At 43.0% G+C, this 88,119-nt stretch carries 71 protein-coding genes and 1 pseudogene; 35 read left to right on the top strand and 37 right to left on the bottom strand.

Features of this window, described 5'->3' with window-relative positions:
• Positions 1 to 1,635: 1,635 nt before the first annotated feature.
• Complete coding sequence (locus M9196_RS18775) at positions 1,636 to 1,887, top strand: hypothetical protein (protein WP_250619041.1); 252 nt, start codon at positions 1,636 to 1,638, stop codon at positions 1,885 to 1,887.
• A 30-nt stretch (positions 1,888 to 1,917) separates the two neighbouring features.
• Here M9196_RS18775 and M9196_RS18770 read toward each other — a convergent pair whose 3' ends face one another.
• Positions 1,918 to 2,229, bottom strand: coding sequence for a DUF3634 family protein (locus M9196_RS18770; RefSeq protein ID WP_250619040.1), 312 nt, complete (start codon positions 2,227 to 2,229; stop codon positions 1,918 to 1,920).
• A gap of 17 nt (positions 2,230 to 2,246) precedes the next feature.
• Positions 2,247 to 2,699, bottom strand: coding sequence for a macrodomain Ter protein MatP (matP, locus tag M9196_RS18765; protein WP_250619039.1), 453 nt, complete (start codon positions 2,697 to 2,699; stop codon positions 2,247 to 2,249).
• 172 nt (positions 2,700 to 2,871) lie between these two features.
• On the opposite strand from matP, the gene M9196_RS18760 reads away from it, so the two are divergent.
• A complete protein-coding gene (locus tag M9196_RS18760; protein WP_250619038.1) occupies positions 2,872 to 4,509 on the top strand; it encodes a S16 family serine protease in 1,638 nt (545 codons plus the stop codon).
• A gap of 72 nt (positions 4,510 to 4,581) precedes the next feature.
• On the top strand, positions 4,582 to 5,100 hold the full coding sequence (fabA, locus tag M9196_RS18755) for a bifunctional 3-hydroxydecanoyl-ACP dehydratase/trans-2-decenoyl-ACP isomerase (RefSeq protein WP_250619037.1): 519 nt from the start codon (positions 4,582 to 4,584) through the stop codon (positions 5,098 to 5,100).
• Between the two features lie 138 nt (positions 5,101 to 5,238).
• Here fabA and rmf read toward each other — a convergent pair whose 3' ends face one another.
• From rmf to M9196_RS18685, 14 genes are all read right to left on the bottom strand, one after another.
• A complete protein-coding gene (gene rmf / locus M9196_RS18750; protein ID WP_250619036.1) occupies positions 5,239 to 5,412 on the bottom strand; it encodes a ribosome modulation factor in 174 nt (57 codons plus the stop codon).
• Between the two features lie 167 nt (positions 5,413 to 5,579).
• A complete protein-coding gene (locus M9196_RS18745) occupies positions 5,580 to 7,574 on the bottom strand; it encodes a DUF3466 family protein (RefSeq protein ID WP_250619035.1) in 1,995 nt (664 codons plus the stop codon).
• Between the two features lie 5 nt (positions 7,575 to 7,579).
• Positions 7,580 to 9,502 carry an ABC transporter ATP-binding protein gene (locus tag M9196_RS18740; protein ID WP_250619034.1) on the bottom strand — a complete coding sequence of 641 codons (1,923 nt, stop codon included), beginning with the start codon at positions 9,500 to 9,502 and terminating at the stop codon, positions 7,580 to 7,582.
• Positions 9,480 to 9,731, bottom strand: coding sequence for a glutaredoxin family protein (locus tag M9196_RS18735; RefSeq protein WP_250619033.1), 252 nt, complete (start codon positions 9,729 to 9,731; stop codon positions 9,480 to 9,482). The genes M9196_RS18740 and M9196_RS18735 overlap by 23 nt, the downstream gene beginning before the upstream one ends.
• An 8-nt stretch (positions 9,732 to 9,739) precedes the next feature.
• Positions 9,740 to 11,863 carry a bifunctional 23S rRNA (guanine(2069)-N(7))-methyltransferase RlmK/23S rRNA (guanine(2445)-N(2))-methyltransferase RlmL gene (gene rlmKL / locus M9196_RS18730; protein WP_250619032.1) on the bottom strand — a complete coding sequence of 708 codons (2,124 nt, stop codon included), beginning with the start codon at positions 11,861 to 11,863 and terminating at the stop codon, positions 9,740 to 9,742.
• 547 nt (positions 11,864 to 12,410) lie between these two features.
• Positions 12,411 to 12,956: a cell division protein ZapC gene (locus tag M9196_RS18725; protein WP_250619031.1), complete on the bottom strand. Its 546-nt coding sequence runs from the start codon at positions 12,954 to 12,956 to the stop codon at positions 12,411 to 12,413.
• Positions 12,957 to 13,161: 205 nt separating this feature from the next.
• Positions 13,162 to 14,172 (bottom strand): quinone-dependent dihydroorotate dehydrogenase, encoded by a 1,011-nt coding sequence (pyrD, locus tag M9196_RS18720; protein WP_250619030.1) that lies wholly within the window; start codon positions 14,170 to 14,172, stop codon positions 13,162 to 13,164.
• 213 nt (positions 14,173 to 14,385) lie between these two features.
• Positions 14,386 to 19,227 (bottom strand): NAD-glutamate dehydrogenase, encoded by a 4,842-nt coding sequence (locus M9196_RS18715; RefSeq protein WP_250619029.1) that lies wholly within the window; start codon positions 19,225 to 19,227, stop codon positions 14,386 to 14,388.
• Positions 19,228 to 19,382: 155 nt separating this feature from the next.
• Positions 19,383 to 19,601 carry a DUF2835 domain-containing protein gene (locus M9196_RS18710; protein WP_250619028.1) on the bottom strand — a complete coding sequence of 73 codons (219 nt, stop codon included), beginning with the start codon at positions 19,599 to 19,601 and terminating at the stop codon, positions 19,383 to 19,385.
• Positions 19,602 to 19,847: 246 nt separating this feature from the next.
• A complete protein-coding gene (pepN, locus tag M9196_RS18705) occupies positions 19,848 to 22,457 on the bottom strand; it encodes an aminopeptidase N (RefSeq protein WP_250619027.1) in 2,610 nt (869 codons plus the stop codon).
• Positions 22,458 to 22,599: 142 nt separating this feature from the next.
• Entirely contained in the window at positions 22,600 to 23,262 is a 663-nt protein-coding gene (locus tag M9196_RS18700) for a hypothetical protein (protein ID WP_250619026.1), read from the bottom strand.
• Positions 23,263 to 23,427: 165 nt separating this feature from the next.
• Positions 23,428 to 25,425, bottom strand: coding sequence for a carboxy terminal-processing peptidase (prc, locus tag M9196_RS18695; protein WP_250619025.1), 1,998 nt, complete (start codon positions 25,423 to 25,425; stop codon positions 23,428 to 23,430).
• A gap of 17 nt (positions 25,426 to 25,442) precedes the next feature.
• The gene (gene proQ, locus M9196_RS18690; protein ID WP_250619024.1) at positions 25,443 to 26,075 is read right to left on the bottom strand and encodes an RNA chaperone ProQ; all 633 of its coding nucleotides are present in this window, start codon (positions 26,073 to 26,075) and stop codon (positions 25,443 to 25,445) included.
• Positions 26,076 to 26,173: 98 nt separating this feature from the next.
• A complete protein-coding gene (locus tag M9196_RS18685; protein WP_250619023.1) occupies positions 26,174 to 26,647 on the bottom strand; it encodes a GAF domain-containing protein in 474 nt (157 codons plus the stop codon).
• A gap of 83 nt (positions 26,648 to 26,730) precedes the next feature.
• On the opposite strand from M9196_RS18685, the gene M9196_RS18680 reads away from it, so the two are divergent.
• The 4 genes from M9196_RS18680 to rsmF all read left to right on the top strand — a co-directional run bounded on the left by M9196_RS18680 (position 26,731) and on the right by rsmF (position 34,036).
• Positions 26,731 to 28,527, top strand: a complete 1,797-nt coding sequence (locus M9196_RS18680; protein ID WP_250619022.1) for an ABC transporter ATP-binding protein — start codon at positions 26,731 to 26,733, stop codon at positions 28,525 to 28,527.
• Positions 28,528 to 28,571: 44 nt separating this feature from the next.
• A complete protein-coding gene (locus M9196_RS18675; protein WP_250619021.1) occupies positions 28,572 to 29,858 on the top strand; it encodes a paraquat-inducible protein A in 1,287 nt (428 codons plus the stop codon).
• A complete protein-coding gene (locus tag M9196_RS18670; RefSeq protein WP_250619020.1) occupies positions 29,851 to 32,487 on the top strand; it encodes an MlaD family protein in 2,637 nt (878 codons plus the stop codon). The genes M9196_RS18675 and M9196_RS18670 overlap by 8 nt, the downstream gene beginning before the upstream one ends.
• A gap of 130 nt (positions 32,488 to 32,617) precedes the next feature.
• Complete coding sequence (rsmF, locus tag M9196_RS18665; protein WP_250619019.1) at positions 32,618 to 34,036, top strand: 16S rRNA (cytosine(1407)-C(5))-methyltransferase RsmF; 1,419 nt, start codon at positions 32,618 to 32,620, stop codon at positions 34,034 to 34,036.
• 455 nt (positions 34,037 to 34,491) lie between these two features.
• Here rsmF and M9196_RS18660 read toward each other — a convergent pair whose 3' ends face one another.
• Positions 34,492 to 35,337 (bottom strand): CvfB family protein, encoded by an 846-nt coding sequence (locus M9196_RS18660; RefSeq protein ID WP_250619018.1) that lies wholly within the window; start codon positions 35,335 to 35,337, stop codon positions 34,492 to 34,494.
• Positions 35,338 to 35,448: 111 nt separating this feature from the next.
• Here M9196_RS18660 and M9196_RS18655 point away from each other — a divergent pair, with 111 nt between their 5' ends.
• A complete protein-coding gene (locus tag M9196_RS18655; RefSeq protein WP_250619017.1) occupies positions 35,449 to 36,798 on the top strand; it encodes a hypothetical protein in 1,350 nt (449 codons plus the stop codon).
• 31 nt (positions 36,799 to 36,829) lie between these two features.
• Here M9196_RS18655 and M9196_RS18650 read toward each other — a convergent pair whose 3' ends face one another.
• Positions 36,830 to 37,321, bottom strand: a complete 492-nt coding sequence (locus M9196_RS18650) for a PaaI family thioesterase (RefSeq protein ID WP_250619016.1) — start codon at positions 37,319 to 37,321, stop codon at positions 36,830 to 36,832.
• A gap of 281 nt (positions 37,322 to 37,602) precedes the next feature.
• Positions 37,603 to 38,502: a putative PEP-binding protein gene (locus tag M9196_RS18645; protein ID WP_250619015.1), complete on the bottom strand. Its 900-nt coding sequence runs from the start codon at positions 38,500 to 38,502 to the stop codon at positions 37,603 to 37,605.
• Positions 38,503 to 38,759: 257 nt separating this feature from the next.
• Here M9196_RS18645 and M9196_RS18640 point away from each other — a divergent pair, with 257 nt between their 5' ends.
• A complete protein-coding gene (locus M9196_RS18640) occupies positions 38,760 to 39,824 on the top strand; it encodes a 3-deoxy-7-phosphoheptulonate synthase (RefSeq protein ID WP_250619014.1) in 1,065 nt (354 codons plus the stop codon).
• A 1-nt stretch (position 39,825) separates the two neighbouring features.
• On the top strand, positions 39,826 to 40,308 hold the full coding sequence (locus M9196_RS18635; protein WP_250619013.1) for a YajQ family cyclic di-GMP-binding protein: 483 nt from the start codon (positions 39,826 to 39,828) through the stop codon (positions 40,306 to 40,308).
• Between the two features lie 73 nt (positions 40,309 to 40,381).
• Here the strand turns inward: M9196_RS18635 and M9196_RS18630 are convergent, their stop codons facing one another.
• Complete coding sequence (locus M9196_RS18630; RefSeq protein ID WP_250619012.1) at positions 40,382 to 41,320, bottom strand: precorrin-2 dehydrogenase/sirohydrochlorin ferrochelatase family protein; 939 nt, start codon at positions 41,318 to 41,320, stop codon at positions 40,382 to 40,384.
• A gap of 474 nt (positions 41,321 to 41,794) precedes the next feature.
• Between M9196_RS18630 and M9196_RS18625 the strand changes: the two genes are divergently transcribed.
• The 6 genes from M9196_RS18625 (at position 41,795) to M9196_RS18600 (ending at position 47,622) form a co-directional block, all read left to right on the top strand.
• A complete protein-coding gene (locus M9196_RS18625) occupies positions 41,795 to 42,823 on the top strand; it encodes an amino acid ABC transporter substrate-binding protein (protein WP_250619011.1) in 1,029 nt (342 codons plus the stop codon).
• Between the two features lie 131 nt (positions 42,824 to 42,954).
• Positions 42,955 to 44,157, top strand: a complete 1,203-nt coding sequence (locus tag M9196_RS18620; protein WP_250619010.1) for an amino acid ABC transporter permease — start codon at positions 42,955 to 42,957, stop codon at positions 44,155 to 44,157.
• A gap of 1 nt (position 44,158) precedes the next feature.
• Positions 44,159 to 45,256 carry an amino acid ABC transporter permease gene (locus M9196_RS18615; RefSeq protein ID WP_250619009.1) on the top strand — a complete coding sequence of 366 codons (1,098 nt, stop codon included), beginning with the start codon at positions 44,159 to 44,161 and terminating at the stop codon, positions 45,254 to 45,256.
• 22 nt (positions 45,257 to 45,278) lie between these two features.
• Positions 45,279 to 46,028, top strand: coding sequence for an amino acid ABC transporter ATP-binding protein (locus M9196_RS18610; RefSeq protein ID WP_250619008.1), 750 nt, complete (start codon positions 45,279 to 45,281; stop codon positions 46,026 to 46,028).
• A gap of 214 nt (positions 46,029 to 46,242) precedes the next feature.
• Positions 46,243 to 46,905 (top strand): Bax inhibitor-1/YccA family protein, encoded by a 663-nt coding sequence (locus M9196_RS18605; protein ID WP_250619007.1) that lies wholly within the window; start codon positions 46,243 to 46,245, stop codon positions 46,903 to 46,905.
• Between the two features lie 387 nt (positions 46,906 to 47,292).
• A complete protein-coding gene (locus M9196_RS18600; RefSeq protein WP_250619006.1) occupies positions 47,293 to 47,622 on the top strand; it encodes a TusE/DsrC/DsvC family sulfur relay protein in 330 nt (109 codons plus the stop codon).
• Positions 47,623 to 47,728: 106 nt separating this feature from the next.
• Here M9196_RS18600 and yccX read toward each other — a convergent pair whose 3' ends face one another.
• The gene (gene yccX / locus M9196_RS18595; RefSeq protein ID WP_250619005.1) at positions 47,729 to 48,001 is read right to left on the bottom strand and encodes an acylphosphatase; all 273 of its coding nucleotides are present in this window, start codon (positions 47,999 to 48,001) and stop codon (positions 47,729 to 47,731) included.
• Positions 48,002 to 48,157: 156 nt separating this feature from the next.
• Between yccX and M9196_RS18590 the strand changes: the two genes are divergently transcribed.
• From M9196_RS18590 to M9196_RS18575, 4 genes are all read left to right on the top strand, one after another.
• On the top strand, positions 48,158 to 49,348 hold the full coding sequence (locus tag M9196_RS18590) for a class I SAM-dependent methyltransferase (protein ID WP_250619004.1): 1,191 nt from the start codon (positions 48,158 to 48,160) through the stop codon (positions 49,346 to 49,348).
• A gap of 381 nt (positions 49,349 to 49,729) precedes the next feature.
• Positions 49,730 to 51,049, top strand: coding sequence for a TolC family outer membrane protein (locus M9196_RS18585; RefSeq protein WP_250619003.1), 1,320 nt, complete (start codon positions 49,730 to 49,732; stop codon positions 51,047 to 51,049).
• Positions 51,050 to 51,052: 3 nt separating this feature from the next.
• Positions 51,053 to 51,670: an OmpA family protein gene (locus M9196_RS18580; protein ID WP_250619002.1), complete on the top strand. Its 618-nt coding sequence runs from the start codon at positions 51,053 to 51,055 to the stop codon at positions 51,668 to 51,670.
• 125 nt (positions 51,671 to 51,795) lie between these two features.
• The gene (locus tag M9196_RS18575; RefSeq protein ID WP_250619001.1) at positions 51,796 to 52,149 is read left to right on the top strand and encodes a DUF2750 domain-containing protein; all 354 of its coding nucleotides are present in this window, start codon (positions 51,796 to 51,798) and stop codon (positions 52,147 to 52,149) included.
• A gap of 119 nt (positions 52,150 to 52,268) precedes the next feature.
• Here the strand turns inward: M9196_RS18575 and queC are convergent, their stop codons facing one another.
• The gene (queC, locus tag M9196_RS18570) at positions 52,269 to 52,958 is read right to left on the bottom strand and encodes a 7-cyano-7-deazaguanine synthase QueC (protein WP_250619000.1); all 690 of its coding nucleotides are present in this window, start codon (positions 52,956 to 52,958) and stop codon (positions 52,269 to 52,271) included.
• A 20-nt stretch (positions 52,959 to 52,978) separates the two neighbouring features.
• Positions 52,979 to 53,659 carry a 7-carboxy-7-deazaguanine synthase QueE gene (queE, locus tag M9196_RS18565; protein WP_250618999.1) on the bottom strand — a complete coding sequence of 227 codons (681 nt, stop codon included), beginning with the start codon at positions 53,657 to 53,659 and terminating at the stop codon, positions 52,979 to 52,981.
• Positions 53,660 to 53,812: 153 nt separating this feature from the next.
• On the opposite strand from queE, the gene M9196_RS18560 reads away from it, so the two are divergent.
• Together M9196_RS18560 and yegS are read left to right on the top strand one after the other, a co-directional pair.
• On the top strand, positions 53,813 to 54,616 hold the full coding sequence (locus tag M9196_RS18560) for a Cof-type HAD-IIB family hydrolase (protein WP_250618998.1): 804 nt from the start codon (positions 53,813 to 53,815) through the stop codon (positions 54,614 to 54,616).
• A 196-nt stretch (positions 54,617 to 54,812) separates the two neighbouring features.
• A complete protein-coding gene (yegS, locus tag M9196_RS18555; RefSeq protein ID WP_250618997.1) occupies positions 54,813 to 55,721 on the top strand; it encodes a lipid kinase YegS in 909 nt (302 codons plus the stop codon).
• An 86-nt stretch (positions 55,722 to 55,807) separates the two neighbouring features.
• Here yegS and M9196_RS18550 read toward each other — a convergent pair whose 3' ends face one another.
• From M9196_RS18550 to M9196_RS18515, 8 genes are all read right to left on the bottom strand, one after another.
• Complete coding sequence (locus M9196_RS18550; protein ID WP_250618996.1) at positions 55,808 to 57,109, bottom strand: dicarboxylate/amino acid:cation symporter; 1,302 nt, start codon at positions 57,107 to 57,109, stop codon at positions 55,808 to 55,810.
• 347 nt (positions 57,110 to 57,456) lie between these two features.
• Entirely contained in the window at positions 57,457 to 58,071 is a 615-nt protein-coding gene (locus tag M9196_RS18545) for an FKBP-type peptidyl-prolyl cis-trans isomerase (RefSeq protein ID WP_250618995.1), read from the bottom strand.
• A gap of 416 nt (positions 58,072 to 58,487) precedes the next feature.
• Positions 58,488 to 60,314: a class I poly(R)-hydroxyalkanoic acid synthase gene (gene phaC, locus M9196_RS18540; RefSeq protein ID WP_250618994.1), complete on the bottom strand. Its 1,827-nt coding sequence runs from the start codon at positions 60,312 to 60,314 to the stop codon at positions 58,488 to 58,490.
• 83 nt (positions 60,315 to 60,397) lie between these two features.
• Positions 60,398 to 60,745 (bottom strand): phasin family protein, encoded by a 348-nt coding sequence (locus M9196_RS18535; protein ID WP_250618993.1) that lies wholly within the window; start codon positions 60,743 to 60,745, stop codon positions 60,398 to 60,400.
• 78 nt (positions 60,746 to 60,823) lie between these two features.
• Positions 60,824 to 62,029 (bottom strand): acetyl-CoA C-acetyltransferase, encoded by a 1,206-nt coding sequence (locus M9196_RS18530; RefSeq protein WP_250618992.1) that lies wholly within the window; start codon positions 62,027 to 62,029, stop codon positions 60,824 to 60,826.
• Between the two features lie 14 nt (positions 62,030 to 62,043).
• Complete coding sequence (locus tag M9196_RS18525; protein ID WP_250618991.1) at positions 62,044 to 62,784, bottom strand: SDR family oxidoreductase; 741 nt, start codon at positions 62,782 to 62,784, stop codon at positions 62,044 to 62,046.
• A gap of 634 nt (positions 62,785 to 63,418) precedes the next feature.
• Positions 63,419 to 64,906: a methyl-accepting chemotaxis protein gene (locus tag M9196_RS18520; protein WP_250618990.1), complete on the bottom strand. Its 1,488-nt coding sequence runs from the start codon at positions 64,904 to 64,906 to the stop codon at positions 63,419 to 63,421.
• Positions 64,903 to 65,058, bottom strand: a complete 156-nt coding sequence (locus M9196_RS18515; RefSeq protein ID WP_250618989.1) for a hypothetical protein — start codon at positions 65,056 to 65,058, stop codon at positions 64,903 to 64,905. Before M9196_RS18515 ends, M9196_RS18520 begins: the two co-directional genes overlap by 4 nt.
• Positions 65,059 to 65,323: 265 nt before the next feature.
• Between M9196_RS18515 and M9196_RS18510 the strand changes: the two genes are divergently transcribed.
• From M9196_RS18510 to purT, 6 genes are all read left to right on the top strand, one after another.
• Entirely contained in the window at positions 65,324 to 67,750 is a 2,427-nt protein-coding gene (locus tag M9196_RS18510) for an ATP-binding protein (protein ID WP_250618988.1), read from the top strand.
• Positions 67,751 to 68,203: 453 nt separating this feature from the next.
• Positions 68,204 to 69,628 carry an exodeoxyribonuclease I gene (sbcB, locus tag M9196_RS18505; protein WP_250618987.1) on the top strand — a complete coding sequence of 475 codons (1,425 nt, stop codon included), beginning with the start codon at positions 68,204 to 68,206 and terminating at the stop codon, positions 69,626 to 69,628.
• Positions 69,629 to 69,766: 138 nt separating this feature from the next.
• On the top strand, positions 69,767 to 70,132 hold the full coding sequence (locus M9196_RS18500) for a CidA/LrgA family protein (protein WP_250618986.1): 366 nt from the start codon (positions 69,767 to 69,769) through the stop codon (positions 70,130 to 70,132).
• On the top strand, positions 70,132 to 70,815 hold the full coding sequence (locus M9196_RS18495) for a CidB/LrgB family autolysis modulator (RefSeq protein WP_250618985.1): 684 nt from the start codon (positions 70,132 to 70,134) through the stop codon (positions 70,813 to 70,815). The genes M9196_RS18500 and M9196_RS18495 overlap by 1 nt, the downstream gene beginning before the upstream one ends.
• Positions 70,816 to 71,001: 186 nt before the next feature.
• Complete coding sequence (cdd, locus tag M9196_RS18490) at positions 71,002 to 71,889, top strand: cytidine deaminase (protein ID WP_250618984.1); 888 nt, start codon at positions 71,002 to 71,004, stop codon at positions 71,887 to 71,889.
• 205 nt (positions 71,890 to 72,094) lie between these two features.
• Positions 72,095 to 73,270, top strand: a complete 1,176-nt coding sequence (purT, locus tag M9196_RS18485) for a formate-dependent phosphoribosylglycinamide formyltransferase (protein ID WP_250618983.1) — start codon at positions 72,095 to 72,097, stop codon at positions 73,268 to 73,270.
• Positions 73,271 to 73,329: 59 nt separating this feature from the next.
• Here the strand turns inward: purT and M9196_RS18480 are convergent, their stop codons facing one another.
• A complete protein-coding gene (locus M9196_RS18480) occupies positions 73,330 to 74,739 on the bottom strand; it encodes an aminotransferase-like domain-containing protein (RefSeq protein ID WP_250618982.1) in 1,410 nt (469 codons plus the stop codon).
• Positions 74,740 to 74,898: 159 nt separating this feature from the next.
• On the opposite strand from M9196_RS18480, the gene M9196_RS18475 reads away from it, so the two are divergent.
• Positions 74,899 to 75,111, top strand: coding sequence for a hypothetical protein (locus M9196_RS18475; protein ID WP_250618981.1), 213 nt, complete (start codon positions 74,899 to 74,901; stop codon positions 75,109 to 75,111).
• 107 nt (positions 75,112 to 75,218) lie between these two features.
• On the opposite strand, the gene M9196_RS18470 is transcribed toward M9196_RS18475, so the two are convergent.
• Positions 75,219 to 75,872, bottom strand: coding sequence for a thiopurine S-methyltransferase (locus M9196_RS18470; protein WP_250618980.1), 654 nt, complete (start codon positions 75,870 to 75,872; stop codon positions 75,219 to 75,221).
• Positions 75,873 to 76,102: 230 nt separating this feature from the next.
• Here M9196_RS18470 and M9196_RS18465 point away from each other — a divergent pair, with 230 nt between their 5' ends.
• Entirely contained in the window at positions 76,103 to 76,879 is a 777-nt protein-coding gene (locus M9196_RS18465) for a RelA/SpoT domain-containing protein (protein WP_250618979.1), read from the top strand.
• Between the two features lie 72 nt (positions 76,880 to 76,951).
• On the opposite strand, the gene ihfA is transcribed toward M9196_RS18465, so the two are convergent.
• The 4 genes from ihfA to M9196_RS18445 form a co-directional block, all read right to left on the bottom strand.
• Positions 76,952 to 77,245 (bottom strand): integration host factor subunit alpha, encoded by a 294-nt coding sequence (gene ihfA, locus M9196_RS18460; RefSeq protein WP_102467832.1) that lies wholly within the window; start codon positions 77,243 to 77,245, stop codon positions 76,952 to 76,954.
• A 506-nt stretch (positions 77,246 to 77,751) separates the two neighbouring features.
• A complete protein-coding gene (gene pheT, locus M9196_RS18455) occupies positions 77,752 to 80,172 on the bottom strand; it encodes a phenylalanine--tRNA ligase subunit beta (RefSeq protein ID WP_250618978.1) in 2,421 nt (806 codons plus the stop codon).
• A gap of 18 nt (positions 80,173 to 80,190) precedes the next feature.
• The gene (pheS, locus tag M9196_RS18450) at positions 80,191 to 81,174 is read right to left on the bottom strand and encodes a phenylalanine--tRNA ligase subunit alpha (RefSeq protein ID WP_250618977.1); all 984 of its coding nucleotides are present in this window, start codon (positions 81,172 to 81,174) and stop codon (positions 80,191 to 80,193) included.
• Positions 81,175 to 81,366: 192 nt separating this feature from the next.
• Positions 81,367 to 82,068 (bottom strand): class I SAM-dependent methyltransferase, encoded by a 702-nt coding sequence (locus M9196_RS18445; RefSeq protein ID WP_250618976.1) that lies wholly within the window; start codon positions 82,066 to 82,068, stop codon positions 81,367 to 81,369.
• Between the two features lie 599 nt (positions 82,069 to 82,667).
• On the opposite strand from M9196_RS18445, the gene M9196_RS18435 reads away from it, so the two are divergent.
• The 5 genes and pseudogenes from M9196_RS18435 to M9196_RS18415 form a co-directional block, all read left to right on the top strand.
• Positions 82,668 to 83,291 (top strand): NAD(P)H-dependent oxidoreductase, encoded by a 624-nt coding sequence (locus M9196_RS18435; protein ID WP_250618975.1) that lies wholly within the window; start codon positions 82,668 to 82,670, stop codon positions 83,289 to 83,291.
• Positions 83,288 to 85,213: a monovalent cation:proton antiporter-2 (CPA2) family protein gene (locus M9196_RS18430; RefSeq protein ID WP_250618974.1), complete on the top strand. Its 1,926-nt coding sequence runs from the start codon at positions 83,288 to 83,290 to the stop codon at positions 85,211 to 85,213. Before M9196_RS18435 ends, M9196_RS18430 begins: the two co-directional genes overlap by 4 nt.
• A gap of 103 nt (positions 85,214 to 85,316) precedes the next feature.
• Positions 85,317 to 86,606: an MATE family efflux transporter gene (locus tag M9196_RS18425; RefSeq protein WP_250619043.1), complete on the top strand. Its 1,290-nt coding sequence runs from the start codon at positions 85,317 to 85,319 to the stop codon at positions 86,604 to 86,606.
• A gap of 33 nt (positions 86,607 to 86,639) precedes the next feature.
• Positions 86,640 to 86,990: a rhodanese-like domain-containing protein gene (locus M9196_RS18420; RefSeq protein WP_406707701.1), complete on the top strand. Its 351-nt coding sequence runs from the start codon at positions 86,640 to 86,642 to the stop codon at positions 86,988 to 86,990.
• Between the two features lie 643 nt (positions 86,991 to 87,633).
• Positions 87,634 to 88,119: pseudogene (locus M9196_RS18415) on the top strand (mechanosensitive ion channel family protein); the annotation flags it as partial.

The following is an 88,119-nucleotide window of genomic DNA, read 5'->3' as shown; positions in this document are numbered from 1 at the left end:
ACGCACTAGGGTGTTTAAATTTAACATCTGTAATCCCAGCGTTAATTCTTATCAACCTCTGATTATAACTTGTTGATATACCAATCGAAAAATTCACTAGCACAGCTTTTCACCCGTTTACTGAGTCATACAATCCCAATGGCTTGCTTACATCACTGCTGCGCATTATGCACTAGAATGTTAAAGCTACTTTGGAATGTCCGGTCCTAAACCTACCTATATCAGTCTGCTTAGTAATTATCCCAATGGGAATTACTATTAAGTGAAAAAGAAATTTATTGATTCTAGGTCTTACTAACGTACGTGAAAAACCGCGATGCCAAGTTGACGCTGTTATCATTTTGAATCTGTCTGCTCGTCATACTCACGTTTAAACAAACTTGCCTCTCTTGGCGATCAAAGTCTTACACACGCTTCACGTAGACGTCCAAGTAATCGACACTACTCAGAACATTTTAAGCATTGAAATACTGAAATTTATTAGTGTGCATACTCCGACTTTTCACCAACGTTCGATCTGGAAAAACTGACGGAACTACATTATCTATTAGTCTGTAAAGAAATACTTCGTTAATGAATGCAAGCCTCGAATATATCTGACTCAACGCACGAAGACGTGAGCGTTGACGAGTTCGTATTGTTCAGCTTCATTCATAACTGCTGGCATGAAGACACGACTAACGCTCATTATGTAGTTTCCAAACTGATAAATATCAGCTGTATGTTGGCCAATGGACTTGCATTAACCTCTATATATACAAACCGGCATGGCTGGCTGTAACACTTTTACTAGGATAATAAAGTGTTACAGCGTCACTTAGGTTGTTTTGTTAGAATTTAATGATAGTTATAAAACTATCCTCAAGGAGTTTTAAGTGTCGCCACAGTTATATCTCATATCAGAGCTGATCGTGTTATGACCCCTACTTTTATATCGCTCCGTAACACTGATGATCGTTTGTCGGCATTAACAATGGTTTTCGAAGTTTAGAATTGGTTTGGTCTTCTTTTATGGCTGGTTATAACTAATGTAATCATAACTTACGAAGCAACTGAAGCGCACACGTTATGCTTTCTCAGGAACTATTCTTTAAAGGAAGTTTTATTGTTTATCGTGTCAGGCCTCATTGTATTTGAGATGTCGGTACTGGCGAGAATCAGAGATTCTTCTCCCTAAAGGAAATAAGTTATAGTGCGCTATAATGAGTATGGCGATGAAAAACCAGATCTATACGGGTTATCACTCTTCGATCATTTGAGAGAAAAGCCAATAAAGTAAACATTAAGTATGAAATTTATTGCTGGGCAAGATTAGATAGTCATAACAGAGGTATATAGTAAAATAAAGTGAGGTCTACATTAGAATAAACTCACGAATATAATAACCAACTATTATTAATCTTGGTGAAATCATTAATATAAACCTCGTGAATGAAAGCAAGAACTACTAGCTGAATTGTAATTGGTGTAGTGAATAATAAATTGAATATAAATTAAAAGTGATAATGGTGATTGTTATTTATAAATTTTTATTCTCTATTTTTAACTTTAGTCCTTTACACAATTACATATTTCATTATTCTAATAATCAGAAAACAAAGCTTTAAAAATACACTTATAGAAATGGAGTATTCTATGACACTGCCTTTAATGTGGTTTGAAACAAGTTTCGCTCGAATCAAAAAATGGGATACAGAAGGTCTCTCACTCTTGGAAACTGAAATAGCATTAGATACGTATTTAACCGAGAACAACCCTATTTCACTTGAAATGGCGGACTATGTAGCAGAAAACTGGACATGCAGAAGGATACAAATGCTTGATTCGGATGCACGCCGCACGCTAATGAAAATTTGGGATGAAAGAGAAATAGCAGCACAAGGCTAATGCTGAAATTTTGTGGTAGCAGCCGGGCTGCTACCTAGACTTTTTACGCCCTTTAGATTTAAAACTTTGGAATGGAAATACATTACGTATTTTTTGCTGGCTCTTTTTATTAATTTCTTTAGAAAACTTTAAGGTCATCCCTGATCGTGTTTGGTATACTTTTAAAAGGCCAGTAATATTGTCCCTTTCAGCAATCTCCTTGAGATTATGGTTAAATGAAGGTGGAATGTGCCCTTTAATATTCGTAATTTTACCGTCTTTAACTTGTACAGTGAGTACCGGACGATCAATCGCAACTAACCAAAAGACCAAAACAGCGCCAATTAAAATAACATACAGCATTAACCTACCCTTCCTTGTTAATCATCACCTAGTAACTTACTCAGATCTTGCTTTAAACTACTTACTGTTTTGGTTGCCTTTTCGCTTCGCGATGCTTCACTAAGTAAATATTCAATTGCCTCCGATAGCGTGCATCCCAATTCATTTGCTCGATATGACAGTTTTTCCCATACTCGATAGTCCAAATCAATAGACTTCTTCTTGGTATGAACCTGCTCCGCATTGTAATGACGTTTTCTTTTTGCACGGATCGCTTGCTTAAGCTTGTTGTCTACTTCCAATGACATATGCTCGCTGATCCAATCTAAGACGAGTGTAGGCTCATATTCAATGGCTTTTAATTGTGAAACAGCGTGCTCTATCTCACTAGTATCGACATACCGGGTGATATTTTCACCATCTCGATGTTTTTTAGACAAATATTGCCACTTCCAACCACACTCTAGGTTTTCAAGTTGTTGGTATTTCATTAAAAATTGCCTCGACATTGGTTAGAGTGACAGCGTAACCCACCTTCTTTACAATCTCAACAATTGTCCATTCAAAGTGAGAATCAAATCTCGCTGATTTACATTCTATTGACTAACTTTAGTAGCAAAATCGTTGTATACTCCATGCAAATCTAAACTAAGCTCTCAAATAATGAATCCAGTCCTTTGGCAAGATGCCTGCCCGCTTTACACCGATTATCAATCTACTTTAGAGAATATTGCGAACAACGCAGGAAAATCCTTGTTAGATTTGCAACCCCGACTGAGACAAACGCTTCAATACTTTGTTTCTCCGGCTTGTTTTTCTAAAGTACTAGTGATTAAAGATGGTGGCAGCCTTACCTATCGTCAGCTTGTCGCTAATGAACTGCGCCGCCTTGGAGAGCATGTTGTTGTTAGCGCAGATGTTCGCTCAGAAACATTGTTTGATCAGTATCAAGTTACAGCTGGTAACGTAGAGTCAAAAAAAGGGCTCATTCATCAGGCTGATACTGGTGTTCTGATCACATCAACGAATACAGTATTGTCAACATTGGTTAGTTGGACCAATACCAAAGCCCTACTGCAAGGAGCTCAGTTAGAAGCAACGCCAGTGAATCAGGCAAGTGCTAGTATCGATCAACCTAACTACAGCTCTAAATTTAAGCTAATCATTATCGGCGACAGAGAGCAGCTTGCAGAGCTCGATTATCTTGAAGCAGAGTTTAGATCAGGATTCATGCAATACACAGAGCTAGAAAGTGATTATAAGTTGAATGCCGAGTCAGTCTCTGCATACTTAAGTTTTGTCAAACAACTGATGATAGATAATTTACCGGGCTATACACTCGACACATCAGGCTACCTTCGCCTACTGCAAGCTGGAGCACGCGAAACCGAAGACAAGCAGTATGTTCCATTATCGTTAGATTGGCATCTAGCACTTCTGGGAGAAGCATCATCGTTCAGCAGTAATAGTGTTATTGCTGAAGACGATATTGAATCTGCGATGTTGGCAAAACGCTATAGAGAGGCGTACTTGCCGGCTCGTGCAGTGGATGACATTTTAGAAGGACAAGTGGTCATTGAGACTCAAGGCGAGCAAATTGGACAGGTTAACGGCTTAACCGTTATCGATATGCCTGGCCACCCGCTCTCTTACGGCGAGCCGGCACGAATCTCCTGCGTGGTTCACTTTGGTGATGGTGATATTTCTGATGTCGAACGAAAGGTTGAACTCGGTGGTAACATTCATGCCAAAGGCATGATGATCATGCAAGCATTTGTGAGCACTGAATTAAATTTAGATGCACCATTACCCTACTCGGCCTCTATCGTTTTTGAACAATCGTATTGTGAAGTAGATGGTGATAGCGCTTCATTAGCTGAGTTGTGTTCGTTAGTGAGTGCCCTTTCTGGTTATCCAATTGATCAACAAATTGCGGTCACAGGCGCAGTTGACCAATTTGGGCGAGTGCAGGCCGTTGGCGGCCTTAACGAAAAAGTCGAAGGATTTTACAATGTCTGTAAGCATCAAGGCTTTACAGGCAAGCAAGGCGTTATTTTACCTAAAACAAATGTTCAACATCTCGCGTTGAGCAAAGAAGTAGTCAATAGCATTAAAAGTGGTCAATTTCACATCTGGGCAGTCTCTCATGTTGTAGAAGTGATTCCTTTGCTGCTAGGAAAACCTTTTAAAAGTGAATCGGAAGAAAGCGTGTTAAGTAAGATAGCAGAACGCATTGAAAACTTTGAGAAACTTGAACTACCAGAAACCTTGTTAGAAAAAGTAAGAAACTGGTTTGTTTAGTCGTGGTCGGAGTTGTTTGGCGTACACGTGTTCACTAATATGCTCATATTAAATATTGGAGTGATTTAAAAAATGCAAAACAGACGTGATTCGTATACTCGTGAAGATCTTTTAGCTTCTAGCCGTGGTGAACTATTTGGTGAAGGCTACCCTCAGCTGCCTGCTCCAAATATGTTAATGATGGACCGTGTTACCAGAATGTCAGAAACAGAAGGTGATTTCGGTAAAGGTCTTGTTGTCGCAGAGCTAGATATCACACCAGAGCTTTGGTTTTTCGATTGTCACTTTATCGGTGACCCGGTTATGCCAGGCTGTCTAGGTTTGGACGCAATGTGGCAATTAGTTGGCTTTTACTTAGGTTGGATCGGCGGCGAAGGTAAAGGCCGAGCTTTAGGTGTTGGCGAGCTTAAATTTCAGGGCCAAGTACTTCCTACTGCCAAGAAAGTCACTTACGAACTGCACCTAAAACGTGTTGTTAATCGCAAGCTTGTAATGGGCATCGCAGATGGCCGAGTACTTGTCGACGGAAAAGTGATTTATGTTGCAAAAGATTTAAAAGTAGGCCTTTTTAAAGACACCTCTTCTTTTTAATTTGTATCAATGATTTAAGACGGCTATCTTAGCCGTTTTATTTTACTTAAATGCATTAAGTTATAGTGCGTTAGATTTATAAAAATAAAGAAGGGCGTCATACTAGCCCTTCTTAGTACTCAATTAAACTACTCCCGACTACTTGAAAAGCCCTGACTGCCTGTCATCTCTTGCATCACGCCAACCACCAAGCCAATAGGACTTAGCATCCATTTGTTGGTATGGGCAAGTTTCCATAGATTTCCCGTTCAACCCCGCTTTATAGCCTTGGGATTGAGCTCGATCTAAACGGTCACGCTTTTGTCTCTTCATAGTGCGGTCCTCGCTATACAAAGCTGACAGCTAGTCAGCCTTTTAATATTAAAGATTGATGGAGCTTTTGTGACTCCTCAGTAATAATTGCTCAATTTTTGGCAGAACTCAAGACGTAAAAAAGCTCGAATTCATATGAATAAATGCGAGCTTTTGTTTATAACAGGCTATTTGTTACGGCGTAACCCAAAGAAGCCTAAGAAAATCATAGCTATCCAACCTAAACTACCACCTTTACGCTCCACTGGTGGTGCTTCAATAGCCCGCGGAGTAATTGAACGCTCGTCTGCATTTGGGATCGGGATCAACTTAACCGCCACTACTTTTTCACGAGCCTGCCCATTACCACAGTATGAGTTGTGCCCGGTGGTGTCATACCCTTGCGGGCACTTAATTGCAGTTGCAGCGATGACACCATCATCGTTGATATCAGCTGCATCGATAATACGGTACTTGTTGTTATCGGCACTGAAATTGCCACCATTGGTCAGATCGTCAAGCAACCAAGGTTTACCTTGAAGTACGGCTAAACGTTCAGGATTGGTACCTGTGGCATTATAAGGATAGATAAACCCGCGCTGACGACGCTTCTTACCATAAAACTCCGTCGCTTGCTCTGCATCAACCGCACCAACAATCTCGTTGAAGTTATTGATTGCGCCCGTCTTACCACCAACACCACGGAAGAAAATACCGCTATTACCGTTTAGCTCATCAAAATATGAAGCAGTTGCACCACCGCCATCATTTACTTGTGCCAAGAACATTCGATTTGCCGCCGCGCCATTTTCACGCTTATCGCCACGCCGCTTCGCTTCCCCAATCAAAATTAACTGTTCATTGATGTCAGTTGCAACGGAGTTAGTATAAATGAAGTCGTCACCGTCTTTAATAGTTGCACGTCCGATGGCCTTCGGTGTCCACGCATTACCACTATTAATATCAGATCCAGTAGGCGAAAAGACGGTAGCTTGATTGAAAACATTGCTCCCATCACGATAACTATTTAACCCGACTAATACTGGTTGACCTGTAAATACTCCAGCCTTTGCGCTCACTACCGCAGCTCTAGCACTACCTTGCATCGCCTTATTATCAACGTTACGAGTATTATATGTATTTCCGTTTGTTTCTGTCCAAACTGAAGCCGTAATTGCCGTACCATCTCCTTTCCAAACCGCCGCTTTTGACGCAAAAGCAAAATGCTGACATTCACGTTTTGCTGCGGGGTCATCGCCTGACAAGCAATTATTTAGATCGCCACCCCAGTTTTTATTATCATCATTATAATTAAATGGGCCAACTGCTGCGCTCCCCACGTAGTATGTCCCTGAGCTATCAGTAAACGAATCCCACGCCATGGTGCGACCCATCTGAGTAGTTATCTGCTTTTCTTTATCACTACCATTGTCTGCTAAAGGTTTCAGCATTGTCGTAGTACTACCATCAAAAACATAACCACGTTGACGATAGGCTGTAGCAAGGTTGTTTGAATCTAACTTAAAATACCCAGAGCTCGCAGTACCAATAACTTTATCATCGTCAAGACGATTAACTACAATATTAGCGGAGTTTACCTCAGCGGTTGCTTTGCCCCCTGGTTGATAGTCTTCTGAAGTTGGATTAACCATTAACATTGGGGCGGCGACAGATGAAGCTGTGTTGCCACTAAAAGCCTGAGCATTTGATTTATATTCCGTAGCAATAAAAGCATCACGCTCACGCCTTAGTCCACCAAACGAACTAAAACTACGCCACATTTTATCAGTCCAAGCAGGGTCACACGTTTGATACCCTAACTCTGAACGACAATAATCGCGATTTCGTACCCAATCTGTGTAATAAAAACTGACATCCATATTATATGGTATTTCATCACGGTAAGAAAAACCTTCTGAACCGTTCCTAGAGTCACCATAAAGCATGTAATCGGGGCAAGTATCACCTTGAGTGAAACAACCCATTTCCATCGAAGTAAGATCACGGGATGTCTTCTCTACCGCAGAACCATAGAATTCCGTGTACTGTGCATCGTAAATACCACTACTGCTAATGCTCGCTGTCGGGTCTATCTCGACAATCTGATACAAAGCGGCATTTGCAGTGGTCGCAGCAAATACGCTTGCGGCCACCATTGAAATTTTAAATTTTTTACAACTCATGTAGGCTAACTTTCCTGTTGCATTGCTTCAAGCTCTTCCCATCGCTCGAAAGCAACGTCCAACTCTTGCTCTTTAGCAGAGAGTTTATCTAATATTGGTTGAGTTTCATCAACGGGTTTTGAGAAAAATTCGGTGCTGTTCACCACTTCTTGTAATGAACCCAACTCTTCTTCTAACTGCTCGAGTAACGCTGGTAGCGCTTCAAGCTCTCTTTGCAGTTTATACGACAGCTTTTTCGGTTTAGAGTTCACAGCATTGGCACTCTTTTTAGGTTCAACTACCGTTTTTTCTACCGCCTTTACCGGTTCTAAATCACGTCTTGTATTTTTGACTTGTAAACGTTGCTGCTGCGCATCATGATAACCGCCAACAAACTCTTCAATAACCCCTTCACCTTCAAAAATCCAGCTCGTGGTCACAGTATTATCAACAAATTGACGATCGTGGCTCACTAAAAGTAAGGTTCCTTGATAGTTACCCAATAAATCTTCGAGTAACTCTAACGTTTCGATATCAAGATCGTTGGTTGGCTCATCGAGTATTAGTAGGTTATTTGGTTTTAAGAAAATACGAGCGAGTAACAAACGGTTTTTCTCACCACCGGATAACGCTTTTACCGGAGTACGAGCACGCTTGGGGGCAAACAAGAAATCTTGCAGGTAACTAAGGGCGTGTCTTTCTCGACCGCCAACCGTCACTTCTTGCTTACCATCAGCTAAGTTATCGATTACTGTTTTTTCCGGGTCAAGCAACTCTCGGTATTGGTCGAAGTACGCCACTTCCAGTTTTGTGCCACACTTCAGTTTACCCGAAGACGGTTGCAGCTTATCAAGCAACAACTTAATTAGCGTGCTCTTACCACACCCATTTGGGCCTATCAAAGCGATTCGATCGCCTCTCATGATATTAAAAGAGAAGTCTTTAACGATAGTCTTTCCTTCAATATCGTAATTTAAGCCTTCCGCTTCAAAGACAATCTTACCTGAACGAGTACCGTCATCAACGTTGAGGTTAACTTTACCTTGAACCTCGCGACGATCGCTTCTCTCTTCACGAAGCTTTTTAAGTGCTCTAACACGGCCTTCATTTCTGGTACGACGAGCTTTAATTCCTTGTCGAATCCATACTTCTTCTTGGGCTAATTTCTTATCAAATTCTGCATTTTGCATCTCTTCGATGCGAAGGTTCTCTTCTTTTTCAATCAGGTACTGGCTATAGTTACCTGGATACGAAACCAATTGCCCTCGGTCTAAATCGACAATACGTGTTGCCATCGAGCTAATGAAGGCGCGATCGTGAGAAATAAAGATGATAGAACCGCGGAAATCTTTTAAGAACGTTTCGAGCCATTCAATTGTCGCAACATCGAGATGGTTCGTTGGCTCATCCAGTAATAGGACATCAGGATCACAGACCAAAGCTCGTGCCAACGCCGCCTTACGTTGCCAACCACCTGACAGATCGGTAAGCAGTGTCGCCCCATCAAGTTTTAACGCAGCAAGGATATTTTTGATGCGGTCTTCAAAGCGCCAAGCGCCGAGAACCTCTAGATTCTCTTGGACTCGCGCCAATTTATTGATATTTTTCTCGCTTGGATCTTGTGTCATTAGATCGAGCAGCGCATGGTACTCTTTAAGAACTTGACCTACTTCGGCAAGCCCTTCAGCCACATAATCTTCAACGGTACCTTCTTGGTTGCGCGGCGGATCTTGCTCTAAACGCGACACAACAACATCTTGAGTGATTTGAAGTTTGCCGTCATCCATAACGATTTCGCCAGCGATGACTTTCATCAACGTCGACTTACCGGCACCATTACGCCCAACTAAACATACACGTTCATTTTCTTGAAGTGCAAAATCTGATTTGTCTAGCAACGGGTGATCCCCGAATGCTAGTTGTCCATTATGAATGGTAAGTAATGCCATTAAGGTTCAACCATTGTGTTAATTGATGAATATCGAAGGGCCAATTGAGTTCTGAGGAACGAAATGAGACCACTGGAATAGTGACCCCGTAACGCCCAAAGAGCTCATCGTTAAATGCTATATCAATAATATCGAATTGTTGAGAAAGCCCGACGCGATGAAGTAGTTCGGATGCCATCTCACAAAGATGGCATCCTTCTGTGCTGTATAAGATCAGTTCCTTTGTCATTATTTCTCTCAGCTCTTGTGAGTAATAAGCCAGCAGTTATGAATGTGTTTGTTACGTGAGAAATCAAGTGGCAAGGTTTTATCTGAGATATTCTTCGCCACTAAACCGACTTCTGCCAAGGCATCGTGATCCATTTTGAACAAACGCTTGTTATTGGAAAATACTATGGCGCCATCAGCTCTAAGCAAACGCTTTAAGTTTTCCATCAACATCACGTGGTCTCGCTGTACATCAAATGATTGCGCCATTCGCTTTGAATTCGAGAATGTCGGTGGATCGATGAAAATCAAATCATAATCACTATTGGCGTTTTCTAGCCATTGTAGACAATCTGCCTGAATAAACTGATGTTGACTGCCCACCTGTTTATTCAATTGCATGTTCTCTTTTGCCCACTCAAGGTAGGTATTGGACATATCGACTGTCGTCGTGGACTTCGCACCACCCACAGCTGCGTGTACAGAAGCTGAGCCCGTGTAGGCAAATAAATTAAGAAAATCTTTGCCCGCTGCCATTTGACCTAGTTTTCGGCGAGTAATTTTATGATCTAAGAACAAACCCGTGTCTAAATAGTCATGAAGGTTAACGATTAATTTCACACCGTATTCGTTCACTTCCATACGGTCAGATTTCGCCGCCAACTTGTTATACTGTGAAGAGCCTTTCTTCTTCTCTCGCACTTTAATCACAACGTTGTTGGTTTCAATACCCGTCACATTAATACTTGCGCGAATAATGTCCGTCAAACGACGCTTAGTCTTTTCTTCAGGAATATCTTTTGGTGCGGCGTACTCTTGAATAACAAGGTGGTCTTGATAAACATCGATAGCCACATTGTATTCAGGAAGATCAGCATCGTAAATACGATAGCAATCTAGCTCTTCACGTTTCGCCCACTTAGCAATTTTTGCCAAGTTCTTTTTCAAACGGTTCGTGAAGTCCGGCGCGACAACTTGATCGCTACGTTTTTCCGCAAGCTGCTCCGCTGAGCGACCCGAAATTGAGTAATTCTTTTGGTGACACGGTAACGCACCGTTATTTAACTTGAACTGTTTATCCGCACGCATGCGTAAGCAGCTTAACAAATCATCTGAACTTGAGAAGATAGATGCTTTACTTCCACCAAACTCGATTTTTAGCTGGTTACCGAATTCAGTGTACAATGCGATAAGACCAGGTTCAGTACCAAGACGCTCACCATAAGGTGGATTACAAATAACAACGCCTTCTCCGAAGCCTTCAGGCTTAGTGAGCTTACTCGCATCACCTAATTCAAACGTAATCAAGCTATCGACACCAGCTCGACGAGCGTTGTCTTTAGCCGTCTGCAGTACGCGAGGGTCATTATCAAAGCCCCAAAATCTGCTGTCAGTCTTTTTGACACCGCGTCGACCTTGCACACTAGCTTCTGATTTTATCTCTGCCCACAGCTCTGGCTCAAAATCTTCGTGTGATTCAAAACACCAGCTTTTTCTCTTTACACTCGGCGCCATATTCGCCGCGAGCATCGCAGCTTCAATGAGCAACGTACCTGAACCACACATTGGATCAAGCATGTTATCCCCTTGCGCCCAACCACTTCGAGCAACGATTGCTGAGGCCAAGGTTTCACGCAACGGAGCGCGCCCGGCTTCAGTGCGGTAACCACGCTGATGTAAACCAGACCCAACCATATCAAGGCCGAGGATAGCTTTATCTTTATGTAAACGTACATGAACGCGAATATCAGGGTTTTCTTTGCTGATATTTGGGCGCGGTAAGCTTCTTTTGTTGAAGCAGTCCACTACCGCATCCTTCACCTTCATAGCACCATATTGGCTATTACGAATTTCTTGGTTGGTACCATTAAAGTCAACAATAAACTTCTTTGAGCTATGGAAATGATTAACCCAATTCACAGCAGACGCAGACAAGTACAAATCCATGTCGTCTTGACAGGTAAATTCAGCAAGAATTTTAACAAAGCGGGAAGCATATCGGCTCCACAGGCAAACACGATAGATCTGCTCATTGGTCGCTTTAAATTTCACTCCAGCCTGAACAGGATTGACGTTTTCAATCCCAAGTTGTTCAAGTTCACGAGCTAGTAGGTTTTCCAGCCCATTTGAAGTAACGGCAAGATATTGATTCATAGTGTATGTCTGACTGCGGAAAAATGGTGCTAATTATACCTGATAATACGGCGTCCCACTAACCAAACTCACGGCTTTCATCAGGATTATCGTTTATTTGCACAAGCTTTAGTCAACTGAAAACCAACACCATGTCTTGTAAATCCATTACGACCAGAACGACAAAATCACACCAAACTGTATACCACACAGCGGTAGTGACTACTTATTCACTCCAAATCTGGACTATACCAAGTGAGGAGTATTGGTGAAAGTTACTTACAAATAATCAAAAACGAGGAACTTATGCGGATTAAATGTCATTTTTTAGGTCAGTATTTACCCATTTTTTCTCGTAAATTTCTGGTTAATATGTGTTGATAGTCAAAATCTTGTAGGAGCAATGCTCTAAGGGATAGGAATATATGAGTGAGAATAATGTAGGTTTCGTTGTGACTGGGGAAACGTAAGCAAAAAAAATCGACCCTTAGGCCGATTTTTATTGCTTGAACATTGTTATGTTCATGAGATAAGCACCACTGCTTTCTCTTATGGCGTTGTTACGCCCTTAACCAACCAGAGCGATTGGTTGTAGCGAAGTCATGTAGGAATGAGCAGAATCCATTCTATCATGCATCACTTTAATGCTTTGCCCGAACTGAACGTCTTTACTTGACGTCAAGTTGAACGAGTCTAAATCAACTAACGCACACAAGCTCGCGCTTTCCCCTACCTCCAAGACAATGAAGAAACCGGAAGAATATTGATTGGTCAACCTGACCAACTCACCCTCTTCAGGTTGAAAGGAAGCATTCTGATGGTCAAAGAACCAGCTCTTAGGCTGTACTGGCTTATGGAAGCGCTTCGCAGCCACACAATACAGGGCGAGTTCGGCCTGTCGCGGTTCAGAGAGGTCTAGGTTAGCAATTTGGTCTTTATAGATTTGAAACGCGGACGCGTCATCAACTGTGAAGTTATTCTGACCCATCGCGCACTCAACTAAGAGTTTACGGGAAAGGTTGGTTTTAAAAACCATCTCATCTCCCAAATCCAGCATCAGAGAATTCTCATCCTCATCCATATACCAGATCCATGTATCGCTGGGTTTAAGCATCGTTCCGTCTCTTATAATTAAAGAATAATCAGACTGTTAGGTAAAACGCTTAATTACCTTTTTGGTCAGTTGACTCTAATTCTACAAACGATTGAACAAAAAAAAAGGGGAAAACTATTCCCCCTCTCAATGGTTGTTACTTGGACAGAACTATCAATATATGAACATATTGCTTCGTATCTAACCGATAGAGTCAAAGCTTGCCCTACAGATTTTTAACGATCTCTTTAACAAGCTTTGGTCCTTGGTAAATAAAACCAGAATACACTTGAACCAATTCCGCGCCGGCCATTAACTTTTCTTTGGCTGAGACATAAGAGTCGATGCCACCAACGCCAATGATCGGCAATTGACCATCAAGATACTTAGCTAACAAGCGAACGACTTCCGTACTACGAGATTGGACTGGACGACCACTTAGACCACCAGCTTCATTCGCATGCTTCATGCCTTCGACAATCGAGCGATCGAGCGTAGTATTAGTGGCAATAACACCATCAATCTTATTCTTAATCAACGAGTCACAAATTTGTTGTAGTTCATCATCGCTAAGATCCGGTGCAATCTTTAACGCCAGCGGCACATACTTGCTATGCTTCGACGCGAGCTCTGCTTGCTTCGCTTTTAATTCACAAAGAAGATCATCAAGTGCTTCCCCATACTGCAGAGAACGTAACCCTGGAGTATTCGGTGAAGAGATGTTCACTGCGATGTAACCCGCGTGTTCATACACTTTTTCCATGCAAATAACGTAGTCTTCTGCACCGTTTTCTATTGGTGTGTCTTTATTCTTACCAATATTAATGCCGATAATGCCGTCGTACTTGGCTTTCTTAACATTCTCAACCAAGTTATCAACACCGAGGTTATTGAACCCCATTCGGTTAATAATGCCTTCCGCCTCTACAAGACGGAACAGTCGCGGTTTATCATTACCAGATTGTGGACGAGGTGTTACCGTCCCTACTTCGACAAAACCAAACCCCATCGCACCAAATGCTTCAATGCACTCACCGTTCTTATCAAGGCCAGCAGCAAGGCCAACTGGATTCTTAAACGTTAAGCCCATGCATTCGACAGGACGATTAGGGAGATGTTGACGGTAAGCTAAATCAAGAGGAGTGCCGGTAAAGCGCTTAAAATTTTGAATAGCGAGATCATGAGCCTTTTCGGCATCAAGTTGAAAAAAGCCAGTTCTGGCAAGACGGTAAAGCATTGTGCCTCCGATAGATAACCCGTGTAAACGGGGAGGTATTATTGACGCAAACGTTTAAACTTGCAATTGAGAATTCGTTTTTATTTACCAAAAGAAATTGTTTAGCGGAATAAGTAAACGATTATTGGGTGACAATGTCACGGAATGGACGTTAACATAAAAAAAGCGCCCTATTTGGGCGCTTAGATAACGATATAGCACGTTGGTTTTTATTTAAATGCTCGTTGCACAATTAAGGTTAAGTAAACTTAACTCTCGCAATGCGACAGAAAACTTAGCAAATTCATGGACGCTACCCACTTTGAATTCATTAAGAATATTGTCCCAACGTTGCAAGCTAACTGCGTTCGTCTCCATCCAGTTATCAAGTGACAGGATCACATCTTGACCCTCGCCTGCGCAACCGCATCTCAACACTTGTGCCGTCAATTGACGTTGTTGCCAATCTAGATCTTCTCTAAATGCGGCCCTAGCAAGCGCTTGCCAGTTGTTATCCACCGCCTGTCCATTAATTTGATTAAGGAACCAATGCAGCGATAAACGGTCTCCAAGGTGGAAATACAATTTCGACGCTTGTTCGACATCATAGTTAGCTTCAGCCGCTATCTCGGAGATATCCACGGCAGATAATAAACTCGATAATCTTGAAACATATCTAGCAAGATCTTTATCTACTCCGCTTTCTATCCAGCCTTGAGCTTGTACATTGTGCTCTGCTACTTCTTCATCAACCAAGCAAGTCTCAAGTTTTTGTTCAATTTTAATCACGTTATCTCGATAGCGTGCCACTAGTTGCTCTACCGATTGTTTACCCGGGCGATTACGTAAGATCCATCGCGCTAATCGGCGAAGCGTTCGTCTCACGATAAAGAGTAATTCATATTGAGCTTCAGACGTAGCGATATTATCCAACTTACGAATTTGCTCAAATGTAAACGCAAAACCATAAATTTCTCTTGAAGCCGCATAAGCATTAGCAATATCAACCACTGTAGCACCGGTTTCTTCTTGCAATCGAGTAACAAAATTGCAGCCCATTTCATTCACCATTTGGTTTGCTAGACCCGTGGCAATGATCTCAGCTTTAAGCGGATGATTAGGCATACTATCAATATAGTTACGGCGTAACAGCGATGGGAAGTATTGAGTAAGTTGCTGATTATGGTATGGGTCAGTTGCAATCTCGTCCACCACAAGCTGCTCTTTCAATACCATCTTGCCATAAGCGACTAATACTGAAAGTTCAGGGCGAGTCATACCAATACCCTGTTTTTCTCTTTCCAGTAAATCGTCATCTGCAGGAATGTATTCAAGCCCTCGGTCTAGATACCCTGCTTTCTCCAATGTATGAATGAAGCGAATTTGCTCCTTCATTAATGGGACACCTTGGTATTCTGTTACGGAGATAGATTCCGCCTGGCAATAAGCATCATCAAGAACAATGTCACCGACTTCATCTTCCATCGCTTCAAGTGTTTCATTACGCTGCTTAATCGTTAGATCGCCGCTTGATACTAAGCTATTTAGGAAGATTTTAATGTTCACTTCATTATCGGAACAATCCACACCGCCGACATTGTCGACAAAATCGGTATTAACACGTCCACCAGCTAGTGCATATTCGACACGACCAAGCTGCGTCATACCTAGGTTGCCACCTTCACCAACCACTTTCGCTCGTAAATCGCTACCATTAATACGTAGCACGTCATTCGCACGGTCGCCAACATCAGTATGTGTCTCCGATGATGCTTTAACGTAAGTCCCAATACCACCATTCCACAAAAGATCGACTGGCATAGACAGCAGCATTTTAATGAGATCATTCGGTGTCACGGAGCTCTTCTTAGTGCCGATCATTTTTTGAATTTCAGGCGTCAGCGTGATCGATTTTGCTTTTCGAGGGAATATCCCACCACCAGAAGAGATCAATGTCGGATCATAATCTTCCCAACTTGAGCGTGGGAGATCAAACAGGCGTTTACGTTCGATCCAGCTTGATGCAGAGTCTGGATTCGGATCAATAAAAATATGCATATGGTTAAACGCGGCTTGCATACGAATGTGTTTTGATAGCAGCATACCGTTACCAAACACATCGCCGGCCATATCACCAACGCCTATCGCCGTGAAGTCTTCGCTTTGGCAATCAATGCCCATTTCTCGGAAGTGACGCTTAACCGATTCCCAACCGCCTTTTGCGGTGATGCCCATGGCTTTGTGGTCATAACCATTTGAGCCTCCTGAAGCAAACGCATCACCTAACCAGAAGTTATATTCTTCCGAGACCGAGTTAGCTAAATCAGAGAATGTCGCCGTTCCCTTATCCGCAGCAACCACCAAGTATGGATCATCTTCATCATGACGTACCACACTCTTCGGTGGTGCAACCTCCCCTTCAACGATATTATCTGAAACATCAAGTAAAGCTCGAATGAACTGCTTGTAACAACGCTGTCCTTCAGCAAAGATTTCATCACGAGTGGTTAGTTGAGGTTGACGCTTACAAACGAAGCCTCCTTTTGCACCTACCGGAACGATAACGGTATTCTTCACCTGTTGCGCTTTGACTAACCCTAGAATTTCTGTTCTGAAATCTTCCTGACGATCGGACCAACGTAATCCGCCACGTGCCACTTTACCACCGCGTAAATGCACCCCTTCAATATCTGAGGCATAAACAAAAATTTCAAAGGCCGGAACAGGCGCTGGAATATCCGGAATTTTAGAAGGCTGTAATTTAAGTGATAACCAAAGTTTGTGCAGTCCATTGCCATCTTTCTGATAATAGTTGGTCCGCAGCGTTGCGGAAATCATCTCGACATAACGACGAACAATACGATCATCATCCAAGCTTTCCACTTTATCGAGCTGCACATCAATTTTGTCGATAATACGCAGCTGACCTTTCTTACTTCCTTTCAATGATGGCATAAATCGTTGAGAGAAAAGCTCGACCAAATCTTTTGCAATTTCCGGGTAGTGATTCAGCGTGTCTTCAATATAGTGCTGGCTAAACGGAAAACCAACTTGTCTCATGTAGCGCGCATAGGCACGTAGAATAGACACTTCTCGACCTGTTAGTCCTGAACCCAAAACTAAACGGTTAAAACCATCACTTTCTAAGTCACCCGCCCAAATAGAAGCAAACGCCTGTTGGAAACGATCTCGAGCTTCTCGAAGATCAACCACCGTTTCACTTTTATGAAGCATAGCGAAATCAAGAATCCAATAACTGCCGCCATCGCTTTTGATGACTTCATAAGGCGATTCACCAATAACACGAAGTCCAAGATTCTCTAGCATAGGCATCACATCGGAAAGATGAATCGGCTCATCTCTATGATACAGCTTTAATTTCACTTCTTTCGAATCCGCCGCCGCTTCTTGTGGGCGATAGAACAACATTCCCAATTTGTTACTTTCACTCAACGATTCTAGACGCTCAATATCTGCAACGGCAGACGTTGGCATCATGTCTTCCTTATAAGAGCGAGGAAACGCACGTGAGTAGACTTTCGATAGCGGCAGTCCTTTACTTTCACCAAAGTTAGCAACAATCGCTTCAGACAAACGATCATCCCATGAGGCTGATACTTCCATTAAGTTTTGTTCGATCGCTTTTACATCGACATCCATGTTGTTGTTATCAACCCTTACTATATAGTGCGTTCGCGCTAACGGACTTTCTGAGAAATACGTGGTGAATTCAACTTCTTGCTCACAGCCAAAATAACTTTTTAAAATCCGTTGTGTATCTTTACGAAGTTGAGTGTTGTAACGGTCTTTACTCACATAAACCATACAGCTAAAGAAACGCCCAAATGGATCTCTACGTACAAACAATCGGATCAAATCGCGATCTTGCATTTGTACCACACCCATCCCTGTCTCAAGTAATTCCTCTTCTTTTGCCTGAAGCAATTCATCTCGTGGGTAGTTTTCAAGAATATTTCTTAACGCTTTATAAGAGTATGAGCCATTACGGTAACCGCTTAAGGCAAGAATACGCTCCATTTTCTCTCGGATCAGCGGAATCGTTGACACGCTTTGGTTATACACTGCTGAGGTATATAAACCGGTAAAGCGGTGTTCACCAATAACTTTGCCGTGTTTATCGAATTTTTTGATACCGATGTAATCAGTATACGCTGGGCGGTGGATACGGCTCGCTTTATTCCCTTTAGTGAGAATCAACAAGAACGGTTTTTTCGCTTCTAGCCTTGCTGAATCAGAAAAGTCCGAAATTTTAACCGCCCGAACACGTTGCTCATTGGAAAATAGTCCTAAACCTTTTTCTTCGGTTGGTTTAAGTATTGAATCACCGTCGACCTGAACGAGATCAAACTCTTTATAACCCATAAAGGTAAAGTTGTGATCGCCAAGCCATTCGAGAAAGGCCATGGTTTCATCAAAACGATCATCTTCCGTAGGCAACATCGCTTTATTCTTAAGAAGATCGTTAGTGATCGCCTTTAGCTTCTTCGACATAGGCTCCCAACCGTTAACCACCAGGCTCGTATCTTCAAATATCGAAACTAGCTCTTCTTTCAATGCTGTCATTTCTTGCTTATCGCTTAAGCGATCAACTTCAATATGGAAGATAGACTGCAGGTTCCCTTTCTTCTCATTAACTGACGTGATTTGTCCTTTCTCATCTCGTTCTAACTGAGTCGGGCCATGCAAGGTAATATGGCAGGTTAAATCCAGTCGATTAAGTGCCATTTTGACGGAGTCGACAAGAAATGGGGAATCAGGAACCGCAATCTCTACAATAGTATGTGTCGACTGCCAACCATGCTTACTCACTGCAGGGTTAAACACTCTGACTGAGATCTCATCGTGTTTCTTTTCATTGAGGTGATGCCAAAGGCTGATAACCGCACCATACAAATCGGATTCATTTCGCTGTAGCAAATCGTCTGGAGAGACATTGCTAAAGATATGTTTGGCGAGTTTGGTTACTAATGGCTGAGCCGAGCTTTCGAGCTTCGACTCAATCAATTTGTAAACTTTCTCCAGAAGAACCGGGACAACGGGTTCGCGCGTGGTCATAGTAACGCTCCACTTTCTATTTTTATGGGGGGATAAGGCTGCTTTTATTGTAAAAGCTTTATTGATAAAGAGTTAACAAAATTTGGAATAAGTTGGAGAGAAAAGTTTGATAGTGTGACTGATGCACTTATTTATCTTGCTAGCAAAGGGCCGAATTACAGTGAATCTAACCGTAAAAATTTATTGTTGTGGTCAGTTGTCAATCTAAAGCGACCTTTTATACCTATTTGTGTTAAATATGGTCGAAAACGAGCCGCCGGTAATTGAAGCTTCAGTCCGTTGTCTGTCACCACTAAAATATTAGCGGCGTGACCAGCGTAATGCTCAATAAATGCTTGATAGCGGATATTCATTGAAAAATGGTAATGGTTCATAACAATAATACTCCCTCCGAGAGATAACTGTATAAATACACAGTACTAATATATCTTCTCGTCTTTAATCTCTACTGTGCATCACGTTCTTTAGCAGTAAATTCAGTAACCAATTACGCCTTGATTAAGCAAAAATAACCGATTGTCTGACAAAAACCGCCAATACTGTATATAAAAACAGTAGTGGCGGTTTAGTATCTATTCACGTGACTTAACGTGGTCAACTAACTATCTGAAGCCTTATAGTTAAGCCTCTAGTGCCTTAGTGACTTTCTCGTACAGATCATTTGCTAGGTTATCCATCGCTTTCAATTTTTCTAATTCAGCAATGATCAAAGCTTGGCGATCGATATCGTACTTCTTGAATTTCAACAAAGGATCGATCAATCTCGACGCTACTTGCGGGTTAGATTCATTAAGGCTACGTAGAATTTCACCTGCAAACTGATAACCACTGCCTGATACATCATGGAAGCGACGTGGATTCATGTTAAGAAATGAGCCTACTAGACTTCTTACTCGGTTTGGATTGCTCAGGCTAAACGCACTGTGTGACATACACGCTTTAACATTTTCAAGCGCATTTTCACTTGGGTTTGAACCCTGCAATGCAAACCATTTGTCCATAACCAACCCATCGTGACTCCATTCATCGCTATAGCGTGCCATAAGGTTTTGTCTGACAGGCAAAGAACCACTGTTGGCAGCGACCATCGCGGCCATCGTATCTGTCATATTGTTTGCGGTATCAAACTGTTCAGACACTAAAGAAGCATACTCTTCCATTGTCGCTAAATACTGAAGGCAAAGATTCCGCAATGCTCGTTTCGCTATCGCACTATGGCTCACGCTATAATTTTGCTGGACGAGAGAATGATAGGTAGCAGATAGCTCATCCTTTAACTCAGTAGCAATAATGTGTTTTATACCTTTAAGCACATCACAAACCGCATCGACTGGGACAGTATCATACCAACCAGCAACCTCATTAAAGCTTGGTAAAGAAAGTACCTCTGCAATAAACGCAGGATCCAACTGATCGTTTAAGATCACTCCTCTAAATGCATCGACAACAAGCTCTGGCAATATAATAGACTGTTGATTGAGTACTGCTTCAACGTTTGATTTAACATACTTTGCCAGTAACATCTGGCCGGCATCCCATTTGGCAAATTCATTTCGTGCGTGAATCATTAAAAATGCGAGCTGTTCATCTGAATAATCAAATTCCAACTTTACTGGCGCAGAAAACTCTCTCAACATCGAAGGCGTAGGTTCTACATCAACATTTTCGAAGACGAATGTTTGCTGTTGTTGAGTAAAACTTAGCACATTATCAATCGCCTTTCCGTTACACCGTAACTCTAGCGTATTCCCTTCACTATCATACAGTTCTACGTCAAATGGAATGTGTAGCGCTTGTTTATCCTGTTGATCTTGTGTCGGTTTAGTCTGTTGGGTAAGCGTTAACGCGTAGGTTTTTTCGTTTGCATCGTAAGTTGCTTTCACACTGACCGTTGGGGTACCAGATTGGCTATACCAAAGGCGGAATTGTTTCAGGTTGATTCCCGACGCATCTTCCATTGCACACACAAAGTTTTCACATGTTGCAGCCGTTCCATCATGGCGCTCAAAATAAAGCTTCATTCCCGCTTGGAATTTATCCTCCCCTAGTAAAGTATGCATCATTCGAATTACTTCACTGCCCTTCTCATATACGGTTAAGGTATAGAAGTTATTCATCTCAATAACTTTTTCGGGGCGAATAGGATGTGACATTGGGCTTGCATCTTCAGCAAACTGAGGGCCACGGATGATTCGAACATTATTAATACGGTTCACTGCACGAGAGCCAAGATCTGATGAAAACTCTTGGTCACGAAATACGGTTAAGCCTTCTTTTAAACTTAACTGAAACCAGTCTCGACAAGTGACTCGGTTACCGGTCCAGTTATGAAAATACTCGTGACCAATAACCGCTTCAATACCTAAATAGTCTGTGTCTGTCGCCGTTTTTTCGTTGGCTAGAACAAATTTAGAGTTAAAGACATTTAAACCTTTATTTTCCATTGCCCCCATATTGAAAAAATCTACGGCAACAATCATATAAATGTCGAGGTCATACTCTAACCCAAAACGCTCTTCATCCCACTTCATCGAATTGATCAATGACACCATGGCATGATTCGCTCGGTTTAGATTGCCCTTATCAACAAAAATCTCCAATGCAACCTTGCGACCAGATCGTGTTGTATACTGATCGCTCAACACATCAAAGTCACCTGCGACTAACGCAAATAGGTAGCAAGGTTTTGGATGGGGATCTTGCCAAACAACATAATGTCTTTGCGCATCCACCTCACCTTCTGCTACTTTATTACCATTACTGAGCAGGTGTGGAAACGCTGCTTTATCGGCAATCACTTTTGTGGTGTAAGTGGCAAGAACATCCGGTCTATCTAGAAAATAGGTAATGCGTCTAAACCCTTCGGCTTCACATTGTGTGCAATAGGCACCGTCTGACAAATACAGACCTTCTAGTGCGCTGTTAGTAACTGGTGAAATCTTGTTTTCAATTTTAAGCTCAAAGTCGGCAGGCAAATTTGATAACTCTAGACCTGATTTTAACTGCTTAAAATCAGACCACTCTTGTCCATTGATATGTACCGCGACTAATTCAATTCCTTCACCATCTAGAAGTAAAGTATTTGAATCTGTATTTTGTCTAACGGTAGAGATAGCCGTGACCTGAGTTTCACGCTCATGAAGATCAAAAGTTAGGTTTACATCTGAGATAAAATGGGAAGGCGATTGATAATCGCTACGGTATTTGGCTTTAGGTGCTGACTCCGTCATCCTTTAGTCCTTATTAGTTATAATTAGCATTTTTGCTATGAATACTGAACGATTATAACGTCTACTATCAACCGATTGCAGTTCCTTAACAAAAAAAACGCCAATAAAAATTGGCGTTTAATAATAGAGACATCATTGGGTGTCACCGTATTCGATTAAGGACTGCAAACATATCACCATCTTCTACTTCTAGAGTCAGTTCATCTTGATTCAAGGTGTAGGTGGCATCGTGCTCACCATCTGGATAAAGCAAAACAATGTGGTCGTCTTCCGTGTAATACACACCACTGTGAATGGCTTCATTTCCTTCATTAGAACTTACGCGGAAAGTAAAAACAAAATCTGGTTGCAACACTAAATCCATTCTCGCAATGTCATTAGCATGTTTGTCATCTCCGGTTACCGTAGTCGATGACCAAATTCCTGCAAGCGCGTTGGGGAGCGCCTTGGTAAACACTACTCCATTTAGGTTTAACATATGGTGGTTGCCACTGTAGTTATAGACTTGAGGTTCGTCACTGTTTAGTCCCAAGATGATGGTATCTTCGTTAGCAGTAAATAAGCCTTCCCAGTGTTCGATACTGTAATCTTGCTTTTGAATATCAATGTTAAACGAGTAATTCGAATCAAGAGAAAGTTTAATCGCTAAAAAAGCATCCGGCGATTCTTCAGGCGTTGGATTTATCAGATACCAATCCCCCAGTAAAAAAGGCTGATCAAACTGAGTTAAATCATTATTGTCTTTACGAGTATCAGAAAATACGCCAAACGATACCACACATAAAACTACCGTAATCCATCTCATATGCTTCCCCTTTGCTGTTTACTTAAGCTTAGGCGCTCAATACGAGAATGCTAAATTTTTTGATCTAAATCACAAATATCATTGGATAGTATCAGCTTTGAGAACGTAAATTTTAGACAAAAAAAAAGCGAGCTCATCGCTCGCTTTTCTAATATTACTGCGTTTCTACTGTTTAATCATGTCAACCATAATGGCGACTGATTCGTCTAGGTACGCATCAGGTACTTCGTAATCTTTTGGTACATCATCGAGCGTAGCAAAAAGGTCCTCACCCGCCGCTTTTTGGCGAGCATTAATACGATTAAGTCGTCGAACATCGTGATCATCACTTTCCGCTTGCCTTGTTGCTTCATTTAACGACAATGTCTTGTCATCTTTATCCGCGTTGTACTTAGCAATGTCTTCAGCGATAAATCCAAACTCCATATCCGCACCAATTCGGGCTTCATGCATCTTTGTTAACGCTGCAATGGTCTCGTCGTTACGCTGTAACACTTGATATTTAGCTGGGTCAATACTGTCCCAAGGTAATGCGTTATCTTCGACACTCTCACCAGTTTCCGCTGGATCGATGGGTGTTGGGAAGGCAATATCAGGTACTACCCCTTTATTTTGCGTACTCCCGCCATTAATTCGATAAAACTTTTGAATCGTGTACTGCACATAACCTAATTCTTTATCGAATAAATCGTAGATGTGATTCAGTGAACGGTGCTGTTGTACAGTACCCTTACCAAATGAATTCTCACCTAAAACAATGGCGCGACCATAATCTTGCAATGCCGCCGCAAATATCTCAGATGCCGAAGCGCTGTATCTATTTACGAGTATGGTTAGTGGACCTTCGTAACTCACTTTTCCGTCGGTATCGTTATTGACGTTCACACGACCATAACTATCACGAACTTGGACCGCTGGACCACTGTCGATAAACAACCCAGTCATAGCCGTTGCTTCTGTTAACGCACCACCACCGTTATTTCGCAAATCAACAATAATACCATCGACACCTTTCTCTTTTAGCTCGGTGATAAGTTTATCGGTATCTTTCGAAAGCCCTACATAATAACTAGGAACTTCGAGCACACCAATTTTCTTACCATCTTTCTCAAAGATTTCAGACTTAACCGCACGGTCTTCTAGGCGAATTTTATCTCTGGTAATTTCAACCACTTGCGCTTTGGCATCTTTACTATCAGATAAAATTTGCAACTTAACTTTGGTCCCTTTTGGCCCTTTTATAAGTTGCACGACATCATCGAGTCGCCATCCAATGACATCAACGATCTCTTTGCCGTCTTGACCGACACCAATGATTTTGTCGCCTTCACCGAGTTGCTTACTTTTTGACGCAGGGCCACCAGCAACCAGAGAACGAATAATCGTATAATCATCCGTCAATTGAAGTACCGCACCAATCCCTTCTAGAGATAAGTTCATCTCAGATTGGAATTGCTCCGCAGAACGGGGAGATAAATAACTCGTATGCGGATCAACCTCACGCGCAAACGCGTTCATGTAGATCTGAAAAGCATCTTCGTTATGAGATTGAGTGATACGTTTGATCGCGTTGTTGTAACGCTTACCTAACGTTTCTTTTATCTCGTCCCAATCTTTACCGGCAAGCTTTAGGTTGAGCGCATCATATTTAACGCGCTTACGCCACAGCTCATCAAGTTCAGCTTCATTTTTAGCCCAATCAGCTTCCGAGCGGTCAAGCTCTATCTCTTCATCGATATCAAATTTCATCTCGGTATCAAGTAGAGATAATGCATAAACAAAACGATCGTAGCGTTTCTGCATTGAAAGGTTATAGACGTCAAACGCAACCTGATTATTACCCGCTTTTAGTTGATCATCGAGCACTGTCGACCAAGCGTTAAAGCCATCAACATCAGACTGGGTGAAAATGTTACGGTTGTAGTCGAGCATTTCCAAATAACGATTGAACATCGCTTTAGAAAACTCATCATCTAGGGTGAAATGCTTATAGTGAGATCGGGTAAAGCGAGACGTAACTCGTTTACTCGCGGTTTCATGTTGTGCTTCTGGAGCTAATGTCGGAATATCAGTTTTCTGATACTTAGCTTCTAAAGCGTGAGCTGAAGACGCTGCTAGCCAAAGGCTAGCAGCAATCAAAGATACTTTTGAACGGCACTTCATGCGTAGGAGTTTCTCCTTTAAGCGCGCAAATGCTCCGCTTTAACAACCATTTGTAGGCCATTTACTAGCTGAACACGCACATCTTCCTTATTGATTTCAACAATGGTCGCAGCCATGTTTCCTTTACCCATGTTTACGTTAACGTCTTTGCCTACGATCAGTTCGTCGTTATTCAAAGCACGCGTTTCAACAGGCTTGCTTACTTTTGCGTTTTTGCTTGCACTACTTTGTGGTTTACGAGCTTGAGGCTTTTTAGCTTTAGGCTGTTTCGCTTTTGCTTCTTCACGCGCTTTCTGAGCTTGCTCTTTGCGGCGATTTGCAACTTTTGCTTTGCTTTCTGCTAGTGTCGCTTGAGCATGTTCTACATGTTCAGCTTCTAATTCACCACAAGCATTACCATCTAAATCAACTCGTACTGCACCTGGTTTAACACCGTGCAGGTAACGCCAAGAAGAAGTGTACTGTCTTAACGCTGCACGAAGCTGAGTTTTACTTACTTTTTCATCATCTTTCAAGCGTTCAGCAAGATCTTGAAATATACCAATTTTAAGCGGTTTTGCTTCACCTTCTACAGTAAAGCATTTAGGGAAACATTCAGCAACATACGCGATAATTTCTTTGCTGTTCTTCAACTTCTCAGTGTTTTCCATGTGGGTTCCTGGTTAATGCGGTTTTCCGCGAAGCATTAAGAAAAATATTCTTGGTATTATAGAGACCTGCTATAGAAAAACCACCAGCAAATGTGATTTTAAACCACGTTTGCATGGGAAATGAGCACCTTTTCTACAGATCTCATGAAGTTTGTCAGTCCAATTTCGTCAATTTCGGAAAATCGATTAATACTTGGGCTATCGATATCCAAAACACCAACTACCTCACCATCCATAGAAAACGGAATCACAATCTCAGAGTTACTCGCAGCATCACAAGCAATGTGCCCTGCAAATTCATGAACGTCTGCAATTCTCTGAACCGTATTCGTTTCAACCGCCGTGCCACAGACTCCGCGCCCTACCGGAATTCGAACACAAGCGGGTTTACCCTGAAAAGGACCTAAGACTAACTCACCTTCCTTCATAAGATAAAAACCGACCCAGTTAAGATCGTCTAACTCCATATTAAGAAGTGCACTAATATTAGAAAGGTTAGCGATAAAATCCGTTTCTGAATCCGTGAGGGCAACGGCTTGTTTAGCGAGGCGATCGTAATTGTCTAAATTCATGATATTTCCATTAATATAGTGCTTTGATTTTGTTCTAATCCACGTACAATGCCCCAATCTAAATAGGACTTATTATCATAAATATGACTAGTACGAATGACACTATTAGCCGCTCTTGGTTGATAACACAAGTAAAAACTCACAAGTCTCGACTCATTGGTGCAAATTTAATCGCCATCATTGCCACATTAATTAGCGTCCCTATCCCACTACTAATGCCACTTATGGTGGATGAAGTGCTCCTAGATCAACCTGGTTTAGGGCTCAGCTATATGAACATTCTTCTCCCTAGTTCTCTCGAAACGCCCATAGGTTACATTGGTCTAACGCTCCTCCTAGTTGTTCTAATGCGTGCGTTTAGCCAAGCATTCAATATTTTGCAAAGTCGTCAGTTCACTTTAGTGTCCAAAACCATTACGTATCAAATTCGTTGTAAAATGATAGATAAATTGGGGCGAATCAGTATCCGTCAGTATGAAACGCGCGGCAGTGGCGGTATCAATGCCCATTTAATTACTGACATCGAAACAATTGACCAGTTTATTGGTTCGACACTTAGTAAGTTCATCGTCAGCTTTCTCACCGTCTTTGGTACTGCGATCGTCCTACTCTGGCTAGACTGGCGACTGGGACTGTTCATTTTACTGGTCAATCCCGTCGTTATCTATTTTTCTCGCAAATTAGGCGGTATGGTTAAACACCTCAAGAAAAAAGAAAACCAAGCCTTCGAAGGGTTTCAAAATCGCTTGGTTGAAACACTTGATGGTATCTATCAGCTACGAGCAGCAAATCGTGAACGCGAGTTCTTACAGCAACTAAAAGTTCAAGCCGACCAAATCCGTGTTAACGCAGATAAATACGCGTGGCAATCAGAGGCCGCTAGTCGGGTCTCCTTTCTTCTGTTTCTCATCGGATTTGAATTGTTTCGTGCGGTTGCTATGGTAATGGTGTTATTTAGTGACTTAACCATTGGACAAATCTTCGCCGTATTTGGCTATCTTTGGTTCATGCTAGGTCCAGTTCAAGAACTTTTAGGTATTCAATTTTCTTGGTACAGCGCCAAAGCAGCTTTAGTGCGAATCAACTCACTCTTGGATCTGGAAGAAGAAGCGAAAACCGTCAGTAAAATCAATCCATTCCTGGATGGAAAACAGGTTGATGTCGCAATTCAGAACGTGAGTTTTTGTTATGACGATGAAAAAGACGTGCTCCGTAATCTATCCCTCACTATACCCGCAGGTAAGAAAGTGGCGCTCGTAGGGGCTAGCGGTGGTGGGAAGTCTACGCTCATACAATTACTTATTGGTGTCTATACACAACAGCAAGGCATCATAAATTATAATGATTCTGACAGCCGAGACATTGGTTTTGACATAATTCGAGATAAAATTGCTGTTGTTTTACAGCAACCTATACTATTCAATGACAGCATAAGGCATAATCTGACGCTCGGACGTCACTATGATGACCACGAAATATGGAATGCCTTGGACGTCGCTCAACTGCAAGACGTCACGGGAAAATTAGTTGATGGTCTTGATACTGAAATCGGTCGAAATGGTATTCGTCTTTCCGGTGGACAACGACAACGACTAGCGATTGCTAGAATGATATTAAGCAATCCGCAGTTTGTCATACTCGATGAAGCAACGTCGGCACTAGACACCTCTACCGAGGCGGCCTTGCATATCGCTTTAAGTGCTTTTTTGGAAAACCGGACAACCCTAATCGTTGCGCATAGGTTGTCTGCGGTCAAACAGGCGGATTTAATATATGTGTTGGAAGATGGACAAGTTACCCAAACCGGGACTCACATTGAATTGGTTGAACAACAAGGCTTATATCAAACCTTGTATGGTTCGGTGCAATCCGCAAGTTAAGCGTGACGAAATAAACGCATCGTACACGTATTTTGGAGTTTACGATGCGCGTTGTTTCTAACTCACAAGATCCACAAACAGGTAACCAGCTCGAAAACCAAAATATTCGGCTGTGCCAGTGTTGCGAATTACCAGTCTCCGTCATTGGATTGGATAAAGGATATAGTGCTGACTGCCCTCGTTGCGGTACCCAACTTTACCGCAGTGAACATCATTCTATTAATGGCAATTTAGCAATTGCCATTACTTGTCTGTTACTTTTTATTCCTTCGCACTATTTTGACTTCATTACCATTAGATTGGTGGGGGTCATGATTCAAGGCACGTTGTTTGAGGGTGTCTTAGCATTAAATCAAGAAGGCTATCCGGGGCTTGCGTTGCTAACCCTTTTTTGTCACACCATTGCACCCGTTGCTATGTGTACCGCGGTACTCACCACACACCTAGCATTACGGTTTCATTGGTTTAAAACGCTCAAGTGGTCTTTAAGCATACTGACACACAGTAAACACTGGATGATGTTAGATGTTTTCCTCATTAGTATTGCCATTTCATGTTTCAAGCTACAAGACTATTCCGATATCTATATCGGTCATGCACTATACAGCTTAGTACTGCTGCAGGGCCTGAGCGTGTTACTTGTGTGTCGCATTAGTGTCCGGCGCTACTGGGAAGCATGGAAACCAGAAACCTCTTATCCTTTTTCCGTAAAAGAGATTCACTGCCACAGTTGCCACCTTTCGCAAAAAGAAGCGGAGCGATGTGTACGCTGTGAAGCTAAACTTCATCATAGAAAACCATATTCATTACAAAAAACATGGGCGTACCTTATTGCTGCATCAGTAGCGATTTTGCCTGCTAACTTGATCCCCATATCGATTCTTATCACCAACGGACAACGGTTAGAAGATACTATTTTCTCTGGCGTTGCTTCGCTGATCAATAACGACATGATCGGCATCGCCATCATTATTTTTGTCGCCAGTATCGTCGTACCCGTTGCGAAGATATTAGGGTTGGGGTATCTGCTTTTTTGTATACAATTTGATAAAGTGAACAATCACCGTTTTGAGATGACCGTCTTTCGGATCATAAAATGGATCGGGAAATGGTCGATGACTGACCTCTTTGTCATATCGATTATGTTGACCTTGGTAGACCGAGGGCAAATTCTTAATTTCACACCGGGCTTCGGCGCGGTAGCGTTTGGTATTGTTGTCATATTCACCATGTTTGCGGCCGAGAGTCTCGACCCTCGCCTACTTTGGGATAAAAAGACAACATCCTCTTCTGTATTAGACACTAAGACGAGTATTAGCGGTAATGAGTAACGAGACTAAACAACCCATGTCGTTCAACCCTGAAGTAAAGAAAGATCGTCGGATTTCACCGCTTTGGATCCTGCCAATTTTGACACTCATATTAGCAGGCTGGCTATTGGCAAAAGCCGTGCATGATGCTGGCCAGCGTGTTCAAATCTATTTCTCCGACGCTCAAGGTCTTATCGCTGGACGCACAACCATTAGATATCAGGGTCTAGAAGTTGGGATGATTCGTGATATCAACTTATCCAAAGACCTCAGTAATATATATGTCGATGCGGATATCTACCCTGAAGCGACCAAGTTGCTCGGCGAAGACACTAAATTCTGGTTAGTGAAACCATCGGCATCTTTATCGGGCATTTCAGGCCTAGATGCGCTCGTATCGGGTAACTATGTCTCTATTTATCCCGCAACAGAAACTGGTACCAATAAAACGAAGTTCCAAGCATTAGATACCGCACCTGCAGAATTGGCAGCGAACGACGGTTTAACCGTGACTCTGAACGCACGCGATCTTGGCGGTATTTCCGTCGGTTCAAAAATTGTCTATAAAAAGATACCAATTGGCGAAGTATACAGTTTCAAACTAGACGAAGACGCGGAAGGCGTACTTATCAAGGCCTCCATTGAACAACAATTCAGCCATATTATTACGGACAAGAGTCGCTTTTGGAACGTCAGTGGTATTGGCGCCAATGTTGGCTTTCAAGGCGTCGATATTCGTTTAGAAAGCTTAAGCGCCATACTGGCTGGCGCGATTGCCGTTGATTCACCAGATAGTGGTGCACCCGTCGAGAAAGGCACCGCTTTTAAACTCTATCGCGATTTAAAAACGGCTGGTCGTGGTATCCCGATATCCATCACTCTACCAGACAATAGCAATTTAAAAGCTAACGGCTCTCCTATCGTTTACCGAGGGTTAGAAATTGGGCAAATAAATAACCTCGCTCTTAATGATGAACGTGACTCCATCATTGCTTCGGCATCTATCGAACCCGCCTTTAGTGATATGCTAAATGAAGGCACGCTATTCTTACTCGAAGAGGCGAAAGTGTCGCTATCTGGTGTCGAGAATTTATCAAATTTAATCACGGGTAACTTTTTAACATTGGTTCCAGGCAATGGTGGCAAAGCCCGCCAGTTCGACGCGATTAAGCAAGACGAGTTTGATCGAGTAAAAGCAAAATCTATTTCTATTCGCTTGTTGTCCGAAAACTCTTTCGGTTTAGAGCCAGGGAGCAGCGTATTGTATCGCGGTATTCCTGTTGGCTCCCTTACCTCCGTCGAACTCGTCGACGATCAAGTTGCCATGGATATTGCCGTTGATATCGAATACCGAAACCTTATTCGAACCCAAAATCGATTCTATGTCACAGGAAGCGCCACTGCAGAGCTAACAAAAGCAGGACTTAATGTGACCGTTCCTCCTGCAAAACAATTGCTTACCGGTTCGATAAGTTTTGTGAGCGAAGGCAAAACAACCGAGCGCGTTGAGTTTCCGTTATTCAAAACCAAATCATTAGCGGAGTTAGCCAAACACAATCAATCTGGTTCCATGAAACTGGCACTGTTTGCCAACGAATTACCGCCAATTCAAGAAGGCAGCCCGATTCTTTATCGCAACATGCAAGTGGGCAGTGTAACGGATTTCTCATTAGTCGATGGTGGGGTCTACATCAATACCTCCATTGACAACCGCTACAAACATTTAATTACAGCACAAACTGTTTTTTGGAATCGCTCTGGAGTGGAAGTGGAAGCCTCATTGTCTGGTATTAGCGTAAAAGCGGCACCGCTTAAGACGCTAATTGACGGTGGTATTGCCTTTGATTCCATGCCAGGCATCGAAAATAAAACCGGCAGAAGCTGGAAGCTGTACCAAGACTTTAATGACGCAAGAAAGTTTGGTGCTTCGGTTCAATTAGTCACCACGACTTCAGACCAACAAATAACCAAAGGCATGCCTATTAAATATCAAGGCGTGAAAGTTGGTGAAGTCATGTTGACACTCCCCGACTTTACCCATGAACGCGTTGAGGTTACCGCTCGTATTCTGCCTGAGTACGTGGAACAAATCGCTAATTCAGAAGCCTACTTCTGGTTGGTTAAACCTGAATTTGGTTTAAGTGGCGTGAAAAACTTGAATGCGCTGGTCTCCCAATATATCGCGGTTGAACCGGGCAAAGGAAAAGCACAAAAGCAATTTAAGCTCTTTGATTTCCCTAAAGTCGAGAATGGCATTGAGTTTACACTGCAAAGCGAAAACCGTGGTTCCGTCAAAGAAGGAACGCCTATTTTGTATCGTGATATCGAGATTGGTCGTGTTACTGACGTAGAACTTGGTCCATTTGCTGATAGAGTAATATCAACCTTTCAAATTGAGCCAGAGTTCGCGTATTTAGTTCGAGCCAATAGCGTGTTTTGGAACGTATCTGGCGTCGATGTTCAGATTGGCCTTTCCGGCGCGAGCATTAAAGCCGGTACAATGGATAGCCTAATTCGTGGCGGCGTGACCTTTTCAACGCCAGAAGGCACAGAACTTCAACCAAGAGCAAGTGAAGGTCAGAGCTTCTACCTCAACCAATCTGGCGATCCAAAATGGAAAGAATGGCGAACCGCGATCCCTGCCCCTTAGATAAACTCACAGTAAAATGTCTAACGCTATAAAATCACTCAGATAAGCCCGCAAACGCGGGCTTTCATTTTCTGTTCAGTACAGTTCAGGTTATAATTCAGAAAATACTTTCTAACCAGCAGGCTCTATTTTGCACTCTAACGTCTATATCCCTGACGACTTTCTAACACACATAGCCACTCAACTACCCGCCCATCTAAACATGGATGACTTTGTTGCTGCTTGCCAAAGACCGTTACGAAAGAGTATTCGTGTCAATACCCTCAAACTGACCGTTGAAGCCTTTTTGGCTAGGGCAAAGCAAAATAATTGGTCGCTCACCGCAATCCCATGGTGTGATGAAGGATTTTGGATTGACGCCGATGAGAGCCAAGTACCGCTAGGAAATACCGCAGAACACATGGCGGGCTTGTTTTATATTCAAGAAGCGAGCTCTATGCTCCCTCCGAGTGCCCTTTTCAATGGTAAAACCGACTTTGAAACCGTACTCGATATGGCTGCAGCACCCGGTTCAAAGACAACGCAAATCGCCGCACTCATGGAGAATAACGGCATTTTAGTCGCGAACGAGTTTGCTTCTAGCCGCGTGAAGGTTCTACACGCCAATATTGAGCGCTGTGGTGTTAGAAATGCGGCACTTAGTAATTATGATGCTCGAGTATTTGGTGGTTGGCTACCAGAGCGCTTCGATGCCATCTTGTTAGACGCGCCATGTTCCGGTGAAGGCACAATTCGAAAAGACGCCGATGCAATGAAAAACTGGAGTCTTGAGTCCACCAATGACATCGCCGAAACACAAAAAGATCTTATCGAAAGTGCATTTCATGCGTTAAAAGTCGGCGGGACACTGGTCTATTCAACATGTGCGCTGAGCTGCGAAGAAAACCAACAAGTCATGCAACACCTTCAAGATACGTTTGGTCACGCGGTTGAATTCGAGTCTCTAGAGCACTTATTCCCTGATGCCAACCTCGCGACAACACCAGAAGGCTTCTTACATGTTTACCCTCAATTATTTGATAGTGAAGGGTTTTTCATTGCAAAAGTCAAAAAAAACTCGTCTACAACACCGCCTTTAGTAAAGAAAAGACTGGGTAAATTTCCATTCCAAAAACTATCGACTAAAGAATCCCAAGACGCTACGTTGTCACTTGAATCCACATTCTCTATTGGTTTTCCTGAACATAGTGACCTTTGGAAACGCGATAACGACCTATGGCTATTTCCAACCGCGCTCGAACCATTACTGGGTGAATTTCGCTTCTCTCGCATGGGCATAAAAGTCGCGGAGCAACATAAAAAAGGCTATCGCTGGCAACACCAAGTTGCTACAGCACTAGCAAACACCGAAGCGGATACGGTCGAAGTAAGTCAATCCGATGCCCGAGAATGGTATATGGGCAGAGATATTCGCCCTGAAGGGTTAACAGGAACCGGTGAGGTCTTTGTTAGCTACAACGATATCGTCATAGGATTAGGCAAATGGGTAGGAAATCGCATTAAAAACGGCTTACCTAGAGAGTTAGTTAGGGATAAAAATCTTTTCTAACCCAGAGGCATAGCGGTTTCATACTGTTAGTACCGCTATGCATATCGCTTTTTTACCGTTTTGTACTACACTTTAGGGGTTATCAACGCAGACTTAAGCACGTGATATGAAGGGTTCGTAATGTTTGATAAAGGTACGTAATGTTTAACTCTGACGTAACTAAAACATTAATGTCACCATCGCTTGCTTAACACACTTGGCAGTCGTAAACCGAATGAAGTTCAAAGCTGTATCGCTAATTTATCGGCTTCAAAGGTAAAATAGTGAGAATTGAGAAAGAAGTAAGTAACTAGCAATGACGTGGTTAGTACAAATACAACAGTTAGCGTAGGCTCTCCATGAGCCATTCCCCTAGGCCCAAATCAGGATCAGTTTTGGGCCTCTTTTTCGTCATTAACACGCCAATTTTATAGGGTTTGAACCGACACTTTATCGGTTTGTAATTTCAAACATTTCTACTCGTCTTCGCTTTTCAAGCGTATACCATCTTTATCGATAGTGATTTTACCCTGCTTGAATAAACCACCAATGGTTTTTTTGAAGGTCCCTTTACTGGTTTTAAACGTTGTAAAGATCGCTTCTGGCGTCGACTTATCACTTAACGGTAAGAATCCACCCTTCTTCTCAAGCAAAGTTAAAATGCTTTCACTTAAGTCGTCCATCTTCGCCGTACCAATCTTTTGCAATCTCAGATCGATTTTTCCATCTTCACGGACCTGTTTTACAAAGCCTTTAAGTCGTTTACCAACAAATAGCTTACCAAATACATCCGATTGGAAGATCATGCCCCAATGCTCGCCGTTAACAATGGCTTTATAGCCGAGTTCACTGCGCTCGGCGATGATTAAATCGACTTGCTGGTTTGTAGTGTAAACCGCAGGCACATTATCCAACCATTTGTTGAATTTAGTCGTACCAACAATACGACCAGATGCTTTGTCGGTATAAACATAAACCAAAATATTTTGGCCAACGACTAAACGCCCACGCTGCTCACTAAATGGAATGAGAAGGTCTTTTTCTTTGATGCCCCAACTTGCGAATGCACCAACGCTGTTAACGCCTTCAATTGTCATCACACCCCACTCGCCAACTTGTGCTACAGGCTTATTTGTGGTCGCCGCGATTTGGTTATCTGAATCAAAATAGAGAAAAACATCAATGCTATCGCCAATTTTTACCCCTTCCGGTGCGTATTTTTTGGTTAGCAAAATTGATCCATAATCTTTGCCGTCTAAAAACCAACCGAAGTCTGCTTCTTTCATCACTTCCAGCTGGTTCATTTGACCTACATTTATCATTATTTTATCTCTATTGGGATTATTCGGGCGATTATACCTGACTCGCTTTAAGATGCTAGTTTCTACGTGTTCTGGTATGCTTATCGGTATCAATACAAACGGAGAAGTTGTTTGATTTCTGTCGATAAACAAGATGCTATCACGTTAAAAATTGCTCACGCGATGGCGAATACAAAAACCCTAGACTTAGATGTTTTCCTATTTATACCGGGAGAGCTTGATCTTGAGTCACACCAGGTTTCCGAATCAGATTTTTATCACAACTCATTCTCGCAAAAACGCACCTATTTCAGTACGGAGACGTTACTGCCTCTTATTCACTCTCGACTCGCTAAGCGTGGTCGTTTATCTAACACCCAGTATCGTGTCAGTTTAAGCTTGTTCGCCTACCAGTATGTATTTGCATTGGATAATGCGGTTTCTACGCTCATCAACTCTTCAAAAGAAGAAGTCACCGCAGATGAAATTGATGAAGTCATCGAATTAGCCATTGATATATTAAGAAAAATGCGTCGAGCCGTTCCCTATGAGGAGAATCTTAAACGCTACTATGCCAATATCGACAACTATCTTTCTTGGTATACGGGTCAGAAGTTTTTGTCGCTTGTCGTTGCACTGCCTAACAGCAAGTCATACACACCACTCAAAGAGCGTCTTATTACTATTGTTGAGAAAGAACAAGCGCACCGAAACCTCAATAATTATAATTCCGAGCAAGTGCGTAAAGACTCCACTCGTCTGAGTAATAAAATGCGACTATTAAGGCGTTTGATTGAGCACCCTATCGTGTTACAAGAAAAACTCACATCAATGGGGAACAACACCAAGCGTGTCATTAAGGGGTCGGCGACCGGGTTAGTCATGTTATTCGTTACCACTGCGATAATTTTAGCAAGAGATTACCTGGGCGAAATTACCGCCTCTTTTATCTTATTCCTGTCCGTCATTTATGCGCTTCGTGAGGTATTTAAAGACGACCTGCGCGACATTTTATGGCGTTGGATCCAACGCGGCAAGCCCAAATGGCGTAGACGTTATATAGATCCGACAACAAAAAAAGAAGTGGGTCGAAAAATTGAATGGTTGGATTTTGTGTCTTTTGAGCGGTTGCCCGACCGCATAAAGAAGATACGAAAAAAGCGAGTCGTACAGAGGGAAGAAAAGATTCTGCATTACCGCACTCACACCACCATGGCAACATCAAAATTTACCAGTGGGTATGATCAAACCCGTGAAGTGATTAACATTAACTTTCGTACGCTTACTCGTCTGATGGATAAAAGTAATAACCGTTTCTTCCGCTTACAAGAAGGGCAAGTAGTAAAAGAGTCGTTAGAAAAGCGTCACCTACTTAATTTAATTATTAAGGAGAACAATTACGACACAGAACCACTCTATTATCGCTGGAAGATAGTCCTCAATCGTTCGAAGATCGTGGCCATTGAGCAGATACCACTTTGATAACAAAGTATTAATCGGTTAGACAACGCCATTAATGTACTGTTTTCTTAGCGATTTTCTTCAAAGATAACACCAGTGAAAATTCAGCCATAGGCTCATCACCGTGTAACGATGGACAGATGGCTGTAATTTTTACTGGGTGATTCACCCGCTCTCCTGTTGCCAGTGTCTCGTCTAGCATGCTATCAATCAGAGCTCCATCATCACAAATAAAATGAACGTCCGCTTCGGGACGTTTGAAAAATTTACCCTCCACCTCTTTAAACGCAAGTGAGACTTTCTCCCCTCTCTGCTGCGCCTTATTCATTGCCATGTATCCACCAGCAACATCCGCACCAACGGCAAGAACACCAAAATACATACTGTTTAAATGATTTTTAGTCCGTCGCTTTAAAGGGATTTTGATCTCGACTTTGCTTTGATCAAGCTGAAGGATTTTAGGTCGACATAGCCAAATGAAGGGAACTTTGAATAAACCAAAGGTATTGAGATATAAATTAGCTTTATTCAGCGGTGATAACATGTCTTTCCCTTTACGCGACTACTCATCAGACCAGTAAACAAGAAAGCACCCAAAATGTCAAAAAAATGTTACTAGACTGCGAGGGCGTATTTAACTTCCGAGGTATACCGACAAGTGAAATACGAAAATTCAACGCGAATACGATAAGTGACGGGAAAACTAAAACGCTCCGAAAATTAAAGGCTAAAGGTAAGAACCATTAGCCTTTTATATCTATGATTGCCAAACTGATGATTGCCAAACTGATAAAAGATCCGTGACGGGATCACGCATCAATTGTGTTACGCTGTCACATAGACATCAATCTTCCCTAATTCCTCTAGTTGTAGAGCAAGATTAGGATAATCCGTCAGTGATCCGATAACCACAATAGCGGGTTTTTTAACATCTTTCGCCGTAATCACCGCGTCTCGAACCAACTTTAACACAGCCTCACTTTGCGGGTCATACAAGTGAGCAAGTTCATCTTGATGACGATCTACGCCGAGTGTCAGTTGAGTCAAGTTATCAATTTTTAACACCAACCCATCGAAATATTGCAGTAGACGCTCCGATAACAACACTGCGGATGGCGTATCACAAGCAAACAAAATCTTCAGGCCGTTAAGTCCACGTGGCAAGCCTTGCTCGGCAAGTTGATCAATGATTTTTGCCGCGTCACTCAAGGCTCTTACGCAAGGCACGATAATCTCGACATTAATTCCCTGCTCTCGCAACGTCTTTAGAACTTGGCACTCTAAAGCAAATGTAGCGCTATAGGCAGCTGATGCGAAACGAGATACGCCACGAACACCCAGTGCTGGGTTAACCTCTTCAGACTCGACTTTCCCCCCGAGCAGGGCGCTCATGCCATAGCTATCTGCATCATTCAACTCTATACGGACTACTTTATGGCTAGGTTGAACGGCCGATACAATTTCCGCAACAAGGGTTTCAACAAAAAAATCCGGTGCTTCACGGCCACCTAACAACGCGTTGATCGCTTCCAATTCAACATTATCCAGTTCATCACCAAGCTGAGCATAATCAGGATGAAAAAATATTTTTTCCATAATGAGTTCAGCAATTGACACATACAAATGGTCGGCTTCCGCTGCTTCTGAGTAACTTGGGAAAACATGACCGAGGCTCAGTGATGCTAAGGGAATGTTTGGACTTTCTTTCTCGCTTTCGTAACTCATGACTGCTCCGTGCTTTCTTAACTCTAACTAAGAGCAAAATACCGACTCAACCTTCTGAATACAAGGCATGATTAGTAATAAACATGATCTATTTTTACCACAGCCCATACCGTGCTTAAACTGCGTTATTCTTAATCAATTAAGCGCCCATATTTAGTGGTAATCCCTCGCCAACTAAGGAGATTGCCATTAATAGTTTATTTGACCCGGTATTTCCGCTATCTTTACCGCTTCGAAATTATTACGTAGGCTGCCCCATGCCATTAAAAACAGATGAACTAAGAACTCAGGCACTAGGCCCAATGCCCACTCCGCTAGAGTTAAGTACAACTCATCCTATAACAGATGATGTTGCGACAAGAATTGCCGATTCTCGCCGTCAGATTGAAAATATTCTAACTGGAGAAGATAACCGTCTTCTTTGCATTGTTGGCCCGTGTTCTGTCCACGACACCGATGCAGCGCTTGATTACGCGAAGCGCCTAAGTGTGATCCAAGACCAATACCGTGATGAGCTTTTCATTGTCATGCGTACCTACTTTGAAAAACCACGTACAGTCGTGGGTTGGAAAGGCTTGATCACTGACCCGAACCTAGATGGCTCTTACGCCCTTGAAGCGGGTTTGAACAAAGCTCGTGGCCTGTTGCTCGATATCAACAAACTAGGTTTAGCAACGGCAACAGAATTTCTAGACATGATAACCGGGCAATATATTGCTGACCTTATCACTTGGGGAGCCATTGGCGCTCGTACCACTGAATCTCAGATCCATAGAGAAATGGCCTCAGCACTATCTTGCCCAGTCGGGTTTAAGAATGGCACCAATGGCAGCGTCAAAATAGCAATGGACGCGATCCGAGCAGCACGTGCGTCCCACTATTTCTATTCGCCAGACAAAAACGGTCGTATGACTGTGTATCGCACCAGTGGCAACCCGCATGGGCATATTATTTTACGTGGTGGGGATACAGGTCCAAACTTTGATGAAGCCGCGATAACTGCCGCTTGTGAACAGCTTGCTTCATTTGACCTACCGCAGCGACTGGTCGTCGACTTTAGCCACGCTAACTGCGAAAAGCAGCACCGCAAACAGCTGGATGTGGCGGAAGAAATCGGTCGTCAAATCATCGCAGGCTCTCACAAAGTAGCGGGCATCATGGCTGAAAGCTTCATTGAAGAAGGTAATCAGAGCATGAACGACATCAATAACCTCGAATATGGGAAGTCAATCACTGACCCATGTCTAAGTTGGAGCGACACTGTTGATATGCTAAACATTCTCGCCGACGCGGTAAAACAACGTAATAGTAAGGAAATCTAACATGCCATCATTTGATATTATCTCTGAAATAGAGACGGTTGAATTGCGTAACGCGGTCGACAACGCCAATAGAGAGATCACGACACGCTTCGACTTCCGTAACGTTGAAGCATCATTCACTCTAAATGGTGAAGTCGTTAAACTGTCTTGCGAAAGTGACTTTCAACTAAAACAAATGCGTGACATCTTACGTGGCAACCTTACTAAACGTGGTGTCGATGTTGGTTCAATGGAGTCAAAAACCGCCGAGCAATCTGGCAAACTTTGGCATCAAAACATTGAATTCAAGCAAGGTATTGAAACCGCCGTCGCTAAAAAGATCGTCAAAGCAGTAAAAGACGCAAAAATCAAAGTACAAGTTTCGATACAAGGCGAGAAAGTTCGTGTTACCGGTAAGAAACGTGACGACTTACAAGCAACGATGCAACTCGTTAAAACTGGTGAGCTTGGACAGCCTTTCCAGTTTGATAACTTCAGAGACTAAACTCGATAGTCACACCGTTTGCTGAATGTTTCATCAGCAATACTAGTAAATAAAAAAGGGCATCAGCCCTTTTTTATTTTATTCGCCCTAATTCAATCACATCATCCGTTTCTTTGAGCAGACGATAAGCTGACGACGCAGGGTCAATAAATACCACCACTCTTTGCCCATCCACTTTACATTGGCGAATCTGCTCGGCCACCTCAGTAATATCTTGAAACGACAACCGTTCCGCATCACGTCTTACCAAGTCAACAAAACCAAACGGGCAGGCTTTATCATAGAAAACGATCTCCGCTTCTTGCATCAAGCGTAATGCTCTCAGCGGAAGAAGCTCAGGGTCATCGCCAAACTCAATCCATGTGCATGACTCTGAAAATGTGACCGGCTGCTCCACCATTCGTTGATAAGCCAGTTCAATATCTTGGTTGTTAACGCAGCACATCACGTCCGGCTTTCTAAAAAACAACTCCCAAAACTTTCGTCGCTCATCAACAGAAGGAAAGCGTTGCTTTATATCTGTTCGCTTACTGGCGGCAAAATCCGCTAGCTGAGCCGTGTTCATGGGTAAAACCGTTTCGATTTTTTCACGTATTCCTCTAATCAGTACGGGAGAAGACCCGCCACTTGAAATCGCGATTTGGATGCGACCTCGGTTTATTATAGAGGGCGTAATAAAGTCACAATATGGCGTATCATCCACAACATTAACAAGGATACGTAATTTTTTTGCATCTTTATGCACTTGATGATTTAGGCTTGGGTTGTCTGTTGTTGCCCAAACTTGTACATAATCAGTCGTCATCAATTCTGGTTCATAAAATCGCTGTATCCAATGACACTTGTCCTTTTCTATCAGTTGCGCAAGATATGGCTCTACCTTAGGCGATACGAGGGTAACCCGCGCCCCAGCGCGCAACAGCATATCTATTTTACGACACGCGACCTCCCCTCCACCTATAACAAGCACAGGCTTTTCAAACAAATCCATAAACAGTGGAAAGTAACGCATAAATTTCCCTTTTAAAACGAAATAACTATTCATTCAAACTCACTAAAATGGTGCAGCTTTGTCACCGAGACACTCGTCACAAAACAATTTTCCACTAAATTTTTAGAGAAAATAAGCACAATATCCAGAGTTTACCTCAAAAAACAAGTTAATAATTTAAATTAACGTTTCTTTAACAAATCAACCTCTATAGCACCAAGTTGGTGTTTAGTTGCACTATTTACAAAACTATTACGTTTCGTCATTCTAACAATGGTTAAAGACGAGTAACTACTCAAAACATCTTTTAAATTAATAATTTGAGAAATCATTAAACATTATCTACGCTTTAAACGGTTGTTACAACTGGTAGAAAATTAGCTCTATTATTAAGAACTTAAGATGCACCAAAATCATGACCAGTACAAAACAATGACTAGCACATTGTATTCAGGATGGACCTGATTTACACGGAACTTACAGGAAGGATACACAATGGCAAAGAACCTCACTCTAATCGCATCTTTAGTCGCTGCTTCAGCGGCTATGGTAAGCACGTCAGCATCTGCTGCTGACAGTACACTAGAGAAAGTCACTAAAGCAGGTGTTTTAACTTGTGGTGTGAGTACGGGTCTCCCCGGCTTCTCTAACCCTAACTCAAAAGGTGAATGGGAAGGGATTGATGTTGAATACTGCCAAGCTGTGGCAGCGGCAGTACTTGGTGATAAAACTAAAGTAAAATATGTTCCTTTAACCGCTAAAGAGCGTTTTACTGCTCTTCAGTCTGGCGAAATTGATGTACTTTCTCGTAATACCACTTGGACCCTGCACCGCGATAGCGCTCTAGGTCTAAACTTTGTCGGTGTTAACTATTACGATGGCCAAGGTTTCATGGTAATGAAAGATCTTGGTGTGACCAGTGCTAAAGACCTCGATGGCGCTTCTGTTTGTGTTCAATCAGGTACGACAACGGAACTCAATTTAGCCGATTACTTCCGCAACAGCGGCATGTCCTACAAGCCAGTGGTATTTGATACTGCTGCACAAACCTCAAAAGGCTTTGATGCGGGACGTTGTGATGTTCTAACGACAGACCAATCAGGTCTATATGCTTTGAGACTGAACCTCAAAGATCCAAGTTCAGCGGTAGTACTTCCAGAAATTATCTCTAAAGAGCCTCTAGGCCCTGTTGTTCGTCAAGGCGACGATCAGTGGTTCAACATTGCTAAGTGGACACTGAGTGCCATGATCAATGCTGAAGAATACGGTATTACCTCGAAAAATGCAGATGAAATGCTTAAATCGACCGATCCAAACATCAAGCGTATTCTAGGTGTTGATGGACCAAAAGGTAAAGGTCTAGGCATTAATGATGATTGGGGTTATCAAGTTATCAAGCAAGTCGGTAACTACGGCGAAAGCTTCGAGCGAACTGTTGGTACAGGCTCTCCACTTGCCATTGACCGTGGTGTCAACGCACTTTGGAATGCTGGTGGTTTCATGTATGCGCCACCAATCCGCTAAACGTATCAAATAGCTGAAAGCGAACCTCGCTGTGAGTTATTTGCACTACAACTAGTGCTTCGAAATACATAATGCTCCAAAACAAGGGCGGTTTATCCGCCCTTTCTCAAAGGATTTGAGGTTATAGCTGTATGAAACCTACTAATACTCAAGTCGCACCGCAGAAAAAACCTGCGAAAAGCGCAAATCTCCTATACAACCCTACCTTCCGTTCCGTTGTTTTCCAAGCTATCGCAATTGTGGCGCTTGGTGCTTTTTTCTATACGATTGTCACCAATGCGCTCGACAACCTTGCCGCTCGAGGAATCGCAACAGGTTTTGATTTTCTTTCAGAAGAAGCCGGATTTGGTATCGGGTTAACGCTCATTGAATACGATGAAACATTTTCTTATGGTAGAACCTTTTTTGTTGGGCTACTAAACACGGCTCTTGTCTCTGTCCTTGGTATCGCCTTCGCTACAGTACTAGGCTTTGTCATTGGTATTGCTCGCCTTTCTTCTAACTGGCTCGTGAGTCGATTTGCTGCGGTTTACATTGAGATATTCCGTAATATCCCACTGCTCCTACAAATCTTCTTTTGGTATTTTGCCGTACTACAGGCGCTTCCTTCGCCACGACAGAGTATGAGTTTGGGTGAAGCCATTTTCCTTAACGTTCGTGGCTTGTACTTCCCTGCCCCTGTTATGGAAGCAGGAAGTAGCATCGTCATTGGTGTCTTCATAATTGGCCTAATTACGACGATTGGCGTTAATATATGGGCTAAAAACAAGCAGAGATTAACCGGGCAGCAAACCCCTATGCTACGCATTGCCTTAGGGCTACTCGTTGGATTACCACTGGTTGCGTACTTCATCATGGGAATGCCGATTTCTGCAGAATACCCCGAGCTTAAAGGGTTTAACTTCCGCGGTGGGATTAGCATTATCCCAGAGTTAGCGGCATTAACCATCGCGCTCAGTATTTACACCGCTTCATTTATTGCAGAGATCGTTCGTTCAGGTATCAATGCGGTCAATCATGGTCAAACTGAGGCGGCGATGTCTCTTGGTTTACCTCGAACTCGTACACTGAAACTGGTCGTGATCCCGCAAGCGATGAGAATCATCATTCCACCGTTAACGAGCCAATACCTTAACTTAACCAAAAACTCATCTTTAGCGATGGCTATTGGTTATCCAGACTTGGTCTCTGTTTTCGCGGGCACAACTCTGAACCAGGTTGGGCAAGCGATTGAAGTTATTGCGATGACAATGGCCGTCTATCTAACCTTAAGTCTAGTCACTTCCGCGTTAATGAATGTGTATAACCGTAAAGTTGCTTTGGTGGAGAGATAATATGTCGCAGCATCAATTTCAGCCGGACCTTCCGCCACCAGCTAACACGGTAGGTGTTGTCGGATGGCTCCGAAAAAACTTATTTGATGGTCCCGTCAATTCAATACTGACCATTATTGTTAGTTACATCTGCATTACGTTACTCTGGCAAGTTGCCAACTGGGCATTTATCAATGCTGATTGGGTCGGTACCACTCGAGATGCCTGTTCACGAGAAGGCGCTTGTTGGGTATTCATCAGCGTACGCTGGGATCAATTCATGTACGGCTTCTACCCGGAAGCTGAGCTCTGGCGACCACAGTTATTTTATGCAACGTTAGCGCTGTTTGTCGCTTTGCTTGCCTATGAAGGAACGCCTAAGCGCTTGTGGATTTTTTTGTTTTTTGTAAATATTTATCCCTTCATCGCTGGAGCATTGCTATATGGTGGCGTATTTGGTCTAGAAGTCGTTGACACCCATAAATGGGGCGGTCTACTTGTCACCCTAATCATCGCATTGGTCGGGATTATTGTCTCCCTACCTATTGGTGTGGCATTGGCTCTCGGGCGACGCTCTGAAATGCCAATCATACGAAGTATATGTACCGTGTATATTGAGGTTTGGCGTGGTGTGCCGCTCATTACCGTCCTATTCATGGCATCAGTGATGCTGCCACTGTTTTTAGCAGAAGGTACGGAAACTGATAAGCTGGTTCGTGCGCTAGTCGGTGTGGTGTTGTTTAGTGCCGCCTACATGGCAGAGGTAGTCCGAGGCGGGTTACAAGCGATTTCTAAAGGGCAATACGAGGCGGCGGACGCTCTAGGTCTTAGCTATTGGAAAAAAATGGGGTTAATTGTTTTACCTCAGGCATTGAAGATCACTATTCCTTCAATTGTGAACACGTTTATTGGTCTTTTCAAAGACACCAGTTTGGTACTCATCATTGGCATGTTTGATGTATTGGGTATTGGCCAGGCAGCAAACACCGACCCCGAGTGGTTAGGGTTTTCTACCGAAAGTTATGTATTTGTCGCGTTAGTGTTCTGGGTGTTCTGCTTTGGCATGTCGAGATATTCGATATGGCTAGAGAACAAACTGCATACCGGTCACAAACGATAAAACGGAAATTCAAGGACGTATTATGACGCAACAAGAAGATTACATGATCCAACTGAAGGACATGAACAAATGGTACGGTGAGTTTCACGTACTAAAAAATATTAACCTAGAGGTGAAAAAAGGCGAAAAGATCGTTATTTGTGGCCCTTCTGGCTCAGGTAAATCGACCATGATTCGCTGCATTAACCGACTGGAAGAACACCAAGCCGGTAATATTTTTGTCTCGGGAACTGAGTTAACCGAAGACTTAAAGAATATCGAAGCCGTCAGGAAAGAAGTGGGCATGTGTTTCCAACACTTTAACTTGTTCCCACACCTAACGGTATTGGAGAACTGCACACTGGCTCTGATCTGGGTTAAGAAGATGCCTAAAGAGGAAGCCGAGTCGATTGCCATGAAGTATTTGGAACGCGTTAAGATCCCGGATCAAGCTGAAAAATACCCAGGGCAATTATCGGGTGGTCAACAACAACGCGTTGCGATTGCTCGATCACTATGCATGAGCCCTCAGGTTATGTTGTTTGATGAGCCCACTTCTGCACTCGATCCTGAAATGGTTCGTGAAGTACTCGACGTAATGGTAGAGCTTGCCGACGAAGGGATGACCATGCTCTGTGTAACCCACGAGATGGGTTTTGCTAAAGAGGTTGCAGACCGAGTTATCTTTATGGATGCAGGCGAAATCATTGAAGAAAACAACCCTATTGATTTCTTCGAGAATCCTCAATCAGACCGAACGCAAAATTTCTTGAGTCAAATATTGCACCATTAATGTCTCAATCATCAAAAGGCGACGGAAACGTCGCCTTTTTTTGTGGATTCAATCATTTGCAACGCAGACATATTGTGTTACATCTTACTACATACATAAGCAACTATTTTTATTATGATTTTGTAAAGTGACTTATAATAGGAAAGCTTGATTTTTTGAACAATCGGCCCCATAACTAGTCATATAAGAAAGTTAATCATCTACGAGGAAGATTATGAACGGTCCTATGGTATCTCGCACTTCGTCTGAAGCGAGCGTTCTGCAAACGAACAAAGTATTACGTAACACCTATGCCCTACTATCTATGACTTTGCTTTGGTCGGCGGTGGTAGCGGGTACTTCTATGGCGATGGGATTACCTCGTCCTGGTATTATCATCACTCTGGTTGGCTTCTACGGGTTACTTTTCTTGACTGAGAAAAACCGTAACAACTCAATGGGACTGGTATTCACATTCCTGTTTACGGGCTTTATGGGTTACACCATCGGTCCATTGCTAAATATGTACATTGGCGCGGGCATGGGCGATGTAATCGTCACGGCTCTTGGTGGTACAGCCTTATCGTTCTTAGCAGCATCTGCGTACGCACTGACAACGAAACGTGACCTTTCAATGCTTGGTGGCTTAATGCTGTCATTGTTTGTTGTTCTGATTGTAGGCATGATTGCTAGCATCTTTATTCAGTCTACTATTATGCATTTAGCACTTAGCAGCTTGTTTATCGTGTTCTCAACTATGGCGATTTTGATGACAACGCAAGGCATTATCCGTGGTGGCGAGACGAACTACATCTCTGCAACCGTTACGCTTTTTGTTTCTATCTACAACATCTTCATCAGCTTGCTAAGTATTCTTGGCATCATGAACGACGACTAACCTGTCGACGCTAGATTGAATAAAACCCGAGTTTATCTCGGGTTTTTTATTGCCAAATATGTCTCAGTTTATTCACCTGCCCCCTTCCTCACTTTCTATCTTCCTCACTTTCTATCTTTCTATCTTTCTATCTTTCTATTTTACGGCATCCGTTACCGAATCATTTAACAACATTCTGCACAATAACTCAGCACGAATACGACGGTATTCAATTAAAGTGTCGTTTCTTGGCTTAACTTACAATGTTTAGATTTAGCTAGCGCTAACAGATTAAGCTAAAATAATAGGTGTCAACGGCAATCGATGGCTTGAGCTGCAATTACTCACTTGAAATTGTGTTTTAATTTGAGCTACCATCCTCGCGAGTCCAACATACTGATTAATACTATGATCCAATACCAAGATAAAAGCATTGAAACGGATGCGGAAGGCTACCTACTTAATTTTGAAGAGTGGGAAGAAGGCATGATGACGATTCTTGCAGAACAAGAAAATATTGAACTCACCGATGCACATATTGAAGTCGTGTTGTTTGTTCGTCAGTTTTACCAAGAGTTTAACACCTCGCCTGCGGTTCGCATGCTAGTTAAAGCAATGGAAAAAGCACACGGCCCAGAAAAAGGAAACAGTAAGTATCTATTTAAACTCTTTAAAAAAGGCCCGGCGAAGCAAGCAACGAAACTAGCAGGGCTTCCAAAGCCAGCAAAGTGTCTATAATCTCGCGATAACTTTCGTTTGTAGCCATAGCCTCGTTCTAACGTTTATAAGGCCAAGCAAGTCAGAACATCTTGCGCATGTTTTAACACTCAACGGTCAAATAAGGCTAAAGAATCTTAAAACTTCGATATCGCTGATATTCGCATGGCCCTCGTACCACACTTTCAACCTGTGCGGTTCTTGGGCCAATCATCAACCATCGCTCCAATGCATCGATATCTGCAGGTCGGCCGCACGCCATCACTTCCACTGTGCCATCAGATAGGTTCTTTGCATAACCCGTTGTATTTAACTTCAGCCCTTCATGGCAAGTGTGATATCTAAACCCGACCCCCTGTACATGGCCCCGAACAACAAACTTCTTACAGATATCCGGCATCGTGTTATTCCTATCTATGAATACAGCTATTATATTAGCCTGATCTGCGCTTAAACCGTATTTAAGCGCAGTCATTACTGCGACATCATTGCATTTATCTGCGACATCACACAAAATAGCCCACCCTTTCTATTGTACTAACACGTAAGGCATCTCATGACTCCTGCAATACACCTCGTTAAAGGTCGCGACAAATCATTAAGACGCAAACACCCTTGGATTTTTTCACGCGGCATCTCCCGCGTTGATGGGCAACCTTCTCTTGGTGAAACAGTTGATGTCTTTGCGGACAACGGTCAATGGCTCGCTAAAGCAGCATATTCCCCAAATTCACAAATTCGCGCACGTGTTTGGAGCTTTGAAAAACAGGCCATCGATGTAGACTTTTTCGTGTCTCGCATCCAAACCGCTCAGCGACTTAGAGAAGACATTATCGAGAGAGATGGCTTAACTGGTTATCGCCTCATTGCGGCTGAATCAGATGGTTTACCAGGTATAACCATTGATAAGTACAACCAGTACCTCGTCTGTCAGTTACTCAGCGCAGGTGCAGAATACCAAAAAGACACCCTTGTAGAAGCTTTGCATCTCTGTTTTCCAGAGTGCTCTATTTATGAACGTTCTGACGTATCTGTGCGTAAAAAAGAAGGTCTTAATGAGCGCACTGGCGTTTTACTTGGAGAAGCGCCTCTTAAGCCAGTCGTGATTGAAGAAAACGGCGTGAAGATTAGCGTTGATATTATTAAAGGGCACAAAACCGGCTTTTATCTTGATCAGCGTGATAGCCGCTACCAAGCGCAAAAATACACAAAGGGCAAAGAAGTATTAAACTGCTTTAGCTACACGGGCGGCTTTGGACTTTACGCCCTCAAAAGTGGCGCGACTCGCGTCATCAATGCGGATGTCTCACAACTTGCATTAGACACGGCAAAACTCAATGCTGAACTCAACGGATTTACCGAGAAGAAAAAGGCGGTGTTTTTAAATGCCGACGTCTTCAAACTACTTCGTGAGTACCGAGATCAAGGCACAAAGTTTGATGTTGTCATCATGGATCCACCGAAATTTGCAGAGTCAAAAGCGCAACTCAACGGTGCTTGTCGAGGATACAAAGACATCAACATGCTGGCTATGCAAATTCTCAATCCGGGTGGTACGCTACTAACCTATTCCTGCTCCGGTTTAATGGATCAAAATCTATTCCAGAAAATCATCGCAGACGCCGCACTAGACGCAGGTCGCTCAGTAAAATTTGTTGAGCGATTCGAGCAAGCGGCCGATCACCCAACTGACACAGCATATCCTGAAGGCTTCTATCTAAAAGGGTTTGCCTGCAAAGTTATGTAGTGAGTATCTTGCTACGGTGACTCGCGAGTACGACCAATAAACCACTCATTATCTCCTGAGTGGTTTTTTTATGCCCTACTTGTCTCAAGTTTGAGACTTTTTTTCACTCTTCTCATTGAACAACCGAATTTCTCTACTATTTTCAATAATATGTTTGTATTTTCATGCTGCATTCAAAAAAGACGCGCAAAGTCTTAATTTGGATACACTAACATTGCCGTTCCTATTTGAAATTACGTCGTGGGTCACTATAGTTTATCTATAGATAACGTAACCTAATGACTTAGCTTAGATTATCAGACTATGGGATTAACAAATGTTTGTTCATTATAAGAACCTTACCAAAGTGATGACTTTGCGTAAGGGTTAAGGAGAGACACATTGAACAAGTTAGCCATTTCAACTATTGCCTGCTTTATCGCTGCCAGCTTGCCTGCCACTAGTCAAACACTAGAGCAAGCGGTGGCAACGACTCTTGCTACCAACCCAGACATCAAAGCCGCCTACAATGAGTATGTGAGTAAACGTTATGATGCAGAGGCCTCTGTAGGAGCCTACAGACCAAAAGTTGACCTAGACGGTGGTATTGGTTACGAAAGAACAGATTTTGACCGTGCTGATTCCCTAAACAACCGAAATGAGAGCCTAACGAGAAAGGAAGTCGGGATCAGTCTAACTCAGCTATTGTGGGATGGTAACGAAACATTCAACGATATGGATAGAACGGCGGCGGAAGCAGAATCTGTGCGCTACCAACTATTAGCAGACGCTTCAGACATCGCATTAGAAGTATCCAAAATCTATCTTGAGGCAACCAAGGCTTATGAAATTCTTTCCTTATCTGAGGCTAACTTAGACATACACAAAAAAATCTTTGCCGACATCAAAAGACGGGTTGATTCTGGTATTGGATCAACGGCAGATTTATCTCAAGTGGAAGCACGGATAGCGAAAGCTCACGGAAACCTGCTAGCCGCACAAAACAACTTATTCGACACCCACACACAGTTTAAGCGTATCGTTGGACAAATACCGCTAGGGTTAAAGTACCCACAAGCGGATCTTAATGCTATTCCTCCAACGGTCGAACAGGCACTTGATATAGCGATAGAGCAACACCCTGTTATTCGAATTTCTCAAGTGGATGTGGATTCTGCTCGTTTTCAATACCAACAGACTAAAGGTGTCAACTACCCGACTTTCTACATCGATGCGGGTCACAACTGGCGTGATGATGCTGGCGGTAACATAGGCACCGATAACGAAACCAGAGCAATGGTTAGAATGCGCTACAACCTATATAACGGTGGTTCAGATTCAGACCGAACGGAAGCTGCGGCTTATCAATTAAATAAAGCCAAAGATTTCCGCGATCGTACCTTCCGTATGGTTGAAGAAGGGTTAAACCTGTCATGGACCGGGCTCGAATTCACCGTTCAGCAAAAAGAATTCTTGGCCGATCATGTTGATTCAGCATCTGACACGGTTGTCGCCTACCAAAAACAATACAAAATCGGCAAACGAACGCTTCTTGATGTTCTCAATACAGAAAACGAATTGTTTGAAGCAAGAAAAGGTTATTTGGACGCAAAATACGCCGAGCAATTGGCTAAGTACCGAGTGATGAATGCGACGGGAAATTTATTACAAGGGCTACGTATTGATACCCCACAAGAGTGGAATGAAAAGGTGGAGTACTAAATCATGAAACTACGAAACTTACTGTCACTTTGTAGCCTAGTGGCATTCTCTGTCACCGCAACCACTCATGACCAGGATGAGTATGACTACATACCGGTTCCGCTAGCGGATCAAAAAGCGGATTTAATAGACAACGATAGTGACGGTGTCATTAACGCCCGCGACTTATGTGTCATAACGCCTGAAGGCTCGGTAATCGATAACGACGGCTGTGAAAAATATATCGATACGACACAATCTATGGCCATTAGAGTACTATTTGACAATAATTCAACAGAGATCAAATCGGTTTTTCAAAGACAAATTCGCCAAATGGCCGCTTTTCTAAACGCCTATCCAGAAACCACTATCGAAATTCAAGGCTATGCCAGTATCGTTGGTAACCCGGAGAAAAACTTGGTGTTATCTCAAAATCGCGCCGATGCAGTTAGGCAAGCAATTATCAACAATGGCATATCACCTGACAGGCTCACTATTGTAGGATTCGGTGACACTAAGCCAGAAGAACTCGGTTCGAATGAATTCTCTCATGCAATGAACCGAAAAGTCGTCGCATCTGTTGTAGGCTATAAGGGTGAAGTAGAAAAACAATGGACCATCTTCACCAAAATAGATAAATAACACACCATTTTTACGCGATTTCCTTTAAGGGTAGTCAAATCGGCTACCCTTTTTGATACGGTTCATTTAGTTCTTTTCAAACTCGTGCTACTCTTAAGCCAGTTATTACTAAGAGTATAAAAATCATGAGCAAATTGACTTCAGATGTCGAGCAAAACCTAGAACTTTTCATTCGTGAAACCAAGGCTACTGAGCTAGTTTGGGGTTTACGAAATGAAGAAGGTTGGCTTGCATGTGACTCAACGGAATTCGAAAATTCGGAAGTGATGCCATTCTGGTCTACGGAAGAAGAAGCAAAAACACATAATGTTGAAGAATGGGCGGATTTCGAAGTCTTGCACATTCCATTAGATATTTTTGTGGAAGATTGGTTACTAACTCTTGCAGAAGACGGGGTTTTAATCGGGGCAAACTGGAACGCACAACTCGATGGAAAAGAACTCGAGCCATCTGATCTTGCGAAGCTTTACCTGAAATAGAACTTACCTGATATAAAAAAATAGAGGCTTTCGCCTCTATTTTTTTAACTTAATCGCTTAGCTTTTAACGCAGACAACGCATTGCGATAAGACTAAAAACGGAAAGCGAGTAATGCCCGCTATCTCGCTTGCTTATCCGTTAGCGAATCTGTCACTGCTTGTTTGTTATCCATGTAATGCTGTAGCCCTTTTGCTCGAAGATCACACGCAGGACAGTCACCACAGCCATCTCCAATCACACCATTATAACAAGTAAGTGTTTCTTCTCGTACCAACGTTAACGCTTCATACTGGTCGGCAAGCGCCCAAGTTTCAGCTTTGTCCAACCACATAAGTGGTGTTTCGACGGAAAACTCTCTATCCATGCCTTGGATTAACGCCGTGTTCATAGACTTTACAAACTCATCACGGCAATCGGGATAACCAGAAAAATCGGTTTCACACACACCGGTAATAACACTCTGAGCGCCAATTTGATAGGCGTAGATACCAGCAAGCGTTAAAAATAAAATATTACGCCCCGGTACAAATGAGTTGGGCAAACCATTCTCACCAAGCTCATGTGAAACAGGAATATCATCCCGCGTAAGGGAACTGATCGCGAGCTCATTTAGTAACCCAACATCCATCACTTTATGTGCAGTAACTCCTAGTTTTTTCGCTAATGCTTGAGCCACTTCGATTTCTAATTTGTGACGTTGTCCATAGTCAAACGTAATGGCATGAACTTCATCATGCTCTTGTAACGCTTTAACTAAACAAGTTGTGGAGTCTTGACCACCACTAAACACGACCACTGCTTTTTTCATTCTCGTTATTCCTAATCCTATTACGCAATACTGAGGTATTTATGCGTCTGTACCGATAAACGCCAGTTACGCTGAATACATACTTCAATACACAATTCAGTCGCCCGCAATTTTTGGCTAATGGGTTGCAACGCAATCACAACGTTTGGCTTCAACGTCACACCTAGCAACAATTCATCGAGCTGATCAATGTTTTTTTGAGTCGCCACTGGATGCTTTATCTCATTGGCTCTTTCTAGCGCAGAAGACCGTACAGGTAGCTTGCCTTTCATTGCCACCTTAGGTGACACTGTCACCCAAGTTTTATCTGTTACACTAATTGGGGCCGTTCCGCTCGTTTCAATCTGACACTGACAGCCTATGGATTCGAATGCTTGAGTTAACGGAAGAAGATCAAACTCACACGGCTCACCACCAGTAATGACAATATGTTTAGCGTTATAACCCAAGGCTTGATACTGAGCAATGACATCCTTTGCTGAAGCGGAGTACCAGGTAGGATCATCGCCCTGCTTTACAATGACTTCCCCAAATGTTCGTTCATCTTCTTTCTCCGCGAGCCATGTTTGCTTAGTATCACACCATGCACAACCGACATTGCACCCTTGTAGACGAACAAACACTGCGGGGACACCAGTATAAATGCCCTCACCTTGAATAGTTTCAAACATTTCGTTGATTTTATATTGCATATTATTCATTAAAAGCTGCTAATCGTGCCTATTGATAACCGATGTGCAGACCTTAAAGTATGCGTATTAGAAATTCAATACAAAGTCACCACCTAAATGTCTGGCAGTTCTTCACAAGTTTTTTTATTCTTGTCTCAATGTTTTACTTTAAGGTAAGTTATTGTGTATAAACTCATCGCCATTGACATGGATGGCACACTCCTCACGTCTGATAAAAAAATATCCGAACGTACTAAGCTCGCTATTCAAGCAGCGAAACAAAAAGGTGTCACTGTTGTACTGGCATCCGGCCGACCAATAAATGGTATGCTTGATTCAGTCAAAGAATTAGGGCTCAATTCGCCAGACGACTACATTATTCACTTCAACGGTGCATTTGTTCAAAGAACGCATAGCGGTGAAGTTCTTCACCAGCAAATCATTGATGGGCGCAGAGCAAAAGAGATCGCCTCTCTCGCCAAAGAGCTTGGTTTATATTGTCATGCATTTAGCCAAGAACTAGGTCTTATCACAACTGAGTCCAACCCCTATACCGACCATGAAGCCGAAATCAACAAGCTCGATATTGCGGTGTACGACTTTGACAAGTTAGAAGACGACCATGACATCATTAAAGCAATGATAGTTGGCGAACCAAGCCAGTTAACCGCAGGCATTGCCCATATTCCGAGCTCATTTAAAGACACTTATACTATTGTGCAGAGCGCTCCATTTTTCTTAGAGTTTCTCAACCCTTTGAGTAATAAAGGAGCAGGAGTAGCCGTTGTCGCCAAAGAACTTGGTATTTCTGCTGAGCAAGTGATGTGTTTCGGTGATGCTGAAAACGACCATCATATGATCAAATTTGCAGGAAAAGGGGTTGCTATGGCTAATGCTATGGAGGCGACAAAAGCCTTAGCCGATTACATCACCGATAGTAACGACGACGATGGTGTCGCTAAAGCCATTGAAGCGTTTGTACTATAGTTTCAATAGATAGAGTTTCAATGGATAGTGTTTCAATAGATAGAGTTTCGATGATTAGAGTATCGATATTTAGAGTAGCAACAATCTGATAATAATATTGCCATAACATCACAAGCGCTGTATCGGGTCACTCTACGGTTCAATACAGCGCTATTATCACTCCTAACATGTACCTCAACTTATTCATGGAGCCATCATGACAATACGCCTACTTCTAAACGGTAAAAAAGCCGCCCAAGATGATATTAGACAAGCGGTGACCCAACTTCGCCGAGAAGGTCATCGTATTGAAGTACGAGTCACCTGGGAGGCTGGTGATATTGACCGTTTAGTCGCAGAAGCCTGCGAGCAAGGTGTTCAACGTATTATCGCCGGTGGTGGCGATGGCACCGTTAACGAAGTCGTTGATTCGATTCTCAGGAAAAAAGGCACTCACGTAGAATTGGCAATTTTACCTCTGGGAACCGCTAATGACTTTGCAAGTGCATGCACCATTCCAACGTCTCCCTACGACGCTCTAAAGCTCGCATTGACAGGACAGGCTTTCCCCGTAGACGCCGCAAAAGCGAACCAACGATATTTTATCAATATCGCGACAGCAGGTTTTGGTGCGCAAGTGACCGCAAATACCCCTATTCCCTTGAAGAACTTCCTCGGTGGTGGTGCCTACACACTCTCAGGGCTCGTCCAAGCGATTAACTTTCAACCGTTTCAGGGGACCGTCAAATATGATGGTCATAGTATTGATAGCCATATTGTCATTGGAGCGGTATGCAATGGCCGAATGGCCGGTGGTGGACAAGCACTCGCCCCTACGGCGTATATAGATGATGGGTACTTAGATGTGGTTTCGTTAGAAGAATTTGCACCATCCGATATTCCAGTCGTTCTCGATGAGTTGCTGCAAGAAGATGACTTTACAGGTCAATTTGTAAAACGTAACCGAGTTAGACACATTGAATGGGTTTCAGACAGTCTTATGCCAACGAACTTAGATGGCGAACCAATGGCTGACACCACGATCACTTTTAGCATCCAACCGCTAGCAGTAAGGTTAGTGTTACCAGAGAGCTGCCCACTTTTATTTAATAACCGCCCCGTTTAAACAAAAAAACCAGCGAAAATTTTCGCTGGTTTCCGATTCTCTTTTTAGCCCATAGTTACGGTGGGTAACGACTAAGGCTAACTCAGTTATGATCGAGCTAGTTCGACCGTTTCTTCTTTTTGCCCTGCGGCTGGGTCATTAAATTTATTGATATCTAACGAGCCCTCAGACTTAGCAACAATACACGTTACGGCACTATCACCAGTAATATTTACCGCCGTACGGATCATATCTAGAAGACGATCCACACCCATAATCAACGCAATGCCTTCAAGAGGTAAGCCAACTTGGTTTAGAACCATAGCAAGCATGATTAGACCTACACCAGGTACCCCTGCTGTACCAATCGACGCAATCGTTGCTGTAAGAATAACGGTTAGGTAGTCGCCCATTGTTAGATCAATGTTGAACGCCTGAGCAATGAACGCGGTCGCGACACCTTGCATAATAGCGGTACCATCCATATTGATAGTGGCACCAAGTGGGATAGTGAACGACGAGACTTTGTTATCCACACCTAATCGATTTTGCGCCGTTTCCATTGTAACTGGAATCGTTGCATTCGAAGAAGCGGTTGAGAATGCAAACATGATTGCATCTTCCATCTTCTTCAAAAATGTCAGCGGGCTAAGACCTGTAAACGATTTTAGTAACACGCTATACGTGACCAAACCATGTAACAACAATGTCGCACTTAAAACGAGGAAATACTCCGCTAAGTTAAAGATTGCGCTGATTCCAAGACCAGTGAACAGCTTCGCCATCAGGAAGAAAACCCCATAAGGCGCGATATTCATTAACAAAGCAACAAGCTTCATAATAACATCGTTCAAATCTCTAAACATTGCAGCGACACGCTCACCAGGTTCGCCTGCAGCGCTGATTGCGATTCCGAATAAGACCGCAAACACAATAACCTGTAGAGTTTTACCTTCAGCCATTGCGCTAATAGGGTTGGTTGGGAACATATCGATAATCACTTGCCCAAGAGACGGTGCTTCTGCAGAGGCAAATGTACTGGCGGCAGTGAGGTCAGCCCCTTGACCGGGCTGGAACAATGTGCCCATAGTCAGAGCTAGGGTGATAGCTATAGCGGTTGTCGCGATATAAAAAACAACCGTCTTTCCACCCAAGCGACCCAATGTCGTCACGTCTTTCAACGAGCTAGTACCACAAACAAGAGAAACAAAGACCAGTGGTACAACAAGCATTTTAAGGCTGGCAATAAATATTTGACCGCCGACTTCAAAAAGACCATTTACAATGTATGCGTCGACAAATCCATTTTCAGCAAATAAGCCTCGAATCGCGAAGCCCGTTAAAATACCAGCAACCATACCGATGATCACACGTGTCGTGAGTGACATTGGTTTCTTTGCGTTAGTCATAATTACTCCTTATTTTTATAGTGCTTACTGATGGCGTCATCAAAAGCGCCTGCAGATTAGCAGCAAGACCCGTCAAATTAGAATGACAAATTTGTTTCGCTAATCCGCATCGTGACCGAGCTCACACTAAAATGGCCACAACACAACAACCCGTTAACACAAACAGCCGCACAACAATAAAAACTCAGCGTAAAATTTCACATATCACCACATTTCATATATTACTATCTTTTCAATGAGACATTAGAAAAATTAATATCATCCTGTTTTGAAAAAATTACAGCCTAATAAACGAAAATACCCAGCGCTTAGCGCTGGGTATTTTCGTTAAACAAGTCGACTTCTATCTATTCGATTACTTGTTCTACATGTAGATCAAAAATGACAGCAGTATCTGCAGGAACCGTTTGGTGAGCATTTTCTTTATAGGCAAGATGACTGGGTACATACAGGCGCCATGTTGCGCCTACATTCATTTCTTTCAATGCCACCATCCAAGCCAAAGGGACTTGGTGTAACTGTACGGTCATGGGTTGAGGTAAGTGCGTAGATCCGTCCACTAACTGCCCATTGAGTAGCCAGGTTTTATGTCGCACGCACACCGTACTCTTTGGAGTGATGTTCGCAGGGTTATTCCCGACATTGAGAAGCTCATATTGAATCCCAGAACTGTGGCTCAAGACTGAGTCACGTTGACCATTTTTAGTGAAAAACTCTCGCTCATAATTGGCTTTTTGTTGCTCTAGCGTCGTTTCCGCCAGCTTTCTTTGCTCTTCAAGTTCAGCTTTTAGCAACTCCGCATCCTGGGGATCAAAAGGCCATTCTTTTTGCAAAAACGTATCCATAATAGCTTCTTGGATAATTTTGATGTTCATTTTAGGAAACGACTTTTTCGCCAACTCTGTCGCCACTTCTCGACCAAGAATATAGCTGACTTTTTGTTCTAACGTTTCGATATCCATGACAACCTCAATACTTGAAAATACACACAGTATTTTATGTGTTTATCAAAGAGTTTAAAGTATTTTACGGATACACGCTAAGGCGTTACGTAATGGTCTTAGGTCGTTACCGAGAAAGAAAGAGGTAAACAGACAAAACAAACAGACAGCGCTAAGTGCTAGTTATGGTGAAGTGTTAGTTATGGTCAAGTGTTAAGCTGTGATAGTAGTAGTTGTTGTTTGGTAGTAATAATAGTAATTGGGTAGTAATAGTAATTGGGTAGTAATAGTAATTGGGTAGTAATAGTAATTTGGTAGTAATAGTGCAGAAGCCAAAAACTTGACCTCTACACTTACTTTATTTTCCCGCATGTTTTGAAATGTCTTCATTTCATTTTGTCAGGTGGTAGACAGAATGCACCAATGCCATTGCGGCTTTACGTGCTTTCTGAAACTTCCGCTTGTGACGGTTCGATATCAGGGATTGCATGTGAGCTTTCAATGGGTAACGTTTGCAGCACATATTGACCCGGTGCATCATATAGCACTGGAAATGCGTCATTACCAACCGAATAAGGGGCAACCTTCTCATCTGCATTAAATTGGTTTAACCACTCGTCCCAATGCACCCACCAAGACCCTTTTTGATGCTCTGCATTGTTCATCCAGTCATCAGCAGACTCTTCCAGCGTAGAGTTAGTCCAATAACCATATTTATCCTTGCCAGGATGATTAACGATCCCAGCAATATGACCTGATTCGCCCAGTACAAAAGTCTTATTTCCACCAACCTGTAATGCACCTCGATACGTACCTTGCCACAATGCGATATGGTCTTCTTTAGTCGAGACAAAGTAGCTTGGAATACGGATTTTGTTCAAGTCAATCCACACTCCCCCAACTTTTACACCTTTATCCTGAACTAATTGATTCTCCAAATATAATTTCCTTAGCAAGAAATTATGTGTTGCTGCGGCTACATTGGTACTGTCACTGTTCCAATACAGTAAATCAAAATCAACCGGACTGTTTCCCTTGAGGTAGTTGTCTATATAGTAGTTCCAATACAAGCTGTTCTCTCGCAGCAGGCTAAACGTCACACTCAAAGAACGACCATCCATATAGCCCTGTTGAATATTCTGTGCTTCAATGGCACTAACGATAGTATCGTTAATGTATGCGCCCACCTCACCAGGTTGTTCGAAATCCAAAAGTGTGGTGAAAAATGACGCAGATGCTATACGCTTTTTCATTCGTTTTGCTGCATAGTAGGCAACCGTGGATGCTAGCACGGTACCGCCAATACAATAACCCGCCGCATTCACTTGTTCTTGCCCTGTGATTGCCTCTATTGCTGACACCGCTTTAACGACGCCTTCGGTGACATAGTCACCAAATTCTGTTGTCGCTTGTTCCGGCCCAGGGTTGCGCCAGGACATCATGAAAACAGGATGACCTTGCTCCAAGAGCCACTTCACCATCGAGTTCTTTTCTCTAAGATCGAGGATGTAATACTTGTTAATAAATGGCGGGACGATGAGTAGCGGCGTCGAATTGACCGATTCTGTCAACGGGCGATACTGAATCAACTCAAAGAGCTCGTTCTTAAATACAACATCGCCTTTTGTATTCGCCACGTGCTTACCAATATCAAACGACTTCGTATTGGTCATTCTGATCTTAAGTACGTCAGCACTGGCTTCCATGTCTTCTTGAAGTTGCTGCATACCCGCGAGTAAGTTCTCGCCCTTTTGCTCCAAAGTCAACTGAAGTAACTCGGGGTTAGTGGCGATAAAATTACTTGGCGACAAAGCGTTTAAGGTTTGTCTAGAAAAGAAAGCCAACCTTTCTTTCGTTTTTTCATCAACGCCTTCAACTGCATTTATGGTGTCGAGGTAGGTTTGGCTAAACAATACGTAAGACTGCTTGATTACGCTATAGAAGGCGTCATCTTTCCATGCAGCATCTTCAAAACGACGGTCACCTTTTTCTACGGAAACTACATCTGTTTTATCATTTTGAAGGGCTGCACGCTGCCATATTTCTAACTGTTGCATCCACCATTTCATCTGGACATCCAGCATCGCAGCTGGCTGCTTAGATGCTTTATCCATAAATTCTGCAGTATCTTCTATATTGAGTTCTTGCATCGCTTTTGAAAGCGGATTATTAACGGCTGCCTTGCCCTGCTCGAAATCTTTCCACCATCGCTGGTTACTTTCCTGCAATGTTACAAGGTAGTCCGAAAAGAAGTTTTGAAACATAATTCAAACCCTTTTCTAAAAAATAAAAAAGGGGCACGAGATACGATGTACCCCGAAACCCCTAACATATACTTACTGCCAAATTAAGCTGGCGTATTAGTTTTAATTGTCTCGGTAGTCAGCGTTTCTATATCGTCTTTGAATTCTTTAGCAACTTGCTGAAGCTTATTGCTATCATCCATCATTTGTTGAGATAAGCGAGTAAGCGACGTAACTTGTTGAGTATTGAATACTGTTAGCGACGAAATGTCTTTCACTTCTGCCACCGCTTTCATTTGAGATAATCCTAGTTCGCTATAGGTTCTCATCGCATTAAGTTGCAATTCAGTTAGTGTTTCAACATTTTTTGTCATTAGCTTGCTAAATTTCGCATATGGTTCAAATGTTTTTTCTGACTGCTCATTGATTACTTTAAAAATATCCGTGTACATAGTCGCTCTCCTAAAAATATAAGTTCAGTGTGTATTTTTAACGTTATGAAAATATTGATTTCCAATATCTAAATTCGATTAACAGCGCTTTAGAATAAGTGCTGTACCCATGCCACCACCGACACATAATGTCGCTGCGCCATACGTGTGAAGCTCGCGTATCATTTCATGAATTAATGTGACGACAATTCGATTTCCTGATGCGCCTAACGGATGCCCAAGTGCAATAGCGCCACCATTCGGATTAGATTTTTCAATAATCGAATCTGATGATACAGAGCACTCGTCTGCTAAGCTTCGAATGACACCAAGTGCTTGAGCGGCAAATGCTTCGTTGAACTCAAACGTATCGACATCGGATAATGAAAGATCCGCTTTCTCTAACGCTTTTGTCATGGCCTGTACCGGTCCTAGTCCCATAACTTTTGGGTTTAGGCCCGTTTGCGCCGTTGACACTATTTCACATAGAGGCGTTAATCCTAGTCGTTTGACAGCGTCTTCAGAAGCAACGATGACGGCACTTGCTCCATCGTTAATGCCAGATGCATTGCCGGCCGTCACCGTGCCTTCTTTGTCAAACGCAGGTCTTAATTTACCCAAGCCTGCTAACGTTGCATCAGATTTAGGGTATTCATCAATGGCAAACTGAGCGGGTTGACGCTTTATCTTAATCTCCACCGGTACGATTTCATCATTAAATCGCCCAGCTTCGATCGCCGCCACTGCCTTCATTTGACTTTCCAACGCATAGGCGTCTTGGTCTGCACGCGAAATATTAACTTCACGTGCAACATTTTCAGCGGTAACACCCATGTGATAGCCATTAAATATGTCTGTCAACCCATCAGAAACCAGTAAATCCTTTGCTGACATATCTCCCATTTTATTGCCGGAGCGCACGCTTGCAGGTAAAGCAAATGGAATCTGCGACATTACCTCCACACCAGCAGCAACGACCACTTCAGCCTCACCCGCTCTAATATGAGACACTGAATCCATAATTGATTTCATGCCACTGCCACACACCATATTCAAGGAATAAGCTGGAACATGTTCGGGAATGTTCGCATAGATTGATGCCTGTCGCCCTACGCCCATTCCTTGGTTAGCGCTAATAACATTTCCAACAATCACTTCATCAATATCTGTTTCGTTAACAGCGCAAGATGCGAGCGCACCTTTTATTGCTTGTGCCGCTAACTGACCAGCAGTACAGTTTTTCAAACTTCCACCGAAACTACCAATTGGTGTACGTTTTGCTGCGACGATATATACTTTTTCCATTATCGGTTTCTCCCCTAAGCCATGTATAAGCCGCCATTAACTGACAGTGTTTCACCGGTAATGTACGCCGCTTCGTCACTCGCTAGATACGCTACGGCAGCCGCTATTTCTTCAGGTTTAGCAAGTCGTTGCAGCGGGATCGTACTTTTAATTGAATCCAGAACGTCTTCTCGCATCGCCTCTACCATCGGCGTTCCTGTGTAGCCAGGAGCAATAACATTGACTGTCACTCCTGAGCGAGCACCTTCTGCAGCGAGCGCTTTGGTAAAACCAATCATGCCAGCTTTTGCTGCAGAATAGTTAGCTTGGCCAAACTGACCTTTTTGACCGTTAACTGACGATATATTAATAACACGTCCACCACCTTTTTCGCACATTGCAGCAAATAAAGGTTGAGTCACATTAAAGACGCTATTTAAATTAGTATTAATTACGTCAAACCACGCTTCAGCAGACATTTTTTTAAATTGTCCGTCTCGCGTAATGCCAGCATTATTAACAACCAAATCAAACGTGCCTTCCTCTTCTTGAATTGCTTCAAGCTTCTTCTGGCACTCTAGGGTGTTAGTCACATCAAGTTCAAATAAACGTACCTGGTCATTAGTAAAACCCTTAGATTCAAACCATTCCTTAGCACATTCATAATTTCCCGTATAATATGTAGCGATCAGTCGATAATCATTTTCCACTAAACGAGAAGATATTGCCGAACCTATACCACCCTTTGAACCTGTAATTAACGCGAGCTTTTTCATTCCTGACTCCATTCCTAACAACTGACTATTAATCCATGTAACAACCTTACAAAATTAAGTTTCCATTTAATTTATAGTTGTCCTTTGTATTTATTATTAATTTACCGTGAAAATATTACAAAAATTCGAACCAACTCAATGTTAATAAAAACTTAATATACATACAGCTATTAATTTCAGTCGATAAAGAATTAATGGCTCGCTATCACATATCAGAGTGAAACTGATAGCCCACACAATTTCATGTTTTAAAATAAAACAATAAACCCTGTAAGTCACTGATAAAAAACAAAATATTATTCAGGATGTTAAACTGCAACAATACTACTGTTATTTTTACGTCAAAAATAGTGCATTTCAAAGGACGTGTATCAATTATTACACCTATTAGATCTAACAATATAAGTGCGTGAATAAGATAGGAATTACTAGCAAGCGGATTGTTTGATTTACGAAAAGATGCAAGGCGTTACATTTGGCAATATTACTGCACTAACTTGGTGACATGTTTTGCCATGCAATAGCGCGCCCATAAATACGATCTAAGTCACATACCCCATAAGAGGTATGCGACTCTGTTTTAAACACGGTTTATTGAACGATGTCTTTTTCCATCGAGAATTGCGGACATCCGTCAAACTTTAAATTGACCCACCGCTCGATCTAGGTTTTTACACCTTGCTTCAAGAGTGATACACGCATGCTCTGCCTGCTTAATAATCTCAGACATTTTATGGCTGTCTGAAGCTATTTTTTGAATGCTACTATTCAGTTCTTCACTAACGGCCGTTTGTTCCGTTGCGGCGGTAGCAATATGCGCATTCATTTCATTAATAATAGTGATTGAATGGGTAATTTCTGCCAGTGAGGTGGACGCCGTTTGTACCAAACTGATGGTTTCGCTACTGGTAGAGCGACTGGACTCCATTGCTTGTACCATAACCGATGCGCCTTGCTGCAGGCGCTCATTCATGGTTTGAATATCACCTGTGCTTTCTTGAGTCTTACTCGCCAGAGAACGAACTTCGTCCGCAACAACAGCAAAGCCTCTACCTTGCTCACCTGCTCGCGCCGCCTCAATGGCCGCATTGAGTGCCAACAAATTAGTTTGTTCTGCAATACCTCGTATCACATCTAATACCGACGCTATGTTTGTTACATCACTTGTTAATCTATGAACGCTTTCCTCTGAAGTAATAAGTTCTTGAGCTAGCCCTTCGATAGAAGAAACCGTCAAGCCGATTCCCTCATTAGCTTGACGTGCTTCATCTGCGCTCTTATCTGTTGCCTGGGCCGCTTCATGTGCATTCTGACTCACGTTGTCGCTCGTTGCTCTCATCTCATTAATTGCTGTCGCAACCATTTCGCTTTCTTGCTGTTGTGATAAAGAGGCATGAGTGATCTGCCCTGCCAACTCAATGAGCACTAACGTATGCTCCCTCACCTCAGATGTAGATTCGACGACTTCACTAACCGTTCCTTGTATACGCTCAACAAATTGGTTGAATGACTCCGCTAGATGCCCAATTTCATCATTAGATTCCACGTGAACTCTTTGGGTCAAATCACCATCACCGGACGCGATCTCCGCCATCGATTTTTCAAGCAAGATAACAGGCGCAACAATTAGCTTTGATATAAAAGCGGCGACTAAGAGTGCGACCAGTATGGCGACAACTGTCCCAACTTCGATGGCAAGTTCAGCCTCTTTTACGGCTTGATCACTATCCAGTTTTGCTTGCGATTGTAAACGCTCTATTTCATCTAAAATGACTTTCAGGTTGCCTCGTATATCCACAAACAGCTGAGTGATCAATTTTTCATTTTTATTGAAACGCTGATAGGCTTCACTTGGCGATGCAAAGAGCTTTTCGTACTCACTCACAAGCAACTTAGTATCAGACTGTAATTGAGATAAGTAAGGTGAAAAGCGGCCGTCCAATATACCCGAGTCAATCAATTCTTGAACTTTGCTTACTCGCGGCAAAGCCTTATAAGCGTTATCTTCAAATTCAAAACGCTGTTTTTCTACTTCTTGGGGATCATCCGTTGCAATAATAAATGCGTACCCTGCTGTCGATACTTGATAAAAATCTCGATACGCATCTTCCAGCGAGTTCACACTGGTTGTATTTCATCATTGAGCTGCTCATTAATCGTGGCCTGCTTACCAAAAAGCAGCGCATTATAGATCACCAACCCGCCAAATATGATTGCCATCAAAATCACCGGTATCATTACCTTAATTCTGAGGCTTAAACTATTAAACCACATTACGTTTATCTCCTATATTTAAACTAACCCCCGTTCTGTATTTGTATGTTATCGCTTTGCTTATCGCCAAACATACCTTTATCGACATAGCTCTCAACATCGCTTTTTTATTGTCACTTTTCCTACGCTAGTCCCAAAATTCTATAAAATAATTTAAAAATGCTACCGTCGACCAGACTGTTTTCCATGATTGTGACATTTTTGTTACTCTTAAAAGACATAACACAAACTCCCCGTTGCGGAACGACCAAAAGGACTGGACTTCATGCCGAATGCTAACCATCACCACACTCGTAATATTCGGAAAACACTGGTTGCTGGTTCCGCCATCGTTTTATGTTTCCTTGCACTGTTTTTTTATACCGAATACAGAGTTAATGAGGCGAAAAATCAGTTAACAACGCTAAAGTCTGACATCCTCACCGCTTCAAATGGGATGTTATTGATGAGGCGACATGAAAAAGACTTCATTGCCCGAGTTGAACCCGAATATATTGAAAAAATGCAAACCAGCTATCACGCAATAATGGGACAATTAAGCAACGTCAATGTGAAAATCATTCAGTCTGGGATTGAAACGGATTACTCCAACCAATACGCGTTGTCCTACATTGACGACTATGTGCAGTCTTTTTTCGCGTTGGCAGACCTAGTGGTTGCGATTCATGGGGATAACACTCCAAACGGACTCATCGACAATTTAAGAGAGCAATCTTTAAGGCTTGGTAATGAGTTAATCAAAGCGAATAGCACGACCTTAGACTACACCGCATTGACTATGCAGGATCTGATGTATCAGTTTTTTTCTGATTTTAACGTCGAGACTCTGCCTCGGATTGAACGCATTCTCAAACAAATGGAGAATGAAATCACCCAACAGCCTCAATCATTTGCACTATTTAGTGCTTTTCTAGAATTCAAATTGGCCTTCTATTCCCTTCAATCCGCTTATGAAGAATTCGGTTACACACACAATGAAGGTCGCCATGGTGCGCTTAGGGCAACGGTTCATCAATTAGAAACCAAGCTCAACACCTTGTTTGATGTCCTCCCCAATCAAATCGCCAACAAGATCGCGATTTACGACCGTTACAGATTGGTTGCGACTATAGCGCTTGTTGTCGCCATTATTTTGACCTTGCTGTATGTCATTCGACAAACCTCGATACTAGAAACGAAACTCATCACAGCAAGAGAGCATGAAAGACAAGCAAACCGAGCAAAAAGCGCCTTTTTAGCCAACATGTCCCATGAGATAAGAACGCCACTGAATGGAATATTAGGCATGACCGAGATACTATCGGATTCGAAGCTTAGTGCACTGCAAAAAGACTACTTGTCTACTATTGGCTCTTCTTCCCAAACCTTACTCATGCTCATCAATGATATTTTAGATCTATCCAAAATAGAGTCTGGGCACTTAGAAATTTGCCCGCATACATGTGCCATTAAAGAAGTCGTCTTTGATACCGCAGCACTCATCGCGCCCAAAGCTCAGCAAAAAGGCATTGAGTTAGCGATAGAGATTGACCCGACTCTCCCTAATTATGTCAAAGCCGATGAGCAAAAAGTCAGGCAAGTCCTAATGAATCTAGCCTCTAATGCCATCAAATTCACCGAATCAGGGAGCATTACATTTATCGCGTCACTTATAAAACAACAGGCGAACTCCGTGACGGTATACTTAGCAGTAAAAGATACCGGGATCGGCATCGACTCCAACAAACAAGCACACATTTTTGATGAGTTTCAACAAGAGGACGCCTCTACATCTTCGCAATACGGCGGAACTGGGCTTGGTTTAGCTATCTCATCGAAGATGATTGCGATGATGGGTGGCGACATTACACTCCACTCACTCAAGGGACAGGGCAGCGAGTTTTCATTTACCTTATTATTTGACAATGATGACCAACAATTAGCCCAACACACGGAGACCACTGTCTTCTACGTCTCTTTAAAGCACAATCCACTGTTAGTCGATGAATTAAATCGTTACGGCTTCTCATCACAACAAATACCGCCTAACCGTCTGCCATCCATCAGCCCTTCTCGTCAAAGTGTCGTCATTATCGACGATGCTGAGACCTACCATCAGTATAAAAAATTGGTCGAGCAGCATCGTGTCATCTTCTTAAGAAATAACCAGATTGAAGACAGCCACAATGACTTCACAGTGTCAGCTTTTATTACTTATCCTCTTTTAGGGGCAAGACTAAGCTGTGCGATTAAGTCTGTGTTGGAGCAAGTGGATGAAATAGAGCCGACTGAAACCCAAACGAATGCCGATGCAGGTTCTAGCGCTAAGATCCTTATCGTCGAAGACAATAAGGTAAACCAGCAAATTGTGACGATAAATTTAAACAAACTGGGTATCAACTACTTGGTTGCAAATGATGGGCAAGAAGCTTTGGCTATTTATCAACAGCAACACGATCAGATTGGGTTAATTCTCATGGACTGTATGATGCCGATAATGGATGGGTTTGATGCCACAGAGGCAATTCGAGCCTATGAATCATCACGCAACCTCCCGAATAAACACATTATCGCGCTTACCGCATCGGTGCTTGATGACGATATACAGAAATGTTTTGACTGCGGTATGGACGACTACCTGCCCAAACCGTTTAAGCGTGACGTGTTGATTGAAAAACTAGACAAGCAAGTTAACTTTTTTGCTCAAACTTAATGAAATTGGCTTTGTTGTTCTACCATGTTGGATAGTGATGTGGCTAGTCATAGGAATACCTATGACTTTTGCCTTTCAATGAGACTAGGTAGCCCGTCGACATAAACAATCACCACCGTTGATAGACGACATACTGCCCCGTCAAACCCGTATGATTCGATAAAATGTTTAAAAGTGCTCGATATTCGAGCAAGGTAACTCCTGTCATTGTTAAATCTTCATTTTTGCTTTAGAGATAAACGGTGATCTCGTTTGCCATGAACATAGCTCAGTGGTCTAATAGGCAGTATCTCTGTACTAAACTGCTTGATAACGCAACGAGTTAGAAATTTTCCATAACCGCGACGCGCTTAGTCAAAGGCGTGGAAATATCCTAACGAAGCCCTTTAGGTCGCTGTGTGTACTTCAGTTATTACCTCCATCAGCCTCTCTGATAGGAACTAAGGAAAGACCATGTCACAGCAACACGAACCCAGTTATTTCTTTTTTGATTATGAAACTTGGGGGATTAGCCCAGCGAACGATCGCCCCTGTCAATTTGCTGGTGTTAGAACAGATATGGATTTCAATATCATTGGTGAGCCTCTTGTCATCTATTGTCAGCCGCCGTCAGACTATTTACCTTCACCGGAAGCCGCTCTGATCACAGGAATAACACCACAGTTGTGTATGGAAAAAGGGCTAACAGAACCAGAATTCATTGCTAAAATACACCATGAATTGGCGACACCTAACACCACTAATTTGGGCTATAACAGCATTCGCTTTGATGACGAAGTGACACGTTATACTTGTTACCGAAACTTCATCGACCCATACGCTTGGAGTTGGAAAAATGGTAACTCTCGCTGGGACCTGCTCGATTTAATGAGAACCTGTCATGCTTTGCGCCCTGACGGGATTCAATGGCCTGAAAACGATGACGGTTTTACCAGCTTTAAGCTTGAACATTTATCCGTCGCAAATGGTATTGAGCATAGCAATGCGCACGACGCGATGGCCGATGTTATCGCTACGATTGAATTGGCAAAAATCGTTAAAAATGCACAGCCCAAACTCTTCGATTACTTTTATTCGATGCGCAATAAACGCAAATTAAATGAACTCGTCGACATCGTAAACATGACACCACTTATGCACGTGTCAGGTATGCTCGGCAGAGAATGTCAATATACCAGCTGGGTCGTCCCTATTGCTTGGCATCCTACTAATCAAAATGCGGTCATCGTGGCAGACCTTGCGAAAGACCCTCAACCTATTTTAGATTTATCCGTTGAGGAGTTACATACTCGGCTTTACACCAAACGCGAAGACTTAGCTCCGAATGAACTACCCGTGCCGCTGAAGCTTATTCATTTGAACAAGTGCCCAATTTTGGCCCCAGCCAAAACACTCACCGCTGAAAACGCGGCTGTGATTGGGATCGACCGCCAGCAATGTCTGGCGAATCTCGCTCGTCTTAAAGAGCGCCCCGAAATTCGGGAAAAGCTTATCGGGTTATACAATATCGAACGTGAGTTTAATAGCGACAGCGATGTAGACACCCAACTTTATAGTGCGTTCTTCTCTCCATCCGATCGCGCAGCAATGGACATTATTCTAGAAACGGAGCCCAACAATTTGGCTGCGCTAGATATCTCGTTCAGTGATTCAAGAATTGAACCATTACTGTTTAGATATCGTGCTCGCCACTACCCATGGACACTCGACGAACACGAGCAGTTGAAGTGGGCAAACCATTGTAGAGAACGATTTGAACACAAAATTGAAGACTACATGCTTGGCCTTGAAAACCTAGTGCTAGACAACGAATCTGATGAACAAAAAATGACAGTATTGAAATCTGTCTACCGCTACGTTGAAAAGCTCGTCTCGTAGCGCTTATCGCTGACACGAATGGATGGCTTTTATAACGCGCCCATTCGTGAATTAGCGGTGTCTCGATGTCATTCAATCGCTAACTTAACTGATAACTCGTCCTAACTTTCACTAGTCCGAAACCGAAATGAGGGTGTCATGATCAAAACTGCGCTTCATTATATTTTGTCATTCACTGTGATTTTTGCTGCACTGTTTGCTGGCAACACCATTCAAAGCCTGCTCGATGTCTCAATCCCTGGCAGTGTTTTTGGCATGTTATTACTTTTTATATCAATGGCTACTGGGATAATCCCTGTCAAAGTTGTTCAACCTGGTGCCCATGCATTTATTCGCTATATGATTTTGCTTTTTGTACCGGTCAGTGTTGGATTGATGAACCATTTCGACACTTTGATTAACAACGCGCTGCCTATTTTAGCCAGCGCGATCGGTGGCACAATGATTGTCCTCATCGGCCTATCTGTTTTCCTTGACCGCTTTTTAAAGAAGGGGAATAAATAATGTGGATTTTTGCGACCATTATTGTCTTCTTCTTCGCTCGCTTTGTCGCCCAGAAAGTGAAGAACCCTTTGTTCAACCCGCTGCTTATTAGCATCGTTATTTTGATTCCGATATTGATCGTTTTTAACGTGCCTTTTGACACGTATTACCAAGACAATGAATGGATAAGTTTTCTATTACAACCAGCGGTTGTCGCCCTTGCCTATCCACTTTACGAACAAATACCTCAAATTCGGGCCAATTGGCGCATTATTATTTTGGCATGCAGCGTTGGTAGTATCGGGTCGATGTTCACCGCCTCACTAATTGCTGTCTGGTTGGGTGCTGACATGACATTAGTTGCAAGTCTGTTGGGTAAATCTGTTACCACCCCGATAGCCATGGAAGTATCCAGCCATTTGGGAGGAGAACCTGCCATTGCGGCGATACTCGTGTTACTTGTCGGTCTATTTGGCGCCATTTTAGCCTACCCGATCTATCAATTACTCGGTGTGACTCACCCTATCGCTAAAGGATTAACCATGGGGACCGTCTCTCATGCGTTAGGAACCGCAACTTGCGCTGAGAAAGATTCCAAAGATGCCGCGTTTAGCTCATTAGCACTCGTTATTTGCGGTGTCATTACCTCAGTGCTCGCGCCTTCATTTTTTGCATTTTCACTGTGGTTGGGGCAATTAGTGTGACATTTGCCCCGTAACGTAAGGTCCATGGCTAAAATCGCAACCCGCAGCACAAAAATGGTGTGACATCACTCTAATTGTGCAATTAAAACAATCGTTACATCAATTAGAGTGATCCCCATCACTCTAATTGTTTGCTAAGTTACATAGAATGAATAAAAACACATTAGTCAAATCAGAGGAACCAGCATGACGGATCGTTTCGATTCAGTGTTAGCCGAAGCACCAGAAGCTATTAGCCGATACCTAAAGCCTATCGTCACTCATAACAATTTCGACGCCACGTTAACTCCAACACAGTTTGACGAGCTGCTCCTTGCCTCTGGGCTCGCTGATAACGAACTACGCGTCGCATTACTGCCTTTCGCCGCTGCGTACTCCTACGCGCCAATTTCTGACTTTTATGTTGGCGCCATTGTGAGGGGTTTATCAGGCAAACTCTACTTTGGCGCGAATATGGAATTTCTTGGCGCCCAATTAGGTCAGACGGTTCATGCCGAGCAATCTGCTATTAGTCACGCTTGGATGAAGGGTGAAACCGGTGTGAAAGACATTACCATCAATTTTAGTCCTTGTGGCCACTGTCGTCAGTTTATGAATGAGTTAACCACTGCTCAAGAATTGGTTATCCAATTACCTGAGCGTGATGCAAAAACATTACAAGAATACCTACCAGAATCGTTTGGGCCTAAAGATCTTGGAGTCACTGAAGGGTTAATGACACCAGTAAAACACGACAATACCATCGATGATGTCAGTGCCTTAATGGAAAAAGCGCTCATAGCACTCAATCGTAGCCATGCGCCTTACACGAACAACTTGAGCGGTGTTTCAATAGCGCTAACCGACGGCAGTACATTTCAAGGTGCCTACGCTGAGAATGCCGCTTTTAACCCGAGTCTACCTCCCCTGCAAGTCGCCCTTGGACAACTATTGCTGGCGGGTAAGTCAATTAATGATATTAAAACCGCGGCGCTGGTAGAACTCGCCACTGGAAAAATTAGCCACCTTGCAGATACGCAAGCCACATTGGAAGCGATTAACCCTGATATTCAAGTTGAATACGCGTCCATTTAGTCCAGTAGTTTCGATAGGTAAGCCTTTAGAAACGCGGTAACCACTCTTCTTTATGTGTCTATGGCTATAGCCATGGACACATACTATTCTTTACGAACAAATCTCCACAGTCCACGAACAAAAACACGAGCGCAAACGTTTGCTTTCCTAGTAAAATCCAGTATGATTCACCCAAATTTTCCTGATGAATGTACAAGGATCTTATATGTTTGGTACCGCAACTCGTGAAAGTGCTACCCGTGTGTTATTACTAGGCTCTGGTGAACTTGGTAAAGAAGTCGCCATCGAATGCCAACGCTTAGGCTTGGAAGTCATCGCATGCGATCGATACCCCGATGCGCCAGCCATGCAGGTTGCTCACCGTAGCTACGTACTAGACATGCTTGATGGTGATGCACTTGAAGCGCTGATTCAAAAAGAGCAACCAGATTACGTTGTACCTGAAATCGAAGCCATTGCAACAGAGAAACTTGTCGAACTCGAAGAGCAAGGCCTAAACGTTGTACCCACAGCCAACGCAACTAAACTGACTATGAACCGCGAGGGAATCCGTCGTCTTGCCGCTGAAGAGCTCGGTTTGAATACTTCACCTTATCGCTTTGCCGATAACTACGACGATTTCGCTAGCGCTGTTGAATTCGTTGGTATGCCATGCGTTGTAAAACCCGTCATGAGTTCATCGGGTAAAGGGCAAAGTGTTATCAGAACCAAAGAAGATATTGATAACGCGTGGCAATACGCACAAGAAGGCGGCCGTACTGGCGCTGGGCGAGTCATCGTCGAGGGCTTTATCGATTTCGATTATGAAATCACGCTGCTAACGATTCGAGCTGTCGATGGTGTCCACTTTTGCGCACCAATTGGACATCGCCAAGAAGATGGTGACTATAGAGAATCTTGGCAGCCCCAAGTCATGTCTGAAAATGCGAAGAAAGCCGCTGAGTACAGTGCTGAGCAAGTGGTCAACGCGCTAGGTGGCTATGGCCTATTTGGTGTTGAGTTATTCGTTAAAGGCGATAAAGTCATCTTTAACGAAGTTTCCCCTCGCCCACACGACACCGGCCTTGTGACGCTCATTTCACAAGAAATGTCTGAGTTCGCTCTTCATGTTCGTGCGTTTACCGGCATGCCGATTAATGCTATTGCACAGTACGGACCGTCTGCATCAGCGGTTATCTTGGGTCAAGGCACTTCAGACAACATTCGTTTCACTGGTGTGAGTGAAGCCGTTTCTGCACCACAAACACAAGTTCGTTTATTTGGTAAGCCAGACATTGATGGTCGACGTCGTTTAGGAGTGAGTCTTACACGTCGTAAGTCTATCGAGTCTGCCATTGACGATGCTATCGATAGCGCAAAACAAGTAAACGTTATTTACTAATCATAAAGGCTGTCGAGCATCTCGACAGCCTTTCGCCCAAATATCGTGACTAAGCACCGCTACATCAATTGTCTAATCAACGCCCCCAAACGCTCAATAGCTCCTACGACAGACTCTGTCGCCTCTAAAGAAGCATTCATTCTAAAACAGTGCTGAAACTGTTGTGACGTCGAAAACATTTCTCCAGGCACAATGCTAATATCGTCACCTATCGCCATTTTATAAAGTTCTGTCGCATTGACATGAGCAGGTAACGCTACCCATATAAAATAACCACCTGATGAGTAGTGCACTTTAGCGCCTTTAGGTAAATGTTCGCGTAATAATTGCCAAATCTGATATTTTCGCTGTTCTAGCTTTCTCCTCAATAGCCGTAAATGACGCTCGTAATGACGGGTAGATAAATAGTCTGCAAGCGTTAACTGAACTGGCGCACTGGTTGATAGTGTACTCATCAGTTGGATTTTTTGAATCTTTAGTGCTTGACTGCCTGCCGCTACCCAGCCAATTCGAAATCCGGCAACCAAGGATTTTGAAAACGAAGCACAGTGCAACACGTTACCACTAATATCAAACGCTTTCGCAGGGAGAGGCTTCGCCGCGCCAAAGTACAATTCGTTATACACGTCATCTTCTATCAAATAGACATTGTATTGCTGAAGTAGCTTAACAAGACAACGTTTCTTGTGCACTGAAAGGCTAAAGCCTAGAGGGTTTTGGAAATTGGTCATTAGCCAACACGCTTTGACTTGATGCGTTTGGAGCGCTTTCTCCAAGTCATCAAGATCGATCCCCTCCGTGGGGTGCGTGTTAACTGAAAGCGCTCGCAAATTTAAACGCTCAAGCGATTGTAATGCGCCATAAAAACAAGGCGATTCGACAATCACCCAATCTCCGGCTTTTGTTACCGACTGCAGGCTTAAATTCAGCGCTTCCAACGCACCGGCTGTAATCACTATTTCATTGGGGTGAATATTCATCCCTTGCGCTGCATATCGTTTGGCTATGATCTGCCGTAATGTTTCATTTCCAGGAGGAAGATTGTCGAGCGCATGCGAAGTGGTGATGTTACGAGCTGCCCGTACCAAAGATTTATTCACTTGATTTTGCGGATACAAGTTGGCTTGCGGATAAGCAAAGCCAAAGTTTGTCACCGTACTTTTTCGACTCGCCTGCAAAATATCGAAAACAAAATCATTGATATCAACGGATTCCGTTTCATGTAAGTGCTGTTTAGGCAATAACTCAGCAACACTCTGAACGGGAGGAGCGACAACATAGCCGGAACGTGAATGAGAAATAACCCAACCTTGACTTTCTAGCAACTGGTAAGCATTCATCACGGTCATTAAACTCAACCCAGACAACTCTGTTTGCTTTCGTAACGACGGTAACTTCGTTCCTATTTGCCAAACGTTGTTCTGAATTTGCTCTTTAATCTGATCGGCGAGCTCAACGTACTTTGCCAATAGGTTCACTCTCATTCGATAAACGTGGCGTTCATCCTAACTTAAAGCTCAACTGTTATACATATTTATTAAATATCTGTATCTATTATAGCTACTGTGCGCAGGTTTATAATCCAATGATGTTAACCACAGTTCAATAACCATTAGGAAGTGCCTACGATGGAAAATAGCATCACCAATAATAGCGTTAAGAAAGAGCTACTTCTGTGCACGATTGCTGTTGCCTTAGTACTACTCAACATTGGGGCGCACCTACTGTGCACAAAAATGTTCGTTGACTTACCGTTGACTGAAATAACGCTCGCCTTAATACCGATTACGATGTTGGCGTTGTGTATTTTCGGTTTCAAAATGGCGGCGAGAGAACAATAATCTCCCTCGCCGTTGAATTGGAATGCGAGTTAACTGATATGGTTTTAGACGTGGTTATTTTGGCAAATCATGTCTCGATTAATACCGCGACTACGCCATAGCCGCGACTAAGCCATAGCCTCAATTAGCCATACTTCCTCTGCAAAACGAGTTAGCCCTTGCTTAATGCGGCGATGCTCACTGCCGGCTTCGTCTCGCCCTAGACGGGACACTCGATACCCTTCATCAAAATACGTCGCCACTTCGGCTTCTGGAACGCTATAAGGCGGTCCTGCTAACTGATCTTGGATATAGTCCAAAGTAACGAGCAGTATTTTCCCTCCAGGCTTAAGTACCTGCTTGAGCTTTGCGACATACATCGCTCGTAACTCTTGGGGAATGGCAATGAGCGCTGCTCTGTCATAGATCAAATCAACACTTTCAATGGGTGCCGAAAAATAATCTCCGGTGTAAATGCAAAGCTCATCGAACTGATACAGTTCAAACTGACTATTTAAGGTCGTGACGAGAGGGGTGTAAAAATGTTCTGCGAAAAATGAACGAACCGCAATTTGGCTAAGCTCGACACCTTGCACATGATCATGTCGCGCGGCAAGCCACACCAAATCCTCTGATTTACCGCATAAAGGAACGAATACACTTTGCTCTCGAGTTGGCTCTAACTTGTTCCAGTACTCGATGAGTAAGGGGTTAACATCATCAAGATGAAAACCAATTTTGTTCGCTGCCCATTTATCGTGCCAAAGTTCATAGTCATTCATTTTGTATTCATTTTAGATCTGCATAATGGTTAACGTAGAGTTTACAGATTGAGGACAAAAAGTCATGTCTCCTTAGGGTAATATTTCTATGAGATGGGCTTCACAGTTTTCTCAATGCTACACAGTATGGACTTGGTAAACCGATTTTAAACCCCATATTATAGTTAGCATTGCTCCACACGTTATAGCACCTTTTTTACACCGTTTTTGTAACGTAATCAGGAGAGAGCATGAGCATGTTTTTCCGTGCCGCAGCACTAACGCTGTTGGTACTCAGCCGCGCACCAGCATTTGCGGCACCGCTTGATCAATCCAACTCTAATCAAACGAAAGGGAACCAAGAACAGAACCAGATAAGCCCCTCGAACTTTAAACATAGTCTCAGTGGCCTTTATGGTATTGACCCCATCGATAGTCGCGTAGCGCAACCTCACGACGACTTCGACGTGCTATACAGCAAATCTCATCAAGCTCAACACGAGCTAGAGTCTCTGTGTAAAACTACTGCTCTGTTAACTCAAACAGAGTCACAATTCGCCGGTGTTAAATCATCTGAACGTGCCTTGAACAAAATAAACACCGAATTAAACGGTCAAGTCGACCAAATCACTGATCTCGCTCGAGCAACGATAGTCGCCAATGATGTGTCGTCGTTAGTGAGTGCATTCGAAGCCTTAAGCCGAGAAGCTAAAGTCGTGCGAGTTAAGAACCGATTCAAGTCACCTAACCCGTCTGGCTATCGCGATTTGAATATCCTTGTCGAACTTCCGAAAACTCGTATTATCGCAGAGGTTCAGCTCCACTTAAAAGCGATTGCCGAAGTAAAAAGCGGGCCGGAACACGATTTATATCAAGTGATACAAGGGATTGAGCGCAATGCCGCGTCACTGGGACGCTCACTTAACGACATTGAAACCGCTCAAATCGTCAGCCTGCGACGACAATCAAAGGAACTCTATCAAAACGCATGGCAACCCTATATCACCACGCATATTCAAGCGGCGTGATGCTATTAACTCATCACCTTCTACAAAACAAAAAGACCACGCTATGCGTGGTCTTTTTGTAACAATCAAATACTAATCTAGTTTGATGTTTTCAACACGAGCCTTCAGTTTTTGGCCTGGACGAAATGTCACGACACGTCGCGCAGAGATTGGAATATCCTCTCCGGTCTTAGGGTTTCGACCTGGACGTTCGTTTTTATCTCTAAGGTCAAAATTACCGAAACCGGACAGCTTTACCTGCTCGCCATTTTCGAGTGATTTTCTGACTTCTTCAAAAAATACTTCTACCGTTTCCTTGGCATCCCGTTTACTAAACCCGAGTTTCTCAAAAAGGTTCTCAGCCAAATCGGCTTTTGTGAGCGCCATAAAACTCCCCTCAAAGCTATTTCATACTTAGCTGCTACAATAGCAACACCACATATTTAGTTCGACCAATCAACAACATAACGGTCTTACTAGGAAAAGTGTAAGTCAACCTTATGATTTTCGCCAACTTTTTTATTTCATGGAAATGTCAGAATTTTATCACTAACAACCAACAACTTACCTGTATTTTAGCATTTATCACTAAATTTATAAGTAAATATCAGAATTTAAAGAATTAAATTCCACCAAAATGCGAACAAAAAGAATTAAGGTGTCATAGAATGAATTATAAGAACCTTAAGATAGGACACACTTTTACGATAAATCATAAGTAAAAACAGTTAGTTGCGCCTCAATACGTGATATGAAACACATTTAATTCTCTGCCATATTTTATGCAAGATCGTTAAGAAAAGACTAATATTTTGGGTTGGTCATTATTTATCCATAAAAAAAGCGACCCTATTGGGGTCGCCTTACAAAGGTTTAGATAAATCTAATGATGATTAATCTCTTAATGATGCACCAAATTTTTCTGAGATAGCCGCTACGATAGCATCGACTGAACCAGCAATATCTGCATCTTCAAGTGTACGCTCTACAGACTGTAGGTTAAGTGCAATAGCTAAACTCTTCTTGCCTTCCTCTACGCCTTTACCTACGTAAACATCAAACAGCTTAGCGCCTGTTAGGAATTCACCACCCGCTGCGATACACGCATCGACGATGTCGCCAGAAGCCACGGCTTCGTCAACAACAACGGCGATATCACGACGGTTTGCCGGGAACTTAGATACGGCTACGGCTTCTGGAAGCACGCGAGTGTTGATAGCTGCCCATTCGATTTCGAATACGATAGTGCGGCCGTTAAGACCAAACTTACGCTCTAGTTCTGGGTGAACAGTACCAATGATACCCACTTCTTTCTCAGTTTCGAGACCTGCGTCTACTACGATAGCCGCAGTTTGACCTGGGTGAAGTGCTGGGTGCTTAGCAGATTTGAAGCTGTATGCGATTTCGTTCGCAGAAAGCTCAAGAACGGCTTCTAGGTCACCTTTAAGATCGAAGAAATCGACAGTGTTAGTTGCAATGTCCCAGTGCTCTTCGCCACGAGTACCAGAGATAACGCCCGCAAGCATCATTTCTTGGCGCATGCCGTTTTCAGCAGTTGCTTCAGGGATGAAACGTAGGCCTGATTCGAATAGACGAACGCGAGACTGTTGACGCTTCTGGTTGTGAACAACTGTGTTTAGAAGACCTTGGATTAGGCCAAGACGCATTGCTGACATGTCCGCAGAGATTGGGAATGGCAGGATTAGCGGCTCAACACCAGGTACAACAAGCTTTTGCTGTTCTGGTTCTACGAAGCTGTATGTGATTGCTTCGTGGTAGCCACGGTCTACAAGAAGGTCACGAACGCGCTTAAGCGGTTGGTTAGCTTCTTTGTGGTCATTCATTTTAAGTGCCGCTTTAGGCGCTTGGTTTGGAATGTTATCGTAACCGTAGATACGACCTACTTCTTCAATTAGGTCTTGCTCGATTGCGATATCAAAACGCCAAGATGGAGACGTTGCCGTCCAGCCAACATCAGTGCTTTCTACTTCACAACCTAGGCGAGTAAGAATTTCCACTACATCTGTAGATGGGATTTCGTGACCTAGTAGGCTGTCTAGCTTAGCGCGACGTAGAGCAACTACGTTTGCTTTAGGAAGATCAGCTTCAGATTCGCTGCCGTTTACTGGCGCAACTTCACCACCACAGATTTCAACGAGAAGCTGTGTTGCACGCTCCATTGCTGCTGCTTGAAGTGTTGAATCAACACCACGTTCGAAACGTAGAGAAGAATCTGTGTGAAGGCCGTAAGCACGTGCGCGACCACGGATGTGATCCGGTGCGAAGAATGCAGCTTCAAGAAGTACGTCTGTTGTTTCAGTTGTAACACCTGAATCTTGACCGCCAAAGATACCAGCGATTGCTAGTGCTTTGTTTTGGTCAGCGATAACAAGTGTGTTGCTGTTTAGTTCAGCTTCGTTGCCATCTAGAAGTGTTAGCTTTTCGCCCTGCTCTGCTAGACGAACCACGATACCGCCTTCGATCTTAGCTAGATCAAATGCGTGCATTGGTTGGCCTTGCTCTAGCATCACGTAGTTTGTGATGTCTACAACTGGGTCGATTGAACGGATACCACAACGACGCAGTTTTTCTTGCATCCAAATTGGAGATTCCGCTTTCACGTTTACGTTCTTAACCACACGGCCAAGGTAACGTGGACAAGCATCAGTTGCTTTAATTTCAACAGATACTGTGTCTTCAATGCTTGTTGCAACAGCTTCAACTGCTGGCTCTGTAACGTCTGCGCGGTTTAGTACGCCAACTTCACGAGCAAGGCCACGGATGCTGAAGCAGTCTGCGCGGTTTGCTGTTAGGTCTACGTCGATAGTTACATCGTTAAGCTCAAGAAGCTCACGTACGTCCAACCCTAGCGTTGTGCCTTCAGGCAGCTCAAGGATGCCGTCTGACTCTACGTCGATACCTAGCTCAGAGAAAGAACAAAGCATGCCGTGCGATGGAACGCCACGTAGTTTTGCTTTCTTGATTTTGAAGTCACCAGGAAGTACTGCGCCAACGGTTGCTACTGCTACAGTTAGGCCAAGACGACAGTTAGATGCACCACAAACGATGTCTAAAAGCTGTTTATTCCCATCAAGATCAGCTTCGCCAATATCAATTTTAGTTACTTGTAGTTTGTCTGCGTCTGGGTGCTGACCGCACTCAACCACTTTACCTACTTTAACGCCGGTGAAAACACCCGCAACAGGTTCTACATCGTCAACTTCCAAACCAGCCATAGTGATTTGGTGAGCTAGCTCTTCGCTGTTAATTGCAGGTTTCACCCACTCGCGTAGCCAAGATTCACTGAATTTCATAGTTTTGACTGCCCCGGATTACTTGAATTGTTTAAGGAAACGAAGGTCGTTCTCGAAGAACGCACGAAGGTCATTTACGCCGTAACGAAGCATCGTTAGACGCTCTACACCCATACCGAATGCAAAACCAGAGTATTTCTCAGGGTCGATGCCAACAGAGCGAAGAACGTTAGGGTGAACCATGCCACAGCCTAGAACTTCTAGCCATTTGCCATCTTTACGTTTCACGTCAACTTCAGCTGAAGGCTCTGTGAACGGGAAGAATGAAGGACGGAAACGCACTTCAACTTCTTCTTCAAAGAAGTTACAAAGGAAATCGTTAAGAATGCCTTTAAGTTGTGCGAAGTTTACGTTCTCATCAACTAACATACCTTCCACTTGGTGGAACATTGGCGTGTGAGTTTGATCGTAGTCGTTACGGTAAACACGACCCGGAGCAATGAAGCGGAATGGCGGTTTGCCGTTTTCCATCGTACGGATTTGAACACCAGAAGTGTGCGTACGTAGCATTAGATCAGGGTTGAAGAAGAAAGTATCGTGATCAGTACGAGCTGGGTGATCGTCTGCGATGTTTAGTGCATCAAAGTTGTGGAATGCATCTTCGATCTCAGGGCCAGACTCAGTGCTAAAGCCAAGCTCACCAAAGAACTGTTCGATACGCTCAACGGTGCGAGTCACTGGGTGAAGTCCACCGTTCTCAATGCGACGACCTGGTAGGCTCACATCAATGGTTTCTTCAGCAAGTTTCGCTTCAAGTTCTGCGCGTTGCAATGCGTCTTTACGAGCGACGATCGCTTGTTGAACCGCACCTTTCGCTTTGTTGATCTCTTGACCAGCTGTGCGACGCTCTTCTGGTGGTAATTTACCTAGGCTTTGTAATTGAAGCGTGAGTTCACCCTTCTTGCCTAAATACTGAACGCGCACTTCGTCTAGTGCGACTAGCGACTCGGCTGCTTCAATCGCTGCCGTTGCGTTAGCAATAATCTCTTCTAGATGTTGCATCGTATCCTCATCTACCTGCTGGTAGTGTTCATAACGGTGTTTTTTGATAGCTGTACATAGTAATCAAACACGCCAGCAAAGCCAAATTGATTTGTAATTTGAACGGGTTACTGGGCGAAAAAAGACCATTTTTTACTAATTCAATACCCAATCACGATTTATTTCGTTAACTTTCTTTAGTGCCAATGCCACTTATGCTGTTTTTCTCGCACGAATAAACACAAAATTAGGGCGACGTGATAGCCTTTCATACGTGTCTGGTGCAATGGATTTCATTTTGACATCGGGGGTGCCTTCAGAAAATCGCTCCATAGCAAAACCACATTCACTCAACGTAGAAAAGATAGATGTCAGGGAGCGGCGGAAAAAACTCACCTCAACCAGTTCACCAGTGGTATCCCATTCTTCGGTAATTTTCTCCACCGCAAAGTAATTGCTGCTCTTGTCTGAGGGGTCAAAATCAATCATTGGATGATGCGTTGAAAAGACAAAAACACCGCCACTTTTCAATACTCGCGATATGTCAGAAAATAAAAGCGTCAGGTCTTGCAAATAGTGAATCATTAACGGGCAAACAACGCCATCAAAGCTTCCATCGCACTCTTTTGGCAAACCGAGAGACAAGTCTTGTGCATACGCAGCCCCCGTTTTCTGTAATTTACTTTTTGTAATGCTAACCATTTCATCTGAGACATCAACCGCGGTCACGGTCGCGCCTAGTTCTGTAAATATCTTTGCATAGACGCCGGGACCACAACCAAGGTCTAGCACCGTTCTGCCGTTAACATCACCAATGAGTGCAAGGGTTGTCGGACGTTCATACAAAGCATTGTATGCATTATTCTGGATGGCTTCATCATACTCAGCCGCGAACTCTGTATACATTTTGCCCATAAATTCCTCTTTACGGTTGTTCTTCTGCCAATCATATTAGCCGCAACATATCTTTGTGTTAAATGCCCGATTCAATGAATGTGGATACTGCTTTAAAAAGTAATCTTTAACGACACTATCTACTCTCAAACCATGACGCTGATAAAATGCCAACTGGTAAGCCAATGCCCCTGTTCCAAGCTCTACTCGTGCCACGCCAGTTGGGGCCCACACTCACATTGTAAAGTTCCGCGTGTGAATCATTGCCATTGATACCAACTAATATCAGTATCGGCGCCATCATGTCTCTATTTATCCTTTGCCTCTTTGTCCTTTACCTATGTACGTCACCAAAAATTACGAAAACTATGCACTGATCACGATATTTTTCAATCGCTTGACGTTCAGGATCCGCTTATAAAAGTTATTAGATTGTCACGTTGGAGCCGGAGCACTTTGTTACCTTAATCATCGCCAAGCCGCCTTAGAACACTATTCGAATTACCTCATCAATCCATCATGAGCAATTGATAAACTTAACTAATTGAAATATCGCAAATTATGTACTAAATATTAAGTTATTAACAATTAACCTTTCACCCAAAATGAGTCGATAATTCATGGTTAATAATAAAAATAAAGTCTTAGTCCTCTATGCTCACCCGTCACCACGACGCTCTGAAGTCAACACACCGATGTATCAAGATGCCTGCGCTATAGAAGGCGTAACGGTTATTGACCTATATGAAGAATACCCGACCTATCATATTAATATAGACAGAGAACAGAAACGTCTACTCGACCACGATGTGATTATTTTTCAGTATCCACTCTATTGGTATTCTACCCCATCGATTTTAAAGGAATGGCAGGACTTAGTCCTGGAATACGGATTCGCTTATGGTCAAGAAGGCACGGCATTAGTTGGAAAACCCTTTCTATGCGCTATTTCAGCCGGGGGAAAAGCAGAGGCTTATCAAACCGACGGCTATAACCATTTTACTATTCGTGAACTTTTACAGCCCCTTGAACAAATGGCAAATTTAACCGGTCTCGTTTATCTGCCCCCGTTCGTCTTATTTGGTTCGAGAACCGCAAAGGAAGAACATCGAATAGCCGAGCATCGTCAACAATGGCAATCGCTACTTCGTTCTTTGGTTAATGATCAATTTGATGTCCAAGCCGCAAAACCATTAGAAAAACTTAACCATTACTGGTTAAACGACTCGGAGCAGCCTTTATGACCGGATATTTTTTACAAGCCTTTATTTATTTGTTTGCAGCCGTCGTTGCCGTGCCAATTGCCAAGCGTTTAGGCCTTGGGTCCGTATTGGGGTATCTAATCGCCGGGGTGGTTATCGGTCCAATCATTGGTTTGGTCGGAGAAGAAACCACGACTATTCAACACTTCGCTGAATTTGGCGTGGTCATGATGTTGTTCCTTGTTGGCTTAGAATTAGAGCCCAAGATGCTCTGGGCAATGCGACACCGTTTAATAGGGCTAGGAGGCTTACAAGTAGGTGGGTCAGCTGCCATTGTCATGGGTATTGCACTACTCGTCGGTTTATCCTGGTCTGTTTCGCTCACTATTGGGCTTATATTCTCTCTGTCATCGACCGCCATCGTACTTCAAACGTTTAACGAAAAAGGACTAACGAAGACAGAGGGGGGTAAAAATGCGTTTTCGGTGTTGTTATTTCAAGATATCGCTGTGATCCCAATGCTGGCGTTTATACCTCTGCTTGCCTTACCGGAACTTGTCGCGCAAGCACAAAGTGCCGTAGCTGACGCGGCGCAACACCATGAAGAATTCAGCCTCGTATCGGGTTTACCCGGTTGGGCGTATGGCTTAGTCATCATCGTATCAATCGCGATAGTTGTTGTTGGAGGGCATTACCTCAGCCGCCCTCTGTTTCGCTTTGTCGCCTCATCCGGTCTTCGTGAAATATTTACCGCTACTGCACTGATGTTAGTTATTGGCATTGCCGCGCTAATGAGTTTGGTCGGCCTATCACCGGCATTAGGCACATTTCTAGCTGGGGTCGTATTGGCAAACAGCGAATTCAGACATGAACTTGAGTCAAATATCGATCCATTTAAAGGGCTACTTTTAGGGTTATTTTTCATCACGGTCGGTGCTGGAATTAACTTTGGGATTTTATTTAACGACATCGCGCTTATACTTGCGCTCACTTTAGGGGTGATGGCTATCAAGGCGTTCGTACTTTACTGCCTCGCACTCATATTTAAAATCAAGGGCAGTGATCGATGGTTATTCACACTTAGTCTTGCTCAAGCCGGTGAGTTTGGGTTCGTATTATTAAGCTTCTCAATGCAAAATCATGTCCTGCCGACGGATATTTCACAGATCCTGTCCCTCGTCGTCGCTCTGTCAATGTTCTTAACTCCTGCCCTGTTTATTTTGTACGATAAAGTCATATTACCGAAGTTTGAAAAAGATACTAACGATCGTGAACAAGATACTGTGGATGAAAAAGGCAGCGTTGTCATCGCAGGAATTGGGCGTTTTGGACAAATTATCAATCGACTGCTCGTCGCGAATAATATCAGTACCGTCGTACTCGATATTCGTGCCGAACAAGTTGATTTAATGCGCCAGATTGAGACTAAATCCTTCTTCGGCGACGCCACTAAACCTGACATGTTACATACCGCGAAACTTGAAGAAGCTAAGCTATTTGTCATTGCCATTGATAACTACGAGGCCAGTGTTGAGCTTGTAAAGTACGTGAAACATACGTACCCTCACGTCAAGGTGCTCGTCCGAGCTTACGACAGAGGCCACCTGTATCAGTTAAAACAAGCAGGTGCAGACTATATAGAACCAGAAACCTACCACTCTGCACTTGAACTAGGCTCAAAGGCGATGCGATGTCTTGGTTTTCATCCGTTTTTCGTAGAACAACAAAAAACCATCTATAAATCCATCGAAACTAAGCAATCAAACACCTTGTACACGGGTTGGAAAAATGTCACTGAAGGCGAACGTTATGACAATAACTATCGCCAGCTCTTTATGGAGTTAGAAGAGCTAATAAAAGAAGCAATGAAGGTTGATCGGAATGACAAACACTCACGAGAACGTGGATGGACTCCCCCTCCCAAAGGGTATGCCGACGATTTTAAGGAGTCCGAAGACGCCTAATTCCAAAATAAAGCGGGTCGAATAACCCGCTTTATTGTTCACATAGATAAAAGAAGATAACGTGAATACAGACACAAAAAACCTCGCGCGACAACTCTTCAATATGACGCTTCCAATGGTACTGGGCGTTCTGTCTTTAATGAGTTTCCAACTTGTAGATAGTGCTTTTATCGGCCAACTCGGTGTTTTACCACTTGCTGCTCAAGGCTTTACCCTACCCATGCAAATGGTGATCATTGGTATTCAGGTCGGCTTAGGCATTGCTACCACCGCGATAATTTCGCGCGCTTTAGGGGCAGATAACCCGCGCTATGCTAAACAACTTGGCGGTCTTATTTTATTATTTGGCAGCCTAGGCGTCAGCGCGATTAGCATCATAATTTGGCTCTTACGTTACCCTATTTTGGCCATGCTGAGCGCTCCTGAATCTGTCTATCCTGTCATAGACAGCTACTGGCCATTTTGGTTACTAAGCTCGTGGGTCGGTGCCGTTCTATATTTTTATTACAGTGTTTGTCGCTCCAACGGCAATACCGTCTTACCAGGCATGATGATGATGATCACGAGTTTGATTAACCTGGCGCTTGACCCTCTGTTTATTTTTACCTTTGACATGGGTATCAATGGTGCCGCTATCGCAACCATTGTTGCCTTCGGAATTGGTATTCTTGTTGTCGCACCAAAGGTCATGACGAAACAATGGGCGAGTTTTGATTGGAGTGACCTCAATATTCTCAAGAGCCTAAAGTCTATCTGGAGCATCATGGCCCCCGCAATGGTAAGTCAACTGCTGCCTCCTCTCTCATCCATGTTAGCCACTAAATTATTGGCGACTTTTGGAACAGCAGCGGTGGCGGCATGGGCAGTTGGGTCTCGTTATGAATTCTTTGCTATCGTAACCGTCTTAGCATTAACCATGTCGATGCCACCCATGATTGGTAAGTTACTAGGTCGGAAGAATATTACCGATATCAAGAAGCTTGTGAACATCGCCGTGTTGTATATATTAGGTTTTCAGTTTGTCATGGCAATTATGACGTTCCTCTTGGCAAAGCCACTTGCATCGCTGATGACAAGTGAAGATCAAGTGTATCAGATTCTCCAATACCATCTGTTGCTCGTACCAATCAGCTTGGGGCCTCTTGGAGTATGCATGCTGATGGTGTCAATATCGAATGCGCTAGGTAAAGCCAAAACGGCTCTGACTATTTCCACGCTAAGGCTCTTTGCTTTCTTTCTACCTTGCCTGTGGATCGGTTCCCAGCTCGGGGGTATTGAGGGATTATTCTATGGCGCTCTCATTGGTAATACTCTAGCAGGCCTGAGTGCTTGGTTAACGTACACCGTTGCGATCAAGCAATTGGAGCGCTCGCTCCTCGAACGTCACATGTAACTATCACCACAATAAGGACCACGCTACATGAGCATCAAACGACAAATGGCCATCATCTCATTGTTATTTACGCTATCGACCACGTGCAGCTACGCATCGGAAAGAGCCGCGCTAGGTTGGCAAAAAATACAACAAGGTGCCGTTGTTATTGATGTAAGGACCGCAGAAGAGTTCGCCGATGGTCATTTAGATAACGCGATTAACTTCCCTCTTTCAGAACTAAGCCACCACGTTTCAAATCTAGACAAAACAACCCCTATCGTTTTGTATTGCCGAAGTGGTAATCGTTCTGGTCAAGCTTACCAACATTTAACGTCACTAGGGTTCACTCAGTTGCACAATGCAGGCGGATTACAAGAGATAAAGATGGAAATCGCCAAATAGATTATTCAAAACACCGCAATTGTCTGAAAATTAGCACTCTATTGCGGTTAATCTAACTTGTCGCCTTTGGAATACCTGAGTCTGAAGTCAGCCATAAAATGATGCGTTTTGAGTAAAAAAACCATCAAACTTTTTTCTGCTCAACTCATTTCTAATTCAGAATGGTGGTAGTGAATCTTTTCACTGCGCAACACTGTAGTCCCCATTTATTATCATGAACCTCCTCTAAAACTTATTGCTGAAATAAATTCTCACATATTAACGACACCCTAAACTAGACCGACCGGTCTGAATGGTGTATTTTTCACACACAACGCATCCATGTCGTTACATCACCAATTCACATTTCCTGGAAATTTATACTCAATATCTGGCTGGCGTGAAATGGTAACTTATCGTTTCTTGGATGTTTACTATGGCCGCAGACACTTAGGAGCAAACACCGTGACTTATCGTGAATTTAAATATACTGACACTTACAAACTACTTATTGGCGCCAGTCAGCTCATTTCCTCTATTACTACTTTTTTAATCGCTGTTCTTAAACACACTTCAAAAGCATTGTTGTGGGTTGGACAAAAAGCCTATTTTTGGGTCGTAAAACGCTAAGCGAACTTAAATTTAAACTATTATGAGAAAACGAATGAAGACACAATTTTTACTTGTTTTAGCATTGGTAATAGGAAGTACCTCTCCCGCGATCGTTTCAGCATCAGAAAACGTTCAAGAAAAGCAGTCAACGCTCCAAAAAGAAGTCGACCAGCTAGCCCTTTCTAAAGAACTGAATCGCTTTGAAGAAAGTATCATTGATCGAAAAAATGACGCGATCAGACAACACATCACAGAAAAGCTTGCGAATAATACTGCGGATAAAAACGATAAAGCGCTCGTGATGGGACAACTTCACCTCATGACGACATTACTCGCTGTTAACGAACATGATCTCGCTATGTTGGCTAAGGCTTCAAAAACCGCTGCAGATGAGGAAAAAATTGACATTCAATTCGCAATGCAAAAGCGAATTTCAGCGATGGACAAGTACTACAGTAACCTATCTCAAACTCTACAATGGGCATCACAAATAGGTATCGACACGACCATTGAAGAAAAGCAATTGGAGCTAGACCTG

Origin of the sequence: Vibrio methylphosphonaticus, from assembly GCF_023634655.1 — a bacterium.
Taxonomy (GTDB): Bacteria; Pseudomonadota; Gammaproteobacteria; order Enterobacterales; family Vibrionaceae; genus Vibrio; species Vibrio methylphosphonaticus.
This window is presented reverse-complemented; position numbering and strand designations above follow the sequence as displayed.

Excerpts from the sequence above, each read along its gene's own strand:
- M9196_RS18575 (WP_250619001.1), top strand. The coding sequence starts at position 51,796 with ATGAGCAAATTGACTTCAGATGTCGAGCAAAACCTAGAACTTTTCATT.
- ihfA (WP_102467832.1), bottom strand. The coding sequence starts at position 77,245 with ATGGCGCTCACAAAAGCCGATTTGGCTGAGAACCTTTTTGAGAAACTC.
- yegS (WP_250618997.1), top strand. The coding sequence starts at position 54,813 with ATGACAATACGCCTACTTCTAAACGGTAAAAAAGCCGCCCAAGATGAT.
- M9196_RS18760 (WP_250619038.1), top strand. The coding sequence starts at position 2,872 with ATGAATCCAGTCCTTTGGCAAGATGCCTGCCCGCTTTACACCGATTAT.
- M9196_RS18425 (WP_250619043.1), top strand. The coding sequence starts at position 85,317 with ATGACGCTTCCAATGGTACTGGGCGTTCTGTCTTTAATGAGTTTCCAA.
- M9196_RS18550 (WP_250618996.1), bottom strand. The coding sequence starts at position 57,109 with ATGACTAACGCAAAGAAACCAATGTCACTCACGACACGTGTGATCATC.
- purT (WP_250618983.1), top strand. The coding sequence starts at position 72,095 with ATGTTTGGTACCGCAACTCGTGAAAGTGCTACCCGTGTGTTATTACTA.
- M9196_RS18715 (WP_250619029.1), bottom strand. The coding sequence starts at position 19,227 with ATGACCACGCGCGAACCCGTTGTCCCGGTTCTTCTGGAGAAAGTTTAC.
- M9196_RS18580 (WP_250619002.1), top strand. The coding sequence starts at position 51,053 with ATGAAACTACGAAACTTACTGTCACTTTGTAGCCTAGTGGCATTCTCT.
- pheT (WP_250618978.1), bottom strand. The coding sequence starts at position 80,172 with ATGAAATTCAGTGAATCTTGGCTACGCGAGTGGGTGAAACCTGCAATT.
- pepN (WP_250619027.1), bottom strand. The coding sequence starts at position 22,457 with ATGACGGAGTCAGCACCTAAAGCCAAATACCGTAGCGATTATCAATCG.
- M9196_RS18740 (WP_250619034.1), bottom strand. The coding sequence starts at position 9,502 with ATGGCATTACTTACCATTCATAATGGACAACTAGCATTCGGGGATCAC.
- M9196_RS18725 (WP_250619031.1), bottom strand. The coding sequence starts at position 12,956 with ATGCTTAAACCCAGCGATACATGGATCTGGTATATGGATGAGGATGAG.
- M9196_RS18500 (WP_250618986.1), top strand. The coding sequence starts at position 69,767 with ATGATCAAAACTGCGCTTCATTATATTTTGTCATTCACTGTGATTTTT.
- M9196_RS18640 (WP_250619014.1), top strand. The coding sequence starts at position 38,760 with ATGCCATTAAAAACAGATGAACTAAGAACTCAGGCACTAGGCCCAATG.
- M9196_RS18630 (WP_250619012.1), bottom strand. The coding sequence starts at position 41,320 with ATGCGTTACTTTCCACTGTTTATGGATTTGTTTGAAAAGCCTGTGCTT.
- phaC (WP_250618994.1), bottom strand. The coding sequence starts at position 60,314 with ATGTTTCAAAACTTCTTTTCGGACTACCTTGTAACATTGCAGGAAAGT.
- prc (WP_250619025.1), bottom strand. The coding sequence starts at position 25,425 with ATGAAGTGCCGTTCAAAAGTATCTTTGATTGCTGCTAGCCTTTGGCTA.
- M9196_RS18680 (WP_250619022.1), top strand. The coding sequence starts at position 26,731 with ATGACTAGTACGAATGACACTATTAGCCGCTCTTGGTTGATAACACAA.
- M9196_RS18650 (WP_250619016.1), bottom strand. The coding sequence starts at position 37,321 with ATGTTATCACCGCTGAATAAAGCTAATTTATATCTCAATACCTTTGGT.
- M9196_RS18615 (WP_250619009.1), top strand. The coding sequence starts at position 44,159 with ATGTCGCAGCATCAATTTCAGCCGGACCTTCCGCCACCAGCTAACACG.
- M9196_RS18605 (WP_250619007.1), top strand. The coding sequence starts at position 46,243 with ATGAACGGTCCTATGGTATCTCGCACTTCGTCTGAAGCGAGCGTTCTG.
- M9196_RS18495 (WP_250618985.1), top strand. The coding sequence starts at position 70,132 with ATGTGGATTTTTGCGACCATTATTGTCTTCTTCTTCGCTCGCTTTGTC.
- M9196_RS18710 (WP_250619028.1), bottom strand. The coding sequence starts at position 19,601 with ATGAACCATTACCATTTTTCAATGAATATCCGCTATCAAGCATTTATT.
- M9196_RS18435 (WP_250618975.1), top strand. The coding sequence starts at position 82,668 with ATGGTTAATAATAAAAATAAAGTCTTAGTCCTCTATGCTCACCCGTCA.
- M9196_RS18670 (WP_250619020.1), top strand. The coding sequence starts at position 29,851 with ATGAGTAACGAGACTAAACAACCCATGTCGTTCAACCCTGAAGTAAAG.
- M9196_RS18610 (WP_250619008.1), top strand. The coding sequence starts at position 45,279 with ATGACGCAACAAGAAGATTACATGATCCAACTGAAGGACATGAACAAA.
- M9196_RS18625 (WP_250619011.1), top strand. The coding sequence starts at position 41,795 with ATGGCAAAGAACCTCACTCTAATCGCATCTTTAGTCGCTGCTTCAGCG.
- M9196_RS18675 (WP_250619021.1), top strand. The coding sequence starts at position 28,572 with ATGCGCGTTGTTTCTAACTCACAAGATCCACAAACAGGTAACCAGCTC.
- M9196_RS18515 (WP_250618989.1), bottom strand. The coding sequence starts at position 65,058 with ATGTGGTTTAATAGTTTAAGCCTCAGAATTAAGGTAATGATACCGGTG.
- rmf (WP_250619036.1), bottom strand. The coding sequence starts at position 5,412 with ATGAAGAGACAAAAGCGTGACCGTTTAGATCGAGCTCAATCCCAAGGC.
- M9196_RS18660 (WP_250619018.1), bottom strand. The coding sequence starts at position 35,337 with ATGATAAATGTAGGTCAAATGAACCAGCTGGAAGTGATGAAAGAAGCA.
- queE (WP_250618999.1), bottom strand. The coding sequence starts at position 53,659 with ATGAATAATATGCAATATAAAATCAACGAAATGTTTGAAACTATTCAA.
- M9196_RS18545 (WP_250618995.1), bottom strand. The coding sequence starts at position 58,071 with ATGGATATCGAAACGTTAGAACAAAAAGTCAGCTATATTCTTGGTCGA.
- M9196_RS18530 (WP_250618992.1), bottom strand. The coding sequence starts at position 62,029 with ATGGAAAAAGTATATATCGTCGCAGCAAAACGTACACCAATTGGTAGT.
- pyrD (WP_250619030.1), bottom strand. The coding sequence starts at position 14,172 with ATGCTTTACCGTCTTGCCAGAACTGGCTTTTTTCAACTTGATGCCGAA.
- M9196_RS18525 (WP_250618991.1), bottom strand. The coding sequence starts at position 62,784 with ATGAAAAAGCTCGCGTTAATTACAGGTTCAAAGGGTGGTATAGGTTCG.
- M9196_RS18470 (WP_250618980.1), bottom strand. The coding sequence starts at position 75,872 with ATGAATGACTATGAACTTTGGCACGATAAATGGGCAGCGAACAAAATT.
- M9196_RS18645 (WP_250619015.1), bottom strand. The coding sequence starts at position 38,502 with ATGAGTTACGAAAGCGAGAAAGAAAGTCCAAACATTCCCTTAGCATCA.
- sbcB (WP_250618987.1), top strand. The coding sequence starts at position 68,204 with ATGTCACAGCAACACGAACCCAGTTATTTCTTTTTTGATTATGAAACT.
- M9196_RS18510 (WP_250618988.1), top strand. The coding sequence starts at position 65,324 with ATGCCGAATGCTAACCATCACCACACTCGTAATATTCGGAAAACACTG.
- M9196_RS18700 (WP_250619026.1), bottom strand. The coding sequence starts at position 23,262 with ATGAGATGGATTACGGTAGTTTTATGTGTGGTATCGTTTGGCGTATTT.
- fabA (WP_250619037.1), top strand. The coding sequence starts at position 4,582 with ATGCAAAACAGACGTGATTCGTATACTCGTGAAGATCTTTTAGCTTCT.
- M9196_RS18445 (WP_250618976.1), bottom strand. The coding sequence starts at position 82,068 with ATGGGCAAAATGTATACAGAGTTCGCGGCTGAGTATGATGAAGCCATC.
- matP (WP_250619039.1), bottom strand. The coding sequence starts at position 2,699 with ATGAAATACCAACAACTTGAAAACCTAGAGTGTGGTTGGAAGTGGCAA.
- rlmKL (WP_250619032.1), bottom strand. The coding sequence starts at position 11,863 with ATGAATCAATATCTTGCCGTTACTTCAAATGGGCTGGAAAACCTACTA.
- M9196_RS18685 (WP_250619023.1), bottom strand. The coding sequence starts at position 26,647 with ATGAATTTAGACAATTACGATCGCCTCGCTAAACAAGCCGTTGCCCTC.
- M9196_RS18475 (WP_250618981.1), top strand. The coding sequence starts at position 74,899 with ATGGAAAATAGCATCACCAATAATAGCGTTAAGAAAGAGCTACTTCTG.
- queC (WP_250619000.1), bottom strand. The coding sequence starts at position 52,958 with ATGAAAAAAGCAGTGGTCGTGTTTAGTGGTGGTCAAGACTCCACAACT.
- M9196_RS18600 (WP_250619006.1), top strand. The coding sequence starts at position 47,293 with ATGATCCAATACCAAGATAAAAGCATTGAAACGGATGCGGAAGGCTAC.
- pheS (WP_250618977.1), bottom strand. The coding sequence starts at position 81,174 with ATGCAACATCTAGAAGAGATTATTGCTAACGCAACGGCAGCGATTGAA.
- M9196_RS18620 (WP_250619010.1), top strand. The coding sequence starts at position 42,955 with ATGAAACCTACTAATACTCAAGTCGCACCGCAGAAAAAACCTGCGAAA.
- M9196_RS18430 (WP_250618974.1), top strand. The coding sequence starts at position 83,288 with ATGACCGGATATTTTTTACAAGCCTTTATTTATTTGTTTGCAGCCGTC.
- M9196_RS18635 (WP_250619013.1), top strand. The coding sequence starts at position 39,826 with ATGCCATCATTTGATATTATCTCTGAAATAGAGACGGTTGAATTGCGT.
- yccX (WP_250619005.1), bottom strand. The coding sequence starts at position 48,001 with ATGCCGGATATCTGTAAGAAGTTTGTTGTTCGGGGCCATGTACAGGGG.
- M9196_RS18735 (WP_250619033.1), bottom strand. The coding sequence starts at position 9,731 with ATGACAAAGGAACTGATCTTATACAGCACAGAAGGATGCCATCTTTGT.
- M9196_RS18745 (WP_250619035.1), bottom strand. The coding sequence starts at position 7,574 with ATGAGTTGTAAAAAATTTAAAATTTCAATGGTGGCCGCAAGCGTATTT.
- M9196_RS18465 (WP_250618979.1), top strand. The coding sequence starts at position 76,103 with ATGAGCATGTTTTTCCGTGCCGCAGCACTAACGCTGTTGGTACTCAGC.
- proQ (WP_250619024.1), bottom strand. The coding sequence starts at position 26,075 with ATGGAAAACACTGAGAAGTTGAAGAACAGCAAAGAAATTATCGCGTAT.
- M9196_RS18590 (WP_250619004.1), top strand. The coding sequence starts at position 48,158 with ATGACTCCTGCAATACACCTCGTTAAAGGTCGCGACAAATCATTAAGA.
- M9196_RS18770 (WP_250619040.1), bottom strand. The coding sequence starts at position 2,229 with ATGCTGTATGTTATTTTAATTGGCGCTGTTTTGGTCTTTTGGTTAGTT.
- cdd (WP_250618984.1), top strand. The coding sequence starts at position 71,002 with ATGACGGATCGTTTCGATTCAGTGTTAGCCGAAGCACCAGAAGCTATT.
- M9196_RS18535 (WP_250618993.1), bottom strand. The coding sequence starts at position 60,745 with ATGTACACGGATATTTTTAAAGTAATCAATGAGCAGTCAGAAAAAACA.
- M9196_RS18775 (WP_250619041.1), top strand. The coding sequence starts at position 1,636 with ATGACACTGCCTTTAATGTGGTTTGAAACAAGTTTCGCTCGAATCAAA.